105 protein-coding genes and 6 pseudogenes (2 of these 111 cut by a window edge) are annotated in these 115343 nt (G+C 62.4%); 40 read left to right on the top strand and 71 right to left on the bottom strand.

Annotated features, from left to right (window positions below; all coding sequences use genetic code 11):
- The coding region annotated (locus tag NKH03_RS11455) for an NADP-dependent oxidoreductase (RefSeq protein ID WP_352968438.1) crosses the window boundary (this coding region is incomplete at its 3' end): on the bottom strand, positions 1-480 show 480 of its 797 nt. The annotated region extends 317 nt beyond the left edge of the window.
- Between the two features lie 66 nt (positions 481-546).
- A pseudogene (locus tag NKH03_RS11450) lies at positions 547-1358 on the bottom strand (oxidoreductase).
- 103 nt (positions 1359-1461) lie between these two features.
- Here NKH03_RS11450 and NKH03_RS11445 point away from each other — a divergent pair.
- Positions 1462-2037 carry a TetR/AcrR family transcriptional regulator gene (locus tag NKH03_RS11445; RefSeq protein ID WP_352968437.1) on the top strand — a complete coding sequence of 192 codons (576 nt, stop codon included), beginning with the start codon at positions 1462-1464 and terminating at the stop codon, positions 2035-2037.
- A gap of 291 nt (positions 2038-2328) precedes the next feature.
- Here NKH03_RS11445 and NKH03_RS11440 read toward each other — a convergent pair whose 3' ends face one another.
- Positions 2329-2604, bottom strand: coding sequence for a hypothetical protein (locus NKH03_RS11440; protein WP_352968436.1), 276 nt, complete (start codon positions 2602-2604; stop codon positions 2329-2331).
- Between the two features lie 144 nt (positions 2605-2748).
- Here NKH03_RS11440 and NKH03_RS11435 point away from each other — a divergent pair, with 144 nt between their 5' ends.
- Positions 2749-4770, top strand: coding sequence for an amidase (locus tag NKH03_RS11435; protein ID WP_352968435.1), 2022 nt, complete (start codon positions 2749-2751; stop codon positions 4768-4770).
- Between the two features lie 234 nt (positions 4771-5004).
- Here the strand turns inward: NKH03_RS11435 and frp are convergent, their stop codons facing one another.
- From frp to NKH03_RS11390, 9 genes and pseudogenes are all read right to left on the bottom strand, one after another.
- The gene (gene frp / locus NKH03_RS11430) at positions 5005-5340 is read right to left on the bottom strand and encodes a fluorescence recovery protein (RefSeq protein WP_352870430.1); all 336 of its coding nucleotides are present in this window, start codon (positions 5338-5340) and stop codon (positions 5005-5007) included.
- A 54-nt stretch (positions 5341-5394) separates the two neighbouring features.
- Positions 5395-6888, bottom strand: coding sequence for an aldehyde dehydrogenase family protein (locus NKH03_RS11425; RefSeq protein ID WP_502913506.1), 1494 nt, complete (start codon positions 6886-6888; stop codon positions 5395-5397).
- A gap of 11 nt (positions 6889-6899) precedes the next feature.
- A complete protein-coding gene (locus tag NKH03_RS11420; protein WP_352968434.1) occupies positions 6900-7544 on the bottom strand; it encodes a ThuA domain-containing protein in 645 nt (214 codons plus the stop codon).
- A gap of 38 nt (positions 7545-7582) precedes the next feature.
- Positions 7583-8605, bottom strand: coding sequence for an LLM class flavin-dependent oxidoreductase (locus tag NKH03_RS11415; protein WP_352968447.1), 1023 nt, complete (start codon positions 8603-8605; stop codon positions 7583-7585).
- A gap of 69 nt (positions 8606-8674) precedes the next feature.
- Positions 8675-9562 carry an ABC transporter permease gene (locus tag NKH03_RS11410; protein WP_352968433.1) on the bottom strand — a complete coding sequence of 296 codons (888 nt, stop codon included), beginning with the start codon at positions 9560-9562 and terminating at the stop codon, positions 8675-8677.
- Positions 9559-10518 carry an ABC transporter permease gene (locus NKH03_RS11405; RefSeq protein ID WP_352883218.1) on the bottom strand — a complete coding sequence of 320 codons (960 nt, stop codon included), beginning with the start codon at positions 10516-10518 and terminating at the stop codon, positions 9559-9561. Before NKH03_RS11405 ends, NKH03_RS11410 begins: the two co-directional genes overlap by 4 nt.
- A 7-nt stretch (positions 10519-10525) precedes the next feature.
- Positions 10526-12163: pseudogene (locus tag NKH03_RS11400) on the bottom strand (ABC transporter substrate-binding protein).
- A 34-nt stretch (positions 12164-12197) separates the two neighbouring features.
- Positions 12198-12974 (bottom strand): DUF427 domain-containing protein, encoded by a 777-nt coding sequence (locus NKH03_RS11395; RefSeq protein ID WP_352968431.1) that lies wholly within the window; start codon positions 12972-12974, stop codon positions 12198-12200.
- Between the two features lie 14 nt (positions 12975-12988).
- Positions 12989-14347: an LLM class flavin-dependent oxidoreductase gene (locus NKH03_RS11390; protein WP_352968430.1), complete on the bottom strand. Its 1359-nt coding sequence runs from the start codon at positions 14345-14347 to the stop codon at positions 12989-12991.
- Between the two features lie 148 nt (positions 14348-14495).
- Here NKH03_RS11390 and NKH03_RS11385 point away from each other — a divergent pair, with 148 nt between their 5' ends.
- The 11 genes and pseudogenes from NKH03_RS11385 to NKH03_RS11335 all read left to right on the top strand — a co-directional run bounded on the left by NKH03_RS11385 (position 14496) and on the right by NKH03_RS11335 (position 25986).
- The gene (locus NKH03_RS11385) at positions 14496-16337 is read left to right on the top strand and encodes a dipeptide ABC transporter ATP-binding protein (protein ID WP_352968429.1); all 1842 of its coding nucleotides are present in this window, start codon (positions 14496-14498) and stop codon (positions 16335-16337) included.
- A 125-nt stretch (positions 16338-16462) separates the two neighbouring features.
- Positions 16463-16867 carry a hypothetical protein gene (locus NKH03_RS11380; RefSeq protein ID WP_352968428.1) on the top strand — a complete coding sequence of 135 codons (405 nt, stop codon included), beginning with the start codon at positions 16463-16465 and terminating at the stop codon, positions 16865-16867.
- Between the two features lie 126 nt (positions 16868-16993).
- A pseudogene (locus NKH03_RS11375) lies at positions 16994-18435 on the top strand (multicopper oxidase family protein).
- A gap of 41 nt (positions 18436-18476) precedes the next feature.
- Positions 18477-18917 (top strand): DUF411 domain-containing protein, encoded by a 441-nt coding sequence (locus tag NKH03_RS11370; protein WP_352968427.1) that lies wholly within the window; start codon positions 18477-18479, stop codon positions 18915-18917.
- Between the two features lie 95 nt (positions 18918-19012).
- Complete coding sequence (locus NKH03_RS11365) at positions 19013-19540, top strand: TlpA family protein disulfide reductase (RefSeq protein WP_352968426.1); 528 nt, start codon at positions 19013-19015, stop codon at positions 19538-19540.
- Between the two features lie 13 nt (positions 19541-19553).
- On the top strand, positions 19554-19883 hold the full coding sequence (locus NKH03_RS11360; RefSeq protein WP_352968424.1) for a hypothetical protein: 330 nt from the start codon (positions 19554-19556) through the stop codon (positions 19881-19883).
- The gene (locus NKH03_RS11355; protein WP_352968423.1) at positions 19883-20596 is read left to right on the top strand and encodes an SCO family protein; all 714 of its coding nucleotides are present in this window, start codon (positions 19883-19885) and stop codon (positions 20594-20596) included. Before NKH03_RS11360 ends, NKH03_RS11355 begins: the two co-directional genes overlap by 1 nt.
- A gap of 27 nt (positions 20597-20623) precedes the next feature.
- Positions 20624-21373: a hypothetical protein gene (locus NKH03_RS11350; RefSeq protein ID WP_352968422.1), complete on the top strand. Its 750-nt coding sequence runs from the start codon at positions 20624-20626 to the stop codon at positions 21371-21373.
- 154 nt (positions 21374-21527) lie between these two features.
- Positions 21528-21950, top strand: coding sequence for a hypothetical protein (locus NKH03_RS11345; protein WP_352968421.1), 423 nt, complete (start codon positions 21528-21530; stop codon positions 21948-21950).
- 281 nt (positions 21951-22231) lie between these two features.
- Positions 22232-24094, top strand: a complete 1863-nt coding sequence (locus NKH03_RS11340; RefSeq protein ID WP_352968420.1) for an ABC transporter ATP-binding protein — start codon at positions 22232-22234, stop codon at positions 24092-24094.
- Positions 24094-25986, top strand: a complete 1893-nt coding sequence (locus NKH03_RS11335; protein ID WP_352883208.1) for an ABC transporter ATP-binding protein — start codon at positions 24094-24096, stop codon at positions 25984-25986. Before NKH03_RS11340 ends, NKH03_RS11335 begins: the two co-directional genes overlap by 1 nt.
- A 216-nt stretch (positions 25987-26202) precedes the next feature.
- Here the strand turns inward: NKH03_RS11335 and NKH03_RS11330 are convergent, their stop codons facing one another.
- The 3 genes from NKH03_RS11330 to NKH03_RS11320 all read right to left on the bottom strand — a co-directional run bounded on the left by NKH03_RS11330 (position 26203) and on the right by NKH03_RS11320 (position 29824).
- Positions 26203-27327, bottom strand: coding sequence for an NAD(P)/FAD-dependent oxidoreductase (locus NKH03_RS11330; protein ID WP_352968419.1), 1125 nt, complete (start codon positions 27325-27327; stop codon positions 26203-26205).
- Between the two features lie 87 nt (positions 27328-27414).
- The gene (locus tag NKH03_RS11325) at positions 27415-28956 is read right to left on the bottom strand and encodes an amino acid ABC transporter permease/ATP-binding protein (protein WP_352968417.1); all 1542 of its coding nucleotides are present in this window, start codon (positions 28954-28956) and stop codon (positions 27415-27417) included.
- A gap of 82 nt (positions 28957-29038) precedes the next feature.
- On the bottom strand, positions 29039-29824 hold the full coding sequence (locus NKH03_RS11320; protein ID WP_502911087.1) for an ABC transporter substrate-binding protein: 786 nt from the start codon (positions 29822-29824) through the stop codon (positions 29039-29041).
- Between the two features lie 286 nt (positions 29825-30110).
- Between NKH03_RS11320 and NKH03_RS11315 the strand changes: the two genes are divergently transcribed.
- On the top strand, positions 30111-31199 hold the full coding sequence (locus tag NKH03_RS11315; RefSeq protein ID WP_352873696.1) for a LacI family DNA-binding transcriptional regulator: 1089 nt from the start codon (positions 30111-30113) through the stop codon (positions 31197-31199).
- Positions 31200-31319: 120 nt separating this feature from the next.
- Here the strand turns inward: NKH03_RS11315 and NKH03_RS11310 are convergent, their stop codons facing one another.
- The 8 genes from NKH03_RS11310 to NKH03_RS11275 all read right to left on the bottom strand — a co-directional run bounded on the left by NKH03_RS11310 (position 31320) and on the right by NKH03_RS11275 (position 39738).
- Complete coding sequence (locus NKH03_RS11310) at positions 31320-32102, bottom strand: ABC transporter ATP-binding protein (protein ID WP_352968416.1); 783 nt, start codon at positions 32100-32102, stop codon at positions 31320-31322.
- Between the two features lie 10 nt (positions 32103-32112).
- Positions 32113-32976 carry an ABC transporter permease gene (locus tag NKH03_RS11305; RefSeq protein WP_502913505.1) on the bottom strand — a complete coding sequence of 288 codons (864 nt, stop codon included), beginning with the start codon at positions 32974-32976 and terminating at the stop codon, positions 32113-32115.
- Positions 32977-33004: 28 nt separating this feature from the next.
- Positions 33005-34012 carry an ABC transporter substrate-binding protein gene (locus NKH03_RS11300; protein WP_352968446.1) on the bottom strand — a complete coding sequence of 336 codons (1008 nt, stop codon included), beginning with the start codon at positions 34010-34012 and terminating at the stop codon, positions 33005-33007.
- A gap of 295 nt (positions 34013-34307) precedes the next feature.
- Positions 34308-35039, bottom strand: coding sequence for a histidine utilization transcriptional repressor HutC (gene hutC / locus NKH03_RS11295; protein ID WP_352883205.1), 732 nt, complete (start codon positions 35037-35039; stop codon positions 34308-34310).
- Between the two features lie 32 nt (positions 35040-35071).
- Positions 35072-36097 carry a zinc-dependent alcohol dehydrogenase gene (locus NKH03_RS11290; RefSeq protein WP_352968414.1) on the bottom strand — a complete coding sequence of 342 codons (1026 nt, stop codon included), beginning with the start codon at positions 36095-36097 and terminating at the stop codon, positions 35072-35074.
- 15 nt (positions 36098-36112) lie between these two features.
- A complete protein-coding gene (hisD, locus tag NKH03_RS11285; protein WP_352968413.1) occupies positions 36113-37435 on the bottom strand; it encodes a histidinol dehydrogenase in 1323 nt (440 codons plus the stop codon).
- Positions 37436-37638: 203 nt separating this feature from the next.
- Positions 37639-38412 (bottom strand): SDR family NAD(P)-dependent oxidoreductase, encoded by a 774-nt coding sequence (locus NKH03_RS11280; protein WP_352968412.1) that lies wholly within the window; start codon positions 38410-38412, stop codon positions 37639-37641.
- Positions 38413-38766: 354 nt separating this feature from the next.
- Positions 38767-39738, bottom strand: coding sequence for an SDR family oxidoreductase (locus NKH03_RS11275; RefSeq protein WP_352968410.1), 972 nt, complete (start codon positions 39736-39738; stop codon positions 38767-38769).
- Between the two features lie 22 nt (positions 39739-39760).
- On the opposite strand from NKH03_RS11275, the gene NKH03_RS11270 reads away from it, so the two are divergent.
- Positions 39761-40222 carry a hypothetical protein gene (locus NKH03_RS11270; protein ID WP_352968409.1) on the top strand — a complete coding sequence of 154 codons (462 nt, stop codon included), beginning with the start codon at positions 39761-39763 and terminating at the stop codon, positions 40220-40222.
- A gap of 446 nt (positions 40223-40668) precedes the next feature.
- Here the strand turns inward: NKH03_RS11270 and NKH03_RS11265 are convergent, their stop codons facing one another.
- The 14 genes from NKH03_RS11265 to NKH03_RS11200 form a co-directional block, all read right to left on the bottom strand.
- On the bottom strand, positions 40669-40935 hold the full coding sequence (locus NKH03_RS11265; protein WP_352873713.1) for a BrnA antitoxin family protein: 267 nt from the start codon (positions 40933-40935) through the stop codon (positions 40669-40671).
- 137 nt (positions 40936-41072) lie between these two features.
- On the bottom strand, positions 41073-43742 hold the full coding sequence (locus tag NKH03_RS11260) for a nitrate reductase (protein WP_352968408.1): 2670 nt from the start codon (positions 43740-43742) through the stop codon (positions 41073-41075).
- A gap of 3 nt (positions 43743-43745) precedes the next feature.
- Positions 43746-44075, bottom strand: a complete 330-nt coding sequence (gene nirD / locus NKH03_RS11255) for a nitrite reductase small subunit NirD (RefSeq protein WP_352968445.1) — start codon at positions 44073-44075, stop codon at positions 43746-43748.
- A gap of 5 nt (positions 44076-44080) precedes the next feature.
- The gene (gene nirB, locus NKH03_RS11250; protein WP_352968407.1) at positions 44081-46531 is read right to left on the bottom strand and encodes a nitrite reductase large subunit NirB; all 2451 of its coding nucleotides are present in this window, start codon (positions 46529-46531) and stop codon (positions 44081-44083) included.
- Positions 46532-46551: 20 nt separating this feature from the next.
- A complete protein-coding gene (locus tag NKH03_RS11245) occupies positions 46552-47853 on the bottom strand; it encodes an MFS transporter (protein WP_352968406.1) in 1302 nt (433 codons plus the stop codon).
- Positions 47854-47911: 58 nt separating this feature from the next.
- Complete coding sequence (locus NKH03_RS11240) at positions 47912-48109, bottom strand: twin-arginine translocation signal domain-containing protein (RefSeq protein WP_352968405.1); 198 nt, start codon at positions 48107-48109, stop codon at positions 47912-47914.
- Between the two features lie 380 nt (positions 48110-48489).
- Positions 48490-49287, bottom strand: coding sequence for an ABC transporter ATP-binding protein (locus tag NKH03_RS11235; RefSeq protein ID WP_352968404.1), 798 nt, complete (start codon positions 49285-49287; stop codon positions 48490-48492).
- Between the two features lie 11 nt (positions 49288-49298).
- Entirely contained in the window at positions 49299-50189 is an 891-nt protein-coding gene (gene ntrB, locus NKH03_RS11230; RefSeq protein ID WP_352863491.1) for a nitrate ABC transporter permease, read from the bottom strand.
- 127 nt (positions 50190-50316) lie between these two features.
- On the bottom strand, positions 50317-51633 hold the full coding sequence (locus NKH03_RS11225) for a CmpA/NrtA family ABC transporter substrate-binding protein (RefSeq protein ID WP_352968443.1): 1317 nt from the start codon (positions 51631-51633) through the stop codon (positions 50317-50319).
- A 359-nt stretch (positions 51634-51992) separates the two neighbouring features.
- Positions 51993-53231, bottom strand: coding sequence for a CmpA/NrtA family ABC transporter substrate-binding protein (locus tag NKH03_RS11220; protein ID WP_352968442.1), 1239 nt, complete (start codon positions 53229-53231; stop codon positions 51993-51995).
- 2 nt (positions 53232-53233) lie between these two features.
- On the bottom strand, positions 53234-53836 hold the full coding sequence (locus tag NKH03_RS11215) for an ANTAR domain-containing response regulator (RefSeq protein WP_352863495.1): 603 nt from the start codon (positions 53834-53836) through the stop codon (positions 53234-53236).
- A 410-nt stretch (positions 53837-54246) separates the two neighbouring features.
- Positions 54247-54546 (bottom strand): DUF982 domain-containing protein, encoded by a 300-nt coding sequence (locus tag NKH03_RS11210; RefSeq protein WP_352968403.1) that lies wholly within the window; start codon positions 54544-54546, stop codon positions 54247-54249.
- Between the two features lie 137 nt (positions 54547-54683).
- On the bottom strand, positions 54684-55190 hold the full coding sequence (locus NKH03_RS11205; RefSeq protein ID WP_352968402.1) for an Hsp20/alpha crystallin family protein: 507 nt from the start codon (positions 55188-55190) through the stop codon (positions 54684-54686).
- Positions 55191-55275: 85 nt separating this feature from the next.
- On the bottom strand, positions 55276-55746 hold the full coding sequence (locus tag NKH03_RS11200; RefSeq protein ID WP_352968441.1) for an Hsp20 family protein: 471 nt from the start codon (positions 55744-55746) through the stop codon (positions 55276-55278).
- A gap of 235 nt (positions 55747-55981) precedes the next feature.
- On the opposite strand from NKH03_RS11200, the gene NKH03_RS11195 reads away from it, so the two are divergent.
- Positions 55982-56236, top strand: coding sequence for a hypothetical protein (locus tag NKH03_RS11195; protein WP_352863501.1), 255 nt, complete (start codon positions 55982-55984; stop codon positions 56234-56236).
- A gap of 191 nt (positions 56237-56427) precedes the next feature.
- Here the strand turns inward: NKH03_RS11195 and NKH03_RS11190 are convergent, their stop codons facing one another.
- Together NKH03_RS11190 and NKH03_RS11185 are read right to left on the bottom strand one after the other, a co-directional pair.
- Positions 56428-56739, bottom strand: coding sequence for a DUF982 domain-containing protein (locus NKH03_RS11190; RefSeq protein ID WP_352968401.1), 312 nt, complete (start codon positions 56737-56739; stop codon positions 56428-56430).
- 258 nt (positions 56740-56997) lie between these two features.
- Positions 56998-57727, bottom strand: a pseudogene (locus NKH03_RS11185) (IS630 family transposase); the annotation flags it as partial.
- On the opposite strand from NKH03_RS11185, the gene NKH03_RS11180 reads away from it, so the two are divergent.
- Complete coding sequence (locus NKH03_RS11180) at positions 57689-58093, top strand: calcium-binding protein (protein ID WP_352880279.1); 405 nt, start codon at positions 57689-57691, stop codon at positions 58091-58093. The pseudogene NKH03_RS11185 and the gene NKH03_RS11180 sit on opposite strands and share 39 nt — an antisense overlap.
- Here the strand turns inward: NKH03_RS11180 and NKH03_RS11175 are convergent.
- Positions 58053-59081, bottom strand: a complete 1029-nt coding sequence (locus tag NKH03_RS11175; RefSeq protein WP_352968400.1) for a LacI family DNA-binding transcriptional regulator — start codon at positions 59079-59081, stop codon at positions 58053-58055. The genes NKH03_RS11180 and NKH03_RS11175 overlap by 41 nt on opposite strands.
- Positions 59082-59416: 335 nt before the next feature.
- Between NKH03_RS11175 and NKH03_RS11170 the strand changes: the two genes are divergently transcribed.
- The 9 genes from NKH03_RS11170 to NKH03_RS11130 all read left to right on the top strand — a co-directional run bounded on the left by NKH03_RS11170 (position 59417) and on the right by NKH03_RS11130 (position 68396).
- Complete coding sequence (locus NKH03_RS11170; protein WP_352863508.1) at positions 59417-60382, top strand: substrate-binding domain-containing protein; 966 nt, start codon at positions 59417-59419, stop codon at positions 60380-60382.
- Positions 60383-60480: 98 nt separating this feature from the next.
- A complete protein-coding gene (locus tag NKH03_RS11165; protein ID WP_352863510.1) occupies positions 60481-61536 on the top strand; it encodes an ABC transporter permease in 1056 nt (351 codons plus the stop codon).
- An 11-nt stretch (positions 61537-61547) separates the two neighbouring features.
- Positions 61548-62372, top strand: coding sequence for an ATP-binding cassette domain-containing protein (locus tag NKH03_RS11160; RefSeq protein WP_352863512.1), 825 nt, complete (start codon positions 61548-61550; stop codon positions 62370-62372).
- An 89-nt stretch (positions 62373-62461) separates the two neighbouring features.
- Complete coding sequence (locus NKH03_RS11155; protein ID WP_352880300.1) at positions 62462-63463, top strand: Gfo/Idh/MocA family protein; 1002 nt, start codon at positions 62462-62464, stop codon at positions 63461-63463.
- A complete protein-coding gene (locus NKH03_RS11150) occupies positions 63460-64419 on the top strand; it encodes a sugar phosphate isomerase/epimerase family protein (RefSeq protein ID WP_352968399.1) in 960 nt (319 codons plus the stop codon). The genes NKH03_RS11155 and NKH03_RS11150 overlap by 4 nt, the downstream gene beginning before the upstream one ends.
- A 1-nt stretch (position 64420) precedes the next feature.
- Positions 64421-65194, top strand: coding sequence for a TIM barrel protein (locus tag NKH03_RS11145; protein ID WP_352968398.1), 774 nt, complete (start codon positions 64421-64423; stop codon positions 65192-65194).
- 85 nt (positions 65195-65279) lie between these two features.
- Entirely contained in the window at positions 65280-65579 is a 300-nt protein-coding gene (locus NKH03_RS11140) for a ribbon-helix-helix domain-containing protein (protein ID WP_352968440.1), read from the top strand.
- Between the two features lie 179 nt (positions 65580-65758).
- Positions 65759-66232 carry a hypothetical protein gene (locus tag NKH03_RS11135; protein ID WP_352968397.1) on the top strand — a complete coding sequence of 158 codons (474 nt, stop codon included), beginning with the start codon at positions 65759-65761 and terminating at the stop codon, positions 66230-66232.
- 85 nt (positions 66233-66317) lie between these two features.
- Positions 66318-68396 (top strand): sigma-54-dependent Fis family transcriptional regulator, encoded by a 2079-nt coding sequence (locus NKH03_RS11130; RefSeq protein WP_352968396.1) that lies wholly within the window; start codon positions 66318-66320, stop codon positions 68394-68396.
- A gap of 105 nt (positions 68397-68501) precedes the next feature.
- Here the strand turns inward: NKH03_RS11130 and NKH03_RS11125 are convergent, their stop codons facing one another.
- The 9 genes from NKH03_RS11125 to NKH03_RS11085 all read right to left on the bottom strand — a co-directional run bounded on the left by NKH03_RS11125 (position 68502) and on the right by NKH03_RS11085 (position 78165).
- Positions 68502-68999, bottom strand: a complete 498-nt coding sequence (locus tag NKH03_RS11125; RefSeq protein ID WP_352863522.1) for a DUF1097 domain-containing protein — start codon at positions 68997-68999, stop codon at positions 68502-68504.
- Positions 69000-69186: 187 nt separating this feature from the next.
- Positions 69187-70230: an NAD(P)-dependent alcohol dehydrogenase gene (locus NKH03_RS11120; RefSeq protein ID WP_352458624.1), complete on the bottom strand. Its 1044-nt coding sequence runs from the start codon at positions 70228-70230 to the stop codon at positions 69187-69189.
- 46 nt (positions 70231-70276) lie between these two features.
- Positions 70277-71908 (bottom strand): molecular chaperone GroEL, encoded by a 1632-nt coding sequence (locus NKH03_RS11115; RefSeq protein ID WP_352968395.1) that lies wholly within the window; start codon positions 71906-71908, stop codon positions 70277-70279.
- A gap of 74 nt (positions 71909-71982) precedes the next feature.
- Positions 71983-72780 carry an iron-sulfur cluster assembly protein gene (locus NKH03_RS11110; RefSeq protein ID WP_352863526.1) on the bottom strand — a complete coding sequence of 266 codons (798 nt, stop codon included), beginning with the start codon at positions 72778-72780 and terminating at the stop codon, positions 71983-71985.
- Positions 72781-72785: 5 nt separating this feature from the next.
- Complete coding sequence (locus NKH03_RS11105) at positions 72786-73808, bottom strand: amidohydrolase family protein (RefSeq protein WP_352968394.1); 1023 nt, start codon at positions 73806-73808, stop codon at positions 72786-72788.
- Positions 73809-73882: 74 nt separating this feature from the next.
- Complete coding sequence (locus NKH03_RS11100) at positions 73883-74254, bottom strand: MmoB/DmpM family protein (RefSeq protein ID WP_352863530.1); 372 nt, start codon at positions 74252-74254, stop codon at positions 73883-73885.
- A 16-nt stretch (positions 74255-74270) separates the two neighbouring features.
- Positions 74271-75329 carry an aromatic/alkene monooxygenase hydroxylase subunit beta gene (locus NKH03_RS11095; protein WP_352880260.1) on the bottom strand — a complete coding sequence of 353 codons (1059 nt, stop codon included), beginning with the start codon at positions 75327-75329 and terminating at the stop codon, positions 74271-74273.
- Positions 75330-75375: 46 nt separating this feature from the next.
- Positions 75376-76437: an NADH:ubiquinone reductase (Na(+)-transporting) subunit F gene (locus tag NKH03_RS11090; RefSeq protein ID WP_126068114.1), complete on the bottom strand. Its 1062-nt coding sequence runs from the start codon at positions 76435-76437 to the stop codon at positions 75376-75378.
- 54 nt (positions 76438-76491) lie between these two features.
- Complete coding sequence (locus tag NKH03_RS11085) at positions 76492-78165, bottom strand: aromatic/alkene/methane monooxygenase hydroxylase/oxygenase subunit alpha (protein WP_481826870.1); 1674 nt, start codon at positions 78163-78165, stop codon at positions 76492-76494.
- Positions 78166-78724: 559 nt separating this feature from the next.
- On the opposite strand from NKH03_RS11085, the gene NKH03_RS11080 reads away from it, so the two are divergent.
- Genes NKH03_RS11080 through NKH03_RS11065 form a run of 4 tightly spaced genes read left to right on the top strand, consistent with a single transcriptional unit; the run spans position 78725 to position 80865 of the window.
- Positions 78725-79198 (top strand): hypothetical protein, encoded by a 474-nt coding sequence (locus tag NKH03_RS11080; RefSeq protein WP_352880257.1) that lies wholly within the window; start codon positions 78725-78727, stop codon positions 79196-79198.
- Positions 79195-79518 (top strand): hypothetical protein, encoded by a 324-nt coding sequence (locus NKH03_RS11075; protein WP_352863537.1) that lies wholly within the window; start codon positions 79195-79197, stop codon positions 79516-79518. The genes NKH03_RS11080 and NKH03_RS11075 overlap by 4 nt, the downstream gene beginning before the upstream one ends.
- Positions 79519-79531: 13 nt before the next feature.
- A complete protein-coding gene (locus NKH03_RS11070) occupies positions 79532-80659 on the top strand; it encodes a WD40 repeat domain-containing protein (protein ID WP_352968392.1) in 1128 nt (375 codons plus the stop codon).
- A 32-nt stretch (positions 80660-80691) separates the two neighbouring features.
- The gene (locus NKH03_RS11065) at positions 80692-80865 is read left to right on the top strand and encodes a hypothetical protein (RefSeq protein ID WP_352880253.1); all 174 of its coding nucleotides are present in this window, start codon (positions 80692-80694) and stop codon (positions 80863-80865) included.
- A 41-nt stretch (positions 80866-80906) separates the two neighbouring features.
- Here the strand turns inward: NKH03_RS11065 and NKH03_RS11060 are convergent.
- Positions 80907-81061 (bottom strand): annotated as a pseudogene (locus tag NKH03_RS11060) (short-chain fatty acyl-CoA regulator family protein); the annotation flags it as partial.
- A gap of 227 nt (positions 81062-81288) precedes the next feature.
- Here NKH03_RS11060 and NKH03_RS11055 point away from each other — a divergent pair.
- The 3 genes from NKH03_RS11055 (at position 81289) to NKH03_RS11045 (ending at position 83674) form a co-directional block, all read left to right on the top strand.
- Positions 81289-81615, top strand: a complete 327-nt coding sequence (locus tag NKH03_RS11055; protein ID WP_352968391.1) for a TniQ family protein — start codon at positions 81289-81291, stop codon at positions 81613-81615.
- Between the two features lie 54 nt (positions 81616-81669).
- The gene (locus NKH03_RS11050; RefSeq protein ID WP_352968389.1) at positions 81670-82080 is read left to right on the top strand and encodes a winged helix-turn-helix transcriptional regulator; all 411 of its coding nucleotides are present in this window, start codon (positions 81670-81672) and stop codon (positions 82078-82080) included.
- A 166-nt stretch (positions 82081-82246) separates the two neighbouring features.
- Positions 82247-83674 (top strand): aldehyde dehydrogenase family protein, encoded by a 1428-nt coding sequence (locus tag NKH03_RS11045; protein WP_352968388.1) that lies wholly within the window; start codon positions 82247-82249, stop codon positions 83672-83674.
- A gap of 93 nt (positions 83675-83767) precedes the next feature.
- On the opposite strand, the gene NKH03_RS11040 is transcribed toward NKH03_RS11045, so the two are convergent.
- Complete coding sequence (locus NKH03_RS11040) at positions 83768-84001, bottom strand: hypothetical protein (RefSeq protein ID WP_352968387.1); 234 nt, start codon at positions 83999-84001, stop codon at positions 83768-83770.
- A 660-nt stretch (positions 84002-84661) separates the two neighbouring features.
- Positions 84662-86731 carry an oxidoreductase gene (locus tag NKH03_RS11035; RefSeq protein ID WP_352968386.1) on the bottom strand — a complete coding sequence of 690 codons (2070 nt, stop codon included), beginning with the start codon at positions 86729-86731 and terminating at the stop codon, positions 84662-84664.
- Between the two features lie 264 nt (positions 86732-86995).
- On the opposite strand from NKH03_RS11035, the gene argE reads away from it, so the two are divergent.
- Complete coding sequence (gene argE, locus NKH03_RS11030; RefSeq protein ID WP_352968385.1) at positions 86996-88162, top strand: acetylornithine deacetylase; 1167 nt, start codon at positions 86996-86998, stop codon at positions 88160-88162.
- A gap of 10 nt (positions 88163-88172) precedes the next feature.
- Here argE and NKH03_RS11025 read toward each other — a convergent pair whose 3' ends face one another.
- From NKH03_RS11025 to NKH03_RS10985, 9 genes are all read right to left on the bottom strand, one after another.
- Entirely contained in the window at positions 88173-89108 is a 936-nt protein-coding gene (locus NKH03_RS11025) for a LysR family transcriptional regulator (protein ID WP_091581784.1), read from the bottom strand.
- A gap of 50 nt (positions 89109-89158) precedes the next feature.
- On the bottom strand, positions 89159-90640 hold the full coding sequence (locus tag NKH03_RS11020) for an aldehyde dehydrogenase (RefSeq protein WP_352863548.1): 1482 nt from the start codon (positions 90638-90640) through the stop codon (positions 89159-89161).
- Between the two features lie 26 nt (positions 90641-90666).
- Positions 90667-91341 (bottom strand): DUF1028 domain-containing protein, encoded by a 675-nt coding sequence (locus NKH03_RS11015; protein ID WP_352863550.1) that lies wholly within the window; start codon positions 91339-91341, stop codon positions 90667-90669.
- 5 nt (positions 91342-91346) lie between these two features.
- Positions 91347-91763: a RidA family protein gene (locus tag NKH03_RS11010; RefSeq protein ID WP_352863551.1), complete on the bottom strand. Its 417-nt coding sequence runs from the start codon at positions 91761-91763 to the stop codon at positions 91347-91349.
- A 38-nt stretch (positions 91764-91801) separates the two neighbouring features.
- Positions 91802-93076 carry a flavin-containing monooxygenase gene (locus tag NKH03_RS11005; protein WP_352968384.1) on the bottom strand — a complete coding sequence of 425 codons (1275 nt, stop codon included), beginning with the start codon at positions 93074-93076 and terminating at the stop codon, positions 91802-91804.
- Positions 93077-93223: 147 nt separating this feature from the next.
- A complete protein-coding gene (locus tag NKH03_RS11000) occupies positions 93224-94828 on the bottom strand; it encodes a GMC family oxidoreductase (protein WP_352968383.1) in 1605 nt (534 codons plus the stop codon).
- Positions 94829-94924: 96 nt separating this feature from the next.
- A complete protein-coding gene (locus NKH03_RS10995; RefSeq protein ID WP_352863555.1) occupies positions 94925-95728 on the bottom strand; it encodes an ABC transporter ATP-binding protein in 804 nt (267 codons plus the stop codon).
- Positions 95729-95740: 12 nt separating this feature from the next.
- Entirely contained in the window at positions 95741-96493 is a 753-nt protein-coding gene (locus NKH03_RS10990; RefSeq protein ID WP_352968382.1) for an ABC transporter permease, read from the bottom strand.
- 193 nt (positions 96494-96686) lie between these two features.
- Positions 96687-97676, bottom strand: coding sequence for an ABC transporter substrate-binding protein (locus NKH03_RS10985; protein WP_352863558.1), 990 nt, complete (start codon positions 97674-97676; stop codon positions 96687-96689).
- Positions 97677-98744: 1068 nt separating this feature from the next.
- On the opposite strand from NKH03_RS10985, the pseudogene NKH03_RS10980 reads away from it, so the two are divergent.
- Positions 98745-98925, top strand: a pseudogene (locus NKH03_RS10980) (quinone oxidoreductase); the annotation flags it as partial.
- Positions 98926-99230: 305 nt separating this feature from the next.
- Here the strand turns inward: NKH03_RS10980 and NKH03_RS10975 are convergent.
- The 7 genes from NKH03_RS10975 to bglB form a co-directional block, all read right to left on the bottom strand.
- The gene (locus NKH03_RS10975) at positions 99231-100319 is read right to left on the bottom strand and encodes an ABC transporter ATP-binding protein (protein WP_352863560.1); all 1089 of its coding nucleotides are present in this window, start codon (positions 100317-100319) and stop codon (positions 99231-99233) included.
- A gap of 7 nt (positions 100320-100326) precedes the next feature.
- Positions 100327-101379, bottom strand: coding sequence for a carbohydrate ABC transporter permease (locus NKH03_RS10970; protein WP_352863561.1), 1053 nt, complete (start codon positions 101377-101379; stop codon positions 100327-100329).
- Positions 101376-102398 (bottom strand): carbohydrate ABC transporter permease, encoded by a 1023-nt coding sequence (locus NKH03_RS10965; RefSeq protein WP_502910988.1) that lies wholly within the window; start codon positions 102396-102398, stop codon positions 101376-101378. The genes NKH03_RS10970 and NKH03_RS10965 overlap by 4 nt, the downstream gene beginning before the upstream one ends.
- Entirely contained in the window at positions 102395-103663 is a 1269-nt protein-coding gene (locus NKH03_RS10960) for an ABC transporter substrate-binding protein (protein WP_352863563.1), read from the bottom strand. Before NKH03_RS10960 ends, NKH03_RS10965 begins: the two co-directional genes overlap by 4 nt.
- 84 nt (positions 103664-103747) lie before the next feature.
- Complete coding sequence (locus tag NKH03_RS10955; protein WP_502913503.1) at positions 103748-106267, bottom strand: hypothetical protein; 2520 nt, start codon at positions 106265-106267, stop codon at positions 103748-103750.
- Positions 106264-107097, bottom strand: a complete 834-nt coding sequence (kduI, locus tag NKH03_RS10950; RefSeq protein ID WP_352863564.1) for a 5-dehydro-4-deoxy-D-glucuronate isomerase — start codon at positions 107095-107097, stop codon at positions 106264-106266. The genes NKH03_RS10955 and kduI overlap by 4 nt, the downstream gene beginning before the upstream one ends.
- Positions 107094-108194 (bottom strand): beta-galactosidase BglB, encoded by a 1101-nt coding sequence (gene bglB, locus NKH03_RS10945; RefSeq protein ID WP_352968381.1) that lies wholly within the window; start codon positions 108192-108194, stop codon positions 107094-107096. Before bglB ends, kduI begins: the two co-directional genes overlap by 4 nt.
- A gap of 111 nt (positions 108195-108305) precedes the next feature.
- Here bglB and NKH03_RS10940 point away from each other — a divergent pair, with 111 nt between their 5' ends.
- Positions 108306-109373 carry a LacI family DNA-binding transcriptional regulator gene (locus NKH03_RS10940; RefSeq protein ID WP_352863566.1) on the top strand — a complete coding sequence of 356 codons (1068 nt, stop codon included), beginning with the start codon at positions 108306-108308 and terminating at the stop codon, positions 109371-109373.
- Here the strand turns inward: NKH03_RS10940 and NKH03_RS10935 are convergent.
- Both NKH03_RS10935 and NKH03_RS10930 read right to left on the bottom strand, forming a co-directional pair.
- A complete protein-coding gene (locus tag NKH03_RS10935; RefSeq protein ID WP_352863567.1) occupies positions 109355-109840 on the bottom strand; it encodes a flavin reductase family protein in 486 nt (161 codons plus the stop codon). The genes NKH03_RS10940 and NKH03_RS10935 overlap by 19 nt on opposite strands.
- Entirely contained in the window at positions 109840-110997 is a 1158-nt protein-coding gene (locus NKH03_RS10930; protein ID WP_352968380.1) for an LLM class flavin-dependent oxidoreductase, read from the bottom strand. Before NKH03_RS10930 ends, NKH03_RS10935 begins: the two co-directional genes overlap by 1 nt.
- Positions 110998-111164: 167 nt before the next feature.
- On the opposite strand from NKH03_RS10930, the gene NKH03_RS10925 reads away from it, so the two are divergent.
- A complete protein-coding gene (locus NKH03_RS10925; RefSeq protein ID WP_352968379.1) occupies positions 111165-111860 on the top strand; it encodes a GntR family transcriptional regulator in 696 nt (231 codons plus the stop codon).
- Between the two features lie 60 nt (positions 111861-111920).
- Complete coding sequence (locus tag NKH03_RS10920; RefSeq protein WP_502913509.1) at positions 111921-112994, top strand: Gfo/Idh/MocA family protein; 1074 nt, start codon at positions 111921-111923, stop codon at positions 112992-112994.
- Between the two features lie 573 nt (positions 112995-113567).
- Here the strand turns inward: NKH03_RS10920 and NKH03_RS10915 are convergent.
- Positions 113568-114239, bottom strand: coding sequence for a GntR family transcriptional regulator (locus NKH03_RS10915; protein ID WP_352863575.1), 672 nt, complete (start codon positions 114237-114239; stop codon positions 113568-113570).
- Between the two features lie 128 nt (positions 114240-114367).
- Here NKH03_RS10915 and NKH03_RS10910 point away from each other — a divergent pair, with 128 nt between their 5' ends.
- Positions 114368-114955 carry an amino acid synthesis family protein gene (locus NKH03_RS10910; RefSeq protein WP_352968376.1) on the top strand — a complete coding sequence of 196 codons (588 nt, stop codon included), beginning with the start codon at positions 114368-114370 and terminating at the stop codon, positions 114953-114955.
- Positions 114948-115343, top strand: the 5' portion of a protein-coding gene (locus NKH03_RS10905; protein ID WP_352968375.1) for an alpha/beta fold hydrolase. The gene runs 1389 nt beyond the window's last position; only the first 396 of its 1785 coding nucleotides appear in the window; it begins with the start codon at positions 114948-114950; its stop codon lies beyond the right edge, outside the window. Before NKH03_RS10910 ends, NKH03_RS10905 begins: the two co-directional genes overlap by 8 nt.

Genomic DNA, 115343 nt, shown 5'->3' with positions numbered 1-115343 from the left:
GAATGTCCCCACGCCGCCGGAACCGGCTTGAATGAAGACCTTCTGGCCCTTCTTCAGGTTTGCCCTTTCGATGAGCGCCTGCCAGGCAGTCAGACCGACCAGGGGGATCGAGGCCGCCTCTTCCATGCTGAGATTGTTGGGCTTCAAGGCCACGTCGGCTTCATCCATGGCGATGAACTCGGCGAATGTCCCGATCCGGCCATCGCGCGGCCGCGCATAGACATCGTCGCCAGGTTTGAACTTGCGGACTTTCGATCCCACGCGGACAACCGTCCCGGCCACGTCATGGCCCAGGATGAAGGGCCGGCGATAGGGCAGGATAAGCTTGAACTCTCCGGTTTTGACCTTGGAATCGAGGAGGTTCACCGCCGCGGCGTGGACCTCGACCATGATATCGCTATCCCCGAGTTCCGGTTCCGGCATCTCGGCCAATCGCAGAGTGTCCTTCTTGCTATATTTGTCGACGACGAATGCCTTCATGGCAGTGACTTTCTGAAAATGATTCTGGTGTGTCGCATGTGCGTGAACCCTTCTGCTCGCTGTGGTTCAAACCGGCAGGCGGAACTGCTTGCGCAGGCTCTTGTCGAATATTCCCGCGGGGGCAAAGCGGCGCAGCAGGCTGACCTGCCGCGCTGCCTTGCCGGCAGTATAGCGCCGTCGCGGATTGGCCTCGGTCGCCGCCTTGACGACCACCTGCGCCACCACTTCCGGCCGGTCGGCTACGGGCATCACATCGCGAAGGAGCGCTTCGAGCCCGGCTCGAGCCCGATCGTATTCTTTCAACAGAGAATCCGGCTCGATCCCATTCTGGTCGAAGACGGTGCGGACGAATGCCGGTTCGATGACCGAGACGCGGATATTGAAGGCACGAACCTCGTGATCGAGCGATTCCGAATAGCCCTCGAGCGCGTGCTTGACCGCCGAATAATGCGCTGAATACGGCGCCGGCACGAGTCCCAATACCGAGCCGATATTGACGATGCGTCCTTCGCCGCGCCGCCGCATCGACGGCAACACCGCATTGGTCATGCGGATGACACCGAACAGATTGACGTCGAACAGGGCCTGCACCTGTGCCACGGAGGATTCCTCGGCGCCTCCAAGCAGACCGACGCCGGCATTGTTGACCAGCAGGTCGATCCGCCCGGTCTGCGCGAGCACCGTTGAGACAAGTGCGGCGACGGCCTCACCGTCGGTCACGTCACAAATCAGCATGGTCACCCCGTCCGGGCCATAGCCTTGCGGCGGCTCGTTCCGAAGACAGTGAACCCTGCCCGCACTAGCGCCTCGGCACTGGCGCGGCCAATGCCCGAGGAGGCTCCGGTAACGATCGCGGTTTTTCCCGAATTCATATTCATTTCGTGCTCCAAACTCATGGGGGCTAGCTTTTTTGTGCCCGTTGAATTACAGTCATACTATCAGATTATGATTATAATGCAATAGCAAGGAGGAATAGCAGCCATGCGCTACGAAAAGGGCCGGAAAGACGCGTCACGCAGCCGGATCATGGAGGTAGCCGCCGACCGCTTTCGCGGCGACGGCATAGCCGCCTCCGGACTGGCGACCATCATGAGCGACGCCGGGCTGACGAACGGCGCGTTTTATCCCCACTTCCAATCCAAGGCGGAGCTTGTGCGCGAAAGCGTGGCGGCAGCCATGGAGCTTCAGGCGCAGCAGCTGGCGGAAGCATTGGCCTCGGGTGGCCCGGAGATGGCCATAGAGGCGTACCTGTCGGCCGAGCATCGGGACAATCCGGGAAAAGGCTGTGCGTCAGCCGCGCTGCTGCCGGAGCTGGCGCGTCAGCCACCTGAAACGCGCGACGCCTATACCGACCACTTGCTGGCTTTGGTGCGCCAATTGGCCGAGGCATTTCCGCGGGCCAAGGACCCGGAAGGCGTGGCGCTTGCTGTTTTTGCGACGCTCATCGGTGCGCTTCAAATGGCCCGCGCCGTGAAAGGGACCGAATTATCCGATCGCATCCTCGCGGCAGGCAAAGACGCGGCACGGACGTTGGTCCAGCCACACGTGGGCACGTAAAGGACATCCTCAAGCGGATTGGATGCAACGCGAAAGCTGGCCAAGATCTCTGAGCATCAATTTAAATCTTGGTGCGTCTCAATTTCTTATAAGACATGCCTAAGACATGCGGAATCGCTGGCGTAAAGGGGCATGCCGTGGCGAAAGCCACTGACCGACCTTGCCGATTCAGCCGCGACTTGGCGCTGATGGCCGAGATCATCAAGCGGATGAAGGAAAGCGGCCGGCGTTGAAGCATAGCCTACTGCCTACTGCCTACTGCCTACTGCCTACTGCCTACTGCCTACTGCCTTACTTCCCGCAGTGATGATCGTTGATCTTGTTCAACGCATTCGCGTCGGGTCCGACGCGATGGTAGGAGCACGCGCCGGCCGCCGTCGTGACCAGTTGCTGGTCGTAGTAACGCGGACCGCCGAACAGGATGTCGATGAGATCGCCTTCGGCGGGAACGTAGCGTTCGGATTGGACCCGGCGGTCGTGATGCCGGTCGCCAGCGAAGGCAGGGACGCAGAGGCTTGAGCCCATTGCCACAGCGAGAGCTAGGATCGCAATGCATTTCGTGGTCATCGGCAACACCCTCCTGGCCGTCCGGAATCGCACCATACATCCAAAATCGCCAGCCGGACAAAAGTTCCAACGAAGACCGCGATAGGCTCTTGCCGAAGCTGGCCACTTCGCTCATCCATGGTGCGTGGAAATGTGGGACCCGTGATGACCGATGCCGGCCTTCATCTCGTCGAAGCGACGATCGACCAGCTGCGCCGCGCGCTCGATGACGGCACCGTCACCAGCGTCGAGCTGGTCGGGGCGTATCTCAGGCGCATTGCGCATTTCGACCGGCACGGCATAGCCCTCAACGCCGTCCCGGTGCTCAATCCTGACATGTTCATTGAAGCGACCGCCTCCGACTGGCGGCGCCGCGACGGCGTTGTGCTCGGGCCGCTCGACGGCATCCCCTACACCGCCAAGGACAGCTACAAGGTGTCGGGCCTGACGGTCGCCGCCGGCTCGCCGGCCTTCGAACATCTCATCGCCAATGAGGATGCCTTCACCATTGCCAGGCTGCGCGCCGGCGGCGCGGTCCTGATCGGCCTGACCAATATGCCGCCAATGGCCAATGGCGGCATGCAGCGCGGCGTCTATGGCCGCGCCGAGAGCCCCTACAATTCCGATTACCTGACCGCCGCCTTCGCGTCGGGCTCGTCCAACGGATCAGGCACGGCGACAGCGGCCAGCTTCTGCGCCTTCGGGTTGGGCGAGGAAACCTGGTCGTCCGGCCGGGCGCCCGCCACCAACAACGCGCTGGTCGCCTACACGCCGTCGCGCGGCGTCATTTCGGTGCGCGGCAACTGGCCGCTTGTGCCGACCATGGATGTCGTGGTGCCGCATACGCGCAGCGTCCCCGACATGCTCGAACTGCTCGACGTGATCGTCGCCGACGACCCTGAGACGCGAGGCGATTTCTGGCGTGCGCAGCCTTGGGTCACCCTGCCGAAAAGCTCCGAGGTGCGGCCGCCACGCTATAGCGATCTTCCGCTAGCCGGATCTCTGAAAGGCATGCGGCTTGGAGTGCCCAAAATGTATATCGGCCGCGACAGCGAAGCGGACAAGCCGATCGAAACCCGCGAGTCCGTGCTGGCCCTGTGGAAGCAGGCCGCCGCCGATCTCAGTCGGCTTGGCGCCGAGGTGATCGAGGTCGATTTCCCTGTCGTCTCCAACTACGAGCGCGACCGCCCCGGCGCGCGCGGCATGGTCGAGCGCGGATTGGTGCCGCCGGATTTCGCCGAGCGCGAACTCTGGGATCTCTGCATCTGGGGCTGGGACGACTTTTTACGCGCCAATGCCGACCCGGCGCTGCCCGATCTCGCCTCGGTCGATGGCCCGAAAATCTTCCCGCGGCCGCCAGGCACGCTGCCCGACCGCTATGAAGGCGGCTTCGATCTGGCCGAGTATGTCGAGCGCGCGAAATCCGGCGTCACGGCTTTTGCAGACATTCCGACACTCGAGGATGGCCTGAAGGGGCTGGAGGCGACGAGACGGATCGATTTTGAGGACTGGCTGGATGCGCTGGACATCGCGGCGGTGGTGCTGCCCGCCGCCGCCGATGTCGGGCCGTCCGACGCCGACGTCAACGAGGCATCCGCCGCCCCTGCCTGGCGCAACGGCACCTGGGTCGCCAACGGCAATCTGGTCTGGCGCCATTTCGGCATCCCGACCGTCACCGTGCCGATGGGAACCATGGCCGATATCGGAATGCCGGTCGGCCTCACTTTTGCTGGCAAGGCCTATGACGATGAAAGACTGCTGCGCATGGCCGGCGATTTCGAACGCTCCACGCAGCGCCGCAGCCGCCCGCCGCGCACGCCCGAGCTGCCCGACGATGTGTTTGTGGACCGCCCCGGCCAAGCCGCCGACACCAAGGCGTCTCCGCTCACCATCACGCTCGCAGCGGAGACGCGGCCTTCCGGCGATCAGGACGAGATCGTCATCACCCTTGACCTGCCGGGTGAAGCCGCCGAGGCGGCCAGCGTCAAAGTGCACATCAACGGCGAGGCGGCCGCCCTGCAGCGGAGCGGGGCACGCTTTAGCGGGCGTGCGTTTGTCCCGGCCGCCGAGCATCAGCGGTTCCACAGCGCCTGGCGCGGCCCGTATGGCTCGATCGTGACGGCGGTGGTGCGCTTGGAGGATGGGCGCACGGCTGGCGCGTATGCGGTTACGGGTGGCGTCGGATGAGCGTAGCGGCGAAGAACACTACCGTCGAATTCCGTCGCGCCCCCCTCTGTCCTGCCGGACATCTCCCCCACAAGGAGGGAGATTGGCAGTTCGGGCGCCGGCTCCCTTCCTGCAACGTCGAATATTGGCGAAGGTTACCATAACGGCCGATCTCCCCACCCGTGGGGGAGATGTCCGGCAGGACAGAGGGGGGCGCCGTAGAGCGCCATCTTGCCTTGCTACGCCCTCGTGACTTCAGCGGCTCTCGGCAAAAGCAATATCCCGGCGAATGACCTCCCGCTTGTCCTGCGACAGGCCGGCGAGCAGGTTCTCGTCGAGATAGCCTGCCCGAATGAGACCCGCGAAGACGAAAAGAAGCTGGGAGTAGCGGTAGTCGAACGTCCGGTCGATCTCCCGTCGCTGTTCACGCAAATAGTCTTCGACGTCCCACATGTCGGCGGCGACTGTCGCGGCGTTGGCCTTGCTCTTGAATTCGGCCATCGTCGTTGCAAGCGCCACCTCAAGTGCAGCGTCGAAGGCGCGGCGTGCGATCTTCTTTTCGGATGTGGACCAGCTTTCCCTGGAATTCATGATTTTCTCCATCTTTCGATCATCCCATCGCAAAACGCCGCCAGACGGCCCCTCTCAATCCGTCCGGATCCAGACGCCCTTGGTGTTGAGATATTCATCAAGGTGCTCGGCCCCACCCTCGCGTCCGTAGCCGCTCATCTTGTAGCCGCCGAAGGGCACCGCCGGATCGATCGCGTGGTAGGTGTTGACCCAGACCGAGCCGGCGCGCAGGCGGTTGGCCAGTTGGTGCGCCTTGCCGAGGTCGCGGGTGAACACGCCGGCACCCAGCCCGTAGGGCGTGTCGTTGCCGCGCCGCACCACCTCGTCCAGCGTGTCGAACGGCAGGGCCGAAATGACCGGGCCGAAGATCTCCTCGCGGGCGATGCGCATGTCGTCGGTGACTCCGGAAAAGACGCTTGGCGCGATGAAATTGCCTGAACCAAGCGCACCCTCGGTGATGCGGTTGCCGCCGGTGACCAGCCGCGCGCCTTGGCTGGTGCCATCCTTGATGAATCCGGTGACGCGTTCGAGTTGCTTGGGCGAAATCAGCGGCCCGATCTCGGTCTCGGGGTCGGCGCCGTCGCCGATCCTGAGCTTTGCCGCATAGGCCGAGACCCGCTCGACGAACTCTTCGTAGATCGGCCGTTCGACGAACAGCCGGGAGCCGGCGATGCAGATCTGGCCGGAATTGGCGAACACCGACATCGCCGCGATCGGCACTGCGCGCTCGAGATCGGCGTCGGCGCAGACGATGACCGGCGACTTGCCGCCAAGCTCCAGCGAGACCCGCTTCATGTTGCCGGCCGAGGCGCGCAGGATGCTCTGGCCGGTCGCTGTCGAGCCGGTGAAGACGATCTTGTCGACCTCCATATGGGCGGCAAGCGGCGCGCCGGCCTCGGCACCCCTGCCGGTGACGACGTTGACCACGCCGGGCGGCACCCCGGCCTCCATCATCAGCGCGCAGATCAGCAGCGGTGTCAGCGGCGCTTCCTCGGAAGGCTTCAGCACGATGGTGCAGCCGGTCGCCAGCGCCGGACCGATCTTCCAGATCGACGCGGCGGTCGGCGCGTTCCAGGGAATGATCGCGCCGACCACGCCGACCGGCTCCTTGCGCGTGTAGGAGACGATGTCGCCCGGCAGCGAATTGCCGATCGTGTGGCCATGAATAGATGTCGCCATGCCGGCATAGAAGCGCAGCATGCCAAGCACGCGGTTCTTGTTGGCGAGCGTGCGCATGATGGGCATGCCCATATCCGTGGTGTCGGAAAGCGCGATCTCCTCCCAATGGCGCTCCATCAGGTCGGCGATCTTGAGCAGCAGCACTTGGCGCTCATAGGGCTTGAACCGGCTCCACGGCCCGTCGAAGGCGCGCCGGGCCGCCGCCACCGCGAGATCGATATCGCTGGAATCGGAGAGCGGCACGGTGCCGATCACCGCGCCCGTGGCGGGATTGCGCGTCTCGAAGGTCCGGCCGCTCAGCGCGTCGCACCAGGCGCCGTCGATCAGCATCTTGCGGTGCCGGCCGTCGATGGGCGTGTGCAGCGGCAGATCCCTAACCGGTGCGGTCATGCTCGTGCCCTCTAACGGGCGGCCCAGACAAGGCCGCGCTCGACGATCAGCGCCATCTCCGGCACCGCGAACTCGTCGGCATTATGCCCCAGCGCACTGTAAAAAACCTTTCCGGCGCCATAGCGACGCTTCCAGACGACCGGCATGACGACGCCACCTATCCCCGGGAAATGCGCGTCGGTGAAGGTGGTCGTGGCCAGCACCTCGTTGCTCGGGTCGACATGCATGTAATACTGCTCCGACCGGTAGGCGAAATCGCTGATGCCCGATGTGATCGGGTCATCCGGCCTGGTGACGGCCACCGTATAGTCGATGATATCGCCGGGATGCGCGATCCACTGGCCGCCGGTCATGAACTGATAGTCGGGCTCGTTGCGGAAACTATCGCCCATCGTGCCGTGAAAGCCGCCCAGCCCACTGCCCTGGCGAACGGCCGACGTCAGGTTCTGCAGCTCGGCCTTCTCGATCGTCGACATCGTTATGACAGGCACGATGAGATCGAAGGAAGCCAACTCCGGATCGGCGAACACCGCCGTGCCCTGGCCGAGCGTGACGTCAAAGCCATTGCGTTCAAGCAGGTTGCGAACGATCTTCGCGCTCTGCTCCGGCGTATGGCCCTCCCAGCCGCCCCAGGCGATCAGCGCTCTCTTCGCCATGGTGTACCTCCCTGGAGTTATCCGCCTTGATCCGAACGTCAGCGCCAGACCAGCGCAGGCGCGACATGGGTCAGGATCGCTTCGATGACATGCGCATTGTAGTCGACGCCGAGCTGGTTCGGAACGGTGAGCAGCAGCGTGTCGGCCTCGGCGATCGCCTCGTCCTCAGCCAACTCCTTGATCAGCACGTCCGGCTCGGCGGCGTAGCTGCGGCCGAAGATCGCCCTCGTGTTCTCCTCGATGAAGCCGATCTGGTCGCGGCTCTCGTTGCCGCGTCCGAAATAGGCGCGGTCGCGATCGTCGACCAGCGCGAAGATGCTGCGGCTGACCGAGACGCGCGGCTCGCGCTTGTGGCCGGCCGCTTTCCAGGCCTCGCGATAGATGCGTATCTGCTCGGCCTGCTGGATGTGGAACGGCTTGCCGCTCTCGTCGAATTTGAGCGTCGAGCTTTGCAGGTTCATGCCGAGCTTCGCCGCCCATTCCGAAGTCGCGTTGGTGGCCGCGCCCCACCAGATCCGCTCGCGCAAACCCTCCGAGTGCGGCTCGAGCCGCAGCAGGCCAGGCGGGTTGGGGAACATCGGTCGTGGATTGGGCTGTGCGAACCCCTCGCCGCGCAGTGTGTCGAGGAAGACCTCGGCGTGATGCCGCGCCATGTCGGCGTCGCTTTTGCCTTCCGGCGGCGCGTAGCCGAAATAGCGCCAGCCGTCGATCACCTGTTCAGGCGAGCCGCGGCTGATGCCAAGCTGGAGACGCCCCCCGGCGATGATGTCGGCGGCACCCGCATCCTCCGCCATGTAGAGCGGATTCTCGTAGCGCATGTCGATGACGGCGGTGCCGATCTCGATGCGGCTGGTCTTGGCGCCGACGGCCGCCAGCAGCGGGAACGGCGAAGCGAGCTGGCGGGCGAAATGATGCACGCGGAAATACGCCCCGTCCGCGCCAAGCTGCTCGGCGGCGACGGCCAGCTCGATGGATTGCAAAAGCGCGTCCGATGCCGAGCGCACTTGCGATTGCGACGAGGGCGTCCAGTGCCCGAACGACAGGAAACCGATTTTCTTCATAGCCATGCGATATAAGGATGCGCGCCAGGCTTCAATGCAAAAGACGTTTTCCGGCGCGCGGATTAAGGCTCATGCATCGCTATTTTCGAAAGCGCCGATGCCTTGTGCGATGAGGTTGGTCGCCATCACCAGCGAGACGATTGCCGCGGAATTGAACACGACGACCCACCATTTGCCGCCGGTCAGGAAGCCGTAGCCGTCGGCGACGGCCAGTCCCCAATCGGCCGACGGCGGCTGGATGCCGAGGCCCAGAAAACTCAGCGTCGCGATCGAAAAGAACGCGTAGCCCAGCCGGGTGACGAGCTCGATGAGGATCGTCTCCCTGATGTTGGGCAATATTTCCAGGAACATGATGGCAAGCGGGCCTTCGCCGCCAAGCCGGGCGGCGCTGACATAGTCGCGCTCCTTCTGCTCGCGCACGGCGGCGCGAACGGTGCGCGCCACCAACGGCGCGTAGGCGATGCCGATCACCAGGATGACGGTCGGGTTCGACGGCCCGATCGCCACCAGCGTCATGGTGACGAGAACGATGAACGGAAACGCCATCAGCGTATCGAGCAGCCGCGCGCCGATGGCATCGGTGAGGCCACCGAAATAGCCGAGCACCAGGCCAATGATGCTGCCGGCTGCAACGCCGGCCAGCGTCGCCAGCGGCGCGACCAGCAGGATATCGCGCGATCCGACGATAATGCGGGACAGCACGTCGCGGCCGAGCTGATCGGTCCCGAACCAATGCAAGGCATCGGGCGGCGTCAGCGTCGCCAGAAAATCCTCGGCATAGGGATCATAGGGAACGAAGAGATTGCCTGATACCGCGCATACGACCCAGAACAGCAGCAGCAGCGTTCCGATCACGACCGATGGGGGCAGTCCAGGGAAAGCACCGCGGATCCTGCGCACTGCCGGAAAGCCGGCCACGGCGCGCCGTGGTGCGGGAGACTCCGTCAGATCCGTCATGACGAGGTCCGACGGCGTTGCCGCGGATCGAGCAAGGCCAGCACCAGGTCGCCCACCGCCGCCGACAGCACGAAGATTGCCGCCATCACCAGCACGCCCGCCTCGAGCATCGGGAAATCGCGCGCCTTGGCCGCGTTCAGAACCAGATTGCCAAGCCCTTGGATGCCGAACAGCGCCTCGATCACCACCAGCCCGCCAAGCATGTATCCGGTCTGCGTCGCCAGCACCGCGATGGTCGGCGTCAGCGCATTGCGCAGCACGTGCCGAAGGATGATCTCGCCCGGCTCGAGCCCTTTCAGGACGGCGGTGCGTGTGTAGTCGGCGGCCATCGCTTCGATCACCCCTGCCCGTGTCATCCGGGCGATGTAGCCGGCAAGATTGAGCACCAGCGGCAGCGCCGGCAGGATCAGATAATAGCCATGCGTCCAGAAGCCCGCGCCATCTGGCGCAACGCCTGAGATCGGAAACCAGTTCAGCCACAGGCCGAAAACGATGAGCAGCATCAGGCCGGACACAAAATCCGGCACGATGCCGAAGGAAACGCCCGCCATCACGATCAGCCGGTCGATGATGCGGCCGGCGTTGAGACCGGCGATGACACCGCCGCCAACCCCGAGCGGAATGAGAAAGATCAAGATAATGCCGGCAAGGGCCGCGGAGCGCTTGAGGCTTTCCAGCACGAAGGGGGCCACCGGCGCGCGCATCGACAGCGAGGTGCCGAAATCGCCTGTGACGGCCTTGCTGAACCAGAGCCAGTACTGGACGAGAACCGGCTGGTCGGCGCCGAGCCGTTTGTTCAGTTCCGCCACGGCCTGCGCGTCGGCAAACGGCCCGAGCATGACGCGGCCGACATCGCCGGGCAAAACCTGCCCGGCGAAGAACACCAGGATGCTGACCAGCCACAGCGTGAGGACAAGTGTGCCCACACGCGCTGACAGAATGCGGCCGGTCAGCATGTCGCGATCATGCCTGGACGAAGGAAACGCGATCGAGCAGCAGATGCGAGATCGCGGTGAAGCGCACGCCCTCGACCTTCGAGCTGACGATGCGGCTGTATTGCGAGAAGTAGCTGATGATCGCCGGCGTCTCATCGAGCAGCAAGGTCTGGATCTTGCCGGCAACAAGGCGCTGTGCCTGCAGATCACGCGCCTTCGAGTAGTCGAGCAGTAGCGCATCATAGGCCGGGTTGCTGAAATGCGCCGCGTTCCACGCGCCCGAACTCTTCAGCGTCGCGTTGAGGAAGATGTCGGGCGTGCCGCGATGGCCGTAGTCGGTGATGCCGAGAACCGAATCCAGCCAGGGCGAGCTGCCGAAGGTTGCCGAGCCGTAATAGGCGTCCTGCGGCAGGACATTGAGCTTGACGTCGATGCCGGCCTTCCGGGCGAAGTTCTGGATGATCACCGCATAGTCGGGAATGTCATAGGCGCGTTCGGTGGTCAGCGTCACCTCGAAGCCGTTGGGCACGCCCGCCTCGCCAAGCAGCCGCTTGGCTTCCGCAATGTCCTGCTTGCGCTGCGGCACCGACGGATCGGCCGAGGGGAAGATCGGCGCGAACGGGGTGTCGTTGCCGACGATGGCGCGGCCCTTCAGCAGGCCCTTGACCACCGCCTCGCGGTCGATGGTGAGGGCCAGCGCGCGGCGGATGCGCTTGTCGGTGAACGGCGCCTGGTCGGTTCTGAGATGCACCTGGTCGTGCGAGCTTGCCTGCACGCTCAGCAGCTTGAAATTGGGATTGCCCTCGATCGCCAGCTCCAGGCGCGTCGTGCTCGGGATGACATCGAGCTGGCCGGCCTGCAGCGCCAGCACCTAAGCCTGCTCGTCGTCGAAGAACTTGATTTCGACCCGGTCGGGCAGCGCCTTGTCGCCCCAATAATCCTCATTGCGCACGAAGCTGGCGCCTTGCTTGGGGCGGAAGGATTCGAGCTTGAACGGGCCGGTGCCGTTGAAATTCTTCTCGAAATCGCCGGCATAGTCGGCCGGCAGGATGACGGCATTGTAGACGTCGGAGGAGACATAGAAGGGGAAGTTGCTGTTCGGACCGTCGAGATCGAAGGCGACCGTCTCGTCGTCGACCAGCTTGGCGCCGCCTTTGGACAGGATGCCCTTGTAGGCGGAGAGCGCCGACGAGCCGCTGGCCGGATCGACCAGCCGCTCGAAGCTCGCCACCACATCCCGGCCCGTGACCGCGCGGCCATCGTGGAATTTCACCCCAGGCCGCAATTTGAAGGTCCAGCGGCTGGCGGTCTCGTCGGCTTCCCAGGACAGAGCGAGCTTCGGCTGAAGCCCGTCCTTCGGGTCGTCGAGGATCAGATATTCGCCGACCTGGCTGATCACGCCGATGCTGGCCGGATCAGTGACCGAAACCGGATTGATCACCTTGGTCGGCTGGCCGAGCCCGACACGCACCGTGCCGCCGGCGGCGGCCGCGGCGCGCGCGCCTCCAAGCCCCTGCGAGGCGGCAAAGCCGGTCAGGCCGAGCAGTGCGGCATATTTCAGAAGATCGCGGCGCTTGAGAAAGCCGCCCTGATATTCGTCGACGGCGACATTCCAGACGTCCCCCGAAAGATTGCGGAGTGCGTCGATATCCCTGCGTTTGGTCATGTTAAACCCCTGCTCTGAAATGAAGATTGAAAACCTATGCGACGGATTCGCCGTCGAGATGGATGCGGTCGACGGCCTGCGGATAGAAGGCGATGAGGCCCTTGATCTTGGGCATTTCCTCTATGGGATCCCGGTAGCTCCAGGCGATGTCCGGGCGCACCGTTCCGTCGCTCAGCAGGCCCGACCAGTACGAGGCGATGCCCTTGTAGGGACATCGCGTCGTTGTGACGGATGCTGTCAGCCGCTCCAGCCGGATGTCTTCCGCCGGCAGATAGAAGCGCGTCGGCAGATGGGTCTCGAACAGCAGCACTGGACGATGGCTGTCGGCGATCGGCTCGCCGTCGAACCAAACCTGCACATGGCTCGTGCTTTGCAGAACATCGATACGCGCATAAGGGTCTCGGGCGTGGACGAAGACCTCCTCATTCTCCTCGAACCATTGGTCGACGGCCTTCCAGGTGAAGGCGATGCGCCCGGCCAGCGACGCCAGGTTTTCATCCGGCGGCGAGATGAACGCCCAGGCCGCGTTGGCACTGCGCCTGACACCGCTGTCGATATCCCAATAGGCCGTCTCGCCACCGACGGGATGCGGTTCGCGATGCAGCGAAGGCTTCAGCACCGACGGGTCTACCGCTGACGGCGGGAAGAAATAGATCGGCAGGAAATGGTTGGAGCGCAGCACCAGCACGTTGCGGCTGTCGGCGATAACGCGGCCATCGAACTTGACGCGCACGCGCTTGGGGCTGTGCAGGATATTGACGAGCTGCGGAGCGGTCGCTTCACGCGGCTGCAATCTTGGCGCGACGGTCATGATCGTTCTCCCGGTCAGGACACGGCGCGCGCATTGTCGCGCTGCTCGGCGAAGCGGTTGGCGGGCCGCGCCAGGCCGAAGCGGTCGCGCAGCGTTCCGGGCGCGTATTCGGTCGGGAAGACGCCACGGCGCTGCAGTTCCGGCACCACCTTTTCGGCGAAGTTCACCCAGTCCTCCGGCAGCAGCGGGAACATCAGGTTGAAGCCGTCGGCGGCACCGGAGACGAACCAGTCCTCGAGCTGGTCGGCGATCTGTCTTGGCGTGCCGGCGACGGTCGGCACCGAACCGCTGTTGGCGAGCTTGCGGGCAATCTCGCGCAGGCTGAGATTCTGCTTCGCCCACTGCTTGACCCGGTTGAGCGACGTGCGCCCGCCATTGAAGGTGCTCTCGTCCGGCAGCGGCGGCAGCGGCCCGTCCGGCGGGAACACCGACAGGTCCAGCCCGCTCCAACTGGACAGAAGGTCGATGCCGACCTGATCGGGCAGCAAGGTCTGCAGATACTGCTGTTTTTCCCGGCCTTCCGCTTCGGAGGCGGCGACGATCGGCAGGATGCCGGGCAGGATCTTGAAGCTCTCCGGCCGCCTGCCGTGGCGGGCGAGACGCTCGTTGATATCCTGACGATATTTGATGCCATCCTCCTTGGTGCTGTAGATGGCGAAGTGCGCATCGGCCTGGCCGGTGGCGAAATTCTTGCCGTCCTCGGACGAGCCGGCCTGGACGATCAGCGGATGGCCCTGCGGCGGCCGCGAGACGTTGAGCGGCCCGCGCACCTTGAAATGCTTGCCTTTGTGATCGATGGGATGGACCTTGTCGGGGTCGGCGAAATAGCCCGTCGCCTTGTCGATCAGCAGCGCCTCGTCTTCCCAGCTGTCCCACAGCGCCTTGACGATATCGAGGAATTCGGCCGCGCGCTCATAGCGGAACGCATGCTCGATGTTGCCGTCGCGGCCGAAGTTGCGCGCCTCCTCGTCCATCGCCGAGGTGACGACGTTCCACGACGCCCTGCCCTTGCTGATATGGTCGAGCGAAGCAAACATTCGCGCCACATTGTAGGGCTCGCTGTAGGAGCTCGACGCAGTGGTGATCAGGCCGATGTGTTTTGTCACCCCGGCCAGCGCCGACAGCAGCGTCAGCGGTTCGAGGCGGGCATTGGCGTAGTGCGCGACACCGCTCTTGACCGAATCCCAGATCGACACGTGGTCGGCGACGAAGATGGTGTCGATCCTGGCCCGCTCGGCCGCCTGCACGAGATCACGGTAGAACTCGAAGTCCAGCACCTCCCGGCCCGGTGCCCGCGGATGGCGCCACGACATCCGATGATCGCCCTGCGGGTTGAAGAAGAATGCGCTGAGGATCATGTGGTCTCGAGCCATGCCGGTCTCCTTTCAGATCTGCTTCCGGAGACTTGTCGTGCTGCTTGCGCAAGCGGCGACAATCTCTCCTGATCCTAGAAAGGTAGATTGCGCTCCGGCTTAATCCGAGTAATTTTATAGAGATAATGCATTGCGAAAGCGGAAGCGATTGCCCTTGATCGCGGCGCTGGAAGAAAGTGGTTTCAAGCTCCCCATGTTCCCCTCGGTTCTGAACGTAGACCAGCTTTCCATCGCCTATGACGGATCGCATCCTGCCGTCAGTGGCGTCTCGCTCCACATAGGCGAAGGCGAAGCGCTCGGCCTTGTCGGCGAGTCGGGATCGGGGAAAAGCTCGGTGGCGCTCGCCATACTGCGTTATCTGCCGAGGAATGCCCGCCTCGCGGCGTCGGCGCTTGAATTCCAGGGCCAGGAAATCCGCGACCTCTCCGCCGAGCAGCTGCGCCAACTCAGGGGAAATCATATCGCCGCCGTCTACCAGCACCCGGGCGCGGCCCTCAATCCAAGCATGACGATCGGCCGGCAGATCACCGAGACGATCATGCGGCATCGCCCGGTTCGCCCCGACGAGGCGCGCGAGCGGGCTTCCGAACTGCTCGGGCGGGTCCGGGTGAGCCATCCGGAGCGGGTACTGGGGCTCTATCCACACGAACTCTCCGGCGGCATGCAGCAGCGTGCCAACATCGCCATCGCGATTGCGCTCAACCCGTCGCTGCTGGTGCTGGACGAGCCCACGACGGCGCTCGACGCCAGCGTCCAGTCCGAGATCATCGCCATCCTCTCCGACCTGCGCAAGGACCACAAAACCAGCATCCTGCTGATCAGCCACGACATCAACATGATCCGCCGCTCCTGCGACCGGGTGGCGGTGATGCAGTCTGGAAAGGTGGTCGAAAGCGGCGCCGCCGGCGATGTTTTCGACAACCCCTCTCACGCCTATACGAAGGCGCTCATCGCCTCGATCCCGGCGCTCAATTACACCAAGCGGAACGGGAGACTGGCGGAGACGGACGGCCTGCCATCGCATTCCGCGGTCCAGAATGAAAACGCCGGCCCGCCAAAGGAACGCCGGATCGCGATCGCCTGCAAAGGCATCAGCCATGCCTTCGGCAGCCAGCCAGTGCTGCACCACGTCGACCTCGACATCGGCCAGGGCGAGACCTTCGGGCTGATCGGCGAGTCCGGTTCCGGCAAGTCGACCCTGGCACGGATCGTCGCCGGCCTGCAGACGCCTGATGCCGGATCGGTCGAACTGTTCGGCAGGACGGTCGCGCCGCGCGTCGAGAAGAGGAACCTTGCCGAACGCCGCGACGTTCAGATGGTCTTCCAGTCGCCGGATCGCACGCTCAACCCGCGCCAGCGGATCGGCAAGATCCTCGGCCGCCCGCTGCGCCGGCTCGCTGGTCTGCGCAGCCGTGAGATAAAAGCCCGCGTCCGCGACTTGCTGCAATCGGTTCGCCTTGCCAGCACTACCGCCGAGCAGAAATCGCGATCGCTGTCCGGCGGCCAGCGGCAAAGGGCGGCCATCGCGCGGGCCTTTGCCGGCATGCCGAAGGTCGTCGTGCTCGACGAACCGACCTCGGCGCTCGACGTCTCCGTTCAGGCGACCGTCCTCAACCTGCTCAACGACCTGCAGCGCGACAAGGACACCACCTACCTGTTCATCAGCCACGACCTCAGGGTCGTGCGCTACATGGCCGACAGGATCGGCGTGCTCTATCGCGGCCGCCTGGTCGAAACCGGCTCATCCGACCAGATTTTTCACGGCCCCAATCACCCCTATACGGCCCTCCTGCTGGCGGCGTCCTCCGACGAGGCCGCGCCACTATCCGCTCAAATCGAGATCGAGGCCGCCGGCATCTCGAACACAGGATGCTCCTTCGCCGACCGCTGCCCCCTGGTCCTGCCCGACTGCCGAAAGGCGGAACCATCAGCCATGGAGGTCGCTGCCGGCCATCGGATCGCCTGCTGGCGGCACGGCCAGGCTTTGTAGCGGATCATCGACAGTCCGAAGGCCCGCAACAGCACGGTTCCTCTTTAGGCGCGATGCGATGCCGGGATTGTCGCAGCATTGGAATCCAGCTTGCAAATACCGTCTTTTGAGGCCAGCCTAGATGCATGATGGCACGCCGGTCGCCAAAACATATCCTTGTCATGCTGCTCGCGGTATTCCTGACCGCCGGGTTCAGCCTGTCTGCCGCTCAGACGAGCGTCATGTCGGCGAAGATGATGATGACACCTGGCAGCGGCATGACCATGCCTGCCGACACCGGCATGGCCAAGATGGCCGACACCGCCATGAATGGCGACTGCAACGCCTGCCTCAAGGGCGCGGGCGACACCGGCAAACCGATGCATTGTCCGCCGACCTGCATCGCACCGGTGCTCGCCGTGCTCCCTCAAAGCCTCGCCATCACCGTGGTTCCATCGGTGCAACAACCATCGGCGCTGCCGATGCCGTTCCTTCACGGGCGAAGTTCCTTGCCCGACCCATTCCCTCCCAAATCCACCGATCTCGTCTGACGCCGTTTCAGCCATCCCGCGGCTGATTTCCGGCGTTTGATTGCCGCTGGCGCTTTGCGCCGGCAGGCGCACAGCAATTCGACGTCGAAAGGCTCGCCGTCGATCGAGATCGCAAAGGGCTTGAGAGTGAGTATCGATTCCAGTCATTCCATTTCACGCCGCGGGTTCGCCCTCGCGGCGGCGGGCTTTGCTGCGGCCGCCCTGGTGCATCCCGCAACGCCAAGAGCATCCACCGCCGACGAGCGCCGCATCAGGATCGCGCCAGGCCATGCCAACTTCACCGGCCCTGGCGGTCCGCTCCCTCCTGTCTGGACATATGACGGGACGATCCCCGGCCCCATGCTGCGCCTGCGCCAGGGCCGACCCACTCGCATCACCGTCGAGAACGCATTGGACGAGGAAACCACGGTCCATTGGCATGGCATCCGCCTGCAAAACGCCATGGACGGAGTGCCCGGCTTGACGCAGCCGCCGATCAAGCCGGGGACAGATTTCGTCTATGAATTCACGCCGCCCGACGCCGGCACCTTCTGGTACCATCCGCATGCCAACAGCCTTGTGCAGCTCGGCCGCGGGCTCGCTGGCGCCCTCATTGTCGAGGAGATCGAACCCGTTGCTGTCGACCGCGACCTCTTGTGGTTGCTGCAGGACTGGCGGCTTGCCGAGGACGGGCAGGTGGCGCCCGGCTTCGGCAGCGCGATGGACGCTGCGATGTCCGGCCGCGTTGGCAACGTCGTCACCATCAATGGCATGGCGCCGGCCGACCAGAGCGTAAGGGCGGGCGAACGCGTCAGGCTGCGGCTGGCCAATGCCTCGCTCGCCCGCATCATGGCGCTGCGCTTCGAAGGCCACCGCCCGGTCGTCGTGGCGATCGACGGCCAGCCCTGTGATCCGCATGAACCGGAGGACGGCCGCCTTGTTCTGGCACCTGCCATGCGCATCGACGTCGTGATCGATATGCAGGGCGACCCAGGCAAGCGTTACGCGGTGATCGACGATTTCTACGACGGTCTCGCCTACACGCTGAACACGCTTGCCTATCACACCGCATCGCCGCTTCGGACCCATCCTCTCGACACGCCGCCTGGCCTGCCGCGCAACCCGCTGCAGCAACCCGATCTCGCCAGCGCCGAGCGCCAGGAGATCGTCCTGCAAGGCGGCATGATGGGTGGCGGCAAGCTCGCCGGCGTCGGCGGCATGATGGGCATGGCGACACCCGGCATGAAGGGTGGCGCTGCCTGGGCGATCAACGGCATGTCGATGACCGGTGACGGCCACGCCGGCATGGCGCCGCAGTTCACCTTGCCCCGCGGCGCAACCTGTCGTCTCACCATGCGCAACGAAACCGCCTGGTGGCACCCGATGCATGTCCATGGCTTCAGCATGCTGGTGCTTGCGCGCAACGGCTCGACGGTGCCGCACCGGCGATGGCAGGACACGGTGCTGCTGGCTCCCAAGGTACGATCGAATGCGCCTTCGTCGCCGACAATCCCGGCGACTGGATGCTGCACTGCCATGTCGCCGACCACCAGATGGCCGGCCTCATGACGGTGTTTCGAGTGACCTGATTTTCTCGTCAAACAACGTCAAGACAACAAGGAGAACTGCAATGAAACTGACTTATTCCCTCGCCGCCTTCGCAATCGCGATCGCCATGCCGCTGCCGGCTGTCGCGGCGACCATCAACGCGGTGATGTACAAGAACCCGCAATGCAGCTGCTGCGAATCTTATGCCAACTATCTGGAACACAACGGCTTCAAGGTCGACATCAAGCCCGTCAACAACCTGTCCCAGATCAGCAGCGATGCCGGCGTGCCGGCGGACCTCGAAGGCTGCCACACGCTGATGGTCGACGGCTATGTCGTCGACGGCCTGGTGCCGGTCGATATCGTCAAGAAGCTGTTGACGGAGCGGCCCGCCATCACCGGCATCACGCTGGCCGGCATGCCGACCGGTGCCCCCGGCATGGGTGGCGAGAAGGCCGGCCCTTTCATCGTCTACGCCTTCACCAAGGACGGCAAGGCGCCCACCGTCTACGCGACGGATTGAAAGGTAATCGCGATGTCTGCCGATATGTCGGGTTACCCTGCCCGAACCTGGCTCGCCATGACGTTCCTGCGGCTCGAATTGAGGGAACGGCAGCTATGAAGATGGTCGCTCTCGCTCTGTTCGGCGCACTGCTCGCGGTACCTGGACCTGCGACGGCCGGCGAGCCGCCGCAGAATTTTGCTGTTCAGGCGAGCCCGCAGCCGCTTCCGGAGATTCAGTTCCAGGACGGCGATGGGCAACCCAAAACGCTCGCCGATTTTTCCGGTAAGGTCGTGCTGCTCAACATCTGGGCGACGTGGTGCGCTCCCTGCCGCAAGGAAATGCCGACGCTCGACAGGCTGCAGGCCAAACTCGGCGGGCCGGACTTCGAGGTCGTCGCGCTGTCGATGGATCGCGGCGGGCCGGACAAGGTGAAAAGGTTCTTCGCCGAGATCGGCATCGAGCATCTCGCCCTCAACATCGACACGTCGGCCAAGGCGATGTTCGCGCTCGGCGCCTGCGGCCTTCCCATGACATTGCTGATCGACCGCCGAGGCAAGGAGATCGCCCGCCTGATTGGTCCGGCTGAATGGGATGCTCCCGACATGGTCGACTTCATCCGCAGCCATCTTGCTGCCAACTGAGGAGGAATTCACTGTGACCGCTACAGAACTGATCCGAGCCAAGGAGGCCTCGTTCGACCGCAATGTCCTCGCCTCCATTCGCTACTATCTCGGCGGCCGGCGTGGCTTCCTCGCATTGGCGGCGGTCGTGATCGTCGCAGGCCTTGCATTCAACTGGAGCTGGCTGGTCGCGGCGGGCGTCGCACCGCTGCTTCTCAGCGTTTTGCCTTGCGTCGCAATGTGCGCGCTTGGCCTGCACAAGATGACAGGTCGCGCCTGTCCGGCCGAAGACGGTTCCCCCAAAGCGGACGAAGTCACCGATGGTCCGACAACGGTGCCCGCCGATCTGAGAGGCAACAGTTGATGCCAGTCCGTATCCAAGAATGGATGCATTTCCTGCGGTGCCTGATTTCCGTGGCTGCCCTGATCGTGGGCTTCGTCCACGGCGCGCAAGCGCACTCGCTCGAAGAGCTCGACGCCATGCTCCAGGGCGACGAGAAGTATTTCCAGCAGATAGACGAACCCGCGCCCGACTTCACGCTGCGCACCGCAGACGGGCACATGGTGCGGCTGGCTGATCTGCGTGGCAAGGTCATCATCCTCCATTTCATCTACACATCGTGCACGGACGTTTGCCCCCTGCATGCCGAGAAAATCGCCGAAATCCAGAAGATGGTGAACGGCACCCCGACGAAGGGCCAGGCCACCTTTGTCAGCATCACCACCGATCCGACGCGAGACACGCCGAACATCATGCGCAACTACGGGCCAACGCATGGCCTCGACCCCGTCAATTGGTTGTTTCTGACCACGGCCCCGGACCAACCGGAAGATGCCACCCGCAGGCTGGCGGAAGTTTTCGGCCACAAGTTCACCAAAACGAACGACGGCATTCAGGCACATGGCATCGTCACGCATGTCATCGACAAGGAGGGCCGTTGGCGCGCGAATTTCCATGGCCTGGATTTCGCACCGATCAATCTCGTCACCTTGATCAATGCGCTGACCAATAGCATCGAGCGGCCGCATCATGAGCAGGAAGCTGGCTGGCTGGCGAAATTGAAGAACCTTTTCTGAAGCATCATCCGAAGGAAGGAGAACCCTATGATCTATAATTCAGGGCAATTCGGCGGAGTTTCCGGCAAAATGGCCCGTTCCCTCATGCTGGCCATTGCAACGCAGCCGCCAGGTGGCGCCGATCATGGCGGGCTTCGTCGTCGGCGACCAGATTTTCCCGGGCGCGACCGATTTTGCGACGATGAAGAGCCTGGTCGAGCAGGCCAGGGCCGCCAAATGAGCCGGATATCGCACCCCAGTCGACGAAAGGTTCTGGGCGGCATTTTTGGGACCGCCGCGATTATGGGCTTTCTCGAGGATTCGAATTCGATCGCCGCGGAGGACCCAGGTCTGGCGAGCCGCTTCAAAGACCTCAGCGAAAACGGCAACAGCACATGTTCGGCCAAATTTACGGAGTCGATCGCCACCATGCCGCCGACGTCGCGGATCAAGGGCTCTTGCTGCAGCCCGATGGAAATGAAGCGCTATGTCGAGCAGGTCGACGGCCTGGCCAAATACCGCGACATCGCGATGATCCCAACCGATCCATATGATATTCCGGCGGGCATCGCACAGAAGATGATGCCTTACTACGAAGTGCAGCTCAGCGGCGCCGAACAGCAGGCCTATGACCATGCGATGGCAAATTCCGAAGAAAAGGGACCATGCTGTTGCCAATGCTGGCGCTGGAAAGTGTATGGCGGACTGGCGAAATACCTAATCCACGAGCACGGTTTTAACGGCAAGCAGATCGTCGATGTATGGAACCTCTCCGACGGCTGCGGCGGGGCAATGTAAAATTGCCATGGCGTGCTGGCTTGCCGTAACCGGAAGCGCGGAGTTTCTACCGCCGTGCTGGGCTTGGGCACTTCCTCGCATACAAGTACATTCGTCTATGCTAATATATCCTAGTCATGCACAATCGTTCGTGACTAACATGTGGGAGGACGCAATGAAAACCATGAATCGCAGGTCTGCAATTGCTCTCGGTGTGACGGCTGCCGCGATAACGCCTCTGTTCACTTTGGTGGCGTCCGCGAAGGTCAAGAAATACGGCCCGAAGGAAGGCAAGGAGATTGCGCCCGGTGTCAGGGTGGTTGAGGTCGGCACCGGCAACTCCGACATTCCCGCCTACAAGAGCATCGCGATTGTCGACATAGTCTTTCAGCCCGGAGCACATGCCCCTCAAACCGTGATGGACAACGACATGGTCTGCACGATCACTTCCGGCGCGTTCACCATCAAGAAGGCAGACAAGGAATTCAAGCTCAAGACAGGTGACATGTACACCTGCTCCAAGGGCAAGACCGACGAGGCGACGAATACAAGCAAGGAGGTCGGTGTGCATCGTATCGCCGTCCTGATACCTGCCTAGCAACTGGAACTCCGGCCGGACGGTTGGTTGCATCTCGTCCGGCCGTCGCTTGCGTACACCCGGGTGCTTGGCCTCGTCCGGCCAACGCCCTTCAAGATCGGCAGGATTCCGCCGCTGGTGCCGGCCGGATCACAGTCGCATGCTCACTTTCCGTTCAGGCACAGTGCGATACCCGAATTGGCTCTTGAAGGGTCAACTCGGACGCGCGTACCATCGCGCCATCTGAAATGAGTCTGCTTTATTAGTCCGGGCTAACGTCCGGATTGGTTTGGATATTTTCCTTGAACACGCAAGCAATCGGCGGCGCGCCGGAGCGCGGCAAATCGTTTGCCCATGTGGCGGAAGCCTCGTGGGGCAAGGGCCTCGGCACCTTGCTCCGCATCGTGCGCATGACGCTGCGCCATCCCTGGCAGGTCGCCATCACGATCGTCTCGACCTTCATCGCCGCGACGCTGCAGCTTTTCATTCCGCGCCTGCTGGGACGCGCCATCGACCAGGCGCAGGGCGTGATGGCCGCGGGCGCCGGCACTGCTGCGGAGCAGGCGCTGTGGAACACGGCGCTGACCCTGCTCGTCGTCAGCATCCTGCGCGGTCTCTTCACCATGGCGCAGAACTACTATGGCGAGGCCGTCGGCCACCGCACCGGCTATGAACTGCGCCTGGCTTTCTACGAGAAGATCCAGCGATTGAGCTTCTCCTTCCACGACAGGGTCCACACCGGCGATCTGATCACGCTCGGGCTGCTCGATCTCGACGGCGTGCGCATGTTCTTTTCCACAGGCGTCCTGCGCGTCGTGCTGCTCGGCGTGCTGATCGGCGTCGGCGCCTATCTGCTGATCAGCACCGACCTCGTGCTCGGGCTGCTCAGCTTGAGCTTCGTGCCCTTCGTTGCCTGGCGATCCTCTGTCACCCAGCTGGCACTGCGCAGCACCTGGCTGACTTTGCAGGAGCGCCTCTCGGTGCTGAGCCGGGTGATGGATGAGAATCTCGGCGGCATCCGTGTCGTACGTGCCTTCGCGGCGCAGCGGCATGAGCTGGAAAAATTCGATCGCGCCAAGCTGTCGGCGCTGGAGCTTGCCAATCAGCGCGTCGACATCCGCGTCTCGAACACCAGCGCCATGAACTTCTCGTTCCTGGCCGCCATGGGCCTGGTGCTCTGGTTCGGCGGCCAGAAGGTGATCGCGGGCCAGATCAGCGTCGGCACGCTGGCCCAGTTCCTGACCTTCATGACCATCCTGCAGATGCCGGTGCGCCAGCTCGGGCTGATGGTCAACTCGTTCGCGCGCGCCTCGACCTGCGGCACCCGCCTGTTCGAGCTGCTCGACGCCGAACTCGACATCGAGGACGCGCCCGGCGCCAAGGACCTCGTCGTCACCGAAGGCGTGCTGCGCTTCGACAACGTCGGCTTCCGCTATGAGGGCGCGGGCGGACGGCAGACGCTGTCGGGCATCTCCTTCGAGGCCAGGTCCGGCGAAACCATCGGCATTGTCGGCCCGCCGGGCAGCGGCAAGTCGACCATCGCGCACCTGATCCCGCGTTTCTATGACGTCACCTCAGGTGCGATCACCATCGATGGCCAGGACATCCGTGAGGTGACGCTGCAATCGCTGCGCAAGGCCGTCGGCGTCGTGCAACAGGACGCGTTCCTGTTCACCACCTCGATCGAGAACAACATCGCCTATGGCAATCCCTGGGCGCGCGAGACCCGTATCGGGCAGGCCGCCGAGTACGCCCAGCTGCACAACTACATCATCGGACTTCCGGCGGGCTACACCACGGTCGTCGGCGAACGTGGCGCGTCGCTTTCCGGCGGCCAGCGGCAGCGCCTGACCATCGCGCGCAGCCTGATGTTGCGGCCATCGGTGCTGGTCTTCGACGATTCGACCGCGGCAATCGACGCCGGCACCGAGCAGCGGATCCGGGCGGCGATGAAGCGCTTCGCCAGGGATCGCGTCACGCTGATCATCTCGCATCGGCTGAGTTCGCTGATGCATGCCGACCAGATCCTGTTCGTCGAGGGCGGCCGCATCGTCGAGCGCGGCACGCATGAGGAACTGCTGGCGGTCGGCGGACGCTATCGCGCGCTCTACGACCTGCAGCTTCGGCCCGACGATGACCGGCCTGCGGCTATGGGAGCCGCGTAATGTCGACACAGAGCGACGACGACAAGGAAGACACCAGCGGCCGCCCGACCAAGGCCGTCGTCGGCTCGCATCGCGACGAGGAAGAGGTTTTCGGCAAGGCCTACGACCCGCGCATTGTCAGGCGTATCTGGAGCTTCGTGAAGCCGTATCAGAGCCGGATTTTCATCTCGGTCGCCGCGGTGCTGGTGTTCACGCTGACGCAACTGGCGATCCCGCTGGTCATCCGCTACGCCATCGACCACGGCATGACGGCAGGCCGGCTCGACCAGTCGGTGATGATCGCTGCGATCTGCGCTTTCTCAGCGATCATCCTCATCAACTACGCCGCCAGCTATGTTCAGGAAAGCGTCGTCGGCAAGGTCGCCGAGAACGTGCTGTCCGACCTGCGCCGCGCCATGTTCAGCCACTTGCAGCGGGTCTCGCTAAGCTTCATGGACAAGACCGAGGTCGGCCGGCTGATGTCGCGGCTGCAGGGCGACGTCAATTCGATGCAGGAGTTCCTCGAGACATCGGTGATGTCGGTGGGCGACATCGTGCTGTTGTTCGGCATCGTCAGCGTCCTGCTCTGGTTAGATTTCCGGCTCGGTCTGCTGACGCTGTCGACCATGCCGGCGCTGTTCATCGTGCGCCTGTTCTGGCTGCCGCGCGCCAAGGTCGCCTTCATGGCCGCGCACGAGACCAACTCGATCGCCAACGGCGCGCTGGCCGAAGGCATCCACGGCGTGCGCACCGTGCAGAGCCTGGAGCGCCAGCACGTCAATTTCGACCTTTATGACGAGAAGGTGCTGGCCAATCTCAATGCCCATCTGACGTCGGCGAAATACGCGCAGGTGATGGTGCCGATCGTCGACACGCTGACCGGCGTCGCCATGGCGACCGTCATCGTCGTCGGCGGCTCGATGGTGCTCTCGCACAGCCTCGATATCGGCGTCATGGTGGCGTTCCTGTTCTACATCCAGCGCTTCTTCGACCCGATCCGCTCGCTCACCATGCAGTACAGCGTCATGCAGCGCGCCATGGCATCGGGCCAGCGCATCTCCGAAGTGCTCGACGTGCCGGTGGACGTCAGCGACAGGCAAGGCGCGGTGGCGTTGTCGCGCGACATGGACGGCTCGGTCGAGTTCAGGAACGTCACCTTCGGCTACCGGCCGAACCAGCCGGTGCTGAAGAACATCTCCTTCCGCGTCAATCCGGGCGAGACCGTGGCCCTTGTCGGTCCGACCGGGTCGGGCAAGTCGAGCTCGATGGCGCTGGTGCACCGTTTCTACGATGTCTGGTCGGGTGAGGTTCTCGTCGGCGGCCACGACGTGCGTGACCTGACCCAGGATTCGCTCGGCGATCAGGTGGCCATGGTGCTGCAGGAGCCGTTCCTGTTCTCCGGCTCGGTGCTGGAAAACATCCGCTATCACAAGACCGGCGCCAGCCGCGAGGAGGTGGTGCGCGCAGCACAGGCCGTCGGCGCGCACGATTTCATCGAGAACCTGCCCGATGGCTACGACACCGAACTCGAGCAGCGCGGCGGCAATCTCTCGCTCGGCCAGCGCCAGCTGATCAGTTTTGCGCGCGCGCTGGTGGCGGACGCCAAGATCCTGGTGCTCGACGAAGCCACGGCCAGCATCGATTCCTACACCGAGATGCTGATCCAGAAGGCGCTGATAACGCTGCTGGAAGGCCGTACCGGGCTGGTCATAGCCCACCGTCTGGCCACCATCCGCGGCGCCGACCGCATCATCGTGCTGCAGAACGGCGAGATCGTCGAAAGCGGCAACCACGAGCAGTTGATGGCAGGAAAGGGCCTCTACGCCCGCCTCTACAACATGAACTATGCTTCGTTCGACGACATTTCGGAGAGCGAGCTGGAACTGGACGCAGCGGTCGGCAAGGCGACGTGAGCAGTGCCGACACATCGCCGACTGCTCGTGCCTCCCTTGAGAAGAAGACCTGTTTGCGAGATCCTCTGACGTGGCGGTCGAACTGCATGCCGTCCTCGGCGCGCAGGCACAGAAAGCCGGGAATGGAAAGCAACGGGATGATGGCGGTCAACAGAAACGCCTGGTGGAAACGTTCCGACGTCAGGACGTGGTTTTCTCCCAGCAGCATAACGATCTTCAAGAAAACCGAGCTGGCCGAAAGCCTGCAAGGAGCGGGTGCTCTCTTCCGGTAGCAATTTCGTCGGCAAGCAATTCTCCGGCGATTAGCCCAAGCGTTGCCCCGCTGTGGCTGAAGGCGAGGTAGTATCCCTTGATGTCCTTCAACTGGCCGAATACCGGCTCGCCGTCGCCGGGAATCGGTTTGGGACCAACACCGTAGGTTTCCAATTCCAGCTTCGGATGGCCGTCGAGAACCTTTGAGGCTTCGTCGAGAAGCCCCCGAACGGTCGAATCCTTCACGCTATACGTACCGTCCGAATTGACACCCACCTCTTCTTCCGACCAGGCGGAATCGAGCGCAAGAGCTCCGTCCGGCGTCGGGCGGACGGCGACGCGCGGCGTGTTGAGCACGGCCCGAAGGGGCAAATTGACCGGCTTGGTCCTGACCAGCAGCGCGACCGGTGTGCCATCTGCGATATGTTGGCCGGAGGCCGCAACCATTCGCGGTACATCACCGCCGGTCGCCAGGAGGACTGCATCGGCAGGAAAGCCGATGCCGCTTGTCGTCGTGGCGCCAGTGGCACGACCGTCGACGACCGTGACCGTGGCCCTGCCGGCATCAGTGACCAGCCGCCCGCCGCGCTCCACGAATTCTGCAATCAATACATCGATCAGCGACGGCAGGTCGACCCAGCCTTCGCCCGGATTGAAGATGGCCCCCTGGGGCGTGACAGCGCTTGCGGCAGCGCCAGGCGTGACCGATGCTATGGCAACTGCGGACAGGTGCTGTGCGTCATAGCCGAGGCCTTTTTCATGGGCGAAGACATCGGCGATCTCGTTTGAGGCATCGTCCGCATCCCATGTCAGGCCGCCGTCGAAACGCAGCCAGGCGGCATCCGGATATCTCGCGGACAGCGTGCGGTAGCGGTCGATACCGATCATGCGCAGGCGATGATACTCCGCCGATCGCTTGCGCGCGGAATTGAGCCAGGCGAGCGAGCGCCCCGAAGCTCCGTTGGCCAGCGGTCCATAATTGACGAGGATCGTTTCGATGCCAAGCCGCGCAAGATGAACGGCTGTGGAGACGCCGAAAATGCCGCCCCCGACAACGACGACCTTCGAGACCGGATGAGATGTAGCCATGGGATGTTCTTTCAATGTGTAGAGACTGGATTGAGCGGCCGGTGCGAAGGCGTTTCCACGCGTCGCTCGGCCGGGGGATGATGCGGATCACAGCACTTCGGCAAGGAAGTGCTTCAAGCGCGCACTTTTCGGAGTGTCGAAGATCGCAGCGGGCGTGCCGGCCTCGATGACACGGCCCTCATCCATGAAGATGACCTGATCGGCGACCTTGCGGGCAAAACCCATTTCATGGGTCACCACGACCATTGTCATGCCACGCCGGCCAAGGTCCGCCATCAGGTTGAGAACGCCCTTCACCAGTTCGGGATCGAGAGCGCTGGTCACCTCGTCGAACAGGATCACCTCCGGATCCATTGCCAGTGCACGAGCGATTGCCACCCGCTGCTGCTGGCCACCGGAAAGACTGCCGGGACGATGATGTTTGCGTGCGGCAAGGCCAACGTCGGCAAGGCGCGCCTCGGCGATGCGCTCGGCCTCCCGCACCGGAATGTCCTTGACCTTGGTCAGCGACAGCATCACGTTTTCCAGGGCTGTGTGGTCGGGAAACAGATTGAACTGCTGGAACACCATGCCGACACGTCGGCGCAGTTTTTCGGGCTTCATCGCCAGAATGCTCGCGCCATCGAGCAGCACATCACCGCCCTTGGGCTCGACCAGGCGGTTAAGGCAGCGCAGCAGGGTCGACTTGCCCGACCCTGACGGACCGATGACGCAGGTGACGGTGCCGGGTTTGACGATCAGGCTGACACCCTTGAGGACATCTAGGTCGCCATAGGCCATGTCGAGATTGCTGACGGCGAGACTGCCGCCCTTGAACCGGGGAAGCGCCGAGCGGTCTTCGGAGCCGGTCTCCGAAGGGGGGCCGCCGATGGCGCTTTCCAGTTCGCTCACCTCGGCAAGACCGCTGGTGACGAGGCCGGCCTTTTGCTTTCCAACCCGCAGCGAATTGTCGATGTAATTGACCACATGGGTCAACGGCACGGTGATGACGAGATAGAAAACGCCAGCCAAAAGCAACGGCGAGAGGTTTCCTGTGACCACCGCCTGGTCCTGGCCGACGCGGAAAATCTCGCGCTCCGACGCAAGCAATCCGAGGAAATAGACGAGGCTCGAATCCTTTACGTTGCCAATGAACTGGTTGACCAGAGCCGGCAGGACGCGGCGGATACCCTGCGGGATTACGATCAGGCGCATGCCCTGCCCGTAGCTCATGCTGAGCGCCTTGCAGGCTTCCATCTGCCCGCGCTCGACGCTCTGGATGCCCGAGCGGAAGATTTCTCCGATATAGGCGCCGGCGATCAGGCTGAGGGCGAGAATGCCGAGTGGATAGGGCGAAGGCCCGAAGATTTCGCGGCCGATGCGGGCGAAGCCCTGGCCGATCAGCAGAATGGTCACGATCGCCGGGAGGCCGCGGAAAACATCCGTGTAGACCCGGGCCGGAATGCGCAGCCAGAGAGATTGCGAGATGCCCATGACCGCCAGGATCATCCCCAGAACAACACCGAGTACCGTTGACGCGGCCGCAAGGATCAAGGTGTTCCTCAATCCGATGGTGATCATGCTCGGCAGCACATCCGCCATGGCTTGCCAGTCGAGGAAACTGCGACGCAAGTTTTCAAGCCAGTCCATTCGGTCCCCTTTTTCATTGCGCTGTTCGCGCCGCCCAGAGGCGCGCCAGCCGCCGGCCATCAGGGCCGGCGGCTGAGTTCGTTCATTTCTTGGGGAGATATTGGTCAGGCATCGGCGAGCCGGGGAACCACTTCTCATAAAGCGTCTTCCAGGTGCCGTCCTGCATGGCCGCATGAAGGGAGGTGTTCAATGCATCGCGAAGCTTGTCGTTGCCCTTGCGCACGACGAAGCCCGCTGGCGCATCGAAGGAGGGGATGTTAACGGCGATCTTTAGGTCCGGATAGCGGACGCCATAGTCCTTGGCAGCCTCGTAGTCGAGGAAATGGGCGTCGACAGTTCCATTGTTGAGCGCGGAAACGGCGGAGTTGTTGTCGGGGAATTTCACGAGATCCGTTCCGACAAAATTCTTCGCTGCATAGATTTCCTGCAATGTTCCCTGGACGACACCAAGACGCTTGCCTTTAAGCCCGTCAGCCGAATTTATCGCCTTGTCTGCTGTGAGCACCGAGAGATAGCCTGCGAGATAGCCGTCCGAAAAGTCGACAGTCTTCTTGCGCGCTTCCGTCGTACCGATCGCCGCCACCGCCACGTCGAAGCGTTCATTGGCCACCGACGGCATCAGCGCCGAGAACTCCTGACCGGTGAAGATCACCTGATCCGGTTTGAATCCAAGGCGGCTCGCGACATTTCGAAAGAATTCAATGTCGAACCCCGTGAACGTGCCATCCGCCTGGGTGAAAGCATAGGGTTTGGCGTCTCCCATGGTACCGACGCTGATGACTTTCGCATCGATGAGACCATAGGGATTGTCACCCGCCGCGGCCCGCGAAATCAAACCCGCTCCGATGCACACAACCATCAGAGCCATTGCGCCAACCTGGATCGGCGATATCAATGACTTGAGAATTCCAATCCTGCTCATGTCTTCTCTCCACTCTGGGGTTTATTGTTCTTGGCATTTGCGTTGAGCCCGTAAATTTCACGCCTCGCATCGTTCGTCGCCGCCACGGGCTTGCGCGGCCGACAGTCTCCACGCTCTGAGGACTCGTTCATTCGCGTAAGAGACCGGTCTCTTATTGTGTGAGACCGGTCTCTTTGCTAATCGTTATCGCCAGATTGACCTTCCGTCAACAACTCTTGTAGTCGTTCATCCGATGAAAACAACCGCGCCCAAAACCCGGTCGATAACAGTCAGCGACGTCGCCCGCGCGGCGAACGTGTCGAAAGCGACAGCCGCGCGCGTGCTCGGCGGATACGGCGTCGTCAGCGATATGATCCGCGCGGACGTCATGGCCGCAGCCAAGGCATTGGACTACCGTCCGAACGAGCTCGCTCGCAGCATGACAACCGGCAGGTCCGGCATCATCGGGGTGGTGGTCGGCGACATCGAGAACCCGTTCTTCAGCCTTGCGGTGCGCGGCATTAGCGATGCGGCAAAGGCCGCGGGGTTCAACGTCATTCTGGCCAACTCCGGTGAGAAGATCGAGGCGGAAAAGGCAGCTGTGAAGCTGCTGATCGGCAAGCGCGTCGACGGACTGATCGTCACGCCATCGGAATCGCGTGACATCTCGCATCTGCGCGACATCCATCGTTCAGGCCGGCCGCTTGCCCTGCTTGATAGGGCGCTGCCCGATCTGGATGTCGATACCGTCACGGTCGACGATCGCGGCATCGCCATGCGGGCGACCCGCATTCTTGCGGACGCCGGCCACCGCAACATCGCCTATGTGACCGCAGTCGACGCCGAAGGGCATGAATACCGCGATCTCGGGCAAATCTACACCTCGTCGGTTCGCGAGCGTATCGACGGTTTCCTCACCGTGTGCCGAGATGCCGGAATTGATCGGCCGGAAAATTATGTTCGCCTTGGTGCAACAAGCCCCGCCGAAACGCGCAGGGTTGCCGACAAACTGCTGTCCGGGCCAGATCGGCCGACGGCGATCCTTGCCTCCGACAGCGTCATTGCGCTGGAGATCTTCAGGGTGATCCGCCAGCGCGGCTTGCGGGTTCCCGACGACATTTCGCTGATCACCTTCCATGATGCAGATTGGACTAGCGTAACAACGCCGCCCATTACCGTCATTGACCAGCCAGTCTATGCGCTTGGCAAGAGTGTCGCGGAATTGCTCATCCGGCGGTTGAAGGGCGAAATGCGACCGTCGGAGCGGCTCGTCCTGCCAACCGCTATTATCGAAAGGGGCTCTGTGGGGCCGCCGATGATAGGGCCACCGGTGAAGCCCTGACGGGTTTCACCGAGTAAGAGCGATTAGGCGAGGACGCGCAGCAGATGAGACGCCTCTCGATCCTATTCAGACAGACGTTTCACATCCCGAACAGTCGCCCGCGCTCACGCAGTCGCCCAACTACGCCATTTCGGGGCGTTTTGAGCCCTCGCGGATGGCCTTGTGTACGCCGCGCTGTATATCCATGAATGCAGGGCTTTCCATCACCTCTTCGCGGCGCGGGCGCTCGATATCGACGTTGAAGGTCTGCGTGATGCGGCCCGGACCGATCCCCATGACGACGATCCGGTCCGACAGATAGACGGCCTCCTCCACGTCATGGGTGACAAACAGGACGGTCAACCTGTGTTCCTCCCAGATCTGGGTCAGCAGCTCCTGCATCTGATGCCGGGTCAACGCATCGAGCGCGCCGAAGGGCTCGTCCATGAGCAGCATCTTGGGCCGATAGGAAAGCGCACGCGCAATGGCGACGCGCTGTTTCATGCCGCCCGAGAGTTCGGCCGGATAGCGATCGGCACTATCCGACAGCTTGACGAGTTCGAGATGCTCCAGCGCGATGCTGCGGCAGGTCGAGCGATCGTAGCCGGCGGCCTTGAGGGCAAACTCGATGTTCTGCCGCGCCGTCAGCCAGGGGAGCAGCGTGTAGGACTGGAAGACGACGCCGCGGTCGAGCCCCGGCTGCAGGATGGGCGCGCCATCGATGCTGAGATCGCCGGCGTCGAAATCCTGCAATCCGGCCACGATCGACAGCAGCGTGCTCTTGCCACAGCCCGATGTGCCGACCAGGGAGACGAACTCATTGTCGGCAAGATCGAGGTTGATGTCGCGCAGCACTTCCTTACGCCGCTCGCCCGTGCCGAAGCTCTTGTGCAGACCGGCGATCCGCAATTTGGGGGGGCTCATCGACCGTTCCTCATTGCGAGCGGCCCTCTTGCTTGAACAACACCTTTTCCAGCGCCTTCATCACCTGGTCGGTGATGAGGCCGAGCAGGCCAAGCAGCAGGATGTAGCCGATGATGGTGTTGGTCTGGAAATAGCGCTGCGACACGGTGATGCGATAGCCAAGCCCGGAAGTCGCCGCGACAAGTTCGGCCAGCACCAGCCAAGTCCATGCCCAGCCCAGGCTGATGCGCAGCGTATCCCAGATACCCGGCAACGCACTGGGCACGACGATGCGCGTCAGTATCTTGCGATCCGGCAGGCCGAGCGTGCGCCCAAGGCCGATGAAATCGGCGGGAACCCGTTTCACATTGTCCATGATCATCAGCACCTGCTGGAAGAAGGTGCCGATGAAGATGATCAGGAACTTCTGCGAATCGCCGGTGCCCGCCCACAGGATGGAGAGCGGCACGAAGGCAACGACCGGCATGTAGCGGATGAAATCCACCAGCGGCTCGATGGCCGCTTCCCAGGAACGGAAACTGCCGATCAGCACGCCGATCGGTATCGATAGCGCCGAGGCGATGAGGAAACCGATGGAAATGCGGTACATCGAGGCTTTGAGGTCCAGCCACAACGTGCCGTCGCCCGCGAGCTTGGCAATCTGCGTCGCGACGCTGCCCGGGGACGGCAGGAAGATGGGCTTCACCAATCCCAGTCCGGTCGCCGCCCACCAGGCAAGGCCAAGCCCGACAAAGACAGCCACGGCGATCGTCAGGAAACGCGACCTGACGATGGGCACGCCGATCCCGGAGGATCGGCGGCGCCTCGCCGGTTTCACGGCCGGTCCCGGTGGGGGACGAGCCGGATCCGTTTGAGCGGGACGCTCCCCGGACATTCGCGTCACCACCTCGGTCCGGCCTTGGTCATTCCGCCGCCTTGACGAAGGACGGGTCGATCATCTGCTCCGGCGTCACATCGGCCTGCAGCAGCTTGGCGTTCTTGGCGGCGGCCTCGACGTCGGCGAAGGTCTTGGTGGTGAAGTCGCCGGTGAGCGCCGTCTTGTTTTCGGCGAGCGAGTAGTAGCGCACGCCGTCAAAGGCGGTGTCGAGGTCCTTGACGTCCGAACCGACCGCCTTGGCGATGATGGCTCGGCCACCAGGCGTGTCGGCATTGTAATCCTTGAGCGCCGCGTCCCAGCTCTTGATCATGGCCAGCACCTGGCCGGGCCGCGACTTGATCACCTCGTCGCGCACCACCAGCACGTCGCTGATCAGGCCGGGATCCTCGCCGGCGGTGAACAGCAGCTTGAGATCCTTGTTCTGCGCCATGGCGACGGTGAGGTACGGTTCATAAGTCACCGCGACCGGCACCTGGCCGGCGATCAAGGCGCTGCCGGCGTCGGACGCCGGCATCGGAACCGGCTTCACGTCGTCGATCGACATGCCGTTCCTGGCGAGTGCGTATTTGAGCAGGATGTCGCTCGTCGTGCCTTCCTCGAAGGCGACTTGCTTACCCTTGAGGTCCACGATGGAGGTGACGTCCTTGCCGGCGATGATGGCGTCGGCGGTCATGGAGACGTCGAGCAGCAGCACGATCTTCACCGGCAGGCCGGCCGCAACCATGCCCATCGCCGTGTGGGTGGCGATGTTGGCGGCGTCGAGCTGGCCGCTTGCGAGTGCTGCGTTGATGTCCTTGTCCTCGGCGAAGTTGACGATCTGGACGTCCGTCAGGCCGTTTGCCTTGAACAGCGCCTTGGCCTCGGCGACATGCCACTGGCCATAGCCAAGCCACGGCTCGATGCCGATCTTGAACGCTCCCGCCTCGGGTGTGGTGGGAATTGCCGCATCGGCCGCGTAGGCCGCCGGGGCGGCGGCGAGCCCGATGGCGGCGGCCATCACGAGCGCGCGAAATTGTCCTGTTAGGTTACGCATCATCTTTGTTCCCCTTGATGATCAGACCGCTTTTCTTACCCAGGCATCCGGTCTGGTGAGACTGCGGGTTTCTGCTCTTGCGGCACTGTGCCTTGGCGTCTTACCTGCCACTTCAGGGTGAAGTGCGAAGATATTTCAGCGTCAGGGAGAGCGGATGTCAAGGCTAAAATACATACATGCATATACAACCTAGTTGGGCTCCAATTTCCACTCTGATCGGGCGCATCCGTCTGCCCTCAATGCATGTATATACATTGGCAACGAAACCTTTCCGTCTTGCGTCGCAGCGTTGCCGTCAGCTGTTTTTGGAAGGGGAATAGCGGCTGCCGAGCGAGTAGCGGCTGCCGGCATAAGTCAGCTTGCTGATCGTGGCCACCACCGCGCCCGTCCATGTCCGGCGGTGCAGGAATAGGCAGCAGGCGCCGACATCGATAGCCAGATGCCGCGCCGTCTCGGCATCGGCCGGGATCGCCGAGATGATATGCTCGACCTCGGTCACCGGGGTTTTCTGCATCAAGTAGTCGTAAGTCGCCGTCTTCGAAAAATCCTGCTTGTCGTAGTCGGGTATCAGAGCCGGATTGACGAAGCGCTCTTCCACCTGCACCGGCAGATCGTTCTCGAAATTGACGACGACGGAATGATAGATGGAGACACGCTTTGGAAATTCGAACGACAGCGCCAACTCCTTTGTCGGCATGATCGTTTCGAGGACGAGGACCTCGGAGCGATGCCTGTTGCCGCGCTCGACGATTTCCGCCGCGATGTTGTTGATCTCGATCAGCGTCGATTGCGGCCGCGGCGGCGCAATGAAGGTTCCCACACCTTGCAGCCTAGTCAGAAATCCCGCCGCGGTCAGTTCCCGCAAGGCCCGGTGCACCGTCATCCGCGACACGCCGAGCGACGCCACCAACTCATTTTCGGACGGCAGCTTGCGATCCTTGCTCCACTGGCCTTTTCCGATGTTGGTCAGGATGTAGTCCTTCACCTTCTCGTAGAGAGGGCTGGCCGTATCGGGCAACGTGATCATTTCAAAAGTCCTTCCCGGCGATTTATCGGAAATCACGACTGCTCGACAGGTTGCCGCATGCGGATGATTGTTTTCAAGCCGTCGCTGCGCCCCGCCAACAGCCGCTCATAGGCGGCGGGAACCTCATCCAGGCCGATCTCTTGGTCGATCAGGGCCAGCAGCGGCTCGCTGAGTTCACCCAGCATCCGGACGGCCTCGGGCAGTTCGTCGGCAAAGGCGTGACATCCCAGCAATCCGATTTCGCGTTCGACCAGACTATTGGGATCGATGTCGAGGCGGCCATGGAAGATGCCGACCATGGCGACCGTGCCGCCGGGATCGAGGACGCCGAGCAACTGGTTGAGCACCGCGACGCTGCCGGTCGCTTCGACGGCCGCGAGCAGAGGGGTATTGGCGGTTGCGGCGGCGATTGCATCCCGGTTCAGATCGACGATCGTTGCCCCCGTCACCCGCGCCACGCGGGCGCTGCGAGCCTGGTTGCGGTCGGCGACGAGCACGGTGCCGGCAAAGGTCCGCGAAAGCAGCAGCGCGGCGAGACCGCCGATGGGACCGCAGCCGACGACCAGCACCGAGCCCGCCGTCTTCGGCAGGCGCCGCACCGCGTGCAGCGCCACCGCCAGCGGCTCGGCCATCGCCGCGACCCGTTCGTCGAGCTCGGCATCGATGATATGCAAAAGCCGTGCTGGCAGCACCGCATGTTCGGCAAATCCGCCGTCGCAGATTTCTCCCACGAAGCCCAGCGACGCGCAGAGATGCCGCCTGCCGGCACGACATTGCGCGCAGTCGCCGCACCAGAAACGGGAATCGGCAACCACCCTGTCGCCGAGGGCGACGGTGTCGACGTCCGCGCCAATGGCGGTCACCGTGCCGGTCAGCTCATGACCGGCCGTCGAAGGCGCCCGGCTTATCCACAGGCCCGTGCGGAAATTGTGTAGATCCGAACCACAGATGCCGGCGGCATCGACCCTCAGCTTCACCCAGCCCGCGTCCGGCGCGCCTGGCGTGGCGATATCCTCGACGCGCAGATCGCCGGGTCCATAAAGTCGTGCGGCCTTCATCGTGATCGCGTCCGCTCAGCCGGCGAGATAGCGGTCGCGGATCTCCGACACCGCGTTCTCGTGCGAGCTGAACCCCTCATAGCGGGCGAGCCTGCGCGCATGCAGCGCGAGTTCAGGATAGGCGGCCGAGGTGACATAGCCGACCGACGAGCGCTTGACGAAATCCGTCACCGAAAGCGGCCCGTAGGTTCGCGCCCAGCGGCTGGTCGGCAGCACGGCATTGGGTCCGAGGACGAAGTTGGCAAGGGTCACCGGCGTGTGCGGTCCCATGAGAATTTCGGCCGCCTCGGTGATGCGCCCGAGATGCGCGAACGGCTCCGTCGACAGGATCTCGAGATGTTCGGGTGCATAGTCGTTGATGAAGCGGTAGCTGTCTTCCAGCGACGCGGTCAGCACGATGCCGCCGCGCTTGCCGGTCAGCACCGCGCGCGAGAACTCGACACGCTGTTCGGTCATCCGCGACCAGTGTTCGGGGATTGCAGCCAATGCGGCTTCGGCGACCTTGCGGCTGTGTGTCACCAGATAGGCCGACGAATCCGGCCCGTGCTCGGCTTCGATGAGAAGATCAAGCGCGGCAAGCCCGCCGTCGACGCTGTCATCGGCAAAGATGATCGCTTCCGACGGGCCGGCTGGAAGACCCGTATTGATGACCGAGGACAGGACGCTCTTGGCCGCCACCACCCACGGGCTGCCGGGTCCGACGATCTTGAGCGCGGGCTTCACCGTCTCGGTGCCGTAGGCGACGGCGGCGACGGCTTGCGCACCGCCACATTTGTAGACGGTCCCCACGCCGGCGAGGCGCGCGGCGACCAGCGTCGCCGTGTCCACCGAACCATCCGCTGTCGCCGGCGTCACGATGGCGATTTGCGGCACGCCGGCAATCACCGCCGGAACCGACGTCATCATCGTCACCGACGGAAAGGCGCCCTTGCCGCGAGGGACATAAAGCGCGACGGAAGCGATCGGCGTGTACCTGTCACCGGCATAGGCGCCCGGCCGGACTTCCTTGAGCCACATCGTTTCCGGCTTCTGCTCCTCGTGGAAATGCCGGATGTTGTCGATGCCGAACTGGATGCTCTCCACGACATCCTTTTCGACCTTGTCGAACGCCGCGTCGAATTCCCTCTCGGACACTTGCAGTTCACGCTCGGCGACGTTGGCCTTGTCGAGTTCCCTGGCAAACCGGATCAACGCGGCATCGCCTTCGTCCTTGACGGCCTGGATGATCGGCCGGACCTTCTCGACGAAGACCGTCAGATCGGCCTCGGCGCGCTTCAGCAGACTGGCGCGCTGGTCGGCATCGATGGATGACAAATCATGGAAGCTGATGTCGGACATGGCTGCTCGTTCTCCTGGAATTCTTGGAACGCAATGACGGTTGGCGCTGGTTGGCCATAATCCGCTGGCCAACAGGTCGGCCCGGGACAAGAATAAAAGCCATCGAGGCTTCGCTCGGGCAAAAGTATATACATGTATGTATGATGGTCGCCAGCAATTTTTCCATCATCGTCCCGGTCGAAATTGCGGAGATAAACCGCACATCAGATCGAGGCGAGAAAGCCGCCATCGACCGGGATGGACTGGCCGGTGATATAGGCCGCGGCGTCCGAAGCGAGGAACACCGCGATGCCGTGCAGGTCGCGGAGATCGCCGAAACGGCGCTGCGGGATCTTGGCCAGCATGGAGTGCTGCCACGCCTCGTTGCTGTAGAAAACGTCGGTCATCGCCGTCCTGAAATAGCCCGGCGCAATGGCATTGACCCGGATGCCAAGCTCCGCCCACTCGGCCGCAAGCGCCCGCGTCATGCCGAGCAGGCCGGACTTCGATGAGCCATACGGCACTGCCGTCGGAATTCCGACTTCGGATGTCAGCGAGCACAGATTGATGATGGCGCCGGACCGGCCGCCGTCCCGCATCTGTCGCGCGGCGGCCTGGGCGCAGAAGAACGCTCCCTTCAGATTTGTATCGACGATCCTGTCCCAGAGCGCCTCATCGACATCGAGCGACGGCCGAACCTCTTCCGTCCCGGCATTGTTGACGAGAATGTCGAGACCGCCAAGCAGACTGGCGGCCTCGGCGGTTGCCGCCCGGCACCGCTCGACATCGGTGACGTCGAGAGCGATGGCGTGCGCCACCCCGCCGGCCGCGCGGATGGCAGCCGTCGTGTCCTCAAGCGAGGCCAGGCCGCGCGCCGTGACCGCGACGTCGGCACCAGCCGCGCTGAGTGCCTCGGCGATGCTGCGCCCGATGCCGCGGCTTGCACCGGTGACAAGCGCCTTTCTGCCGGACAGATCGAAGAGAGAAGCGTTGCGCATGTGATCCTCCTTGGCGGTGTCGGCTTCGACGCCGGTTTCGATGCTATCAGGTCGCAGGTTACATATACAAGCATATACAAACTGTTTCGGCTACGCTACGGATGATGAAATTCGCCGCACGAGCCCCTGTCGGCAACCGGGCTTGCACCTGGGAGGATGCAGCGAAACCCCGTGTTTGAGAACCTGCCGATGACGGGAACCTGTCGGCCTGCCGCAGAGGAGCCTGCTGTGTCGAAAGCCTCGGTCAGCATCGGCTCGGCTTCGGAGAATGACCACTTCATGGCCGTTCTATCGGAGCTGCTGTGAACGCCCGTCTGTCGGCACGCGCCTAGCCGCCAGCCAGCGATGCCGGGATCAATAGCCGCCGACGACCGGCAGGATCTCGCCCGTGATGTAGCTGGAGCACTGCGCCGAAGCGAGAAACACGTAGGCCGGTGCCAGTTCCTCAGGCTGCGCCGGACGCTTCATGGGCGTGTCGGCACCAAACTTCGAAACGTCATCGGCCTTCTTGTCCGAGGGGTTCAGCGGGGTCCAGACAGGTCCTGGCGCCACCGCGTTCACCCTGATCCCCTTGCCGATGAGGTTGCCCGACAGCGCTCTCGTAAAGGCATGGATGCCGCCCTTGGTCATCGAATAGTCGACGAGCGCCTTGGAGCCGTCTATGCCTGTCACGGAGCCAGTATTGACGATGGCCGAGCCTGGCTTCATATGCGGCACCGCCTCCTGCGCCATATGGAAATAGCCGTAGAGGTTGGTCTTCAGCGTTGTGTCGAAATGCTCCTCGGTCAGGTCGGCGAAATCGGTCGAGTGCACCTGGAAAGCGGCATTGTTGACAAGTACGTCGAGGCCGCCCAACTGCTTCACAGTCGCGGCAACCGCCCGGCGACAGAAGGCCCGCCTGGACACGTCTCCGCGCAGCAGCACGCAGCGCCGGCCTTCCGCCTCGACGGCCTGCCTGGTCGTCTCTGCATCCTTGTCTTCGGCCAGATAGACGATCGCCACGTCCGCTCCCTCGCGCGCAAAAAGAACCGCGACCGCGCGGCCGATACCGGAATCGCCGCCGGTGATGAGCGCTATCTTGCCGTCCAGCTTCCGCGAGCCGATCCAGTACGGCGCATCGTACAGCGGCGCGGGCACAACCCGCCCCTCCTCGCCAGGCTTGGGATGATGCTGTTTGGGGAAAGGCGGCGCGGGATAGTTGCGCGCGCCGGCCTGCATGGCGCGATCCGGTTTCGACCCATCCTTGCCGCGGTCGTCGAGGTCCACCTTGCGCTGTATGCGCCGCTGCTTTTGGGTGGCCTTCGCGGTATCGTCGTTTGTAAGCATGGCGTGCCTCCTTCTGCGGAAAATGTCGCAGCGGGCGGATCGTTCCCCACTCAGGACCGATCGTTTCTCATCCGATTTTGAGCCAGGCTTGTTGGCTGCCGCGCGGTTCGTCGATGTCGATGGCGTATTTATTTGGCTTTGGCCGACCTCGGGCCTTAACTTTCGCGGCGCGGGTTTTTACATCTCGGGGGTCTGCAAACCATCGACGCTTGAGGAGGCTCCCTTGCAGCAACCAGATGACATCGCCGCCCGCCGGTTGGGCATTCTCATCGAGCAATATGTGGAAGCGCGCAAAAAGCGCTACGACTATGTGTCGACCGAGCAGGCCTATCAGGCCATCCGGAAAGTCCTCAAACCTGCCATTCCCGATCGCGAACTCGACGACAGGGTCGCCTCGCTTGCCGTCAAGAACGGCCTGGCGGTCGTTTTCGATCGCCAAACCAAAGCGTCCGCCGATGATGTTCCTCCGGGGGCAATGCTTTAGATCGACGCACGTCTACCGGCGCAGGGCTCGGCCACATCGATACGGGGCCAAACGCATCGTTCGGCCCCGTATCGATGTATCGCTGGAGGAATCTGCGATCCACCTGCGGCTCGGGCATCGTCCGTTCGCTCGAGCAGGAAGGCTTGGTCTCGCAGGGCGAGGCGCAGCGCGGCCGCTTCGGGCAGCCGACCAAAAAAGCGTCGATCTCCGCGCCTCGATCGACCTCGGCGTGCCCGAGCCCAAGCCGGCCTCGATCAGCGGCGATCAGCTCGAAACGTCGACGGCATTGTGGACCTGCCGGACGGTCGGCGTCTGGGAGTGCACGCCCCGCAGTTTCACCGCATCGCGCGACACCGAAAGTCTGGAAAGGCCAATGGACGATCCACGAGAAGACGCGCAAGCTCTACATCCTGCACGTCGAGGTGTGAGTCCGACTGGAACAGACGCTACTCGTCGTCTGAACGATTGCCCTTGGCGACATCAGGCTTGCCTTCTATCGCCTGCCGCAAGGCGTCGTTGATGCGGTCCTGCCAGCCGGGTCCATCCTCCTGGAAATGATCCAGAACGGCGCGGTCGATCCGGATCGAAACAAGCTCCCTGACGCCTGGAGCGGCCGAAGGCTCACGAACCGGGGCAGCCGGCTTCTTCACCGGCTTGAAAGCCGCCTCGGCGGCCGTCATCGGATTTGTTGGTCGGCGCGGGGGATTTGCCATTGGATGACCCTGACTGAAGACGATTCGTGCTCGAAACTGCACGCTTGCACCACCTTAGCCCAACTGGCGCCGTCGCGCAGGTCCTTTTGGTCTTCGAGCGGACCCTGGATGTCGGGCACACTCTCCCACCCTGCTCGTCACTCGGCTGCCTGAAGGATTTGTGCGTCGACGATGACCCTGATCTCGGCGCGGCAGGAGCCGCAATTCGTCCCGGCGTGCAGGGCCGCGCCGATTGCCGCGACGCTGCCGCAACCCTGGCGCACCGCTTCCGCGATCTGGTTGGCGCCGACGCCGAAACAAGAGCAGACGATGGCGCCGCGGTCGACGTCGATCCCGCCCGGCCGCCCGGCCACGATCGCCAGCCTGCCGCGCCGGTCGAAATGATCGGCGCTCAACTGTTCCGCCGCCCAGCCGCGCGACACCGCGACAGGACCGGGGGCGACGAACAAGGCGCCGGACAATTGATCGCCGTCAAAGGCGGCGATGCGATGCTGGCCGGCGTCGCGGTCGTGATAGGCGAGGATTTCGGCACCCGGGGGCGCGCCGAACAGTGACCCGGCGAAGCCGGCCCAGTCGATGTCGTCATCGGCAAAGGCAAGCTCGACCCGCCAGCCGCCCTTGCATTTGGCCACGGCCCAGTAAGCTGCTGCTACATGCGCCGGCCTCTGGCGCATCACGGCGAAGCCGAAGGCCTTCGCGGCGAATTTCTCGATGCGGGCCGCGACATGTTTCAGCGCCGGCTGGCCGGAGACCGGATCGGTCAGCGGCGCGGTCAGTGCATCGAGCCGGCCCTTTGCCGCAAACTGGTCGGTCCAGTGCATCGGTGCAAACAGGCTGCCCTGGCGCTGGCGTGCTGTCACCAGCGCGCGCACCAGCACCTCGCCGCGAGGAGTAGAAACGCGCACGATGTCGGCGTCGCCGATGCCGAAGCGCTGCGCATCCGCCGGGTGGATTTCGACGAAGGGCTCGGCTATGTGCTGGGAAAGCCGCGGGCTTTTCCCCGTCCGCGTCATGGTGTGCCAATGGTCGCGGATACGGCCGGTGTTGAGGATCAGCGGATAGTCGGGGCTGGTGCGGACTTCCGTGGTGGGACGGATGGCAATGAAGCGCGCCTTGCGGTCGGGTGTGTAGAAATTGCCGTTGGCGAAGAAGCGAACGGGTTGGCGCCCGGTCGTGCTCGGCGCTGGCCACTGGAACGGCTCAAGCGCCTCATACCTCTCCGCATCAACACCAGCATAAGCGCCAATGTCGAAATCCCGCGCACCATCATTTTCAAAACCCGACAGCGCGGCATGCTCGGCAAACACCTCCGCCGGCGTGGCATGGGAAAACGCCTCGCCAAAGCCCATCCTTTTGCCCACCTCGGCAACAATCCGCCAGTCGGGCCTAGCCTCGCCGGGCACCGGCAGAAAAGCGCGCTGGCGCGACACGCGGCGCTCGGAATTGGTGACGGTGCCGTCCTTCTCGCCCCAGGCGGCGGCGGGCAGCCGGACATGGGCGTGGCGGACGGTGTCGGTCTGGGCCAGCACGTCCGACACCACGACGAACGGGCACGCCTTGATCGCCGCTTCGACGGCGTCGGCGTCCGGCATCGAATCGACCGGGTTGGTGGCCATGATCCATAGCGCCTTGATGCGCCCATCGGCCAGCGCCTGGAACATCTCGACCGCCTTCAGGCCGGGCTTTTGGGCAATGGTCGGTGCATTCCAGAAGCGCTGCACGCGGTCGCGATGTTCCGGGTTTTCGATCTCCATGTGAGCGGCCAGCATGTTGGCCATGCCGCCGACCTCGCGACCGCCCATGGCATTCGGCTGGCCGGTCACCGAAAACGGCCCTGCCCCCGGCTTGCCGATGCGGCCGGTGGCCAGATGGCAGTTGATGATGGCGTTGACCTTGTCGGTGCCCGAAGACGACTGGTTCACGCCCTGGCTGTAAACCGTCACCGTTTTCGCGGTCGCCGCGAACAGGCTGTAGAATCGGCCAAGCTCGTCCTCGCTCAGGCCCGTGGCGGCGGCGACGCCGGCAAGGTCGAGCGCGGAGGCGGCGAAAAGCGCTTGCCCGAAGCCGTTCGTATGCGCCGTGATATAGGCGCGGTCGAGCGCATTGTGCTGGCCGAGATAGGCGAGCAAGCCGGTGAACAGGGCGACGTCGCCATCCGGCGCGATCGCCAGGTGCATGTCGGCGATGTCAGCGGTCATCGTGCGACGCGGATCGATCAGCACGATCTTCATCTCCGGCCGCTTTTCCCGGGCCGCAGCGATGCGCTGGTAGAGCACTGGATGGCACCAGGCGAGGTTGGAGCCGACCAGCACGATGAGGTCGGCAAGCTCCAGATCCTCATAGGTTCCCGGCACCGTATCGGCGCCGAAGGCACGGCGATGGCCGGCGACCGAGGAGGCCATGCACAGGCGCGAATTGGTGTCGATGTTGGCCGAGCCGATAAAACCTTTCATCAGCTTGTTGGCGACGTAATAGTCTTCGGTCAGCAACTGGCCGGAGACATAGAAGGCAACCGAATCCGGACCGTGCTCGGCGATGGTTTGCGAGAAGGTCGAGGCGACGAGGTCGAGCGCCTCGTCCCAGCCGGCGCGGCGGCCGTGGATCTCCGGATGAAGTAGCCTGCCATCGAGGTCGACGGTCTCGGCCAGTGCCGAGCCCTTGGAGCAGAGCCGGCCGAAATTGGCCGGATGGTCGGGATCGCCGCGGACGGACACTTGCCCGTCCGCGGCGACCTTCGCCAGCACGCCGCAGCCCACCCCGCAATAGGGGCAGGTGGTCCTCACCTCGCGCGCTTCTTCAATTTCCATGTGTCAGGCCGCGCGGCTGGCCAGCGCTTCCAGCGCAATGAACAGATGCTCGCCATCGACCCGCACCGGAATGGTACGCACCGCGCCCTCGTCAGCGCCGAGCGCCTTGCCCGTCTCCAGCGAAATCACCCAATTGTGCAAGGGACAGGTCACCGCCGTGCCATGCACGATGCCCTGGCTGAGCGGTCCGCCCTTGTGCGGACAATGGTCGTCGATGGCGTAGACCTGATCGTCGGCGGTGCGGAAGACAGCGATTTTCCCTTCGGGCGTGGCGACGCAGCGCGCGCCGCGGCGGGGGATGTCGGAGATGGAGCCGATGGCGATCCAGTTCATCATGATCACTCCGCCGCCTGCGCAAAGCCGACCGAGGCCATCGGCCGGAATTCGTGCTTGTCCTTGCCGGACACGCGTTCCGACCATGGATCGACCTGGGCGAATTTCTGGCTGAAGACGAAGCGGTCGTAATAGGCCTTGCGCTTCTCTCCATCGTCCATGATCTGGCGCTTGATCTCGGGGATGCCGACGCGCTTGGCCCATTTGTAGATGCGCTCCAGATAGCGGCCCTGCTCGCGGTACATCTGCGTCAGCGCCACAATATGCTCCAGCGCCTCGTCCTCGGTCCTGACCAGGCCGAGCACTTCGGTGCCCTTGATGTCGAGACCGGCAGCACCGGCAAAATGGATCTCGTAGCCACTGTCGACGCAGATGACGCCGACATCCTTGCAGGTCGCCTCGGCGCAGTTTCGAGGACAGCCCGACACCGCCATCTTGACCTTGGCCGGGGTCCACGAGCCCCACATGAATTTCTCGATGCGGACACCAAACCCCGTCGAATCCTGCGTGCCGAAGCGGCACCAGTCGGAGCCGACACAGGTCTTCACGGTGCGCAGCCCCTTGGCGTAGGCGTGGCCGGAGACGAAGCCGGCCTGGCCGAGATCGGCCCAAACCGCCGGCAGGTCCTCCTTGCGGATGCCGAGCATGTCGATGCGCTGGCCACCGGTGACCTTGACCATCGGGATTTCGAACTTGTCGACGACGTCGGCGATGGCGCGCAGTTCGGCGGCGTTTGTCACCCCGCCCCACATGCGCGGAACCACCGAATAGGTGCCGTCCTTCTGGATATTGGCGTGGACGCGCTCGTTGATGAAGCGCGACTGGTAGTCGTCGGCATAGTCGTCCGGCCAGTCGCAGACGAGGTAGTAGTTGAGCGCCGGCCGGCATTTGGCGCAACCGCAGGAGGTCGTCCATTCCAGCTCCTGCATGACCGCTGGAATGGTCTTGAGGCTCTTGGCTTTGATAAGCCGGCGCACCTCGTCATGGCCGAGCGTCGTGCAGCCGCACATCGGCTGCACCGCCGCCGGATTGTATTTGTCGCCGATGGTCAGCACCATCAGCTTCTCGACCAGCCCGGTGCAGGAGCCGCAGGAGGCCGACGCCTTGGTATGGGCGCGCACATCGTCAAGCGAGGTCAGGCCCTTGGCCGTGATCGCGCCGGTGATCTTTCCCTTGCAAACGCCGTTGCAGCCGCAGATTTCCGCATCATCCGGCAAGGCTGCAACGGCCGCCATAGGGTCCAGCGGGGCACCCCCCTGGTAGGACTGGCCGAAGATGAGCGTATCGCGCATCTCTGAAATATCGGTCTGCTTCTTCTTCAGATCGTTGAACCAGGCGCCGTCCGCCGTCTCGCCATAGAGCACGGTGCCGATGATGCGGTCGTCCTTCAGCACCAGGCGCTTGTAGACGCCGGCGGAGGCATCGCGCAGCACGATCTCCTGGCGGTCGTCGCCCTCGGCGAAATCGCCGAGCGAGAACAATTCGATGCCGGTGACCTTGAGCTTGGTCGGCGTGTCCGAATGGACGAAGGCCGCGGCCTCGTCGCCGGCAAGCTGGCTGGCGGTGACGCGTGCCATCTCGTAGAGAGGGGCGACCAGCCCGTAGACCTGGCCGTTGACTTCGGCGCACTCGCCGAGCGCGTAGATGTCGGGGTCGTTGCTGCGCATGCCGGCATCGACGACGATGCCGCGATTGACGGCAATGCCGGCCTCCTTGGCCAGCGCCGCGTTCGGCCTGATGCCGACCGCCATCACCACCAGGGTCGCCGGGATGATGGTGCCGTCGGCAAGCTCAATCTGCTCGACCTTGCCGTTGCCGGTGATGGCCTGCGTGTTGGCCTTGGTGATGACCTTGATACCGCGCTGCTCGACGGCGCGCTGCAGGAGATAACCGGCGGCCGGATCGAGCTGGCGCTCCATCAATGTCGGCATGACATGCAGCACGGTGACGTCCATGCCTTGCGCATTCAGCCCGGCCGCGGCCTCCAGTCCGAGCAGACCGCCGCCGATGACCACGGCCTTGGCCCGCGACTGGGCGGCAAGCATCATCGCCCGGACGTCGTCCAGATCGCGATAGGTGAGCACGCCGGGCAGATTGTGGCCGGGCACCGGGATGATGAACGGCACCGAGCCGGTGGCGATGACGAGCTTGTCATAGGGCTCGGTAACGCCATGATCGGAGGTGACGGTCTTGGCCTCCCGGTCGATGGCAACGATCTTGTGGCCCTTGTAGAGGGTGATGTTGTTGGCGATGTACCAGCCGTCGCCGTGGATGATGATTTCCTCATAGGCCTTCTCGCCCGACAGAACGGGCGACAGCATGATGCGGTCGTAATTGACGCGCGGCTCGGCGTTGAAGATGGTGACTTGGTAGCGGCCAGGAGCCTTTTCCAAGAGATGCTCAAGCATGCGCCCAGGGGCCATGCCGTTGCCGATGATGACGAGTTTTTCTGTCATATTCCTGATCCGCTCCGGTGTCACTCAGCCGCGTATGAAAGGGCTGGGGCTTCGGAAGATGCCGCGCGCTCCATCCGCCGAATGCTGAACTGCATCCAGGCAAAGCAAGCGACGACGATGACAAAGAGCAGCATGAAGCAGCTCGACCAGACGCCCGTGAGGTCGTTGAGCGCGCCGAAGGCAATCGGCAGGACGAAACCGCCGAGCCCGCCGATCATGCCGACGACGCCGCCGACCGCGCCAACGCTGCCTGGATAGTAGGCCGGTATGTGCTTATAGACGGCAGCCTTGCCGAGGCTCATGAAGAAGCCGAGCACGCTGGCGACCGCGATGAAAGCCACCGGCCCGATGGCGAAGTGGAAAGCGATCGGCCCGGTAATGCCGTGCACGATATAATCGGTGGGTGGCAGCGACAGGATCAGCGTGGCGGCGGACGACACCGCGAAGGTCCAATAGAGCACGGTGCGAGCTCCGATCCGATCGGAAAGCACGCCGCCATAGGCACGGAAGACGCTCGCCGGGATCGAATAGGCTGCGCCGATCATACCGGCGGTCGCGATGCCGAAACCGTAAACACCGATCAGGTAGCGCGGCAACCACAGCGACAGCGCCACGAACGCGCCAAAGGCGAAGAAGTAGTAGAAGGCGAAGCGCCAGACCCGCACGTTCTTCAGCGGCGCGAATTCCTGCCAGAAGCTTCTCGCCGGTGCCGCCTTGCCGGCGCGGCGCTCGCGGATGACCGGATCGTCGCCGGTGGTGAACCAGAAGACGGCAGCCATGACGACGAGTGCTGCCGCCCAGATCAGCGCGACCGACTGCCAGCCCCAGGACAGAAGCACGAACGGCGCAAGGAACTTGGTGACCGCGGCCCCGACATTGCCGACACCGAAGATGCCGAGCGCCGTGCCTTGCTTGCCGGCGGGGAAGAAGCGCGAGACATAGGCGACGCCGACGGCAAAGGAGCCACCGGCGAGCCCGACGCCGAGCGCGGCGATCAGCATCTGCCCGTAGGTGTGCGCAAAAGCCAGCAGGAAGGTCGCGACCGCGGCCGCAAGCATGGTCGCGGTGTAGACCAGCCGTCCGCCAAAGCGGTCGGTCCAGATACCGAGCAGCATGCGTACGAGCGAGCCGGTGAGAATTGGTGTGCCGACGAGCAGGCCGAATTGCGTCTCGTTCAGCCCAAGCTCCGTTTTTATGCGGATGCCGATGATTGAAAAGATCGTCCACACCGCGAAGCAGACGGTGAAGGCGATGGTGGACATCATGAGCGCCTGCCGGGAAGCATTGTCCTGGCTCGGCGCGGCTGGGAGATTTGCGGTCATTATTGGGCTCCGGTTTGCGGCGTGGGAGGCACCGCCCTTGTCTGTTCGTTCGCGACTGTCAGCGGCGCGGCATCGGCGAACTGGTTGAAACCGACGTTTGCGCGGTCACTTCGAGGCCCTTGCCGTCAGTCTTGGCGCCTGCGGGAAAGAGGATGAGCGCAGCGGTGAACAGCGCCGCCGTCAGCGCGCTGCTGGCCAGAAAATCGCGGCGGGTGAAGTCCGCGAGGGACGCGCCAGTTCCGATCCGTTTCGTCATCGTCGTCTCCAGTTGGGCGCCGCTTGGGACCAGCGCCGTCGATTGCGTGTTCGGTCAAAACAAAAAAGCTGCTGGCCAGGCCGCCGCGTCCGTCTATCCGGATCGCGTATTGACCTGAGCAGCAGCTTTGCTTGTGGCGCCCGCCATTGGACGCCGTGTCACTTGGCCCTTGCGGGCCTACATTCTGAAATGCAGGAAACGTGCCAATTCGACAGCGCTCTGAATTATCGAGTGAAATCAATGAGAACCGCAGCCGCGCGACTTTTGACCAAGCCCGGCAGCGGATCAAAGATTAGTCAGAATGCCTTGCAGGGCAGCATAATATTTGTGCAATGCGGTATGTTGCCCATTGCCGATGCGGATTGCTTTTCGGCCATGGCTTAGTCCGCTGCTTCGACGAAGCGGTGGCGTTCGTAGAGGAACTTCAGCACCGCCTCCCGGCAGCGCAGGAAGGTGCGGTCGGAAGAGAGTTCGACGCGGCGGCGCGGCCGGGCAAGCGGCACGGCAAGCACCTCGCCAATGGTCGCCGCCGGGCCGTTGGTCATCATGACGATACGGTCGGAGAGCAGCACCGCCTCGTCGACATCATGGGTAATCATGATCGTCGTCGAGCCGAGCCTGGAATGGATGTCCATCACCGCGTCCTGCAGATGGGCGCGCGTGAGCGCGTCTAGCGCGCCGAACGGCTCGTCGAGCAGCAGGATCTTCGGCTCCATGGCCAGCGCCCGGGCAATGCCGACGCGCTGCTTCATGCCGCCGGAGATTTCCGCCGGGCGCTTGTCCCTGGCATGCGCCATCTGCACGAGGTCGAGATTGCGCATGATCCAGTCATGCCGCTCGGCCTTGTTCTTCGAGCGACCGAAGACCTTCGACACGGCGAGGTTGATGTTTTCGTAGACGGTCAGCCACGGCAGCAGCGAGTGGTTCTGGAACACCACGGCGCGTTCGGGTCCGGGGCTGTCGACCTCCTTGTCCTCGAGCAGCACGGCGCCGGCGGACACCTTGGTCAGCCCGGCGATCAGGTTCAGCAAGGTCGACTTGCCGCAGCCGGAATGGCCGATGATGGAGACGAATTCACCCTTGTCTATGGTCAGCCGGATGTCCTTCAACACCTCGCTGACCTGGTTGCCGCGGGCGAAGGACTTGTCGATATGGTCGAGTTTCAGATAGGCCGTCATCGCCCCTCTCCTCACTTTGCCGTTGCGCCGCGGGTGACGAAGGCGCCGACCGCCGCGACCAAACGGTCGAGGCAGAAGCCGGTGACGCCGATATAGGCGAGCGCGACGATGATGTCGGGCAGCCGCGACGAGTTCCACGCGTCCCAGATGAAGAAGCCGATGCCGACGCCGCCGGTCAGCATTTCGGCGGCGACGATGGCGAGCCAGGAAAGGCCGATGCCGATCCTCAAGCCGGTGAAGATGTACGGAGCGGCGGCCGGCACCATGATTTTCACGAAGAACTCGAACTGGTTGAGCCGCAGGATGCGCGAGACGTTGCGGTAGTCCTCGGGGATGTTGCGCACGCCGACGGCGGTGTTGATGATGATCGGCCAGATCGAGGTGATGAAGATGACGAAGATCGCCGACGGGCTGGAATCGCGAAACGCGGCCAGCGACAGCGGCAGCCACGCCAGCGGCGGCACGGTGCGCAGGATCTGGAACACGGGGTCGAGACCGCGCATCGCCCAGATCGACTGGCCGACCAGCGCGCCGAGCGCCACGCCGACGATTGCCGCCAGGCCGAAACCGATGGCAACGCGCTGCAGCGAGATCAGCACGCGCCAGGCGAGCCCGATATCCTGCGGGCCATTGTCGAAGAACGGATGCGCGATCAAATCGTAGGCCTCGTTCCACACCTGGCTCGGCGGCGGCAGGCTTGACGTCGGCGACGAGCAGGCGATCTGCCAGACGACCAGCATGAGCGCGATGACGATGGCCGGCGGCACCAGCGCACTGGCCAGCTTGCCAGCGATGGCGAGCAGATCGAAGCGGCGCCGCGCCTTGGCGGTGAACGCGATGACCGCCGCCGGTTTCGCGGGGAACGCCTTCACCTTTGTGTCCTCGATAGTCTGGATCGACATGTCCGGGAAAAACTCCGTGGTCGGGATTTGCGACAAGCGGCGCGAGCGCTGCTTGCGTGCGACAACGGCGCGAGAGGCGCCGTTGCTCTTGGGGTCGACAAACGGCTCATTGCGCCGTTTGCGACGGTCAAGCCGAAGCCTTTATCTTCAGGCTGTCGAGATAGGCGGATGGGTTGGCCGGATCGAAGATCTTGCCGTCGAAGAAGGTCTCGACGCCTCGCGACGGCGACGCCGGGATGTCGGCTGCCGCGACGCCAAGGTCCTTGGCCGCCTCGCGCCACAGATCCTCGCGGTTGACCTGGTCGACCAGCGCCTTGATGTCGGTGGCCGGCGCGAATTTGCCCCAGCGGATGTTCTCGGCGAGGAACCACGTATCGTGGCTCTTGAACGGATAGGAGACGCCGCCTTTCCAGAATTTCATGTAGAGATCGGTGCCGTTGGCGACGCGGCCGTTGCCGTAATCGATGTCGCCCTTGAGGCGGCCAATGATGTCGGCGACGGGCACGTTCATCCATTGCCGCTTGCCGATGATGGCCGCCATCTCGTCCTTGTTTTCCTTGGCCTCGCACCATTGCTGGGCCTCCATCACGGCCATCAGGATCGCCTTGGTGGCGTTCGGGTATTTCTCGATGAATTCGGCGCGCAGGCCGAGCGCCTTTTCCGGATGCCCCTTCCACAATTCGCCCGTCGTGGCGGCGGTGAAGCCGACGCCCTGGTGGACAAGTTGCTCGTTCCATGGCTCGCCGACGCAGAACACGTCCATGTTGCCGACCTTCATGTTGGCCACCATCTGCGGTGGCGGCACGACGATGGTCGAAACCTCCTTGTCGGGATCGATGCCGCCGGCGGCCAGCCAGTAGCGCAGCCACAAATCATGCGTACCGCCCGGGAAGGTCATGGCGGCCTTGATCTCCTTGCCGGCCGCCTTCTTGGCGGCGAAGACGTCCTTCAGCTTCGAGGCATCGAGGCCGACACCGGTGCCGGCATATTCCTGAGCGACCGAAATGCCCTGGCAGTCGTAGTTAAGCCGCGCCACGATCGCCATCGGCATCGGCTGGTTGTTCTGCGTCACCTTGCCGGTGTGCATGAGGTAAGGCAGCGGCGTCAGGATGTGCGCGCCGTCGATGCCGTTGGCCGCACCGCCGAGCATCAGATTGTCACGCGTCGCGCCCCAGGAGGCCTGTTTGAGCACCTCGACTTCGGGCATGCCGAACTTGGCGAACAACCCTTTCTCCTTGGCGATCATCAGCGGAGCCGCATCGGTCAGCGCGATGAAGCCGAGTTTGGCGCCGGTGACTTCCGGAGCGGCCGTTGCGGCATAGGCGCCGGAGGGCAGCAGCGCACGCGCGGCCGCCAGGGTTGCCGCGGTGGCAGCACTTGCCATCAGGAAATTGCGGCGAGTCATTCCCTCGATAGGGGCTTCAGTCTTGATGCGTTTCGTCATCATCGTCTCCCGTTGGGCACTGCTTGGGATCAGCGCCGTCGATTGCGTGTTCGATCAAAACAAAAAAGCCGCCGGCCAGGCCGCGCGCGTCCGTACATTCGGGATCGCGTGTTGACCTGAGCGGCAGCTTTGCCTGTAGCGCCCGCCATTGGACGCCTGTTCCGTGACCCTGAGAAGAGTCTGCTTATTGCAAAGCAGGAACCATGCCAGTTTCGGACTGGATGACAAACGTCAATGAGATCAACGAGATGCCACAATTGTCGGCGATCCGGCCCGCCGGGCAAGCAAGCCAAAGATTGTTCATTAGCGCAGTCGCACGCACAACTTTTGTGCAATGCACAAGAATGGCGCGGAAATGATCATGCCTGGATGTCGGCGGATTTCTGGCCGGCAATGTAGGCGTCGATCTCGTCGGGATCGAAGATCTGACCGTCGAAGAAACCATCCGGGCCGAGCACCAGGCCGGCCCCTGTCGCGCCGACCGCGGTCGCTGCCTTGAGCGCGCCCTCGACCTTCGAATTGGCGCCGGGAAGTGCGACGCCAAGCGGCTTCAGTGCAGAACGATAAAGGTCCGGCCGGTAGCAGTTGCGGGCGATGGCGAGATTTTCCGGCGTGTGCGCCACATGCCCCCAGCGCACCATCTGCGTGTAGAACCACAGCGCATGGCTCTTCCAGGGAAAATTCGCCGCCTTTTCGAAGGGCAGGAAGAAGTCGTCGATGGTCCGATCGGCCCCGCCGCCCAATTGGAGATGGCCGGTCAGGATCGGCATCTGGACGGCTGGCGGAAGGCCGAGGAAGCCGGGCTGCGCCATCACCGCGGCCAATTCGCCATGATTGGCTGGGTCCTGACACCAGCGCGCCGAATGATGGAGCGCGCGCAGCAATGCCGCCAGTGCCTCCGGGTTTTCATCAGCCCACGCCTTGCGCACGCCGATCACCTTCTCCGGGCTGTTCCTCCACAGCAGCGCCTTGACGGTGACGATATGGCCCGTGCCGGCGGCCACCGAGGCGCTGTTCCAGGGTTCGCCGACGCAATAGCCGTCGATCCGCCCAGCGGCCAGCGCGTCGGCCATGAAGGGCGGCGGCACGATTACGATCTCTATCTGCCGCTCTGGATCGATGCCGCAGGCGGCGAGCCAGTAGCGCAGTTCGTAATTGTGCCCGGAATGTGGATGCACCACCGCGAAGCGCAACGGGTCGTAACCGGCCATAGCACGCTCGCGGATGAGCGCGCCAAGTGCCGCACCGGCGCGCGCCGGGTCGAGATCGGGTTCGGCGCCATGCCCCGCCATGCCGGCCCAGACGGCGTTGGAGATGGTGACGCAATTGCCGCCGAGCCCGAGCGAAAACGGCACTATGGTCTCCGAAGCGAGCGGCGTCAGCCCGAGATTGCAGGCGAGCGGCATCGGTCCCAGCATATGGGCGAGATGGAAATGGCCGATGGCGATGCGGTCGCGGATGTTGGCCCAGGACGTCTCGCGGTGCAGCGTGAGGTCGATGCCTTCGCGCGCGGCAAAGCCAAGTTCGCCGGCCGCGACCAGCACGGCGCTGTCGAAAAGCGGCATGAAGCCGGCGGTGATCTGGTGCTCGGCGCCCATGCTCATTCGTCCTCCGCCGGTCCCAGCAGCCCGGCGGCGGTCACCAGGCTCTGGGCGATGTCGCTGATCTTGCGGTTCTGGTTCATTGCCGTCTTGCGCAGCAGCGTGTAGGCGGCCTCTTCGGAGAGGCCGCGCGATTTCATCAGAATGCCCTTGGCGCGGTCGATCACCTTGCGGCTCTCGAGCTCGCCGCGAACCTCTTCCAGTTCGCGCGCCATGCGCGAAAAAGCGTTGAAACGGCTGACGGCCATGTCGAGGATCGGCTTGACGCGCTCTTGCCTGAGCCCGTCGACGACATAGGCCGAAACGCCGGCATCGACCGCCGCCTCGATCGAGGCCTGGTCGGAACGGTCGACGAACATGGCGATCGGCCGCTTCACCGCGCGCGACAGCTGGAACATATTTTCCAGCATGTCGCGGTTCGGGTTTTCGAGATCGATGACGATGACATCGGGCTCGATCTCGGCGATCCGCCGTGCAATGCCGGTCACGTCGTGGATGACGGTGACCCGCTCATGGCCGGCCTCGCGCAAACCCGCCTCGATGATCGCGGCGCGGATGCGGTTTTCGTCGATCACCAGGACGGCGAGAGAAGTTCGGACCATGCCTGCATTGTGACCAAGCGAGGGAATTGTGCAATGCGGTATGATCGAACAATCCCGACATTCGCTGAGCGCGGCGATTGCTGCCTGCCGGCGCGCACAGCGGCGATCGCCACCGCAGGCCGAAGCAGGTCGTCGTCGACCTCGGCGCCCGCGCCTTCCGTTTTGGCGAGCGGGACACGCCCACTATCGCCCCTTGCGGACAGGAACTCCAAAATCGTCCACGAAAACGATTGCCCTGGTCCATCCTGAGCTTTCCAAGTTCAGAGGGGTTCGAGTCCCTGACTTAATTGAGCTTTTTGTGGGCAGAAATCAGAAATCTTCCCGTATCGTTCCGTATGATTTCCGCGACCGCCTCGTCCAGTCGAATTTCACTTAGCCTATACGCGCCCAAGAAAAGCCTGAACTGAAAGTCAGGGACCGCGCCCAGAAACGGACAGCTTTTGATCTGCCCCAGCCAATGGCGAAAAATCGAACTTGGCCAGCACCCCAGCTATCCTGGCAAAGCTGACAAATGCCTGTCGCGCCTGTTCGGTTGTCATCTGCCCGGCAATCGCGGCGTTGCAGCTTCTCACCGCGCAACTGTATACCGGTCCGCGACGGGCCTTCGGCCATTGATTCAAGAATACGAGCGCCTCCCGAACAGAGTTGATGTCGCTTATCGCGTCACTGGTCTTGACCTGCACGGGGGCAAGGAAAGCCAGACTGTTCATTGTTGCCTCCCTGTGATTGTAGGGGTTGATTCAGCTTCCCATGATGCGGCTCTTTCGTTTGAGGCTATCGGACGTCATTTGACCATCCTCGCTATCCTGCGAGGGCCGGGGCTCGCCCCGGCCCTCCTTCGCGACCGTTAGTTGGTGCCGTTGATCGCAATGCGCTTGGCGCTTGCCTGCGCCTTTTCGGACTTCGGCAGCGTTACGGTGAGCACCCCGTTCTTGAACGTCGCCGCCACCTTGTCCTCGTCGATCTCGCGGCCCATGCCAAAGCGCCGTTCAAAGCGTCCATAATAGCGTTCGCTGAACTGGCGATCCTTGTCCTCGGTTTCGGATTTCTTCTCGCCGCGAAGCGTCAGGACGCCGTCTTCCAGCATGACCTCGATGTCTTTTTCCTCGAGGCCCGGCACTTCGGCTATCAGTCGAATTTCCTTGTCATTCTCCGCGAATTCGACGCTTGGCCAACTGCCGTTTCCAGGAGTCATCCGGCCGAACACCGAGGGGGTGTCAAATCCGCGTAAGACTTCATCGAAGAGCTTGTTAACGTCACGATGCAACGACATGAATGGATCCACGTCACCACCGCGGTAGACACTGGGGTGGTTGTTGCCCCGGTTCCAAGGCACCAAGTCACGTACACTCATTGTCTTTTCTCCTTTTCTTTTGTTTTTATGGGTCGTAGCCCATCCCGTCGGGACGGGAGTGTTCGCGAAGGCCGATCGCCGAAGGTCAGGCGGCTACGTTGGCTTCAATCCGCTTCGACGCCGGCCCGTTGCCGGGTTCGGTATTGATGGCGATGCGGCGCGGCTTCATCTCCTCGGGAATTTCCTTCTTGAGGTCGATGATCAGCAGACCGTTTTCGAGCCTGGCTCTGACAACGCTCACATGATCGGCCAATTCGAAACGGCGGAAGAACGGCCTCAGTGCCAAGCCATGATGGAGGTACTGAACCTCCTCGTTCTCCCCCTTGGTGCCCTCGATCACGAGCATATTTGGCTCATGCGTGATCGTAAGCTCGTCTTCACCGAAACCTGCGACCGCAACGACAATGCGGTAGGTATCCTCACCGAGCTTGGCGATATCGTAAGGCGGCCAGTTATCCGCATTCTGTGAAGGGCTGGCGTTTTCGAGCAGGTTGAAAATACGGTCAAAGCCGATGCTCGACCGGTAGAAGGGTGAAAAGTCCAGGTTCGTTCTCATAACTACATCCTCCTTGGAGCAACATAGATACGAGGGAACGCCAAGAAGCTTGGCGCTCCCTGACACATCGGCCCCATAACGGCGACCGATCAAAAATAAGTTGGGAATCGATTTCCGCAGCGTCAAGGGGGAAAGACTGCCGAGGCAGGTTTCGCGGCCGTCTTCAAATATCTATTGGCAAGCGCTCCATCGAATACCCATGTGCTTCGCTGGTATTTCGAACGGAGGAAAAAAGATGACCATGACGCGTCAAGACGTTATCTCGGTCCTCGGGCCCGTGGACGACGCGACGATTGCCGAAATCATCACGTCCGGTGCCTCGCTTGAGGAATTGAGAGAGGCATGGGCATGGGCCTTTGGTGACGAGGCATGGATGAACCAAGGCCGGCCGCTGCCGGGAACACGGGTGGCAGCGCTAATCGACCTGATCGAGCCCGACGACGAAGGCGACCTTGCAGATCTGGCCCAGGGGGACCCGGGCAAATCATGAAGATGCTGCCGGCGGCTCGCCATTCAGGCAGCAGCGTTTAATCGTGTGATCCGTTTGGCAAGTTCGTGCTGAAGGCAATCTATGGCAACGATAAGGAGGTTCGGCTTCCGCTCCCGTTGCCGCGATGACGCACCGTTCCGCGGCGGTAAATTGCCGCCGCGGTGAATCCAGCGTCCCCCTCTTAAAGGAATTTAGCCATCACTTTCTAAAAGATAGTCTCCTTGGATCTTCGGCCCTGTCATCCATGGCGGCGCTGCGGGTACGGCCTCAATGACACCCACCCTATGTGCCCAAGTGGCAAAGGCCTTATGTGCCGCCTCGACAGACTTTCTGCCATCGTACGCAGAGTAGCATGCATCAGACGCCGCTGCGTGGAGAAGCCCGCGCCTTTCAACCGGCCATTCTTCCAGAAACTCTATCGCATCCATGGCACAGTCGATCTTTTGGATACCATGGCCGTCGTCTCTTACGAAAACCGGCTGTTTGAACGTCGCATTTTCCATTGGTGACCTCCCTTCAAACCGTGCGGAACTGATCCTGCCTCAGCAGACCGGGACGGAAACGGGATTTTCAAAGAAAATCGCCTCCATGCGCTCCTCCCGCTTCTGTTCGATTCGACATCCGGCAACCGCACATAGGAAAAAGATTGGAAACACCTCTTTTCAGTTCAAGGGGAGTTTGGCGAAACGAACAGAAGACCTTCCGAAGCACCTTCGCGCACATGCCGGGCGGCTTCGGGATCGCTGCTAGTGTCCTGATTCCTAAGTTTGAGCCATTTCGGTTTGGTGTTGTGCGACTTGAAGCGTAGCCAGACAGAAGCGCTTGATGGTGTTGAGGATATCGTCGGCCGACTTGGTCCATCTGAAGGGCTTTGGATCGGCATTGACAGCTTCGATGTAAGTTCTGATTGCCGCCTCCAGCTCCTGTGTCGACCTGTGGACGCCGCGCCTGATCTGCTTTTCGGTCAGGTTAGCGAAGAAGCGTTCGACCTGGTTGAGCCATGAGGCGGCTGTCGGTGTGAAGTGAATATGCCAGCGGGAACGCTTGAGGAAGAAAGCGCGCACGGTGCTGGTCTTGTGGGTGGCGTAGTTGTCCATGACGATGTGGATATCGAGGTCAGCCGGGACATTGGCCCCGATCTCGCGCAGGAATTTCAGAAACTCCTGCGCGCGGTGGCGCTTAAAGCAGCGGCCGATGATGGTGCCGGTGGCGGCATCGAGGGCAGCAAACAGGGAAAGGGTGCCGTGCCGCGTATAATCGTGGCTGCGCCGCTCGATCTGGCCGGGGCGCATCGGCAGCACCGGCTGCGTGCGATCCAGCGCTTGGATTTGGCTCTTCTCGTCGACGCACAGGACCAGCGCTCGCTCGGGCGGGACCAGATAGAGGCCGACAATGTCACGCACCCTTCTCCACAAACAGCGCATCCGATGATAGTTTGAAGCTCTCTGCGCGGTGCGGCTGAAGGCCGAAGGCCGTCCAGATGCGGTGGATGGCAACTCGCTTGCCAACGTGATCACCGGCAACACCGGCAACAACACCTTGGCAGGCCTGGGCGGCGCCGACACACTCATCGGTGACGCAGGCACCGACACGCCCAGCTATGCGGCGTCGGCGGCCGGTGTGAATGTCAGCCTGATGACCGGTGTGGCTCAAGGCGGCGATGCCGAAGGCGACACCTTCTCCAGCATCGAGGGCCCTCTGGGCTCTGCACAGAACGATACGCTCGAAGGCGATGGCGGCAACAACGTGCTGAATGGCGGCGCCGGCATCGATACGCTGAACGCATTCTGTGGCCAGCTTATGAGCCAAGTCGTCATCAAACGCTCTCCGGGCTGTACATATCGAACGGAAACGTGATCCTAAATACCCCGTTATCGGGACCTGCGTTCTTCGCTTTCACCAGAGTTGCAATAGTCTCTGATGCAAAACGCTCTATGGGGTGTGACAGGATCAGCGAAATCGTACCGTCTATCAAAGCAGCCCGCGTATCTTCAAAGAGTTCATAGCCTACGGTAACGAAGTCTTCCCGTTTTGGAGTAGCCCTGAGTGCGGCTATCGCACCTGTAACACCACCCCCTGAGATGAATAGTCCGCACATATCCGGATGGTCCGTCAGCAGCTTTTCGACATGTTCACGGGCAACCACGGCTGACTCGTAAGTTGGCAGCGGTTCGAGCAGCGTGAATCCCGAATTATGTTCACGGAAGTAAGAACGAAACCCGCTTTCGTTCATTTCCTGGTTCCGCAATCGGTGGCTGCCCACAAGAATGCCTATTTTCCCCGGCTGTCTCACCATGCGGTCAAACGCCCAGGCAGCGGTGCGTCCTACTTTCCAATTATCGAGCCCCACAAAGCTGATGCCTCCCTTGGCCGTGAGGGGGCCGATAAGTGAAACGACCGGCACGCCGCTTTCAAGAACTGCGTCAATCGCGTCAGCAACGGCAGGATGCTGCGGCGCTACAATCGCAAGTGCTTCGCACCGCCCGCCGAGCGACTGAATATGTGCCGCGACTTTCTCCGGCGTGAGGTCTTCCATGTACTCGACCGTTAGATCGATATTGCAGGCAGGATAAGCTTCCGCAGCTTGCGCAATTGAATCGCCGAGTAGGCGATAGAAGCGTCTCTCCCGTCGCTGCAGCAAAACCCCGACACGGTGGATCACCTCTTGTGCCTTCGCCGCCTGCTTGATGGTGCCAAGTCCGTAGAAGCCGATTTCCTCAGCGGCTGCCAAAACGCGTGTGCGCGTATTGCTCCGGACCGATTCAGGCTCGGACAGTACACGATTGACCGTTGACACGGATACACCTGCGGCTTTTGCCAAGTCTGGAATGGTTGGTCTCTTCATGTCAAAAATTCCATTACTCTGGTTTCGGCATCTCAAAAAATATCATTCATACAAATTTTCGAAATGATTTGAGACGAATTTCTGAAGCGATAGTAATCCAGATTGACCTGAAAGATGTCAACGTAGCATTCATTGCGCGTTGACGGTGCTCAGCGATCTAGGAGCCGTCAGCGCTTTGGGGGAGGCCCGGCGCACAATTTGGACGAGGAGGCTCAACGTCGTTGTGTTGAGATCGCGGACCTGCGCGTGCCTGCCGGGATCGGCCGCACGGCCAAAAAAGGCAAAAAGTATGTCGAGCCGCAGCCATGCGGCTTTAACCTGAGGAGGAATTCGACATGTCGTTCACCAAGAAAATTGCCACCGCAGCCATGGCATTCATGCTGGCATCCAGCGCTCATGCGGGTGACACGGATATCGCCGTCATCGTGGGTTCGGCCCAAGATGGCTTCTGGAACATGGTCAAGAAGGGCGTCGATGATGCTTCGCTGATGGTCAAGGCTAATGGCGGCACCGTCAATTTCATGCAGACCCAAAACTATGACAACTTCGGCCCGGACCTCGCTTCGCTAATCGAACAGGCTGTAGCCCAGGGTGCTAAAGGTATTGCTATCCCGAACTGGCTGCCAGAATCCGAAACCCCTGCCCTCAAGGCTGCGCGGGACAAGGGCGTGGTGATCATCTCCTTCAACGCTGGCCAGAGTGAGATGGATAATTACGGCTCGCTAAACTATTTCGGGTCGGACGAATATCTGGCAGGTGTTGAGGGTGGCAAGTATCTGGCTTCTCATGGTGCAAAGAAAATTCTCTGCCACATCCAGAACCCAGGTGCCGTAAATCTCGAGACCCGCTGCAAGGGCGTTCAAGACGGTGCGAAGAAGGCTGGCGCAGACACCTTCATCCTCCGTGTTCCTGCTAACCTTGACCAGGACATGAATGGTACCTCTGAAGCAATCAAATCCGAGCTGATCGCCGATCCGTCCATTGACGCCGTCATCACGCTCGCTGCATGGGCTGCAGATGCTGCCGCTAGCTCCATCGATCAGCAGAGCAAGATCGGCAAGATTCAGCTTGGCACCTTCGATATGTCCGCCTCGGTTCTGGATCGCATTTCGAAGGGCACCCAGACCTTCGCAATCGACCAGCAGCCTTATCTGCAGGGGTTCCTCGCAACCTCCATGCTGTTTGCAAACCTGAAGTTCGGCACTGCGGTTGCAACGAAGCCGGTTCTGACTGGTCCGGCGATTGTCGACAAGACCAATGTTGCTTCGGCAATCGACGGCGTCAAACTCGGGGCACGTTGAGGCTGGCCCGAGGCTGAGACCTGGCCGCTAACCTGGCCGGGTCTCATCCATGCTCCCTCTATGTAGCTTCGTCTGCGCTAACTGAGGATTTTGCTTCCATGACCACCACAAACCTAAGAACCAGCACCGTTGAAACACCCGCCATCGAGAGTGAATCGGCCATTTCATCCATTAAGGCCTTTTTTCGCACCCCCGCCGCTGGTGCTTTCATGGGTTTCGTGGCTGTATTCATCCTTTTTGCGATGTTCGGATATAGCCGCAACTTTTTGTCCGTAGCTGGTGTAACTACGTGGGTGAACTTCGCGTCACTCATAGGAATGATTGCGATTCCGGTCGGGTTCCTCATGATTGCCGGTGAACTCGATATTTCAACCGGTGCTGTACTTCCCGCGTCCACGATGACAGTTGCGATTGTCTGCGAGCATTATCAGATGCCTGTGCTTGTCGGTGTAGCTGCAGCGCTTGCCATCGGTGCACTGATCGGCTTCATCAATGGATACATCGTAACTCACACGCGCGTGCCGTCGTTCATCGTGACATTGGCGACGCTCTTTGCAGTGGCAGGCATCACGCTCTACCTGTCGATCTTCTTCATCAACAACACCAATTCCTTCTATCACGCGCCAGATTGGGCAAAATCGCTCTTCGGCGGGAAGGTGTATGGCTTCAATTCTTCCGTCTTCTGGTGGGGTGGGCTTATCGCAGCATTCGTCTTCTTTCTGCATTACTCTCCGAAGGGAAGCTGGGTGTTCGCTCTTGGTGGAGACCAGGAGAGCGCGAGAAACGCAGGTATTCCTGTAACCAGGATGAAGATTGCACTCTTCATGCTGTGTTCCATATCGGCGGCCTTTGCTGGTGTCCTTCAGGTGATGACATTCAGCTCCGCAACGTCTCAGGCCAATTTTGGCCTAATCTTCAACACCATTATCGCCGTGGTCGTAGGTGGCGTTCTCCTCACGGGTGGTTTTGGTACTGTAATGGGCATTGTCTTCGGGGTGCTCACCCTTTCGATTGTTACCCAAGCTATTGGTTTCACAGAGATCGACAGAAACCTGTCCTTCCTAATTATCGGTGTCATGCTTTTGATCGCTGTCCTGCTCAACGACACGTTTCGTCATTTGGCCACCAGCTGGTCGACGTCCAAAAAGAAATAAGGAGAGCGACAATGTCCGATAAGAAACCCGTTCTCGAATTTCGAAACGTCGACAAATCGTTTGGCCATATTGATGTTCTGAACGATATCAGCCTCAAGGTCGGTGAAGGTGAAGTGCTCTGCCTGCTTGGCGACAACGGCGCGGGTAAGTCGACGCTCATCAAAACGCTGTCTGGTGTCTATCAGCCGACGCGTGGCGAAATTCTGATGGATGGTCAGCCCGCACTTTTCTCCAGTCCCCGTGAGGCTCAGGAACGCGGGATAGCTACAGTTCACCAATTCGGTGGGACATATCCTTTGATGTCCATAGGACGTAACTTTTTCATGGGTTCGGAGCCGACAAAGGGTTGGGGACCGTTCAAATATTTCGACCGCAAAACCGCCACCCGAGTGGCAGTTGCAGAGGTTCAGAAAATGGGGATCACACGCATCACCGACGGGGATCGCTTGGTCGGTGGCCTTTCCGGAGGGGAACGCCAGTCGCTCGCGATTGCCCGTGCTGTCTATTTCGGAGCCCGTGTTCTCATCCTTGACGAGCCGACGGCAGCCCTCGGCGTCAAGCAGGCTGCTCACGTACTGCGTATCATCAATGAAGCCAAGCGTCGTGGCCTCGCGGTCATTTTCATCACCCATCAGGTGATGCATGCCATGGCAGTGGGCGATCACTTCGCAGTGCTCATTCGGGGTGCAATTGCGGCTGACTTCCGCAAGGGGGAAAAGACACGCGAGCAGATCGCTGATCTGATGGCCGGTGGTGAATCCATGGCCAGTCTCGAAGCCTCACTTGAAGGGTATATGGAGACCCATGACGGTCTTCCGCCACCGCCCGCTCACTGACTGAATATTGGCATTGCCGCCAAGTAGTGGAATTTGTTGAATGGAAGCGGTTGAGCTCTTGTGCCAGCCGAATGGAAGGAGTTTGTCCAATGGTGCGTGTAGCAGTCATTGGTGCAGGGCTGATGGGCGCTGACCACGCCAAGATCGTCGTGGAGGAAATGCCGGGCGCGACCCTTCAGGTGGTCTGCGACATGGATAAAGTCCGCGCTCGCAAGGTGGCCGATGCCCATGGTGCGGCAGACGTTGCAAGTAATCCGGAAGCCGTGATTGCCCGTGCCGATGTGGATGCGGTGATCGTCGCGAGCCCGGACTTCACTCATGCGCCGCTGTCACTCGCCTGCATCAACGCGGGCAAGAAGGTGCTCTGCGAAAAGCCCCTATCGCAGTCCTCGGCCGAATGCCTCTCGATCATGCAGGCCGAACAGGAAGTTGGTCAAAAGTTCGTCCAGCTCGGCTTCATGCGGCGCTACGACCAGTCCTATGTCGAGATGAAAGAGGCAATTGAAAATGGCACGCTTGGCCGAGTCCTGATGATGCACAACTTCCACCGCAATGTGGAAACGCCAGCCTCCGACTTCACCGGTGCCATGGCAATCACCAATTCCGCCCCGCATGAGTTCGACGTCGTGCGCCATGTACTTGGCACCGAATATGCCTGGATCTCTGCCTTCCAGCCGAAGCGCTCTGATCGACGCGTCGCGCCCGTCTTCATGGTCCTCGAAACCGTCGATGGCCAGCTCGTCAACATCGAGATCAACAACAACGCTGCGTACGGCTACGACGTTCGTGCCGAACTCGTGGGCGAGCACGCGAGCATTTCCATGAGCCATGTCGCTTATACCCATCTCGAACGCTCGCTTGGCGTCCACACCGGCTACGATGCCGATTGGCGGACCCGCTATTTCGATGCCTATCGCCGCCAGAACCGCGCCTTCCTACGCTTCGTCGACACAGACGTGTTTCCCGAAATCGCATCAAGCTGCTGGGATGGCTATGCCGCAGCAGTTGCCGCCGAGGCAGGCGTAACGGCACTCGCTTCCGGACAGAAGCAACCCGTCACCATGATTTCCAAGCCGGAGTTCTACGCATGAAACTGGGTTTCGTATCCGACAGCCTTGGGGGCATGCCGCTCAATGACCTTCTCGACAATGCTGCCCGCATGGGTGTCTCGGGGGTCGAGGTCAACACCTGCGGCTGGTCGACCGCTCCGCATTTCGACCTGAAATACATGCTCGGCAACACGGCCGCGCAGAAGGAGTTCCGGAAGTCCTTCTCTGACCGTGGGCTCGAAGTCATCAGTCTCAATGCCAACGGGAATCCCTTGCATCCCACCGATCCCGCTCAGGGCGAAGACCTGAAAAACACCATCCGTGTCGCGGGCGAGATGGGCATCAGGACGGTCTGCACCATGTCGGGCCTGCCTGCCGGCAATCCCACCGACACCATGCCGAATTGGGTGGTCTCCTCCTGGCCGCCGGAAACCCAGGCGATCCTCAAATACCAGTGGGAAGAAAAGCTCTTCTCGTTCTGGGCCGAAATCGTGGCGCTCGCGAAGGAATGCGGGATCGAGAAAATCGCGCTCGAACTGCATGGCAACCAGTGCGTCTACAATGTGCCGTCTCTGTTCAGGCTCCGCAACGAAGTCGGCCCGGTCGTTGGGGCCAACCTCGATCCCTCGCATCTCTTCTGGATGGGGGCCGATCCGCTGATCGCGGCCGAAACGCTGGGCGACGCCGTCTATCACGTCCATGCCAAGGACACTTTCCTCAATGCCCCGAAGCAGGCGACGACCAGCCTCTTGGAAAACGGCAGTCTCACCGACATCCCGGCGCGAAGCTGGTCCTACATCACGCTCGGCTTCGGCCACAGCGAGGAATGGTGGCGGCAGTTCTGCTACCGCCTCAAGATGGCAGGTTATGACGGCTGGCTCTCCATCGAACATGAGGACGTCCTCCTTAACGCGCTCGAAGGGCTCGAGAAATCCGTGACCCTTCTGAAGGGCGTCATGCCTGTCGCCCCAGCCGATTTCAAATTGCAGGATATCTGACATGAGCTTTCAACTGGCAGCCTGTGCGGAAATGCTCTGGCAGGACAAACCGATACATTGGCGAGCGTCCCGCTTGCATGAGATGGGGTTTGGCGTCGGCCTGTGGAATTATCCCGCCTGGGACCTCGACGAACTGGAGAAAACCGGCGCGACATTTACAATAATGAACGGCTATCTTGAGGGGCGATTGGCTGACTCAGAGGGGGCCGACCTTCTCCTCAAATCTGCGCGGGAAACCGCACAGGTTGGCAGGCGCCTTGGTGTTCATCGCCTGAACCTTCATGGTACTGGTCTTGGAGATCAGGGGCTGCCCATTCAGCAAATGGCACATGTCGCACCGGGCATGTGGCTGAAAGCACGCGATACCCTGCACCGCATCTGCGACATGGCAGAAGAAGAGGGCGTCACGTTCACCCTTGAAAACCTGAACCTTCGCGAACATCCCGGCTGCCCGTTCAATTCAACGGCAGATGTACTTTCGCTGGTCGCTGCCGTCGATAGACCGCAGCTCCGGATCAATCTCGACCTCTATCATACCCAGATCGGCGAAGGGGATGTGATCCGCCATGCAGAAGCGTGTCTTCCATGGATCGGAGAAATCCAGGTCGCCGACAACCCAGGGCGATGCGAACCGGGAACGGGTGAAATGAACTGGCCGATGATTGCAAGAGCGTTGGACGCCATTGGGTATGCGGGGCCTGTGGGGATGGAAGCCTTTGCGAAAGGCAACCCGGAAGATGCGCTAGAGGCATTCCGTAATGCGTTCACGATTTGAAACAGTAAGGAAATTGATATGCTGAAAGTAGGTCTCCTCGGGGCAGTCCGCATCGCAGGCGTCCACGCAACGGCCATCTCCACGAATCCGGGCAGCCGGGCAGGATCCGGAAGGGTATCGACTGGTCAATCGCTCAATTCGAATAGGTGGCCATTCAACGAGCATCCAGCTTGAGGCCACTTTTTGGACGTTGTTGGACGAGATCGCCCACGGACAGGGGATGACGGCGCCGAAATTCCTCTCGACACTTTACGATGAAGCACTGGAAACCAACGGCCATATCCCGAACTTTGCCTCCATGCTGCGCATCACGTGCGCGCTCTACCTGCGCGACAGGCAACCACTCGACAGCGAACCCTCGGAATTGACGAACAAGGCAGCCTGACACGCGGGCACTACTCAAAACGTCCGAATACCGGAAATCCCGTGTAGCAGCCGCCTGCTACCAGCGACCCGAATTTTGGCGCTATCTATTAGCATTGGCGGATCTGACGGAGGCGGTGTAGGGTTCGCGTCACAAGAAGAATGAGCCGTATCCACGGCACTGCGAATCTGGGAGGATTCATGGTCGAGATTATCTCCAAGCGGGATGGCCCGCGGCGCGAGGACGTACAAGTCAAAAGACTGATCGAGCAGAACCGCTCGACCATCGTTCGCCTTGCCGACCAGATCAGCGGCGGCGGCTATTCGGCTTCCAAGAAGCCACGCCAGCAACCAAAGGCCGAAGGCCTGATCATCCATGTTGGCGGTGGTGCCTCGCCTGTGGCTGAAGCCAAACCGTCCATCCATGTCACCATGAACGGTCGTGTGATCTCCAAGGATCAGAACACCGGCCGCCAGCTTCATCATATCGGCGATGTCCGCAACCGGGATGGTAGCCAGATTTTCGTCCTGGCAACGAAGCAGAACGGCTTTTTCTCACCAGTCGACGAAACCGTCGCCGAGGCGCTTGCCGAACTGGACGGGGCCTACCTGACTGCGACCTATAGCGAAGAACAGCTTGCCGCCGACATCGGCGCGAAACTCGGCATCGACTGACCACCGGCACTCGGGCGTCGCTGAGCACGCCCAATCCGCGACAGCATACAGAAATGGCATACCTCAAAGGTACAGTGATGACTGAATGAGACACGCGAACGGCCCCGATCAGATGAAGACCGATGCTCTTCCGGCGCGTGCGTCGATGGCCACCGGACAGTTGGTTCTGGACAACATCGACTATGACGAGCGCGCCACCATGCGCGCTTGGGAAAGTTTTCTGGCTGACGAGCCGAAGTGCGCCCGCGATCCGGTCCATGTCCGCTCGCTGATCCACGATTCCTGGTATCGCAGCGCCACCGGCGGCATCAACGCGCAAGGCATCGAAGCGCCGCTGAGCAGCGATCGTGACGAGATCGAATATCTGACCCGTGCCAACGCCGAGCTGCTTTCGGCGGCGCGGCGATCATTTGCGTCCCTTGGCCAGTTGCTGGAAGGGACGGGAGCGATGCTGGTGCTCGCCGACAGCGATGGCGTGCTGATCGACGCGATCGGCGACAAGAAGACCTTGCATGACGGCATGGACATTCATCTGGGCATCGGCGGCAAATGGAACGAGGACGCCGTCGGAACCAACGGCATCGGCACGGCGCTTTGGACCGGCGAACCGATTTTCGTCCACGCCGCCGAACATTTCTGCGTCGGCATCAAATCCTGGACCTGCGCCGGTGCGCCGATCCGCGATCCCCTGGACGGCAAGATCATCGGTGTCGTCGACCTGTCAGGCTATTCGCCGATCTTCCGGCCACACAACACGGCGCTCGTCGCCGCCACCGCCAGGCAGATTGAAAAGGCACTCGCCGAACAACAGCAGGAGCAGCGCACGCGCCTGCTTGAGGCCTTCATTTCCTCGGCACCCAGCTACCGCCGGAAAGACGGGTTGGTGATCGTCGATCATCGTGGCCGCGCGATCTTCTGCAACAACGTGCCCAATGGCGATACGACGGAGATGATGGACGGCCCGATGGAACCGGGGCGTGGTCGTTGGCTGATGAACCTGCCGGCCTCCGGCTCGGACACCGATCTCGCCAACGCACTGCCGGCGCATCTGCGATCCTGCCATGTCACGCCGCTGAAGCTTGATGGCGATCTTCGTGGCGCGGCTCTGGTGTTTCCCTCGGTGCCGGCCGTCTCGGGCATGACGGTGATCCGCCGGGAGGAGAGCAAGCACCTGCGAACCGCCGCCGCCATGATCGTCGGCGAAAGCGAAAAATTGCTGGCCGCCGTCGATGTCGCCTCCCGTGTGGCCGGGTCGAAGGGTGTCACCTCGTTGCTGATCGAAGGCGAGACGGGTGTCGGAAAAGAGTTGTTTGCACGACTTGTCCATGCCGGCAGCCGGCGCACCGAAAACGACCCTTTCATCGCCATGAACTGCGGTGCAATCACCAAGGAACTGTTCGGCAGCGAATTGTTCGGCCACGTCGCCGGCGCCTTCACCGGCGCTTCGCGTGACGGCAAGCCGGGCATCTTCGAACTCGCCAATGGCGGCGTGCTCAGCCTTGATGAAATCGGCGAGTTGCCGCTCGAAATCCAGCCCTTCCTGTTGCGTGTCCTCGAAGAGCGCGTGGTCCACCGCATCGGCGACTCCAGAGGCCGGCCGGTGGACGTGCGACTGGTCGCCTCGACCAATCGCGACCTCAAGCAGGAAGTCGCGGCCGGGCGCTTCCGCAGCGATCTCTATTACCGCATCGGTGCGGTCTCGATCCATGTCCCGGCGCTGCGCGAGCGCGGCGACGACGTGCTGCTGCTGATCGAGCATTTCAACCGTCAGATCGCGAAGCTGGCAGGCAATGAACCATTGGAGTTTTCAAACGACGCGCTCGATGCGCTGCTTGCCTACCGCTGGCCGGGCAATGTGCGCGAGTTGAAGAACCTGGTGGAACGCCTTCATATACTGGCGCGCGGCAGCACGATCGACCTGCAGGATCTTCCCGGCGAAATCAGTGCGGGCAATCGCAACACCATGGCCATGCACGGCGACCATCCCGCAGCCATGCTCGAAGCACCCGTATGTACATTCGAGGACGCGGAACGCCAGGCGATCAAGAATGCGCTTGCGGCGGAGAGCGGCAATCTCAGCAAGGTTGCGCTCAGGCTCGGCATTTCGCGGCCGACGCTCTATCGCAAGCTCGGTCAATACGGGATCCGGCGCGGCTTCCTTTAGGCGTAGCTCCTTTCACCTCCGCAATAAAAAACCCGCGGCATTCGCGCCGCGGGTTGGGAGAATTCGTCGACCGAGATTGCCTTCAGGCAGCGGTCGCGGAAATGATCAGGCCTTTACGACGGCACCGGTCACTTTCTCCGAGACGTAGCCGAGGATGTTGCCGATGATCAGCGAGATCACCACGGCGGCAGCAACCTTGATGATGCCGCCGGCACCTTCGCCATAGGCGGCGGCAGCAAGCAGAAAAAGCGCGGCAGTCGTTGCATAGCCATAGACCGCTGACGGAATGGCGCTCAGCAATGGCAGCTTGGCGGCTAGGATCAGGACAATGATTGAAATGCCGACACAAATGCCGGCCATGATCGCGGTAACACCAATAGACGTCAGTGCTATCAGTGCGCCGGCGGCGCAGATCGCTCCCCAGAGGTTTGCAACCGCCGAATTCTTGAAACCGGCTTCCTTGCCGCCACAGTGATAGAAACTTCCCCAGCCGACAAATACCGCCCAGATCAGCAAATAGGGGTTGCCGATGGTGATCGCTGCCCACGTTGCAATGCCGCCCATAATGCCGATGACGACGGCCAACCCTGTGATAAGATCCATATTGTCCTCCCGTTTTTCCAAAGCTCGAAGCAAAGAATCTCGATCGGGATCGCGCTTCGCTGACGTCCCGACACGGAAAACGCCATGGCATCAGCCACAGGGTTCAAGAAAAGGCTTGCCGGGTCCGGCAAGCAGTCGGATCGAACCGGACGTGGCACCCGTCCGCGCGAAGTCCGGTCCAAATGTTTCAGGGCACGATGACGCCACGGCCGGTGAACCGGCGGTTCTTGAAATCGTCGAGCGCGGTGTTGATGCTGGCGAGATTGTATTCGGTGTAGTGCATCTTCACCTTGCCGTCGGCGTTGAGCTCCATCAGTTCGACAAGCTCGGTGAAATTGCCGACCAGGCTGCCGCCAATGTTGATCTCCTCGATGACAAGATGCGCGGTCGGCACGTTTATGTTGCCGCCATAGCCGACGACGAACAATTGCCCACCCTTGCGCACCATCTTCCAGCAGATGTTCTCGACACCGAGTTCACCGACGAAGTCGATCACCACATGGGCGCCGCCACCGGTGATCTGGGCGACTTCCTCGACGACATTCGGCCCACCATCGAGGATGAAATCGGCGCCAAGGTCCTTTGCCAGTACCCGCGCCGCCGGCTCGCGATCGACGGCGATGATGCGACAGCCCGAAATCGCGTGCAGCGATTGCAGCGCGATGTGGCCAAGCCCGCCTATGCCGAGCAGCACGCAATAGCTGCCTGGGCGGAGCAGTTTGGCGGCCCGCTTGGCGGCGCGGTAGGCGGTGATGCCGGCGTCCGCCAGCGGCGCCACTTCGATCGGCGTGATGTTGGCATTGAGCTTGATCAGCGATCGCTCGCTGGTGATGAAGTATTCGGCGAAGCCGCCATTCATGCCGAGGCCGGGGAACTGGCCGTTGTCGCAATACATGTCCTCGCCATGGCGGCAGTTGAGGCAGATGCCGCATGAGCGGAAGGGATGGCAGATCACGGCGTCGCCGCGCTTGACCGAGCGGACGCCGCTGCCGACCTCCTCGACCCAGCCGGCATTTTCATGGCCCATGATGTAGGGCAACAGCGTGCCTTCGGGATCCATGGTCGGCTTCCACACGCCCTCGATGATGTGCAGGTCCGTGCGGCAAAGGCCGGCGGCCCCGACCCGCACGATCACCTCGTCGGGAGCGGTGATCGTCGGCGCCTTGACCTCCTCGATCTTGAGTAGGACGTTCATCTTCGGGTCGTACTCGTAAAGTCTGGCAGCTTTCATGGCTGTGTCCTTTCAACGTCGAAATCGTTCCGTCGGAATTGTCGCCTCAGGCGCGGCCGAGCCTTTCGGAGCCGCCGCCACGTGCCGGGCCGGCCGTCGGATCCTCATCCTCGGCAAGATCGCCAATCAGCGTTTCGGTGGTCAGGATCAGCGTCGCCACCGAAGCCGCGTTGGCGAGCGCGGTATAGGTGACGCGGACCGGATCGATGATCCCTGCCTCGAACATGTTCTGGTATGCGCCGGTCGACGCGTTGTAACCGTAGCCGCCATTGATGCGGGTGACCTCGGTCACCACCGCTTCAGGATCGGCGCCGGCATTGGCGGCGATGCGCCACAGCGGCCGCGACAGCACCGAGCGTACGAGGCGCACGCCTTCGGCGACATCGCCATCGACGCCGGCCGCCAGCTTGTCGAGCAGTGGCGCGATCTGGGCGAGCGCCGAGCCGCCGCCGGCGACCACGCCCTCTTCGGACGCGGCGCGCACCGCGTTCAAGGAATCCTCGATCAGCTGGATGGTCCGCTTCTGCTCGACCGGCGTGACGCCACCGGCATAGAGGATCGCGGTGCCGCCGGAGAGCTTGGCCAGGCGTTCGCGCAGCTTGTCCTGGTCGATGTTGGGCGGCGAGGCTTCATACTGCCGCTGCACCTGGGCGCGACGCGAGGCGATTGTCGCATGGTCGCCGCCGCCGCGAATGATGGAGGTGTAGGACGAACTGGTCTTCACCCGGTCGGCCGTGCCGAGATCCTCGGCGGTGATATCCTCCAGCCGGCCGCCGAGATCGCGCGCGATCACCTTGCCGCCGGTGATGATGGCCAGATCCTCCATCATCGCCTTTCGCCAGTGGCCATATTCCGGCGGATGGACGACGAGATATCGTCCTGGCCCCTGCTTGCCGAGCAGCGTCACCACCACTTCCGGCGACATTTCCTCGGACACGATCAGCAGCGGGCGGCCGGCCTCGTCGGCAATGCGGCGAACCGCATCGAGTTGCCCGGGCTCCTTGATCTTGAGGTCGGTCATCAGGATGTAGGGCCGCTCGAGCACGGCCTCCATCTTCTCCTGATCGGTCACCATGTGATGGGAGAGATAGCCACGTTCGAAGGACATGCCCTCGACGACGTCAAGCGTTGTCTCGGTGGTGACGCTGAAGTCGGTGGTGATGACGCCTTCGGCGCCTACCCGCTGATGGGCTTCCGCCACCAGCGCACCGAGCTTGCTGTTGGTCGCGGCGATGTTGGCGACCGACGCAAGAATGCCGTTGCCCTTGGCCGGCTTGGCCGAGGCCTTGAGTGCCGCCACCACCGCCGCCACGGCGAGGTCGATGCCCTTGCACAGATCGACGGATTTCACGCCACGCTCATTCGCCTCGACGCCACCCTGGATGAGCGCGTTGGCGAGCACGATGGCCGTCGTGGTGCCGTCGCCGGCGATCTCGTTGGTCTGCATCGACACTTCGCGCACGACTTGCGCGCCCATATTTTCGAAACGGTCGTGCAGCTCGATCTCGGAGGCGATGCTGACGCCGTCGCGGGTCACCATGGGCGTGCCGATCGGCCGGTCGATCATGGCGTTCATGCCTTTGGGGCCGAGCGTCGGCTCGACGGCGGCTGCAAGCCTGAAAACGCCACGGGCGAGAGCCCGGCGAGCCTCGGAATTGTGGAGCATTATTTTGGGCATGATTCCTCCTTCCGCCTTACGGGCGGGTTGTTGGTTGGGGGCCTCGTGCGAGGGAGGCCGTTGCTGTCAGCGCTTCAGGCGGCCGGTGTCGTCCCGGTCGGCACACGATCCAGAATGAAATCGACGAGCGTCGGTTCGCCATCGACCACATCCAGTTCCTTGTATCTGGTCTGCTTGAGCCCACGGCACAGCGCGCCGTTGAACTCCATGTTGATGCGCACACCGCGCAGTTCGGCGAGATGGGCACTGAGTGCGGCCGGCGGGATTTTCTGCCCTTCCCATGTCACGAACACAGGATCGTCGGCCCGGCGGTTGGGAAAACGCTCGAGCAGAGCCGCCCTGTATCTCGGCTTCTGTTTGGCCGCCTCGCCCGGTTCGAACCGCGCGACGTCGTAACCCGGCAGGTCCGTGCCGAGGATTTCCCGATCGGTAAGGCCGTGCGCCTTGAGGCCGCGCAGGACCGCCTCCTGGCGCCGCTTGAAGGCCTTCATCGCGAAGGTTTCGCGCAAGCCGCCGAGATCCTGATCCTCGGCAAGCACGGCAAAAATGTCGCCGAAGCTCTTGCCTTCCGCCATGCCGCGATTGACCTCTTCCGCGAACATGTGATCGTGCAGCTTGACGCGATAGGCTGGCTTCCAGGAGAGCTGGTCGAGCGCCTTGCGGACGCCGTCCAGCATCAGGAACGCGAAGTTGGGCGAGCACCAGTAGGTCGGCAGGCGGAAGTCGACTTCCACGCTGCCATCGCCTGTCACCTGCGCCCGCTCGACGAAGCCCATCTCGGTGACGGGTTCGTCGAGTTCCGGGTCGTTGACCTCACCAAGGCGCCGCCACAGTTCCTTCTCGCGGCCGCTGGATACACTGGCGGTTGCCATGGCTCCTACTCCGCCGCGATGCTGAAGGGCGAGCTGGCAAGCGCCTTCTTCTTGGCTTCGATGTCGATGTTGTAGAGACGCGCGGCGTTGAGGCCGAGGATCTTCTCCTTGATCTCGTCGGTCAGCTGCACACCCCGTTCAGCGGCGATGTCCTCTGGGATCTGATAGGCCCAGAATTTCTCGACCAGCCAGCGCGGCGTCCAGATCGCATAGTCGGAGCCGAACAGGATCTTCTCCGGCCCGAGCCAGAACAGCAGTTCGGCGATGACCTCGCCGAAATAGCGCGGGCGGGAATGGATGAAGGGCAGTGCCACCGCCAGTCCGCCGTAGACGTTGGTTTCCTGTGTCGCGATCCAGCAGAAATCGTCGAGACGCGGCAGGCCGCAATGCTCGATGATCCAGTTGAGGCCCTGAAAATCCGTCGCCGCGTGATCGACGTCATGGACGTCGAACGCGTCCTTCGAGAGCGGCAGGATGGTCGGGCCTTTGTGGACGTGGATGTTCCTGATGCCGAGCTTGTCGCAGAGTTCGAAGCACTTGTAGGCATCGGGATCGGTGAGCTTCCAGCCCTTGGAGGCGCCGTTCCATTCGGCCGTGTACATCTTCACGCCCTTGACGTCGTAGGTCTCCTTGAGGAAGTGGATGTATTCCAGCGCCTTCTCGCCGTCGCGCGGATCGAAGGCGCCGTTGACGATGAAGCGCTCGGGATAGAGCTTGGCCACCTCGGCGTTGCGCTCGATGGTGTTGAAGCCGTTCTTGTAGAAATCCTTAAGATAGGTCGACTGGACGATCGCCACATCGTCGGGACCGTCGATGAACAGGTCGCGATAGAGATCGTCGGCGCTGTATTTCTCGAATTTGCTCTTCTCCCACAGCTGGTCCTTCGGGCTCAAGCCAGTGTGATAGGCATAGAAGCACTCGATGAACTGCTTGCCGTGGATGTTCTTCTGGTTTTCCGGGCTGCCGTCCCAGAAATGGGTGTGGCCGTCGACCACGAAAATGTCCTTGCCTTCCGGTGTTCTGTACATGGTTGCCTCCGCAGCAATCGCGTTGATCGGTTCGGCGCGCCGCACCCAGCGGCACGCCGGATTTTTCGTGGCGGCTATTCGATGTATTCGAACATCTCATCCATGTTGCCGAACAGGATCACGGTGTTGTCGTCGACGCGAACCATGCGGCCGTAGTGGGTGGAGCTGTTGACCTCGAAGGTTTCCGCCGTCATCTCGCGGCCGAGATATTCGCTGATCTCGTCCATCTTGAAGATCAGCTTGCCGGTGCCGTCGATGCGGATCATCGCCGGTTGGTAGGTGACGGTTACGTTCGGCTTCTGGCCCATGAATTCGGCGATGGCCCTCGCCTCGACAGAGTCGTTCATGGTGACGCCGCACTGATGCGAAATCGTCTGTTCGAAGGTGATGTCCTTCATCGCCTTGAAGATGTTGGAATGCGTTGCGTCGCGTGCAGATAGTGACATGACGATTTCTCCTGTTTCAGCGCTTGAGGCCGAGTTCGCCGAGGATCTGGCCAATCCGCTCTTCGGATTTGGCACGGACGTCAGTGAACGCGACCGGCTTGGAATGCGGCATCGACCAGATCGGCTGCAGGCCGGCGGCTGCCTTGTCGGCGAGCGCGCCGTGTTTCTTGACCCAGCCCTGGAAGAGCTTCTTGTTGGCGGCGCCATGCTTCTCGTCATTGGCGAGGAGATGCATGAGGTCGATCGTGTTGGCGAGGTTGCGCTCATAGTCGGCCTCGGCTGCCGAAATCACCGCCGGCGTGATGAAGTCGTGGTTGGCGGCGGCGATCTGCATCAGGAAGCCGGAGCGGAACACTTCGCCCACCAGCGGCTCGAAGATGATGTTGATGGCGAAATACTGCTCGAGATAATCGGTCGCGCCCATGATGGTTTCGACCGCTTCGCGGGTGCCTTGCCAGTTCCTGTCCTCGAGCCAGGCTTTCTTGCCTAGCTCATCGTCCCAGTCGGGAAGATCCATCCCGATCTCGGCGAGGTAGAGGGTGATGTCCTGGGCGAGCCTGAGCTTGTAGGACGAGTTGGTCAGCGTCGCGTTGTTGATCATCTGGGTGTAGCCGTAACGCTGCGCCTGCATCAACGACGTACCGAGCCCGAATTCGGCGTGTTTCCAGGCGCCGAGCTGCGTCTGCAGGATCTTGACCCAAGCCTTGTCGAAGGTCTTTGGGGTGCCCGACTTGCGCGCATTGTTGATGACGCTCTGCACCATCGTCTCGATCTTCGACTGGCGCTGGTAGTGCGTGCGCTCCCACTCCTGGTCGGGAGCGCGGAAGGCATGCCAGTTGGAGCTCTGCGCGGCGGTGTTCTGCTTGACATAGGCGCCCTTGCCGTCGGCGAAAGAGATGATCCAGTCCTGGATCAGATAGCGTTCCGGGTCGGGCTGGACGTCGACCGTCATGTCCTCGTAGTGGGTGGCGCGCTGGCCTTTCGGGTCGAAATACCGGTACTTCCGGCTGTCGGAGTCGGCGAAGATTGCCGCGCCGGCGGCTCCTGATCCGACTGAACTCGAGGTTGCAGGCATAGTCTCTCTCCCTTGTTGCAGTTGTGGTTGGCTTGCGCGACCGCCCTCAATGGGCCGGCGTTGCACCTGCCGATGTGGTGAACTTGTCGAAGAAGATCCGCTCCGTTTCGAAGCCGTTCATGAACAGGACCGGCTGCAGCGCATCGATCATCGGCGGCGGGCCACAGGCATGGACATCGCCCTGCCCGTCGACCGCCAGTTGCTTGAGCACGGCGTCGACACTCTGGTGCACGAAGCCACGTTCGCCCTGCCATTCGGCGTCGTCATTCGCGTGCGACAGCACGGGAATGAAGGTGACGTCGGAATGATTGCCGACCAACTCGGCGATCCTGTCGAGATAGAACAGGTCGTTGCGGGTGCGGGCGCCGTAGAAGAAATAGACCGGACGTTTCTCGCCGCTCTTCAGGTGATCGTTGAGGATCGACCAGATGGGCGACATGCCCGATCCTGCGCCGACCAGGATCAGGGGTCCTTGCCGTTCGTCGCGGCGGAAGCAGGTTCCGTAGGGTCCGACGACGGTGACTTCGGCTCCGGCTCTGATGCCTCCGGAATCGAGCTCTCCGGAAAACTTTCCCTCAGGATATTTTTTGATGATGAAGGAGAGTTTTTCGGTTTGGTCCGGCGTATTTGCCATGGAGAACGAGCGCGTAATCGTCTCCCCTTTTTGCGTGGTAACCGTGATGTCGACATATTGCCCCGCCCAGAACTTCATTGGGGAGCCGAGTTCGATCTCGATGCCGCGAATGTCGTGGGTCAGCTGCTCGATGCGAGCAATCCGGCCCTTGTATGTCTTCACGGCGATCGCTTTCGCCAAAATCTCCTCGTCATAGTTGAGAAGCTCGACTTCCAGGTCGGAGAAGGCGATGCAGCGGCACAACAGGACGTGCCCGCTCTCCTTCTCCATGTCGTTCAGCGCGAAGGTCGAGTATTTCAGCATGTCGACTTCGCCTTCGAGCAGCACGCTTTTGCAGGCCGAGCATTGCCCTTCCTTGCAGCCGTGCGGCAGCGCGATGCCCTGGCGAAAGGCGGCGTTGAGCACCGTTTCGCCATGCTCGACGTCGAATTCGACGCCAACCGGGCTGAGCCTGACCGTGTGGGTTTCCGACATACGGACCTCCAGTGAAAGGAAGGGGCGGGACGAACCCGCCCCCCTTTGGCTTGATCAGTTGCAGGGGGTGATGGTGAAGCCCTTGGCATACTCCGCCAGGTGCTTCTCACGGTCCGCGGGCGACATGGCACGCAGCGCGTTGAGCGGCGATCCGAGCGTGTTGCCGCGCACGTCGTCGAGCGTCCACATCTCCTTGTCGTCGAAGCGCAGATGCGGCTGCGGAACCAGCGTCTTGCCGTCGGAACGGACGAAGTTCAGGTCCTTGATCGCATCGGCCAGATCCCAGCCGTCATAGAGCGTCTCCCACTCGCGCTTGCCGCTGAAGCGGCCCATCGCGGGCGTCGGCCGGCCCTGATACTCGTCGGCGAAGGCGACTGTTGCGGTCCACTTGTCGAGTTCGTGGGCGAAGGTGTGGAGCTGGCCGTCGATCTCGCCGACCACCATGTCCTCGCGGATCAGACAGGGAACGAGGCAGGACCAGCAGCGGTGCGGGTAGACGTAGCCGACATCGCTGTTGAACAGCAGCACCTTCTCGCCCTTGTGGCTGAGCTTGGCATACCATTTCCAGAAATCGCCGAACTCGGCGTACCAGCCCGGATACTTGTGCTCGAACCACTCGAAGTCCTTGTCGGTCTGGGCTTCGATACGCCAGAAATTGACCGGCCAGCCGACCGCGAAGAACTGCCCGACCTTGTGGACATAGTTCTTCTTGGTGATGCGCTCCCAGGCCGCCTGGACGTCATCGTGATGGACCTTGATGCCGTATTTTTCGAGCGGCAGCATGTAGGTGCGATAGTAGTCCTCATAGATCCAACGGTGCCACATCTCCGCGTAGGACTCCTTGTTCTTGTCGCGGTTGGTGGTGCCGTATTCGATGAAGGTACCGATGGCGGCATCGACGATGGCGTGGTTCTGCCAGAAGGCGTAGCGCAGGTCGCGCTCGAGCAAGAGGTGGTTTTCCGGCTCCTTGAGCGCCGCCATCAGCAGCGAGTGGCCATTGCCGATATGCCGGCTCTCGTCGGACTGCACCGACAGGAACACCGTCGGCAGCGCGTAGTCGCCGTTGCGGGCGGCCTCCGAAGGCATGGCGACGAACAGCGTGTTGGTGAAGGCGGTTTCAGCCACCACGGTCAGGTACATGCAGGCGGCGGTCATCGTGTCGCCGGTGATGAAGCCTTCGGCGAACTGTCGGCCGATTGTCGTGGCGTAGCATTTTCCGAAGGCTTCTTCGGTGATGTCGAAGCCGGCCGGATCGATGTAGTTCTCCATGTACCATTTCTTCAAATTCATCTGGATCGTCGAGTGACGAAACTCGTCGATCATCTGCATGGTGAAGCCGGTTCGGAGTTCCTCACCAGGCGCTATGCGGGCAACCATCGCCATCGAGCGGGCAGCCGAGATTTCCGGGAACGGAATGATGGCCAGGAAGAGCTTCATCCACTCGACCCAACGCGGCTCGACGTTGCGGAACATGTCGCCGCGCAAGGCCGCATCGAGCGCGCCATAGACGCGGTTGTCTTTTTCTTCCTGCATCGGGAAGTACGACCGCAGGACCTGCTTCATCGGGTCGCGGGGCGTCTTGTTGATCTTGTAGTCGGTCGGAAACGTCATCGCTTCCTGGACGTAGGAAGGATTCCAGCCGAGATCGGCAATCTTCTTGGTCGCCTCGCCGACGGAGATTCCGCGTTGCGAGGTAATCTTGTTAAGCGTCAGAGACGTCATGGTCATAAGCCTCCACCAGGTTTGAGCCGCAGGTCCCTTGACCCCGGCATGAAGCGGCACAAAGCACCGCCAGTGAGAGTGCGAACGGCACGACAAAGGGTTGCGCATTCAGGCGCGACTCATGGTCCGGCCGTTCAAGTGGATCGCGGCAAAGGTTCTCGAGGTGTTTTGGCGGAGACCCGCGGCGCCAACCGCATGTGCGATGGGCGTATCGAAGCGGTCTCTGCTTCCTCCGTTCCTTCGTTCTTTTGGCACCGCGTCAAAAATGCGATGGGCTTCTTGTGAAAAGGTACAAAGCAAGCGCCGTGCCAGTTTGAAAAGAGCGCCCATGGCTGACGTTCAAACAAAATCGCCACTCTTTCGGCATATGAGCAGATGGCCGACTGTAACGTTGTTTTACAGTTGTAAAGTACGCTTGTAATATTTAAAATCTATTCGCATACGCAATATGTTTAGTTAGCAAGTGCAGCAAAAAAAGAAAACAGATATCATCTATTCAATTCTTCGTCTTTCTCTACTATCTGAAGGAGACGGCCGTGGATGGGCCTGGCGCTGGAGAGAGACCATGCCGAACGATAGAGACAGCCGGGGGCCACCAGAGCCAATGTCCAGCCAGGCCGACGGCGTCACCGGCGATCTTGTCAGGCTGATGCCCCGCGATCTGGTCTTTGTCATGCGCTTCATGGGCGAGAGCCAACATCGCCTCCAGAGCCACTTCCAGGACTTCATCCGGGCCGAGCTTGCCGCCGGCGGCGTCACCACGGAAACGCATCCGATGATCCATCTGTTCATCGAAAACCACGCGATCCTGTTGCGGGACTTCGTGTTTTCCGGCGTTTCGCTGACGCGCCAGTTCCGCGTCGACGAGATCGAGCGCCTCACCGGTGACACGACATCGATGATCCGTGTCGACATCTGGGATCAGCTCAAGAGCCATATCGAGACGGCCGAAAGGCAGTTCCAGTCGCAGGCCGGTACGTTGCCAAAATTGCTGTCGGCTTTCGAAAAACCGCCGGGATCTTTGGGGAGCAAACAATGACGGGAGGATCCGATATCGCCAGACGCCACGCGCTGCTCGCCCGCCGGCTCGATCTGGTCGCCAATGTCTCCGCGCTCACTGCCGAGGCGCTGCGGCTCAATCAGAAACGCTCCGGCATCGAGATGGATGTGCTGCGCCTGGAGCTGGAAATCGGCAGAAGCGGCGCCAGCGAGCAACTGGTGCGGGACTTGCATGAGGCAGAGCAGAGCGCGGCGGCGGTCATGCAGGCATGCGCGGTGTGCGAGCAACGCATCGTCGCAGTGGAAGGCGATGTCGAGGACATTGATCGCCGGCTTGCCGCGACGGCGAACGAGGACTGACGGGAGAGAGAGCATGAACCAGCAGACGATGCAGAACCTGACCTTGTTCGACCTTCTGGCGCGGAGCTGGCGTCGCCCGTCGGCAATCGCCGATTTGCGCTTCAGCGCCGATGGCTCGGCTGTTGCCTTCGCTTCAGTGGATGCAACCATCGCCATTGCCACGGTCGCGGATCACGAGCCGCCGGAAACGCGGATAAGGGTAAGCAACGATCTGGGGCAGACGACGATCCGCCCAAGGGAAAGGCCACCTGTCCCATTGATCGCCACGGCGGCATTCGGAGATGGCGATGTCCCGCTCGCCGCCTATGCGCATTCCGCCTTTCTGGTCGGCGCGGCCAGCGGTGAGGTGCTGCATCTGGCCCCCGACGGTGAAGCAGCGGCCCCTTTGGTCCGGATCGACGGACCGATCGTAGCCATCGATCACAACGCTAGGACGGACATGACAGCCATCAGCAATGGGCATGATGCCTTTCTGTCGCGCGGCCAAGGCGGCGCAGTGCAACTGAAACACGCCGTGACATCGTCCATGGACGCCCTTGCTTTCTCGCCAGGCGGGCGGCGCCTCGCCTGCGGCGGTGGTGATGGGCTGTCGATCTGGTCTGTCGAAGGCGACGCTGCCTTGATACGCGATGTCTCCTTTCCAGCGCGCCCGGTGTCGATCCGTTGGAGCGGCGACGGCACGTGGTTGGCCTGCGGGCTCGAAACCGGAGGCTTTGCCCTGGTCAGCATGACCGATGGCCGCGCTGACATCGTCGCGGGATTTCCATCGCCGGTGCGGACCGTGTGCTGGAGCCGGCCGGCGAATGCGCTGTTTGCCTCGGGCGCCTTCCGGATTGCCGGGTGGTCGATGACCGCGCCGCCGGTTGGCGGCGAAACCTCCGGCGCGCTGGAGACGGGTCGTGCCGGGCTGGTGCTGGTCGAAACGGTGGCGGCGCACCCTGAAAAGAAACTCATCGCGGCCGGCTACGCCAACGGCCGGATCACCATCGCCGAGATCGGCGCCCGCGACGAACTCCTCGTCAGGCCTTTCGGCAGCGCGGTCACCGCGCTTGCCTGGTCCGGCGACGGACGGCATCTGGCGGTGGGCGCCGTCGACGGCACCGCCGCGATCGTCACCTTTCCAGCCCAGATGTTCAAATAACGGACGCAGTCCGTATGAAACAGGAGGATAGAATGCAGACCGAACTCACCGCAGAGGACGAGAGCAAGGACGAATTTTTCGAGCGGCTGGCCAAGCTGTCGGAAGAGATGGTGGCCAAGCACGGCAAGGATTTCAGCATGGGCGCGCTGGTCCTCGCCGCCCGCTGGATCGCCGAAAACCGCATCGGCCAGTTGAAGACCAACTAAACTAACGAGGCTGACCAGCCGGTCGGTGATGTATTGTCTACCTCCGGTGTCTCAGCGAGCTGACGGATGATCCTACCCGGCGCTTCGAGGTCTGGTGCGCATTCCACAGCGGACAAGCCGCGCCGAAGCGGGCAGATTGCAGCTTGGCAGTACTGTGGCGTTTGGTGATGTTCCCGGCCCGGTCGATGCGCGCGAAACCTTGGTCGTTCGATCCTGCGCAAGAGGCCGGCTGCGGCGGCCTTAAGTTCTGACGCCGAAATCACTGCGACGTATTCTGCATATCACCAAGGGCATCACCGCCAGCATCTTCCACATCATCAACAGCCTCGCCGTCGACGCCATCGAGAGCGGCCGCGAGTGCATCACCGATGCATCGATTGAGAACTGGGAGCCGGAGTTCGATGCCGAGGCGGCATTCGCATAATGGAGAACATACGAGAACGGCAATTACCGGTGCGGTTGCCGCCCCATTCGGACGAACCTCTGTCGTCCTGGATCAGTCGCCATGCCGCCTTCAACGCGGCCTCTCCGTTTGTCATGCTTTGGCACTGCCTTCCAGAGGTGCCGTCGCTGCGCAGCGCCGACCTCCATCTCAGCGACGCTGACCAGATCAGGCTGGCCAACATGTTCGCCATCAAACCGACCGTCTTGCGCGGCATGACCTTCACCAGTGCACCAACGTTGTCGCATCGGCACCGGACACAAATAGAACTCCGTTGCGTTAACAAGGCCTACAGGTATATGGTGTAAACCTAGCGTCAATCAGGCACCTGAAGTCGCCTAGGTATATCGAAGGAACCCATTATGCTTGAACTGGAACCGCTCTGCTTTTCTTCTGAATGCCCGAGCCGGGCTCTATTCGATCAGATCGCCGACAAGTGGTCGATGATGGTGATTGCGGTTCTCAATGAGGGACCGCAGCGCTTCAATGCCATCCGCCGCCGCTTGCAAGGGGTGACGCAGAAGGCTCTCACTCAGTGCCTTCGCCGCCTCGAGCGCAACGGTCTTATAGCGAGAGAGGTAATTTCACTCTCCCCAGTGGCGGTGCAATATCAGCTGACGCCACTCGGCCATACCTTGCGGGAGCCCCTTCAGGAACTGCACAAGTGGACGTTGGTGAAACTGCCGGAGGTCACCGAAGCGAGAGAGGTTTTCGACAGCAAGGGCGGCGAGCAGAAGGCAGCGGACAGGTCGCTGATACAATTACGCCTGTGACACGAACTGAGCGGCGGATGCTTTCAACAGATGGTTCGCCATCGTGCACGGAATGATGAACCCGGGTCAAGTATACTCTGCCCTACCAGCGCGACTTCAAGTGCCTGATTGACGCCAAGTTTACGAAAGATACTTATGGCTCCATCAACAATGATGGAGCTTTCTCATGCGTAACAATCTTCAATTCTATATCGACGGAACCTGGGTGCAGCCCAAAAGCACAGCCGTAATCGATGTTATCAATCCCGCGGACGAAACCGTCATTGGTCAAGTCGCGCTGGGCGATGCGAGTGACGTGGACGATGCGGTTTCAGCCGCGCGAAAGGCATTTGAAACGTATTCACTCACCTCGATTGAGGAGCGAATTTCGCTCTTCGACCGGATTATTGCTGCCTACGACAAGCGAGCTAGCGACCTAGCCCTAGCGGTAATGGATGAAATGGGCGCGCCGCAATGGCTTTCAGAGCAACTGCAGGTGACCGTCGGTGTTGCCCATTTCCAGATTGCACGAGCAGCGCTTGCGACCTACCGTTTCGATGAGCCGCTTGGCACAAGCGAAGTCGTACGCGAGCCGATCGGCGTTTGCGCCCTGATCACGCCGTGGAATTGGCCATTGATGCTGATGGCCGCAAAGGTGGCACCTGCGCTTGCTGCGGGTTGCACCGTGGTGTTGAAACCATCTGAAATCGGACCGTTCTCAGGTACGATCTTTGCTGAGATCCTCCATGACGCCGGAGTTCCCAAAGGAGTGTTCAATCTTGTTCATGGCGATGGCCGCGTTGTCGGCAATGCTTTGACGAGCCATCCCGACGTGGATCTTGTCTCCTTCACCGGCTCAACCGCGGCTGGGATCGAGGTGGCTCGCACCGGTGCGCTGACTGTCAAAAGAGTACATCAGGAACTTGGAGGAAAGTCACCCAACATCGTCCTGCGTAGTGCAGACCTCGCATCTGCTGTCGAAGGCGGTGTAGCGCAGATGATGCTGAACAGCGGACAGTCCTGCAGCGCACCGTCTCGGATGCTGGTCCATGTCGATCAGGCTGCTGAAGCAATCAGCTACGCCAAGGCAGCCGCCGAAACCTGGTCGGTCGGCCATCCTTCTTCCAATGCAAAAATGGGACCGGTAGCTTCGGAAGCGCAATGGAACAAAATCCAGCGTCTGATCCAGTCGGGGCTCGATGAAGGCGCCACGCTTGTGACTGGAGGGCTTGGCCGTCCCGATGGACTTGATGCTGGCTTTTACGTCCGGCCTACGATCTTTGCCGATGTGCGCAACGACATGACGATCGCACGTGAAGAAATCTTCGGGCCAGTCCTGGTCATCATCGCCTATTCCGACGAAGAGGAAGCAGTGAGGATCGCCAACGACACGACCTACGGCCTTGCCGCCTATGTGCAGGGTGAGCGGGTTGCGGCCGAAGCCATCGCGCGTCGCCTGCGTGCCGGCCAAGTCTACTTGAACAATGTTAATCTTGATCTGGCTGCACCCTTCGGCGGCTACAAGCAGTCCGGCAACGGACGTGAATGGGGTCCGATGGCAATTGCCGAGTTTCTCGAGATCAAGGCCATCGTTGGTTTCCGCGATGCAGCCTGACATCTAGGTTACTTTGACAATGGATGCCCGGAGCCAGATTGGTCCGGGCATTCAGCGAATGTTTACCAACTGGCAACCAAGTTATTCGTGGGACTATTTTTGAAAAGCCACGATGTTCTCACTCAACCAGGCAGCGACAGATCGCGGCGCCTTGCCGGTCAGGTCTGTAAAAGTCGCTGTCGTTTCCGCGAACTCCCTGAACAATCGGTCGATTCCCAGCAGAACATCGGCCACCAGGTCGCTGGCGCCTGAACCGATCAGCGAGTGACGCGCCTGCCGCTCCTGCCGATAGACCTCCCGGATGAGATCGTGGGCCGAGGAGTTCAACGTAGAACCGTCGCGACCGATCCTGATCGGTGCAGATGAGCGCGACGTGGTGAATGGCCTTCAGCATACTACGAACTCTAGCCAAGCTGGGGTTTGAGGCCAAGGTCACGGCGTCGCAGTGCCCGCTCTGATGGCTTGGTGAGACCACGCCTGTAGCCGGCGGCATGGACCTTGAACGTCTTTGCTCAATCCTGGGGAATCCCAATTCAGCTAGAATGCGCAGCTGGGAGCCAGGGAGGCATCGCCCCCCTGATCGTGAGAATCGTTCCCCGCGCATGGTCGCCGGGAAGCCTCGCAGGTGCGTTTGGCTGTGCAGGGCATGGACCGAGTCGTACGGCTGGTAACGTGCAAGCCGCTGCTTGGCGAACCTGTTGGCGAACCTCGTGGCGAACCTGCCAATAAACCATTGATAAATAACGATAATGGTGGGCCCGGAGGATGTGCGAGAAATATTGATTTCATTGGCTTTTTCGTGGGCCAAAATAAAAAGTCTTCCCGTATTGTACCGTATCGTCCCGCGACCGCTTTAAAGTACCCTTACCTCCTTCACAGGCAGGTACAGGTCCATCTTCGCGGCAGGTAAAAAACCGTCATTTCCGCTAGAGATCGCGCTTCCCAACACGATCTCCCAAAAGCCTGGGTTAAGGATGATCCCGTCCTCTATTCCGCGGCCAGTGCCGTCACTTCTCGCCGGAACGGCAGCGCGTCGCCGATATCGAGTTCGTCCAGCTCACGAGCGAAACGATGGCCGGCGTAGGTCGCCCAGGCAATCGGGCCTGGCGCCTCGGCATCGCCGATGACCTTGATCGAGCGAATGCCACTATCGGCCCACTCGTCCCGCCGCGCCTTCAATTCGCGCCAGACGCCATCGTCCTGTTGGCGCGACGTCACCAGCACCACGCCATCTGCGGCGATGTCATGTCGGGTGCCCGTATAAGCACAGGCAGTGACAACACCTCCCGACACGATGTGAGTCATGATCTGGTTCAGCACGATCTCGACGCCGAGCTCGGCCAGCCGGCGATGGATGGTGCCTTGCTCCAGCGTGTTGCGGGTCCAGTCGGACACATAGGCGGACGGCGTCACCAGCGTCACCTTCGCGCCCCGGCGCGCCATAAGCTCTGCCAGAACGCCACCCATGTAGTAGTGGTCGTCGTCGAACAACACGACGTTGCCGGTCGGTACATTTCCGCTCATCAGGTCGTCCGGGGTATAGAGCGGCATGGCCAGATCCATCGGCATCGGCACGACATGCGCACGCGCCACGCCGTCACGGCGCCATGTCGAGCCGGTGGCAATGGCGATGTTCTGAAACCCGAAGGCCAGGATATCCTCGGCGGACAATCGGCTCTCGAAATAGACGTCGACATTGGACATCTGGCTGAGCTGATATTGGCGATAGTCGCGTACGCGACCCCAGGCGGAGAGACCAGGCAAGCGGCACTCGCGTGCCACGCGGCCGCCGAGCTCGGTGCCGGCCTCGGCGATCGCCACCTGGTAGCCGCGCAGGCCGAGTGCGCGGGCGGCCTCAAGCCCGGCGGGACCGGCGCCGACGATCAGCACGCTCTCACTGTCGCCCTTGGCCTGCATCCGCTCCGGATGCCAACCCTTGCGCCATTCCTCCATGAAGGTCGGGTTCTGCGTGCAGCGCGAGATCGACATGGTCATGTCGCCGGTGATGCAGATGTTGCAGCCGATGCATTCGCGAATGTCCTCGATCCGCCCCTCTTCCACCTTCTTCGGCAGGAAGGGGTCGGCAATCGACGGGCGCGCGCAGCCGATGAAATCAAGCGTACCGGACCTGATCATCTTCACCATCACGTCCGGCGACGTAAAGCGCCCGACGCCGACGACCGGCTTTGAGGTCAGCTTCTTGATGCCGGACACGAGGCTCTCCTGCGCGGCCTCCTCCTTGAACCGCGACGGCCCGGAGCAGTCCTCCCAGGCGCCATGGGCCAGATCCCAGAGGTCGGGCAGGTCGGCATGCATCTCGATCATGTCGCGCACTTCGGAATTGGCGAAACCCAGCTCGCCGATCATCTCGTCCAGCGATAGCCGCAGCGTCAGGCCGCAAGTGTCGCCGATGGCGTCCCTGCCCTCCTCAATCAGCTCCCGCATCAGCCGCGAGCGGTTTTCCAGCGAGCCGCCATACTCGTCGCTGCGCTGGTTGGTGGCGGTCGACAGGAAGTGCTGGATGATGCCGAAGCCATGCGCGCCGTAGAGACAGACCAGGTCGAAACCCGCCAGCTTGGCGCGTTTGAAGGCATTGCGATGCCAGCGGCGCAGGTCGCGTATATCCTGCTTGTCCATGGCGCGTGCCTGAACCGGGTCATTGGTGAAGGTGCGGATGGGCAAGGCCGACGGTCCGCGCGGCACTTCCTTGGTGTAGAGGTTCGGTCCGTTGATACCGGAATAGGCCAGCTGGATGCCGGCCAGCGCGCCATGCTGGTGCATGGCCTTGGCCATCCTGGCGAGCGCCGGGATATCGGCGTCGTCCCACAGCCTGAGCTCGATGAAGGGCGTGATCTCCGAGGTGTGGTGCATCTCGGTTTGCTCGGTGAAAATGACACCCCAGCCGCCTTCCGACTTGATGCGCCGCATCTCGGCCGCGGCGGACGGATCGCGATAGCCGCCGCCATTGCAGTGCGGCACCTGGTAGAAGCGGTTCTTGGCGGTCACCGGACCGATCTTCACAGGCTCGAACAGAATGTCGTAGCGTGGATCACGCATGGTGCTTCCTTCCTGCCAGCGTCGCATCGCGGCATGCGCGGTGATGCTTTCAAACCTTGACGGTGGGTAGATGCCGTGAACCTACTCATAAGTTGCGGCGCGCGCCGGAAAACTACAGATTTCTTCTGTGCCGATTAGGACGCGCCTAATCAGCCCCCGCCGCCTGGGTTAGCATCCGGTGAATCCCGGCTGAGCCAAATGCGACTTCAGCGCCGCGGCCACGCGATGCTAGATAGCGCGCACGGCCAATGAGACATACAACACATGGACAGCATCCGAATCCTTGAAAAGCTGATGGCATTCCCGACGGTGAGCCGCGTTTCGAATCTCGACCTCATCGGCTACGTGACGGAGTTGTTGGCGGCACAGGGCATTGCATGCCAGATCGTCCGCAGCGCGGACGGCCATAAGGCGAACCTTTTCACCACCATAGGGCCGGCCGACACTCCCGGCGTCATGCTGTCCGGCCATACCGATGTCGTCCCCATCGACGGCCAGGACTGGACGCTGCCGCCTTTCGAGATGAGCGCGCGCGACGGCAAGCTTTACGGCCGCGGCGCGGCCGACATGAAGGGTTTCGTGGCCTGTGCGCTTGCCGCGTGCCTCAAGGCCTCGAAAATGAGCCTGCAAACGCCCTTGCATCTGGCGCTTTCCTACGACGAAGAGGTCGGCTGCATCGGTGTGCACAGCCTTATCGACATGCTGCATGCTGCGCCGCACCGGCCATTGTTGTGCATCGTCGGCGAGCCGACCAGCATGCAGGTTGCGACCGGCCACAAGGGCAAGCTTGCGGTGCGCGCCATCTGCAGGGGACGGGAAGGCCATTCGGCGCTGGCCCCCTTGGCACTCAATGCCATTCATCTGGGCTGTGACTTCGTCTCCGCACTGCGCCAAGAACAGGATCGGCTGGCGCGCGATGGCGTACGCGACGGCGACTACGACATTCCCTACACGACCGTCCACGTTGGCAAGATGAATGCCGGCGTGGCGCTCAACATCGTGCCGAACCTCTGCCAGCTCGACTTCGAGATCCGCAATGTCGCGGCCGACAATCCCGACCAAATCCTCAATGGGTTGCGCGCGGCGGCAGCGCGCATTGCCGCTGCGGCTTCAACGATCGCGCCAGAGGCGGCCATCGACATCGATATCACCAACACCTATCCAGGGCTGGACACGCCTGCGAACTCGCAGGCCGTAGGCTTCGTCAAATCGTTGACCGGCGCCAACGACACCATCAAGGTTGCCTTCGGCACCGAAGGTGGATTGTTCAGCCGCGACCTCGGCACGCCGACCATCGTGTGCGGACCAGGCTCGATGGCGCAAGGGCACAGACCGGACGAATTCGTCAGCGTCGAACAGATGCGCCGCTGCGACGGCATGCTGGACAATCTGCTGCGGCGGCTTGCCGATCGCCGGCTTCAGGTGGCATGAAGCAACGCCGCTATTCCACGACCCTACCGCTGCCGAACACGCCCTGTTCGACGACGAAACGGCGGCAATGATCGATGAATGCCTGCACCGTTTGGGTGCGATGCTCAGCGTTGGGTAATGCAACCCCCATGGTCAGAGGCCGCAAATCCCCCTCCAGAGGCACGAAGACCAGAGGCTTGCCGTCCGGCGCCAGCGTGTTGAGCGGCCGCATGTTGGCGATGCCATAGCCGAAGCCGTTCGCAACCATCGAACGCATCACCGCGATGTCGCCGGTGCGCTCGGCAATGTTCGGCCGGATGCCTCGCGAATGAAAGGCCGAGAGGAAATATTCGCGGCTATATGGCAGGTCGAGCAGCACCATCGGCTCGTCGGCCAGCTCTTCCGGCGTGATGGAAGCCTTGCCGGCGAAGCGGTGCCCCTGTGGCAACATGACATAGGCCGGAACCAGCATCAGCGGTTCGAACGTCGTGTCCTGCGACAGTTCTAGATCGTAGGTCAGCGCCGCGTCGATTTCGCCTCGTTGCAACATTTCGAGCAGCTGACCCTGGTTGCGTTCGAACTGCCTGAACCGCACCTCGGGATAGGCGCGCTCGAACTTCATGCGCAGGGTCGGCATGACGATTTGCGCGAAGGTCAGCAGGCATCCGACCGCCAGCGGCCCACGCACTTTCTCGGCGATGTCGCCGGCAATATCGTGCAAAGCGTCGGCGTCGGCCAGCAGCCTGGCGGCCTCCTTGAGGAAAACGCGCCCGCCGGCCGTGAGTGACAGGCCATGCGAATGCTTGCGCACAAAAAGCTGGACGCCGAATTCGGCCTCGAGCTGCGCGATGGACGCCGAGATCGAAGGCGGCGAAACATTGACCTGTTCGGCCGCCTTGGTAATGGAGCCGGCTTCGCCGACGGCGACGAAATATTCCAGTTGTCTCAGCGTGAAGCGTAACGGCATGGGCGGCTATGTTGCCGGTTTGGGCGCTGCGATCAAGCGCCCGCACTGCCTCAGTACTTGATCCATGTCGTTTTCAGCGCGGTGTACTTGTCCAGCGAATGCAGCGACAGGTCGCGACCGAAGCCGGATTGCTTGATCCCGCCGAACGGGGTCATCGGGCTCAGCGCATCGACCGTATTGACGGAAACCGTGCCGGCGCGGAGCCGGCCGGCAACGCGGTGCGCGCGCGAGAGACTGTCGGTCCACAGTGATGCGGCCAGTCCGTACGGGCTGTCATTGGCAATGCGGATAGCCTCCTCTTCGTCGTCGAAGGCTATGACCGAAAGCACCGGTCCGAATATCTCGTCGCGGGCAATCGGGTCGTCATGGGCAACATTGTCGAAGATGGTGGGCTGTATGAAGCTGCCGCGACCGTTGATCGTGACCCGATCGCCGCCGGCAACCAGGCGCGCGGTCTTCTTGCCGGCCTCGACGAACCGCATGACGTTGGCGGCGTGGTGGGCATCGACCATGGCGCCCATTTTCGAGGCCGGGTCGAGCGGATCGCCAGGCTGGGTGGCCGCAGCGCGCTCCGCCAGCTTCTCCAGAAGCGCATCCTTGATGCCGCGTTGCACGAGCAGGCGCGAATTGGCCGAACAGACCTCGCCCTGGTTGAAGAAGATGCCGAACGCCGCCATGTCGGCTGCCGCATCGAGATCGCCGCAATCGGCGAAGACAAGGTTCGGGCTTTTGCCACCTGTTTCAAGCCAGACCTGCTTCATGTTCGACTGGCCCGAATACTGCAGGAACATCTTGCCGACCGAGGTCGATCCGGTGAAGGCAAGGCAATCCACATCCATGTGGCGGCCGAGCGCCTGGCCGGCCGTCTCGCCAAGGCCAGGCACGACATTGAACACACCGGCGGGCAGGCCCGCCTCCATGGCAAGTTCCGCCAGCCGGAGTGCCGAGAAAGGCGACTGCTCCGCAGGCTTCAGCACTACCGAATTGCCCGCCGCCAGCGCGGGCGCGCATTTCCAGGTCGCCATGTCGAGCGGAAAATTCCACGGCACCACGGCGCCGATGACGCCGAGCGGCTCGCGCCGCACCAGCACCAGATCGCTTCCGCCGGTCGGCGCCACTTCGTCGTAGATCTTGTCGATGGCCTCGCCATACCACTGGAAGATCGCCGCAGAACCCGGGACATCGACAGTCGCCGCATCCATGACAAGCTTGCCCGTGTCGAGCGACTCGAGCAGGGCAAGCTCCTCCAGGTTTTCGCGCAGCAGCCGCGCCAGCCGCAGCAGCACCTCCTTGCGGTGCGCCGGTCTTGTGCGTGACCAGACACCGGCCTCGAAACTGCGGCGCGCCGCGGCAACGGCGAGATCGATATCTTCCTCGCCGCAGGACGCCACCTCGGCCAGCGTTTCGCCGGTGGCCGGGTTGATGCTGGCGAAGGTTCGGCCCGAACGCGCCGCGACCGTCTTGCCGTCGATGAACGCCTTGTCGCGAAAACGGATCGCGGATGCCTTGCTGATCCAGTCCTTGTGACTCACGCGGATGCCTTCCCCCTGTGTGCCGGCTACTCGTCGCCCGGCACACCGTAGCTCGGCGCGTCGGACGGATTGATCGCACGGGTCACATAGGCATCGAGCTGCGGCTTGTAGATTTCCCACAGGCTTGCCAATTGCTCGATCGGGCAGTCGTCTGTCCAGTCGCAGCGCAGGTCCGCGACGGGCCATGCGACTTCGCGCACCAGTTTCATTCCAGCGGAGTGGACCGGGCCCGCCTCGCCACCCACTCTCAGCGTGGCGCGCAGGGTCGCGATCAGGCGGTCGCCGAGATGCCCTTCAGAGGCGAGGAAGGCCTCGACCATGGCTTGCGGCACGCCATCATGGGCCAGCATGTTGCCGCCGCAGGCGACATTGTCCGCACGCGCCTCCGCCCAGATGCCAAGCGCCTTAGGCCCGGAGTGAATAGCGGTTGTCCCGGCGACATCGACAGCCAGCACCTGACGGTAGTCGCTGTAGGCGCCGGTGCGCTTCAGGATAGCGACCGCCTCGGCGGCCGAGGCACCGCGCGCCAGCAGTTCGAGCCCCCTGGTGCCGAGCGTCGGATCGGTGACGTTCTGGCTGGCGACCGCGCCCACGCCCGCCTGCGCATAGGCGCAACGCGCCGCCACCGCCGGAGAGGAAGACGACACCGCGACGCCGAACATGCCGGTGCGGCTGCATCGCGCGACGATGGAGAAGGTCATGATGATCAGTCCGGAATGACGGCGGTGCCGTCGATCTCGACCAGCCAGTCCGGCCGCGCCAGGGCCTGCACGACGAGACCGGTCGAAACGGGATGCACGCCTTTGATGTACTCGCCTATGGTGCGGTAGACCGCCTCGCGATGGCGCACGTCGGTGATGTAGACGACCACCTTCACCAGATGCTCCATGGTGCCGCCGCACTCCTCGATGAGCTGCCTGATGTTCTGCATCACCTTGTGCGTCTGCTCGGCCGGATCGTGGCTATCGACATTCTTGGCGGTGTCGAGATCCTGAGGACACTGGCCGCGCAGATAGACCGTCCGGCCGCCCCGCGTGACGACCGCCTGGCACAGATCATTGTCGAGCTTCTGCTCGGGATAGGTGTCTTTCGTGTTGAACTTGCGGATTCTCGTATGCGCCATTCTGGTCTCCATCAGATCGGGCTCGTGGCTGTTGTCGGTCAGGCGTCCATGGTCTCGCGCCGTGCGGCAGCATGGTAGGCCAGATATTTGCGCTGCGTCGAAATCCGGTCTGCGACATGCTTGGCATCATGCCAGACGCCCCAGATGAAACTCGATCCTCTTCGCGACTGCCAAGGCAGGCCGAGAAAATAGATTCCAGGCTCGGTCGAGACCCCGCGCTGATGCCTTGGCCGGCCCTTCTCGTCAAAGGCATCGACCTTCAACCAGCTGTAATCGACGGCAAAGCCTGTCGCCCAGATGATCGCCGCGATCCCGGCCCCGGCCAGATCGAGCTCACGAAGCGGATTGACCAGGCATTCCGGATCCGGGTCGATCCGCCGGGCCGCGGGCTCCTCCGGGAGGTCGAGACCGTTGCGCGCGACATAGGCGTCGGCCTCGTCCAGAAGCGACATCAGGTTGGCGTCACCGCGGGCAATGTTCTTCGCCAGATCGGGGGCGAAGGTCAGCACGCCGCCCTGATATGTCTTGGTCATGCCGACGAGGGTAAGCCCCTGCGCGGCCAGCCGACGGAAATCAATCGTTTCGCCCCCACGCGCGCCGCTCACCGCAATCGTGACATGTTCCGTGCCAGGCCCCGGGGTTTCGAGGTCCCATTTGCCGAGAACGCCAAGCCACCAGCAGAAATCGCGCCCGCGATAGGCTCGTGGCGGGCGGTCGTGCGGGCCGACCGAGAGGTAGACGCGCCGCCCCGAGCGCTGAAGCTCGTCGGCGATCTGCACACCTGACGATCCCGCCCCGACCACCAGCACCGCGCCCTTTGGCAACTGTCCGGGGTTGCGGTACGCGCTGGAATGAATCTGCAGAATGCCGGCATCGCCGGGGACAAGGGCGGGGATGACGGGGACCTGGAAAGGTCCGGTCGCCGCGACGATGCTGTTGGCTTCGATCACCCCATCGGACGTCTCGACTCGGAACCCGGGCCGACCGACATTTCTTTGCGCGAGCTTGACCTCGACGCCGCAGCGGATCGGCGCATTGATCTGCCTTGCATAGGCGGCGAAATAGTCCGCAACCTCTTCCTTGGAGGGAAAGCCGTCGGGACCCGTCACGGGATATTCCATGCTCGGGAAACGGTCATGCCAGGCTGGCCCATTGGCAACGAGCGAGTCCCATCGCTGCGAACGCCAGCGCTCGGCGATCCGGCCACGCTCGAGAACGAGATGCGGCACCGCGCATTTGCTCAGATGCTCAGACATAGCCACCCCGGCCTGGCCACCGCCGACGACAAGCGCGTCTATTTTTTCCACCGACATTTCTGCGTCCTTTCCCCCCAAGAGTTTCTGCGGATGCGAGGAGGTCAGATCGCTGGTGTACTGGAGGGACTGATTACCGAAAATTACGATTTCACGTGGCAGTGGTTAGCTTGTCCCTAAATGCCAGGAGAGTCGGCCAACGCGAGACTACGACAGCATCGCCCTGGCCGCCTTTTCGCCGATCATCATGGACGGCGCATTAGTGTTGCCGCCAATCAGCGTCGGCATGATCGAGGCGTCCGCCACGCGCAGATTGCCGAAGCCGCGCACCTTGAGGCCGGCGGGATCGACCACTGCCATTGCATCGGTGCCCATCTTGGCCGTGCCGACCGGGTGATAGACGGTCAATGCTTCGGCACGCAGATAGGCGAGGATCTCGTCGTCGGTGACGACATCGGGTCCCGGCAGGATTTCCGGTCCGCGAATATCGGCAAAAACTGGCGAAGCCAGGATCGAGCGCGCCAGCTTGATGCCTTCGACAAGGGTCAGGGCGTCCTGCCCGCCGCTGAAGAAGCGGTGATCGATCAGCACGTTGCGGCGGGTGCCGTCACGCTCAAGCGTGATTTCGCCGACGCTTCCGGGTCTGAGCACGCAGGTGTGCACGGCATAGCCGTGGCCATATTCGACGAGCCGGCCGCGATGGCTGCGGTAGCCCGGAACAAAGTGGAATTGGACATCGGGAATATCGCCGGCATATTTCGTCTTGGCGAAGCCGCCGGCCTCGACATAATTGGTCGTCAGCATGCCCTTGCGCCAGACGATATACTGAAAGGGTGCAGCCAGCATCGCCGGCAGATTGGCGAGCGACAGGCCAAGCGTCCTGGCGCCGTTCGACCGCACGGTGATCATGCCGTCGACATGGTCGCGCAGGTTCTTGCCGACGCCCGGCACGTTCATAAGCGGTTCTATCCCCGCCGCCTTCAGCTCGTCGGCCGGCCCGATGCCGGAAGCAAGCAGGATGCGCGGCGATCCGATCGCGCCCGCGCTGAGCACGATTTCGGCGCGGCATGTCAGCCTTTGGACCGCGCCGTCCTTGATCACATTGACGCCCGCGACGCGCCCGCTTTCGACGGCCAGATCAAGCACCTCGACGCCCGACAGGACCTGGAGGTTCGACCGGCCGAGAACCGGCCGGACGAAAGCGGTGTAGGCCGAGAAGCGCTGGCCCTTGTCCTGGGTGACGTTGTAGATGCCCAGGCCGAGTTGGCCATCGGCGTTGAAATCGCGGTTTTCGGGCAGGCCCAGGCCCCGACCCGCCTCTACCCACAGATGGGATACGGCGTTGGGATCCCGCGGATTGTCGACCAGCAGTTCGCCCTCGAAGCCATGATAGGCCGGGCTCTGGGACAGGAGGTTCCGCTCCAGTTTCTTGAAGACCGGCAGCACGTCGGCATAGGACCACCCCGCACAGCCGAGCGCTGCCCACTCGTCGTAATCCTGGGCGGCGCCGCGAATATAGACCATCGAATTGATCGAACTCGATCCGCCAAGAAGCTTGCCCCGGTTGACCGGTATACGGCGGTTGTTGAGCAGCGGCTGCGGCACGCCCTTGTAGCCGTAGTCGAAGGCCGGATTGCCGTAGAGCGAGAGAATGCCGGCCGGCACACGCACCCTTGTGCGGTCGTCACTGCCGCCGGCCTCGATGAGGCAGACGCGGTTGGCGGGGTTGGCGCTCAGCCTGTTGGCCAGGACGCAACCGGCCGAGCCCGCGCCGATGACGATATAGTCGAATTCCACGGTCGCGATGCTCATGCCGTGCCTATTTCGTGATCCACAACGAAGACCGCCGGTCTTCGTTTCATGCATGTCGTCTTCCCAAAACCGAGATCACTTTTGGGCGACATGCATTTAGTGCTCTTCGTCTTCGTCGTTCTTCAAGAGATCGAGGATTTCCCGCTTCATGGCGATGAAGTTCGGCTCCATGACCAGATCCATGCTGCGCGGACGCGGCAGGCCGACGCGGATTTCCTTCTTGATCTGGCCCGGCCGGCCGGACATGACGAGCACCCGATCCGCCAGCAGGATCGCCTCGTCAATGTCGTGGGTGACGAACAGGACGGTTTTCTTGGAATGGTCCCAGATCCTCAAGAGAAGCTTCTGCATGGAGTGGCGGGTCTGGCTGTCGAGCGCGCCGAAGGGTTCGTCCATCAGCAGCACCTGCGGATCGTTGGCGAGCGCGCGCGCAATCGCCACGCGCTGCTTCATGCCGCCCGACAGCTGCGAGGGATAATGGTTGGCGAATTTCGCCAGGCCGACCTCATGGAGAAAATGCTCGACGATCGCCCTGCGCTCGGCCGCCGACATGCCCTTGCGCTTCGGACCGTATTCGACGTTCTGCGCCACCGTCAGCCAGGGAAACAGCGTGTAGGCCTGAAACACCATGCCGCGATCCGGACCCGGCTCGGTGACCGGCTTGCCGCCGACGGCGATCGTGCCGCCGGTGCGCTCCTCGAGTCCGGCGATGAGATAGAGCAGGCTCGACTTGCCGCAGCCGGATGGGCCGACGATCACACAGAACTCATTGGGCGCGACATGGAACGAGATGCCGTCCAGCGCCAGCACGGCGTTGTCGCCCGTGCCGTAGCGCAGCGCCACATTGTCAACGCCGATGTCGGCGCTCTTCGGTTTCGTCGCGAGTGTCAGGGCGTCCATTTCAGCAAATCCTCAATTGGCCCAGGGAGCGACGAGGCGGCGGATGCCCCGGAACAATTGGTCGGTGCAAAGACCAAGGATGCCGATCATGGCGATGGCCATGAAGATGACGTCGACCTGGAAGCCGCGCATCGCCTTGAGCGAGATGTAACCAAGTCCGCTGCGGGCGGCGACGAGTTCGGCGACGACGAGATAGGTCCAAGCCCAGCCCATAGTGACGCGCAGCACGTCGAGCACGTTGGGAAGCGTGGCCGGAAAGACAATGTGGAAGACGGTGTCGCTGCGTTTCGTGCCAAGCGTATAGGCTGCGTTGACGAGGTCGCGCTGGACGCTGCGGGCGCTGTCGGCGATCATCACCAGCTGCTGGAAGAAGATGCCGAAGATGATGACGGCCACGCGCTGCTCGACGCCGATGCCGATCCACAGGATGAACAGTGGTACGAAGGACGTCACCGGTAGATAGCGGATGAAATTGACAAGCGGATCGAGCGCCGCCTGGACGATGCGGTAGGTGCCCATCGTCAAGCCGAGCGGCACCGCCACGATACTCGAAATGACGAAACCGATCAGCACCACCTGGACGCTGGCGAGCACGTGCTCCCACAAGGAGCCGTCAAGCGCCATCCTGATGGTGGTGGACAAGACGGATTCCGGGCGCGGCAGGAACATTTCCTTGACCGCTCCGGAATAGGTCAGAGCGAACCAGCCGCCGATGACCGCACACCAGACCAGGACGCTGAGCGTGATGGAGAGAGGGCGCGACACGGCCTGAAACGGCGTGGCGACAGCTTTCCGGGCGGATCGACCGGGCTGATTTTTATCCACGCTCTTGGTCACGATATGGCTGATGGGAGACGTTGCATTCGGTGCCAATGTCACAGGGAAACCCTTTGGGCTGGATAGACCGCAGGCGAAAGGCTCGGCCTGCGGTCCAACGAACTCGCTTTGCGAGGCCAGATCACTTTGTCAGGAAGGACGGATCGACGAGGTCATCGTATTTGATGTCCATCTTGAGCTTGCCGAAGCCGCCCCAGACGTCGCCGCCGAGCTTGATCAGCTTGCCGGCTTCGCCATTCTCGCCACCGGCGAAAAATTGCGCATTGCGCTCCTTGCCGTAGAAGTTCACGCCCGCGGCGGAGGAGGCGAAGTCCTTCGGATCCTTGAGCCAGCCGCCGACGCCCTTAGCCATCACTTCATAGGCTTTCTCGGGATTTTCCTTGATGAACTCGTTGGCCTTGTAGAGCCCCTTCACCAGCGCCTCGACATCCACTGGATTCTTCGTAATGTAGTCGCAGTTCAGCGCCACCACGTCGACGATCAAGCCGGGCGTCTTCGACGAGTCGATTAGGACCTGGCCCTTGTTTTCCTTCTTGGCCAACGTCAGATGCGGCTCCCAGGTGACGGCAACGGGAATGCGATCGGCCATGAAGGCGGCGGCGGCATCATCCGCCGTCATATTGGTGACCTTCACATCGGCCTGGCTAAGACCGGCCTGCTTGAGCAGGATGTTGAACCAGAACTGCGAGACCGAGCCTTCATTCAGCCCGACTTCCATGCCCTTGAGGTCGGCGACGCTCTTGACGCTGCTCGGCGCCAAGACGCCGTCGCCACCATGGCTGTCGTCCAATGCATAGACCGATTTGAAGCAGACGTCCTTCGAACGGTACTTCATGATTTCGTCGATGGTCGAGGCGCTGCCGTCGAGCTCGCCGGCGGCGACGGCCGCCATGTACATCGATGCTTCCTCGATGACTTCGAGCGAGACTTCGAGGCCGCCTTCCTTGAAGTAGCCCATGTCGCGCGCAAGGAAGAGCGGGCCGTATCCGACCCAGGTCGTCATGCCCAGCTTCAAGCTGCCGGCTTCGGCGTGGAGGCTCACCGAAAGCGCGCTGAGGGCAATGCCGGCCGAAAGCGCGGCACGGCGAAACTTCGAGATTATTGTCGTCATCACGTTCCCCTGTCTTTTTCTGAGATCAGGCGCTGTCCGCACCAAAACAACCCGCTTTCGGACGCATCGCCGAAGGCTGCCACCTGACGTTCTTTTTGTTCTCTTTCAGCCGGCGGATGGAGCAAAGCACGCTGTGTGCGATGCACAAATAATGATTTTCGATAATTCTGCTTAGGCTGGGCCTAACCAAACCGGCGCTGCCGCGTCTGCGCCACCCACAGACTTTGGCGTGAGGCTGACGATCCCGATGACTTCATCGTTGCTTTCGGAGACGTCAACGACGGTCGCCTCCTCTGTATGGCCGGAACTGGCGAAGCCAGCTATTGACCTAGCTTCTAGGCCGCGACCTGCCCTCGCGCATTCAATGGCGACATCAACACACGAGCGCCTTCGAGCAATTTGAGGCTGTGGCCGAGTTCAGAACCCGCCTAATTGCACGTCGTTGCCGCCGATTACCGCACGCATCGCTGAAAGGTCTTTTGGAGCCGGGAATGTTGAGCTACGTGTGACGGGTGCCATTAAGAAGACGGAGAAAACTCACGAACGGCCCAAACCATTTTACCCCGAAGCCATAGATTTACCCGGCAGCGCTCAATTCAAACTCGATAAATTAGGCGTAAGATATTGATATATAATAATATGGTGGGCCCGGAGGATGTACCGGAATCATTGATTTCATTGACTTTTTCGTGGGCCAAAATCAGAAATCTTGCCGTATAGTTCCGTATGGTCCCGCGGCAGCCAAACAGTCGAATATGGCGACCCTATGCCCCCTTCGCACCAGGACCGGCCATCCAGATCGCTTCGCGCGTCATTGGCACTTTTCGGACGGCGCCAAAGCTCGGCCTGTTCGGAGATCGCCAGTTCGTCGTGGAGGTCGAGATAGCGGGCGATGCTCACTCTGCCCGAACCTCTGCAAGTCCTGGCTTTATGACAGGTTGATCACCATATTGCGCAGGAGCGCGACGGATTTTCGCATACCTTCCATCGGGGTTAGCTCGTGTCCTCGTGCTCGATCGACAAGACATCGTCGTCGCCGACCTGCTTGAGCACGGTACCGAACTGCCGCCACTAGTTTATGATGGCTCCGGGCCGGCGACCTTTCGAAGGGTCGCTCGACATACTACGCCGATTGGGAACGTTCTGCTGGTATGGCCCGGTGCTTGGAGGCCCGGGTCCGCTCGATATCACGAGCCTGCCTAAGAGCATCAAGATCGGCTATGCAACATTTTTCGACCATATCCATACGCCCGATCGGCGCGCACGGTTTGCACGGCATCTACCTTACAGTTCCAGGATTGCTGAACCTGGCCGCCAATGGCGAGATCGCCGGACGCATCGCGCCACGACCGCAATTTGTCGGCATGGGCGACCAGGATCCGTTGACGCCGCCGGCAGCTGTCGATTGCGCGCTCTCGCAAACACGAGCCGCTATGAGCGGGCCAGAGCCGGCGACCATCTCATCCTTCACCGGGAACCCGAGAGCGGCCATGTCGAAACGCCAGCCATACGCGCCGCCGTGGCCGGCTTTTTCCGGCGCTTCCTTACTGACGATTAGCGCGAAGCGACGCGCAGCCCGGCGGAATCGAAGAGGTGCAGCCGCTCCGGCGGCAAAGCCAGGCTGAGCGGCAGGCCCTGCGTTTCGACGCCTTGCCGCTTGAGCACGGCGACCAGCTTGTTGTCGCCGGCAATAATGGCATGAACGACAGTTTCCGGGCCCAGCGCTTCGGCCAGCGTAACCTGCGCGCTGACCGCGCCGCTGCCGCCGTCCGAAAGTTCGATGTCGTGTGGCCGGATGCCAAGCGTCGCGTCGTCTCCCGGCTTTAGCGCGGTCCCGTCGGCTGCGACCGCGGCCGAAAGCCCGCCCGGACCGTCGACATGCACCTCGGTCGCGCTGGCGGAACACACCTTGACCGGCAGCAGGTTCATGCGCGGCGCACCGATAAAGCCTGCGACGAACAGGTTGGCCGGCGCATTATAGAGGTCGAGCGGTCGGCCGATCTGCTCGATCTTGCCGGCGCGCATCACCACGATGCGATCGGCGAGCGTCATCGCCTCGACCTGGTCATGGGTGACATAGATCATCGTGGTGGCCAGCCGCTTGTGCAGGGCTGCGAGTTCGGCGCGCGTCGAGATGCGAAGTTCAGCGTCGAGGTTGGACAGCGGTTCGTCGAGCAGGAAGGCGGTCGGATTGCGCACCACCGCACGGCCGATCGCCACGCGTTGCTTCTGGCCGCCGGAGAGCTGCCCTGGCCTGCGGTCGAGATAGGGCGCGATTTCCAGCATGCGCGCCGCTTCCGCGATGCGCCGGTCGATCTCGGCTTTCGGCATGCGGATGTTTTCGAGCCCAAAGGCAAGGTTCTGGCGCACGCTCATATGCGGGTAGAGCGCATAGGACTGGAACACCATGGCGAGCCCGCGCTGTGCGGCCGAGACCTCGGTGACGTCGGCGCCGTCGATCTCGATCTTGCCGCCGGTCGGTTGGTCGAGCCCGGCAATCAGCCGCAGCAGCGTGGACTTGCCGCAGCCCGACGGGCCGACAAGCACCAGCATCTCGCCGTCGCCGACATCTAGACTGATGTCGTGCAGGATCTTCACCTTGCCGTAGGCGCGATCGATGTTGGTCAGCGTTATGCGTCCCATGGCGCCCTCACTTCAGCCCGGTGCCGGCAATGCCGGAGGTGATGTATCGCTGCAGGAAAACGAAGACGAGGACGACGGGGATCATCGTCACCACGGTCATCGCCAGGATGTAGTGCCACTGCACATTGAGCTCGCCGGCATAGGTGTTGAGCCCGACCTGGAGCGTGTAGAGTTCCTTGCGCGACAGCACCACCAGCGGCCACAGGAAGTCGTTCCAGCGCCAGACCACCGAGAAGATCGCCAGCACCGCGAGCGCCGGTGCCGCGAGTGGCAACACGATGCGCCAGTAGATCTGCCATTCCGACGCATTGTCCATGCGCGCCGCATCAAGCAGTTCGTCGGGGATGGTGAGCATATACTGGCGCAACAGGAACACGCCGGTTGGTGTGGCCACCGTCGGCAGGATGACGCCCCACAGCGAATCGAGCAGGCCAAAGGCGCTGACCACCGAATAGAGCGGCACCAGGATGACCGAGAGCGGCACCATCAGCGTGCCGACGATCAAGAGCATGGTGAAATCGCGGCCGCGGAATTTGTATTTTGACAACGCAAAGGCGGCCATCGAATTGGTCAGCAGCGTGATCAGCGTCGCCATAGCAGTGACGAAAACCGAATTGCGGAGATAGCGCAGGAAGTCAAAATGGACGAAGGGTTCGATATAGTTCTCAGTCGCGAAGCCGATCTCACGCACCGGCTGCCGGTCGGCAATATTGACCTTGATGATGTCCTTCGGCGCCTTGGGATCGATCATCTGCGCCACGATGCCGATGCGGCGCACCTCGGCCATCACCTTGCTCGAGCCGTCCGGCAGCTTCACCGTGTAAAGGGTGAGCGGCTTGTCATAGCCTTCGACGCTCGTCTGCTGGCTGACATACGGCAAAATTGTCGGCGGGAACTCTGAGAGCTGTGCCGGCGTCTTCAACGACGAACCAACCAGCCAGATGGCCGGGCCGAATATGATGACGAGACCACCGACGAGCCACAGCCAGGTCACAGTGTCGGTCCAGTGCCAGGAGCGGCCACCGCGCCGGCGGGTCAGGAATGCGGCGACGCCGCTCATTGCCGCGCCCCCTTGCGTTCGCCCCGGCGCCCGACCTGCAACTGCACCAAGGTCAGCACGACCAGCACCAGTCCCATCAGGATGGAGGCCGCCGAAGCCAGCCCTGGATTGCGCAGCAGCGAGGCGAAGCCGATCTCGTAGATGTACTGCGTGAGATAGAGGGTTGAGGTTCCCGGACCACCGCCGGTCAGCACATAGACCTCGTCGAATATCTGCACGGCGCGGATCAGCGCCAGCACGATGACGACAAGCAGGTTCGGCATCAGCATCGGCAGCGTGATGCGCCAGAATACCCGCGCCGGCTTCGTGCCATCCATCTCAGCCGCCTCGTAGAGGTCGCGCGGGATAGCCTGCAGGCCGGCAAGCAGGATGAGTGTGTAGAAGCCCATATGCGCCCAGACCGAAACGCTGACGGCGGCAGTGAAAGCCCAGAATCGGTCGGTCAGCCAGTTGTGCGGCTCGCCCCCAAAGTCATGGACGATCATGTTCAGCAGCCCCTGGCGCTGCAGGATCCAGCGCCAGATGAGGCCGGTGACGACGGGCGACAACAGCACCGGAAAGAAGAACACCGCGCGCCAGAACGAGCGCCCGACGATCTCGCGGTTGAGGATCAGCGCGGTCGCCATCGACACGACCGTCATCAGCGCCACCTGCACGACGACGAACAGGCCGGTGTTGTGCACGGCCTTCCAGAACAGGTCCTCGCGGCAGGTGGCGGTGTCCAGGTAGTTGCCGCAATCGAGCAGGCGCTGGTATTGCTCCAGCCCCACATAGCTGCGGTCCTGCAGGAAGTAAGCCGTCCCTGAGGTGGCCGAGTAGAAGAAATTGATGACCAGCGGCACCAGGACGAAGATGCCGAAGATCGCCATGTTGGGGGCGAGGAAGAAGGCGGCCATGCCGCCGGTGCCCGTCGCGCGCTGCCAGGCGTTGAGCGGCACGTTGACGATCGACGCCAGCCATAAGACCGGCGCCGCGAGCACAGCGCCGGTCCATGCCTTCAATGTCGCAGCGACGCTCACTTGGCCTCGGCGACTTTGTCGGCGATATCCTGGTCGATCTTGACCCAGGCAGCGTCGAGGGTAAGTTCGCCGGCCATCACCTGGCTGACACGGGTCACCAGTGCGGCGTAGTAGGCATTGGCCCATTTCCACGGCGGCAGCGCGTCGGCTGCCGGCAAGGTCTCACCCGCCGCCTGGACAAACTTGTCGAGCGCCGGACCGACATTCTTGTCGGCCGAACCCCACTTCAATCCGCCTTTCGCGATGACGCCTTTGTGCGCTGGCAGGAACAGCGTGCGCTCACTGAACTCCTTCACCACGGCTTCGCTGGCCAGGTAATCCATAACCTTGGCAACGTCCTTGGGGTTCTTGGTGTATTTGATGGCAACGAGTGCCGCGCCACCTTTCAAGCCCGAACACCCCGCGGTGCCGCAGGGCGAGCCGGTCGCGATCCAGTCGAAACTGTCGCCAATCTTGGTCGACAAATTGGCAACCTGCCAGCTGCCTGAATAGTAGAACGGGATCTGCGCGTTTATGAAATCGTCCGTTGCAGCGCGATAGGTCGAGCCTGCCGCCGACACCCAGGTGTCCTTCAGCATCAGGCCCTTGGCGGTCCAGTCTACGAGCTTACCGACGAACGCCTTGGTGCCGTCGTCGACCTTCGCCGGCTTGCCGTCGGCGCCGACGTAGTTCGCACCGTAGGATACGGTGGCGCCCGAAATGCGGTGACCCGAGCGGTCGATGGCGAACGCTGCCGGCAGCTGCTGGCTCTTCGCAACTTCGGCGGCGGCGTTGATCCAGTCGTCCCAAGTCGCCTTGTCGCCCGGCAACGCGACGCCGGCCTGCTCGAACAGCGTCTTGTTGGCGAAGCCGCCGGTGAGCGTAAGCTGGGTCATGAAGCCGGTGATGGCCTTGGAGCCGTCGGGTCGCATCCAGTCCAGCGTGTCGCCGAAATTGTCGTCCCAGTATTTCGCGTCGGCGACCAGTGGCCTGAGATCCAGCCAGTGCTGGGCGAGTTCCTTGATGTTGGTGACGCGCGCAATGTCCGGACCCTGGCCGGCTTCGAGCTGGATCGGCAGCTGCTCCTGGATCACCTTGTAGGCGACGTTGTCGAGGGTGATGTGGATGTCGGGATTGTCCTTCATGAAGCGGTTCAGGATGTCCTGGATGACATCGCCTTCGACACCGTCCGAATACCACATGATGCGCACGTCGCCGGCAAACGCGCTGGTCGATGCGAGCAGGCTGACCGATAGCGCGGCCAGCAGAGTGCGGGTCTTTTTCATGCTTTCGTCTCCTCCTTTGTCGGGGGCTCGCCCCGATGGTCCAAGCCGCCATGCCCTCCTCCCATGAGGGGCGCGGCGATCCTCCTATTCCCTGCGCTGCATGCGCGTCGCCTCACCGCGCACGGTCCAGTCGGCTGGATTAAGTATCCGTCCCTCAGCCACCACTTTCGCGTCGGCGAGGAAACGCACAGTGCCGTATTCCGGATCCTCAACGATAAGCTCGCCTTCGGCCCCCGGCCGTACCGACATGTCGGCAAAGGCGGTGACCCAGGCGTCGAGCGCCGGCAGGTCGGCGTTCTTGTCCCCGAGGCGAACGACCCAGATCGTCTTGCGCCCCGCCGCCCGCAACTCGTTGCCGGCGGTCTGCCCGCCCTTGATCTGCGTCAGCGGCACATCCGTCTTCAGCATGGCAAAGGCGTTGCCCGATTGCGCGAAGGCGCGGCGGCCATCCACCTGCGCGGCGTCGAAGGCGCTGGCCGGGAACCAGGCATGCGTGAAGTCGGGCTGTTCGTCCGAACAGGCAAAACTGACGACGGCAAGGTCGCGGTATTGGTGAACCCTCGGCAAGGTGCCGGAACCGCCCCAATAGGACGGGCGGCCATAGCCGGACTGCAAGACTTCACCCGGATGGTTGATCCAGATCTGCGCATCGGCATTGTTGCCCAGCCGGGCATGGATGACGGTCTCCTGATAGCCCCACTGGTTCCAGCGATAGCCGGCGGCGCTGCCCATCGCATGGTTGCGCGTCTTGTGGTGGTAGAGCCGGGCGAAGCGGTCCTGTCCCTGCGCAAAAGCCCATTCCCACGCCGTATCGTCGGCAAGAGAGGCAATAGGCGCCAGCTCGGCGGGAACGCTCAATCCGTGGTCGCGAAGGCAGAGCGCCAGCTGCGGCAGCGCATGGAAGCGCATGCCGTAATTGCCCTTGCCCCAGACCATGCGGCAGATGCCCGATAGCTCCAGCGAGCGCGCGGCGCGCAGCGTGTGCTCATAGGAGCGGCCTTGCGCGCCGGTCAGCATGCCGTGATGCGCCGAGCGGGCGACGATCTCGAGCAGGCGGATGATGGCTTTGCCGGCACGCTCAGCGATGTCCTTGTCCGGAGCGAGTGCATAGAGCGCGCACAGGCCCTTGAGGTCGATCGGGAAATAGGGCGCCGAGTTGAACTCAGCCATCTCCCATGCCTCGAAATGGTAGAGCCAAGCCCGCACCCGCGCCGCTCCCACAGCCGACTGCTCGCGGCCAAGGCGGCTTGACCGCACAAAGCGTGCGTCGGGTAATAACCCGCCGGCGATATAGGCGGCGGTGTGGAAGAGCAGTGCGTGGTTCTCGGAAAAATACCACTGCACATCGTTGCCGGGCTCGTCCATCCAGTAGCGATAGCCGAGAATGGCCTTGTCGACGCGCCCACGCAGGTCCGCCGCCAGCCGGTCGCCATAGACCCCACGGCACCACAGCAACGGCACCAGGATAAAGTCGGCGCAATCGTGACAATCCTCGATAGCCGGCAGCGCGCCGGAGATCATGGCGTCGGTCTCCGCACCCGCCTGCCCGATCGCCAGGCGCGCCAGCGCGCGCACCGTATCGGCCTCGGCGTGACCCGCGACTTCGCCCAGTGCCTCATCGATGCGCGCGGCGATCGTTGCCGGCGCGTCGCCCTGGCGGCGCGCGTGACAGATCTCGACGCCGAACACACGCGATGCGCTGTAGTCGCCGACTGTCAGCGTCACCTTGAAATGGCGAAAGTCGGCGGGCAGCTGCTCGGTGTCAGCGATCGGCAGCCGCGTTTGCCCTTTGGGCAGATCTAAGCCGAAGCGCACCGGCGCCTCGATCGACATGAAATCGCCCTCGATCTCGATCGCGACTTTTGCGTCGCGCGGTAAGGCCACGCCGGTGACCAGCGCCACCTCGCCGCCATCATAGGCTGGACGCTCGAAATGCATGTCGTCGAGGGCTGCTTCCATCGCGTTGGCGACGCCGCCCTCGACCTCGATCGGCAGTGCGATAGAGATTGCCGGACCTGAGAGATAGTCGAGCTGGAAATAATAACGGGCGTCGCGTTCGGCGAGATCGTCGAACCAGATGCGGATGGTGTTGCGGCCGGCCTTCAGCGCGATGCGAAAATCCTCGGCGCTTTCCAGATTGCGGCCGTAGGGCGCCATCCAGCCGCCTTCCGCGCCATTGGCGAAGAGGATGGCGCCGCCGCATGTGCGTAGCCTGAGCAGGGCCTCGCCGGCCGAGGCGGCCTCTATGATCGTCTCGGCCCAGCTTCCGAGCACCGTTGGCCGGAACCAGAACCCCGACAGGTCGACGCGCGGCGAGGCGAAGGGCAGCCAGATGCGCGCGGCGCTGAACTCAGCTGTGATTTGAGGCCGCTTGCCGCGGCGCTCGGCTACGAACTCGGTGCGGCACGGATATTCATGCGGAATGAAATTCTTGTGCTTGGTCAGGAAGAAGAAGGGATCCATCTCCCCCTTCATCGGCTGGTCGGCGACGTCGTAGCGCTGCTCGGCGATTGAGCCCAGCCGCCAGTAGACGATCGGCTGGCCCGACGCGACCGGCCGGCGCAACGCAAAGTCGGCTTGCATGGTGTGGGCGGCCTCGCTCATCGCAAATCCTTCACGGCAACCGGATCGACGTCGGTGTAGGCCTGGTTCTCGCCGGTCATGCCCCAGACGAAGGCATAGGGGCCGGTGCCGGCGCCCATATGGATAGACCAGGCCGGCGACAGCACGACGTCACCGTCGGCGACCATCAGATGCCTGGTATTGTCCGGCCGGCCCATCAGGTGGACCACACGGTCCGCTGCTGCGAGGTCGAAATAGCAATAGGCCTCCATGCGCCGTTCGTGCAGGTGAGGCGGCATCGTGTTCCAGACGCTGCCGGGCGCGAGGTCGGTGATGCCCATCAACAAGAGGCAGGACGGCGCCACTTCGGGATGGATATACATGCGCAGCGTGCGCTTGTTGGCGCGCGCCTCCTCGCCCAGCACCAGCGCCTTGGCTTCGCTCTTGGCAATGAGGCGGTGGGCAATATCGGCGCCGGCCGGCACCGAGTTCATGTAGAAATGCGCCGGCCTTTCCGGATCGTCGCTCTCCAGCGCCACCTCACGCGCGCCGCGTCCGACATAGACGACGTCGCGGTTGGCGACGGCGAAGCGCAAGCCATCGACCATGACAGTGCCGCTGCCGCCGAGATTGGCGATGCCCATCTCGCGCGCGGTGAAGAAGAGTTCGGTTCCGACATCGGCCCCGTTGCCGAACAACAGCGGGTTGGCCAGCGGCACCGCGCCGCAGACGATCATGCGGTCGATATGGGTGTAGGCGAATTCGATGGCGCCCGGCCGGAACAGGCCGTCGACCAGAAATTCGGCCTTCAGCCGCTCCGTGTCCATGCCGGCGATGTCGCCAGGCGATGCGCCATAGAGCGTTCGCATCATGCCGCCTCCACCTTCGCCTGCAGATGCCGTGAGCCTTCGGTCAGGCACAGGATGGCCAGCGCCTGGCCGTAACCCGTCGGGTGTATCGGGATGTCGCGGTAGAACTGCAGATCGTGTCCCATGCGCGTGCCGTAGGACACGTTCGCGACCACACCCTTGTCGTCGATGTTGGCGACCACCGCTTCAAGAGCCCGCAGGCCGGCGACACGACACTCCGTCGGGCCGATGCCAAGCCGCGCGGCCTTCATCAGCCCATAGCCGAAACCGGCTGTGGCAGAAATTTCTTCGTAGGAGGTCGGATCGTCCAGCAGAGTATGCCATGCGCCCGATCCGGCCTGCACGTCGAGCAGGGCCTTGATCTGCGTTTCCAGCACGCCGAGCAGATAGGTCCGCACCGAAGGCGATATCTCGGCGAATTCCACCAGATCGAGGATGCCCACCGTGATCCAGGCATTGCCCCTCGCCCAACGGGCGCGGGCGAAATTGTGCCTGCCTTCGAACGTCCAGCCGTGGAACCACAGGCCGGATGCCGGATCGGCGAGGTAGCGGGCGTGGACGAGGAACTGCCGCTCCGCCTCCTCGACGAAGCGGCGCTCACCGGCGGCCCGACCATAGGAAGCGAGGAACAGCGCCACCATGAACAGCGTGTCGTCCCACAATTCGTCGTCGTTGACCCGGTCCGAAACATTGTGCTGGAAGCCGCCTTCGGGCGTCCGCGGCATGGCGCTGACCACCCGCTCGGCCCACTCGCGCAGGACCGGCTCGAAGCGCGGCTGGCGCCGGCGACGCCACAATTCGCTGAGCGCCAGCAAGGGTGCAGTGGTGTTGACGTTCATCGCTGGCAGTCCGACTGCGATATGCCTGTCGTACCAAGCCTCGATCGTCTGCAGCAGCCGATCGTCGCCGGTCCGCGCCCACAATCGAACCAGCCCATAGAGCCCGACGCCCTGCGGCCACTCCCAACTGTCGAAGCTGACGTAATCGCCCGGCGTCCCGTCGAGGTTCGGCTCATCGAACCGCCCGTCGTGGCGCAGGCCGGCCATGCCCGCCACGAGGCTCGCAAGCGCGGAATTCAGACGTTGGGCCGACAGCGGCATCACTCCTCCCGTTTTTCTCGCCTCCATGAAGACTGTTCCACAGGCATTTTTCTTGCGCAATCTGAAAATTTTTTGCAGAGTTGAGCAACTTTGCCGGAGACGCAGAAGCGCATGACTGTCCAAGGCAAGCGGGGCCGTCCCAGCCGCCGCATCCGACTTGAGGAAATTGCGGCGCGGTGCGGTGTGTCGGTCAGCACCGCCTCGCGTGCGCTCAGCGGCGTTGCCGGTGTTAGAAATGAGCTGCGCACCTCGATCATCGATACGGCGAAGTCGATGAATTACGCCATTCCTGCTTCGGCTGCCGGCCGCAGGGTCATCCTGGCCGCAAGCAGCGTGGCGATGGTCGACAGCGCCCGCAGCCAGTTCACCTACCACGTGCTTGACGGACTCAACGAACGCGCCCGGCTGCTCGGCGTCGAACTGGTCACCCGGCCGGTGGCGACGCCGCAGGACGAGACCGCCCTTTTGCGCGAAGCCGAGCACGACGACAGCGTCGCCGGTTGCCTCTTTCTGACGCTGGATGATGACGACGTGCTGACACTGGCGGCCGGCTTCTCCAAGCCGATCGTTCTCGTCAACGGCGACGATCCCTCGATGCGCCATTCGAGCGTGACGCCCTGCAATCGTTCCGCTGCCATGCTTGCCGCGCAGCACCTGATCGGCCTTGGCCACCGCCGCATCCTGTTCCTGATGCGGCGTGGCCGGCGCACGATCGAACGGCGCTACGAGGGTTGGCGCGACGCGCTGATCGCGCACCGCATTACCGGCTTCGAGGACCTCGTTGTCGAGGTGCAGGACTGGCTGCCGGAGCTTGCGAGCAAAGCCGTGAAAGAGCGCATCGCCACGCGCGGCCTGGATTTCACTGCCGTGCTGACGGCCGGCGACAGCCTGGCCTTCGGTGCGATCGCCGGCGTTCAGGAAGCCGGATTTTCGGTGCCTGCCGACGTGTCCGTCGTCGGCATGGACGACCTGCCGCTGGCGGCTTTCTGCAGCCCGCCGCTCACAGCGATGCATATTCCGATGCGCGAGATCGGGTCGGCGGCTCTCAGCCTGCTGCTCGACGACATGGCCCATTCGGGATCGCCGCCGCGCCGCGTCGAACTCGCCTGCCATCTCGTGGTGCGCCAGTCGACGGCACCAGCCCGGGCCGACGCCGGCCGTCATCTGCCCGCGCCTTGAGCCCGGGACTTGCCGCCGGCAAAGAGCAGCGGCGAACCTTCTTGCGTCTCCAGTTCAAGGACGCGTCCAAGCAGGATCAAATGATCCCCTGCCGCGAAACGGTCGGCGACGCCGCATTCGAACCGCGCCAGCGCCCGCGGCAGCAGCGGCACACCGTGCTCATTCCACGAGAGGTCGAGACCGGCGAAGTCGGAACCGGATTTCGAGAAGCGCCAGCACAGATCGGTCTGGTCTTGCGCCAGCACGTGGATGGCATAATGGGTGGCGTTGGCGAAGGCGTCGAACCGGCGCGAGTGGCGACCGATTGACCACAGTACCAGCGGCGGATCGAGCGACACCGACGAGAAGCTGTTGGCGGTTATCGCGACCGGCCCGTCGACTGTGGCGGCGGTGACGACCGTGACCCCGGTGGCGAAGCGCCCGAACGCGTTTCGCAAAAGGCGTGGATCGCACACGATATGCTCCATCAGCGCCGCTCCTCTGTTCCCAATGGTGTCGCCGGGATCCGGTCCGGCACCCGGCCATAGGCGTGCGGCAGCGAGCATGTCTTGAGTTGTGGCAGCACCTTGGTGCCGAATTGACGCGCCTCGTCGAGATGCGGATAGCCGGAAAAGATGAAGGCACGGATGCCCATCTTCATATACGCCTCGATCTCCGACAGAACCTGGTCGGCTGAGCCCACCAGCGCCGCGCCGCAGCCTGACCGCGCCCGCCCGATCCCCGTCCACAGATGCGGCTCGACAAAGCCTTGCGCGTCGGCGGCCTCACGCGCCCTGGCCTGGTGCGACACGCCGAGCGATCCGACGTCGAGCGCCCGTTCGCGGATCGCCTTGCCCTGCTCGTCGTCCAGTTTCGAAACCAGCTCGCGGGCATAGTCCTTCGCCTCGGCCTCGGTATCGCGCACGATTATGTGGACGCGCAGCCCGTAGTCGAGCGTGCGCTCATGGCGCGCGGCGCGCTCGTGCACGGCTTTCATGCGGCCGGCGAGTTCTTCCTTCGTCTCCGGCCACATCAGGTAGACATCGCACTGTTCGGCGCAAAGCTCGAGCGCGTCGGGCGAGTAGCCGCCGAAATAGAGCAGCGGGCCGCCATTCTGCTGATAGGGCTTCGCCGGCGCCGTCGAGAGGCCCTTAAAGCTGTACACCTCGCCCTCGAAATCGATGCTGTCCCGGGTCCAGGCCTGGCGCAGGATCTGCACCACCTCGCGGGAGCGCCGGTAGCGGTATGCACTGTCGGCCGTCTCGCCCGGAAAGTCCGACGAGATGATGTTCACCGTCAGCCGGCCTTCAAGCATGTGGTCGAGCGTAGCGACCGTGCGTGCCAGCATGATCGGCTGCATCTCGCCGCAGCGTATGGCGGCGAGCATATTGATCTTCGACGTTATCGGCGCGCAGCCGGCAACGAAGCTCAGCGTGTCCTGGCCGACCTGATAGGATGACGGGCACAGGATGTTGCGGAAGCCGAGGTCCTCGGACGTCTTCACGATCTGCGAGCAGTGCGCCCAGCTCGAGCGCAGCGCGCCATCCGCTACGCCGAGATGGCGATAGTCGTCCGAACAGAGCGCGGCGAACCAGGAGACTTCGGCTGCGTCGAGATCCGGCGAGGTGATTGGGACGATGGTCATTGCCCACCCTTTTGCAGACGACTTGGGTTGCGAATGGGTCTTGCGTAGCAGCCGTTTTGATGTAGATCAATACTGTATCAATTTTTGACACCGCCCGGAGAACCGGGATGCGATTGGGAAGCGGGATGCAATTGACAAGGGCCGACCCCGGCCACCGATCCAGCCAGATGCGCGGCCCCCTGCCCATGCACCTGCAGATCAGTGAGATGCTGATCCGCGAAATCGCGGCCGGACGCCTGGCCGACGGGGCGCGGCTGCCGCCCGAGCGCGAGATGGCCGGTAGCCTTGGAATCGCTGTCGGCACGCTCAGGCGCGCGCTTGCCGAACTGACCGAAAAAGGGCTTCTCGATCGCATCCAGGGGTCGGGCAACTATGTGCGGGCGCGCGGCGATCTGCTCGGCGTCTATGCCTTCTTCCGGTTGGAGCGCATCGGCGGTGGTGGCCTGCCGACAGCCGACGTGCTGTCGGTCGAGCGTCTGCCCAAACCGTCCGACTTGCCGGAATTCGGCAGTGCAGACGAAGCGCACCGCATCCGCCGCCTGCGGCGGCTCGACGGCGAGCCCGCCGCCGTCGAGGAGATTTGGCTCGACGCCAGCCGTGCCGAGCGGCTCGAGCGCGACGACCTGTCGGAATCGCTCTACCTCCATTACCGGCTCGCGCTCGGCTTCTCGATCGTTCGCGCAGAGGATCGCATCGCCGTTGCACCCGTGCCTGACTGGGCCCCGGCCGATCTCAGGCCGCTGCCTGCGACGGTCGTTGGATTCATCGAGCGCATCGCCTGGGCCGGCGACGGAGCCAGCGTGGAATTTTCCCGCAGCTGGTTCGACCCGAGCGTGGCGCGCTACGTGATACGTTTCAAATAGACCGAAGGAAGACGCTGCGTGACCAAATCATCGATCGGCTACGGCATCATCGGCTGCGGCATGATGGGCCAGGAGCACATCCGCAACATCGCCCTGCTACCGGACGCCCATGTCGCCGCGATCTTCGAACCGGACCCCGGCATGCTGGCAGCGTCGCTGGCGATGACGCCGGGCGCCCGATCGGCAGGGTCGGTCGCCGCGCTGCTGGCCATGGACGAGATCGATTGCGTTCTGATCGCCAGCCCGAACCATCGCCACCTTGCCCAGTTGGAGGAGATCGCCAAACTGCGGCCGTTGCCAGTGCTGGTGGAAAAGCCGCTCTTCACTGACGTCGCCGACGAAGGGCGGATCGCTGCGCTGAAGGCCCGGCTCCCGCTGGTCTGGGTGGCCATGGAATACCGCTATATGCCTCCGGTCGCCGCCTTCGTCGAGCAGGCCGGCGACGCCACCGGCGGCATCCGTATGCTGACCATTCGCGAGCACCGCTTCCCCTTCCTGGCCAAGGTCGGCGACTGGAACCGCTTCAACCGCAACACCGGCGGCACCTTCGTCGAAAAATGCTGCCACTTCTTCGATCTGATGCGGCTGATTCTCAAATCTGACCCTGTCCGTGTGATGGCGAGTGCGGGACAGGCCGTGAACCATCTCGACGAACGCTACGACGGCGAGACGCCGGATATTCTCGACCATGGCTACGTGCTCATCGACTTTGCCAGCGGCGCGCGCGCCATGCTGGAGCTGTGCATGTTCGCCGAGGGCAGCCGCTACCAGGAGGAACTCTCCGCCGTCGGCGGCAACGGCAAGATCGAATGCCTGGTGCCCGGACCGGACCGCTTCTGGCCGCGGCATCTCGGCCCTGCCCCGGTGCCGCAGCTCATCGTCAGCCCGCGCAACCCGCCGGGACCGCAGGTCCTGGAAATCCCGGTCGATCCGCAGCTGCTCGCGGCAGGCGACCATAACGGCTCGACCTATTTCGAGCACGCCCGCTTTGTCGCGGCGGTGCGCGGACAGGGCAAGGTGGAGGTGACCTCGCAGGACGGCTGGTGGGCCGTCATCATGGGTCTTGCCGCCGAAATCTCCGCCCGCCAAGGCCGCGCCATCGACCTCGCCAGTGAATTCGCGCTGCCAACTTAGGGAGTGCTGCCCTGGCGAGATGGCAGCCAGCGGCCACCATCATTGCACCCGGCCACGGCGAAATATTCCCACATCGTTCGTTGCTCGAATATCCGAGGGGTTCGAGTCCAAAACGCCGAGGTTGTTATGGTCATAAAACAAAATAGAATCAATAAGTTAAAGCGATGGTGGGCCCGGAGGACGTATTAAGATCGTTGATTTTATTGGTTTTTTCGAGGGCCAGAATTGGAAATCTTTCCGTAGTGTTCCGTATGGTTCCACGGCTTGCGGCGTTGGCCGCCGGCGCCCACGTCCCACCCCCCAAACGCGCCAAGCGCTGCTCGATCAGAGGCACTTGTGCAGTATCTCTGTGGCGTAGGGAAATTGCCCCAACGGGCGGTCACAGACTTGAGAGTCCCACTTTGGAGTTCGCCTCTGCCCCGTAGCTTCACCCAGGTTCGGTCCGAATGTCGGTCTTGACAGGCCTTTAACCCGGCACCGATCAGCGCCTTGCGGCCCGCCATTGGGATCGTAGCGTAGCGGGCTAGGCCGGGACTTTGTATTAATGCTTGAGCTTCACAACAAAACGCACTGTCACCTCGAGCGCAACAACTGTTGCGCGATAGACCAGGCTTGTTCGACATGATGTCGGGCGGCCGCCTCGGCTTTGTCCGGGTCGCGAGACTTGATTGCGTCCATGATCGCGGTCATTTCGCCTATCGCCGGTTCCCGGCGATTGGTTGAAGTTATGGTCATCGACCGCAGTTGGTTGATGCGGACGTTCAGCCCTGTGACGATTTCCCAGGCAATGCGCTTGTCGGCCGCTTCGAACAGCGCCTCGTAGAATTTGGTCGTCGCCCGCATCACCGCGACCGGCACGCCTGAGGCCCACGCTTCGAAAAGATTGGTCAAAGCGCCGTCGAGCACGGCGATCTGGTCGTTCGTTGCCGACATGGCGCAAGCCCGCGCCGCGATGCCCTCCAGCAGCGCCCGCAGTTCATAGATCTCGTCGGTGCGGCCGAGATCCGGCTTGGCCACGGCAGGCCCATGGCCGGGTATCATCTGCACCAGGCCTTCCGCCTCCAGTTGCCGCAGGACCTCGCGCACGACCGACCGGCTGACCCCAAGCTGATCGCAAAGCGGCCGCTCGACCAGCCTTTCACCGGGCTGGAAATGGAAGCCCATGATCGCCTCGCGCATACGCTCCAGTGCCAGCGTCCGCAACGTCTTGGCAGAGCGGTCGATCCGCAGCGTATCGTCTGACATTTTCTCTCCGCTTCCTCGCGCTGCCACAAAACAGATTCCATGGCCAGTTGACAAGGTTCTTGGCGCTCCATAGCATGGTATACCATAAGATGACGGGGCGAAACTGTGCCATCCGACCGAGGATTTTGATGAAACCGGCCATTCGAAAGATCGTCACCTACATCGAGAACACGCTGATCGAAGGCGGCAAGGCCGCACCCCAGCCGCTGCGCCTGATCGGCGTCGCCGCGGTGCTGACGAACCCCTGGGCCGGCCGTGGTTTCACCGAGGATCTGTCACCGGAGATCCGCGCCGTCGCTCCCGTCCTCGGCGAACTGCTGACGCGCGAGATCATCGCCGTCGCCGGTTCGGGCGAGGCGATCGAAGGCTACGGCAAAGCCGCCATCTGCGGCACGGCGGGCGAGATCGAGCATGCATCGGCGCTGATCCATACGCTGCATTTCGGCAACCACTACCGTCGCGCGGTCGGCGCCAAGACCTATCTCGCCTTCACCAATCTGCGCGGCGGGCCGAACGCGCCGATCATGATCCCGCTGATGGACAAGAACGACGAAGGCCGCCGCTCGCACTATCTGACCGTGCATTTCCAGATCGGCGACGCCCCCGCTCCCGACGAGCTTGTGGTGGCGCTTGGCGCTTCGATCGGCGGCCGCCCGCATCACCGCATCGGCGACCGCTATCAGGACATCAAGGAGGTGGGAGACCTGCATGGCTGATGCCGCCGCCCCCGCATGGATCCGGGACAAGGCTCCGGACGGCACCGGCTTCATCCGCGCCGGCTCCGGCGCGCCGGTTCTGCTCATCCACGGCGTCGGCATGAACGCGGCGATCTGGCGCGATCAGATGGCGTCGATGCAAGACCGCTACGACCTGATCGCCATCGACATGCTCGGCCACGGCAACTCGCCGCTGCCGCCGGAAAATGCCACCCTGTCGGATTTCGCCGACCAAGCGCTGCGCCTGCTCGACCATCTCGGTCTCGCCTCGGTGTCGATCGTCGGCCATTCGATGGGCGCGCTGGTCGCCCTCGAAATCGCCCTTCGCGCGCCCTCGCGCGTGCGCTCCATCGTCTGCCTCAACGCGGTCTTCCGCCGCCCCGGCGCC

This window comes from Mesorhizobium sp. M1406 (assembly GCF_040317555.1).
Lineage (GTDB): Bacteria > Pseudomonadota > Alphaproteobacteria > Rhizobiales > Rhizobiaceae > Mesorhizobium.
This window is presented reverse-complemented; position numbering and strand designations above follow the sequence as displayed.

Bases quoted from the DNA above. Each gene is read 5' to 3' on its own strand.
- NKH03_RS11445 (WP_352968437.1), top strand. From the start codon at position 1,462: ATGCGCTACGAAAAGGGCCGGAAAGACGCGTCACGCAGCCGGATCATG.
- NKH03_RS11440 (WP_352968436.1), bottom strand. From the start codon at position 2,604: ATGACCACGAAATGCATTGCGATCCTAGCTCTCGCTGTGGCAATGGGC.
- NKH03_RS11435 (WP_352968435.1), top strand. From the start codon at position 2,749: ATGACCGATGCCGGCCTTCATCTCGTCGAAGCGACGATCGACCAGCTG.
- frp (WP_352870430.1), bottom strand. From the start codon at position 5,340: ATGAATTCCAGGGAAAGCTGGTCCACATCCGAAAAGAAGATCGCACGC.
- NKH03_RS11425 (WP_502913506.1), bottom strand. From the start codon at position 6,888: ATGACCGCACCGGTTAGGGATCTGCCGCTGCACACGCCCATCGACGGC.
- NKH03_RS11420 (WP_352968434.1), bottom strand. From the start codon at position 7,544: ATGGCGAAGAGAGCGCTGATCGCCTGGGGCGGCTGGGAGGGCCATACG.
- NKH03_RS11415 (WP_352968447.1), bottom strand. From the start codon at position 8,605: ATGAAGAAAATCGGTTTCCTGTCGTTCGGGCACTGGACGCCCTCGTCG.
- NKH03_RS11410 (WP_352968433.1), bottom strand. From the start codon at position 9,562: ATGACGGATCTGACGGAGTCTCCCGCACCACGGCGCGCCGTGGCCGGC.
- NKH03_RS11405 (WP_352883218.1), bottom strand. From the start codon at position 10,518: ATGCTGACCGGCCGCATTCTGTCAGCGCGTGTGGGCACACTTGTCCTC.
- NKH03_RS11395 (WP_352968431.1), bottom strand. From the start codon at position 12,974: ATGACCGTCGCGCCAAGATTGCAGCCGCGTGAAGCGACCGCTCCGCAG.
- NKH03_RS11390 (WP_352968430.1), bottom strand. From the start codon at position 14,347: ATGGCTCGAGACCACATGATCCTCAGCGCATTCTTCTTCAACCCGCAG.
- NKH03_RS11380 (WP_352968428.1), top strand. From the start codon at position 16,463: ATGATGGCACGCCGGTCGCCAAAACATATCCTTGTCATGCTGCTCGCG.
- NKH03_RS11370 (WP_352968427.1), top strand. From the start codon at position 18,477: ATGAAACTGACTTATTCCCTCGCCGCCTTCGCAATCGCGATCGCCATG.
- NKH03_RS11365 (WP_352968426.1), top strand. From the start codon at position 19,013: ATGAAGATGGTCGCTCTCGCTCTGTTCGGCGCACTGCTCGCGGTACCT.
- NKH03_RS11355 (WP_352968423.1), top strand. From the start codon at position 19,883: ATGCCAGTCCGTATCCAAGAATGGATGCATTTCCTGCGGTGCCTGATT.
- NKH03_RS11350 (WP_352968422.1), top strand. From the start codon at position 20,624: ATGATCTATAATTCAGGGCAATTCGGCGGAGTTTCCGGCAAAATGGCC.
- NKH03_RS11345 (WP_352968421.1), top strand. From the start codon at position 21,528: ATGAAAACCATGAATCGCAGGTCTGCAATTGCTCTCGGTGTGACGGCT.
- NKH03_RS11335 (WP_352883208.1), top strand. From the start codon at position 24,094: ATGTCGACACAGAGCGACGACGACAAGGAAGACACCAGCGGCCGCCCG.
- NKH03_RS11330 (WP_352968419.1), bottom strand. From the start codon at position 27,327: ATGGCTACATCTCATCCGGTCTCGAAGGTCGTCGTTGTCGGGGGCGGC.
- NKH03_RS11325 (WP_352968417.1), bottom strand. From the start codon at position 28,956: ATGGACTGGCTTGAAAACTTGCGTCGCAGTTTCCTCGACTGGCAAGCC.
- NKH03_RS11320 (WP_502911087.1), bottom strand. From the start codon at position 29,824: ATGGCTCTGATGGTTGTGTGCATCGGAGCGGGTTTGATTTCGCGGGCC.
- NKH03_RS11315 (WP_352873696.1), top strand. From the start codon at position 30,111: ATGAAAACAACCGCGCCCAAAACCCGGTCGATAACAGTCAGCGACGTC.
- NKH03_RS11310 (WP_352968416.1), bottom strand. From the start codon at position 32,102: ATGAGCCCCCCCAAATTGCGGATCGCCGGTCTGCACAAGAGCTTCGGC.
- NKH03_RS11305 (WP_502913505.1), bottom strand. From the start codon at position 32,976: ATGTCCGGGGAGCGTCCCGCTCAAACGGATCCGGCTCGTCCCCCACCG.
- NKH03_RS11300 (WP_352968446.1), bottom strand. From the start codon at position 34,012: ATGCGTAACCTAACAGGACAATTTCGCGCGCTCGTGATGGCCGCCGCC.
- hutC (WP_352883205.1), bottom strand. From the start codon at position 35,039: ATGATCACGTTGCCCGATACGGCCAGCCCTCTCTACGAGAAGGTGAAG.
- NKH03_RS11290 (WP_352968414.1), bottom strand. From the start codon at position 36,097: ATGAAGGCCGCACGACTTTATGGACCCGGCGATCTGCGCGTCGAGGAT.
- hisD (WP_352968413.1), bottom strand. From the start codon at position 37,435: ATGTCCGACATCAGCTTCCATGATTTGTCATCCATCGATGCCGACCAG.
- NKH03_RS11280 (WP_352968412.1), bottom strand. From the start codon at position 38,412: ATGCGCAACGCTTCTCTCTTCGATCTGTCCGGCAGAAAGGCGCTTGTC.
- NKH03_RS11275 (WP_352968410.1), bottom strand. From the start codon at position 39,738: ATGCTTACAAACGACGATACCGCGAAGGCCACCCAAAAGCAGCGGCGC.
- NKH03_RS11270 (WP_352968409.1), top strand. From the start codon at position 39,761: ATGTCGCAGCGGGCGGATCGTTCCCCACTCAGGACCGATCGTTTCTCA.
- NKH03_RS11265 (WP_352873713.1), bottom strand. From the start codon at position 40,935: ATGGCAAATCCCCCGCGCCGACCAACAAATCCGATGACGGCCGCCGAG.
- NKH03_RS11260 (WP_352968408.1), bottom strand. From the start codon at position 43,742: ATGGAAATTGAAGAAGCGCGCGAGGTGAGGACCACCTGCCCCTATTGC.
- nirD (WP_352968445.1), bottom strand. From the start codon at position 44,075: ATGAACTGGATCGCCATCGGCTCCATCTCCGACATCCCCCGCCGCGGC.
- nirB (WP_352968407.1), bottom strand. From the start codon at position 46,531: ATGACAGAAAAACTCGTCATCATCGGCAACGGCATGGCCCCTGGGCGC.
- NKH03_RS11245 (WP_352968406.1), bottom strand. From the start codon at position 47,853: ATGACCGCAAATCTCCCAGCCGCGCCGAGCCAGGACAATGCTTCCCGG.
- NKH03_RS11240 (WP_352968405.1), bottom strand. From the start codon at position 48,109: ATGACGAAACGGATCGGAACTGGCGCGTCCCTCGCGGACTTCACCCGC.
- NKH03_RS11235 (WP_352968404.1), bottom strand. From the start codon at position 49,287: ATGACGGCCTATCTGAAACTCGACCATATCGACAAGTCCTTCGCCCGC.
- ntrB (WP_352863491.1), bottom strand. From the start codon at position 50,189: ATGTCGATCCAGACTATCGAGGACACAAAGGTGAAGGCGTTCCCCGCG.
- NKH03_RS11225 (WP_352968443.1), bottom strand. From the start codon at position 51,633: ATGACGAAACGCATCAAGACTGAAGCCCCTATCGAGGGAATGACTCGC.
- NKH03_RS11220 (WP_352968442.1), bottom strand. From the start codon at position 53,231: ATGGGCGCCGAGCACCAGATCACCGCCGGCTTCATGCCGCTTTTCGAC.
- NKH03_RS11215 (WP_352863495.1), bottom strand. From the start codon at position 53,836: ATGGTCCGAACTTCTCTCGCCGTCCTGGTGATCGACGAAAACCGCATC.
- NKH03_RS11210 (WP_352968403.1), bottom strand. From the start codon at position 54,546: ATGAACAGTCTGGCTTTCCTTGCCCCCGTGCAGGTCAAGACCAGTGAC.
- NKH03_RS11205 (WP_352968402.1), bottom strand. From the start codon at position 55,190: ATGAGTGTACGTGACTTGGTGCCTTGGAACCGGGGCAACAACCACCCC.
- NKH03_RS11200 (WP_352968441.1), bottom strand. From the start codon at position 55,746: ATGAGAACGAACCTGGACTTTTCACCCTTCTACCGGTCGAGCATCGGC.
- NKH03_RS11195 (WP_352863501.1), top strand. From the start codon at position 55,982: ATGACCATGACGCGTCAAGACGTTATCTCGGTCCTCGGGCCCGTGGAC.
- NKH03_RS11190 (WP_352968401.1), bottom strand. From the start codon at position 56,739: ATGGAAAATGCGACGTTCAAACAGCCGGTTTTCGTAAGAGACGACGGC.
- NKH03_RS11175 (WP_352968400.1), bottom strand. From the start codon at position 59,081: ATGAAGAGACCAACCATTCCAGACTTGGCAAAAGCCGCAGGTGTATCC.
- NKH03_RS11170 (WP_352863508.1), top strand. From the start codon at position 59,417: ATGTCGTTCACCAAGAAAATTGCCACCGCAGCCATGGCATTCATGCTG.
- NKH03_RS11165 (WP_352863510.1), top strand. From the start codon at position 60,481: ATGACCACCACAAACCTAAGAACCAGCACCGTTGAAACACCCGCCATC.
- NKH03_RS11160 (WP_352863512.1), top strand. From the start codon at position 61,548: ATGTCCGATAAGAAACCCGTTCTCGAATTTCGAAACGTCGACAAATCG.
- NKH03_RS11155 (WP_352880300.1), top strand. From the start codon at position 62,462: ATGGTGCGTGTAGCAGTCATTGGTGCAGGGCTGATGGGCGCTGACCAC.
- NKH03_RS11150 (WP_352968399.1), top strand. From the start codon at position 63,460: ATGAAACTGGGTTTCGTATCCGACAGCCTTGGGGGCATGCCGCTCAAT.
- NKH03_RS11145 (WP_352968398.1), top strand. From the start codon at position 64,421: ATGAGCTTTCAACTGGCAGCCTGTGCGGAAATGCTCTGGCAGGACAAA.
- NKH03_RS11135 (WP_352968397.1), top strand. From the start codon at position 65,759: ATGGTCGAGATTATCTCCAAGCGGGATGGCCCGCGGCGCGAGGACGTA.
- NKH03_RS11130 (WP_352968396.1), top strand. From the start codon at position 66,318: ATGAGACACGCGAACGGCCCCGATCAGATGAAGACCGATGCTCTTCCG.
- NKH03_RS11125 (WP_352863522.1), bottom strand. From the start codon at position 68,999: ATGGATCTTATCACAGGGTTGGCCGTCGTCATCGGCATTATGGGCGGC.
- NKH03_RS11120 (WP_352458624.1), bottom strand. From the start codon at position 70,230: ATGAAAGCTGCCAGACTTTACGAGTACGACCCGAAGATGAACGTCCTA.
- NKH03_RS11115 (WP_352968395.1), bottom strand. From the start codon at position 71,908: ATGCCCAAAATAATGCTCCACAATTCCGAGGCTCGCCGGGCTCTCGCC.
- NKH03_RS11110 (WP_352863526.1), bottom strand. From the start codon at position 72,780: ATGGCAACCGCCAGTGTATCCAGCGGCCGCGAGAAGGAACTGTGGCGG.
- NKH03_RS11105 (WP_352968394.1), bottom strand. From the start codon at position 73,808: ATGTACAGAACACCGGAAGGCAAGGACATTTTCGTGGTCGACGGCCAC.
- NKH03_RS11100 (WP_352863530.1), bottom strand. From the start codon at position 74,254: ATGTCACTATCTGCACGCGACGCAACGCATTCCAACATCTTCAAGGCG.
- NKH03_RS11095 (WP_352880260.1), bottom strand. From the start codon at position 75,329: ATGCCTGCAACCTCGAGTTCAGTCGGATCAGGAGCCGCCGGCGCGGCA.
- NKH03_RS11090 (WP_126068114.1), bottom strand. From the start codon at position 76,437: ATGTCGGAAACCCACACGGTCAGGCTCAGCCCGGTTGGCGTCGAATTC.
- NKH03_RS11085 (WP_481826870.1), bottom strand. From the start codon at position 78,165: ATGACCATGACGTCTCTGACGCTTAACAAGATTACCTCGCAACGCGGA.
- NKH03_RS11080 (WP_352880257.1), top strand. From the start codon at position 78,725: ATGCCGAACGATAGAGACAGCCGGGGGCCACCAGAGCCAATGTCCAGC.
- NKH03_RS11075 (WP_352863537.1), top strand. From the start codon at position 79,195: ATGACGGGAGGATCCGATATCGCCAGACGCCACGCGCTGCTCGCCCGC.
- NKH03_RS11070 (WP_352968392.1), top strand. From the start codon at position 79,532: ATGAACCAGCAGACGATGCAGAACCTGACCTTGTTCGACCTTCTGGCG.
- NKH03_RS11065 (WP_352880253.1), top strand. From the start codon at position 80,692: ATGCAGACCGAACTCACCGCAGAGGACGAGAGCAAGGACGAATTTTTC.
- NKH03_RS11055 (WP_352968391.1), top strand. From the start codon at position 81,289: ATGGAGAACATACGAGAACGGCAATTACCGGTGCGGTTGCCGCCCCAT.
- NKH03_RS11050 (WP_352968389.1), top strand. From the start codon at position 81,670: ATGCTTGAACTGGAACCGCTCTGCTTTTCTTCTGAATGCCCGAGCCGG.
- NKH03_RS11045 (WP_352968388.1), top strand. From the start codon at position 82,247: ATGCGTAACAATCTTCAATTCTATATCGACGGAACCTGGGTGCAGCCC.
- NKH03_RS11035 (WP_352968386.1), bottom strand. From the start codon at position 86,731: ATGCGTGATCCACGCTACGACATTCTGTTCGAGCCTGTGAAGATCGGT.
- argE (WP_352968385.1), top strand. From the start codon at position 86,996: ATGGACAGCATCCGAATCCTTGAAAAGCTGATGGCATTCCCGACGGTG.
- NKH03_RS11025 (WP_091581784.1), bottom strand. From the start codon at position 89,108: ATGCCGTTACGCTTCACGCTGAGACAACTGGAATATTTCGTCGCCGTC.
- NKH03_RS11015 (WP_352863550.1), bottom strand. From the start codon at position 91,341: ATGACCTTCTCCATCGTCGCGCGATGCAGCCGCACCGGCATGTTCGGC.
- NKH03_RS11010 (WP_352863551.1), bottom strand. From the start codon at position 91,763: ATGGCGCATACGAGAATCCGCAAGTTCAACACGAAAGACACCTATCCC.
- NKH03_RS11005 (WP_352968384.1), bottom strand. From the start codon at position 93,076: ATGTCGGTGGAAAAAATAGACGCGCTTGTCGTCGGCGGTGGCCAGGCC.
- NKH03_RS11000 (WP_352968383.1), bottom strand. From the start codon at position 94,828: ATGAGCATCGCGACCGTGGAATTCGACTATATCGTCATCGGCGCGGGC.
- NKH03_RS10995 (WP_352863555.1), bottom strand. From the start codon at position 95,728: ATGGACGCCCTGACACTCGCGACGAAACCGAAGAGCGCCGACATCGGC.
- NKH03_RS10985 (WP_352863558.1), bottom strand. From the start codon at position 97,676: ATGACGACAATAATCTCGAAGTTTCGCCGTGCCGCGCTTTCGGCCGGC.
- NKH03_RS10975 (WP_352863560.1), bottom strand. From the start codon at position 100,319: ATGGGACGCATAACGCTGACCAACATCGATCGCGCCTACGGCAAGGTG.
- NKH03_RS10970 (WP_352863561.1), bottom strand. From the start codon at position 101,379: ATGAGCGGCGTCGCCGCATTCCTGACCCGCCGGCGCGGTGGCCGCTCC.
- NKH03_RS10960 (WP_352863563.1), bottom strand. From the start codon at position 103,663: ATGAAAAAGACCCGCACTCTGCTGGCCGCGCTATCGGTCAGCCTGCTC.
- NKH03_RS10955 (WP_502913503.1), bottom strand. From the start codon at position 106,267: ATGAGCGAGGCCGCCCACACCATGCAAGCCGACTTTGCGTTGCGCCGG.
- kduI (WP_352863564.1), bottom strand. From the start codon at position 107,097: ATGATGCGAACGCTCTATGGCGCATCGCCTGGCGACATCGCCGGCATG.
- bglB (WP_352968381.1), bottom strand. From the start codon at position 108,194: ATGCCGCTGTCGGCCCAACGTCTGAATTCCGCGCTTGCGAGCCTCGTG.
- NKH03_RS10940 (WP_352863566.1), top strand. From the start codon at position 108,306: ATGACTGTCCAAGGCAAGCGGGGCCGTCCCAGCCGCCGCATCCGACTT.
- NKH03_RS10935 (WP_352863567.1), bottom strand. From the start codon at position 109,840: ATGGAGCATATCGTGTGCGATCCACGCCTTTTGCGAAACGCGTTCGGG.
- NKH03_RS10930 (WP_352968380.1), bottom strand. From the start codon at position 110,997: ATGACCATCGTCCCAATCACCTCGCCGGATCTCGACGCAGCCGAAGTC.
- NKH03_RS10925 (WP_352968379.1), top strand. From the start codon at position 111,165: ATGCGCGGCCCCCTGCCCATGCACCTGCAGATCAGTGAGATGCTGATC.
- NKH03_RS10920 (WP_502913509.1), top strand. From the start codon at position 111,921: ATGATGGGCCAGGAGCACATCCGCAACATCGCCCTGCTACCGGACGCC.
- NKH03_RS10915 (WP_352863575.1), bottom strand. From the start codon at position 114,239: ATGTCAGACGATACGCTGCGGATCGACCGCTCTGCCAAGACGTTGCGG.
- NKH03_RS10910 (WP_352968376.1), top strand. From the start codon at position 114,368: ATGAAACCGGCCATTCGAAAGATCGTCACCTACATCGAGAACACGCTG.